Source organism: Vibrio sp. 3-2(1), assembly GCF_963887575.1.
Classification (GTDB): Bacteria; Pseudomonadota; Gammaproteobacteria; order Enterobacterales; family Vibrionaceae; genus Vibrio; species Vibrio anguillarum.
In genome coordinates this window covers 1-96,970 of the sequence record NZ_CAWPGB010000001.1, presented here as the reverse complement: position 1 = coordinate 96,970, position 96,970 = coordinate 1, and the positions used below count along the sequence as shown (strand labels likewise).

Annotated in this window: 87 protein-coding genes, 1 pseudogene and 1 riboswitch; of the genes and pseudogenes, 55 read left to right on the top strand and 33 right to left on the bottom strand. The window is 44.9% G+C overall.

The genetic code is table 11. The annotated features are described in order from the left end of the window. Positions 1-437: 437 nt before the first annotated feature. Positions 438-986, top strand: a complete 549-nt coding sequence (locus tag AACQ79_RS00440) for a gamma carbonic anhydrase family protein (protein WP_013855523.1) — start codon at positions 438-440, stop codon at positions 984-986. On the opposite strand, the gene AACQ79_RS00435 is transcribed toward AACQ79_RS00440, so the two are convergent. The 4 genes from AACQ79_RS00435 to AACQ79_RS00420 form a co-directional block, all read right to left on the bottom strand. Beyond that, positions 987-1,253 carry a DUF1488 family protein gene (locus tag AACQ79_RS00435; protein WP_010319906.1) on the bottom strand — a complete coding sequence of 89 codons (267 nt, stop codon included), beginning with the start codon at positions 1,251-1,253 and terminating at the stop codon, positions 987-989. 2 nt (positions 1,254-1,255) lie between these two features. Next, a complete protein-coding gene (aroE, locus tag AACQ79_RS00430) occupies positions 1,256-2,086 on the bottom strand; it encodes a shikimate dehydrogenase (protein WP_017046340.1) in 831 nt (276 codons plus the stop codon). 64 nt (positions 2,087-2,150) lie between these two features. Continuing rightward, a complete protein-coding gene (hemF, locus tag AACQ79_RS00425; RefSeq protein ID WP_170899534.1) occupies positions 2,151-3,065 on the bottom strand; it encodes an oxygen-dependent coproporphyrinogen oxidase in 915 nt (304 codons plus the stop codon). A gap of 20 nt (positions 3,066-3,085) precedes the next feature. After that, on the bottom strand, positions 3,086-3,643 hold the full coding sequence (locus AACQ79_RS00420) for an L-threonylcarbamoyladenylate synthase (protein WP_017043689.1): 558 nt from the start codon (positions 3,641-3,643) through the stop codon (positions 3,086-3,088). A gap of 200 nt (positions 3,644-3,843) precedes the next feature. Here AACQ79_RS00420 and purE point away from each other — a divergent pair, with 200 nt between their 5' ends. Both purE and AACQ79_RS00410 read left to right on the top strand, forming a co-directional pair. Then, on the top strand, positions 3,844-4,329 hold the full coding sequence (gene purE, locus AACQ79_RS00415; RefSeq protein WP_010319910.1) for a 5-(carboxyamino)imidazole ribonucleotide mutase: 486 nt from the start codon (positions 3,844-3,846) through the stop codon (positions 4,327-4,329). Between the two features lie 4 nt (positions 4,330-4,333). Continuing rightward, positions 4,334-5,473, top strand: coding sequence for a 5-(carboxyamino)imidazole ribonucleotide synthase (locus AACQ79_RS00410; RefSeq protein WP_170899533.1), 1,140 nt, complete (start codon positions 4,334-4,336; stop codon positions 5,471-5,473). Positions 5,474-5,530: 57 nt separating this feature from the next. On the opposite strand, the gene AACQ79_RS00405 is transcribed toward AACQ79_RS00410, so the two are convergent. From AACQ79_RS00405 to AACQ79_RS00390, 4 genes are read right to left on the bottom strand one after another with little or no spacing between them, the layout of a single operon-like run. After that, positions 5,531-6,118 carry a DNA topoisomerase family protein gene (locus AACQ79_RS00405; RefSeq protein WP_170899532.1) on the bottom strand — a complete coding sequence of 196 codons (588 nt, stop codon included), beginning with the start codon at positions 6,116-6,118 and terminating at the stop codon, positions 5,531-5,533. A gap of 27 nt (positions 6,119-6,145) precedes the next feature. Beyond that, on the bottom strand, positions 6,146-6,622 hold the full coding sequence (locus AACQ79_RS00400; RefSeq protein ID WP_064624061.1) for a DUF494 family protein: 477 nt from the start codon (positions 6,620-6,622) through the stop codon (positions 6,146-6,148). Between the two features lie 2 nt (positions 6,623-6,624). Next, positions 6,625-7,734 (bottom strand): DNA-processing protein DprA, encoded by a 1,110-nt coding sequence (gene dprA, locus AACQ79_RS00395; RefSeq protein WP_170899531.1) that lies wholly within the window; start codon positions 7,732-7,734, stop codon positions 6,625-6,627. Then, a complete protein-coding gene (locus AACQ79_RS00390; protein ID WP_170899530.1) occupies positions 7,734-8,864 on the bottom strand; it encodes a LysM peptidoglycan-binding domain-containing protein in 1,131 nt (376 codons plus the stop codon). The genes dprA and AACQ79_RS00390 overlap by 1 nt, the downstream gene beginning before the upstream one ends. Positions 8,865-9,004: 140 nt before the next feature. On the opposite strand from AACQ79_RS00390, the gene def reads away from it, so the two are divergent. The 6 genes from def (at position 9,005) to AACQ79_RS00360 (ending at position 15,274) form a co-directional block, all read left to right on the top strand. Next, positions 9,005-9,514, top strand: a complete 510-nt coding sequence (gene def, locus AACQ79_RS00385; RefSeq protein WP_038148727.1) for a peptide deformylase — start codon at positions 9,005-9,007, stop codon at positions 9,512-9,514. Positions 9,515-9,530: 16 nt separating this feature from the next. After that, positions 9,531-10,478: a methionyl-tRNA formyltransferase gene (fmt, locus tag AACQ79_RS00380; RefSeq protein WP_017043682.1), complete on the top strand. Its 948-nt coding sequence runs from the start codon at positions 9,531-9,533 to the stop codon at positions 10,476-10,478. Positions 10,479-10,537: 59 nt separating this feature from the next. Next, positions 10,538-11,818: a 16S rRNA (cytosine(967)-C(5))-methyltransferase RsmB gene (gene rsmB / locus AACQ79_RS00375; protein ID WP_019283078.1), complete on the top strand. Its 1,281-nt coding sequence runs from the start codon at positions 10,538-10,540 to the stop codon at positions 11,816-11,818. Positions 11,819-11,892: 74 nt separating this feature from the next. Continuing rightward, positions 11,893-13,269 (top strand): Trk system potassium transporter TrkA, encoded by a 1,377-nt coding sequence (gene trkA, locus AACQ79_RS00370; RefSeq protein WP_064624051.1) that lies wholly within the window; start codon positions 11,893-11,895, stop codon positions 13,267-13,269. Between the two features lie 12 nt (positions 13,270-13,281). After that, positions 13,282-14,727, top strand: a complete 1,446-nt coding sequence (locus tag AACQ79_RS00365) for a TrkH family potassium uptake protein (protein WP_017043680.1) — start codon at positions 13,282-13,284, stop codon at positions 14,725-14,727. Position 14,728: 1 nt separating this feature from the next. Further along, positions 14,729-15,274: a DUF3157 family protein gene (locus AACQ79_RS00360; protein ID WP_170899529.1), complete on the top strand. Its 546-nt coding sequence runs from the start codon at positions 14,729-14,731 to the stop codon at positions 15,272-15,274. Here the strand turns inward: AACQ79_RS00360 and trhA are convergent. Next, positions 15,271-15,930: a PAQR family membrane homeostasis protein TrhA gene (gene trhA / locus AACQ79_RS00355; protein WP_445285846.1), complete on the bottom strand. Its 660-nt coding sequence runs from the start codon at positions 15,928-15,930 to the stop codon at positions 15,271-15,273. The two genes, AACQ79_RS00360 and trhA, sit on opposite strands and share 4 nt — an antisense overlap. Positions 15,931-16,408: 478 nt before the next feature. Between trhA and AACQ79_RS00350 the strand changes: the two genes are divergently transcribed. From AACQ79_RS00350 to AACQ79_RS00325, 6 genes are all read left to right on the top strand, one after another. Further along, on the top strand, positions 16,409-16,531 hold the full coding sequence (locus tag AACQ79_RS00350; protein ID WP_268877562.1) for a hypothetical protein: 123 nt from the start codon (positions 16,409-16,411) through the stop codon (positions 16,529-16,531). A gap of 107 nt (positions 16,532-16,638) precedes the next feature. Continuing rightward, positions 16,639-16,905 (top strand): YihD family protein, encoded by a 267-nt coding sequence (locus AACQ79_RS00345; RefSeq protein ID WP_170899527.1) that lies wholly within the window; start codon positions 16,639-16,641, stop codon positions 16,903-16,905. A 269-nt stretch (positions 16,906-17,174) separates the two neighbouring features. Continuing rightward, on the top strand, positions 17,175-18,593 hold the full coding sequence (gene ccoG, locus AACQ79_RS00340; protein ID WP_017046352.1) for a cytochrome c oxidase accessory protein CcoG: 1,419 nt from the start codon (positions 17,175-17,177) through the stop codon (positions 18,591-18,593). A gap of 46 nt (positions 18,594-18,639) precedes the next feature. Beyond that, positions 18,640-19,626 carry a serine/threonine protein kinase gene (locus AACQ79_RS00335; RefSeq protein WP_170899526.1) on the top strand — a complete coding sequence of 329 codons (987 nt, stop codon included), beginning with the start codon at positions 18,640-18,642 and terminating at the stop codon, positions 19,624-19,626. A gap of 30 nt (positions 19,627-19,656) precedes the next feature. After that, positions 19,657-20,256, top strand: coding sequence for a thiol:disulfide interchange protein DsbA/DsbL (locus AACQ79_RS00330; RefSeq protein WP_170899525.1), 600 nt, complete (start codon positions 19,657-19,659; stop codon positions 20,254-20,256). 232 nt (positions 20,257-20,488) lie between these two features. Beyond that, the gene (locus AACQ79_RS00325; protein ID WP_170899524.1) at positions 20,489-21,448 is read left to right on the top strand and encodes a DUF2860 family protein; all 960 of its coding nucleotides are present in this window, start codon (positions 20,489-20,491) and stop codon (positions 21,446-21,448) included. A 5-nt stretch (positions 21,449-21,453) separates the two neighbouring features. On the opposite strand, the pseudogene AACQ79_RS00320 reads toward AACQ79_RS00325, so the two are convergent. The 5 genes and pseudogenes from AACQ79_RS00320 to AACQ79_RS00300 all read right to left on the bottom strand — a co-directional run. After that, positions 21,454-22,092: pseudogene (locus AACQ79_RS00320) on the bottom strand (ATP-binding protein); the annotation flags it as partial. 466 nt (positions 22,093-22,558) lie between these two features. Then, positions 22,559-24,031 (bottom strand): group II intron reverse transcriptase/maturase, encoded by a 1,473-nt coding sequence (gene ltrA, locus AACQ79_RS00315; protein ID WP_064624040.1) that lies wholly within the window; start codon positions 24,029-24,031, stop codon positions 22,559-22,561. Between the two features lie 1,091 nt (positions 24,032-25,122). After that, the gene (locus AACQ79_RS00310) at positions 25,123-26,583 is read right to left on the bottom strand and encodes an aerolysin family beta-barrel pore-forming toxin (protein WP_064624035.1); all 1,461 of its coding nucleotides are present in this window, start codon (positions 26,581-26,583) and stop codon (positions 25,123-25,125) included. Positions 26,584-27,870: 1,287 nt separating this feature from the next. Then, entirely contained in the window at positions 27,871-28,161 is a 291-nt protein-coding gene (locus AACQ79_RS00305) for a hypothetical protein (protein WP_064624033.1), read from the bottom strand. Positions 28,162-28,175: 14 nt separating this feature from the next. Further along, complete coding sequence (locus AACQ79_RS00300) at positions 28,176-28,979, bottom strand: EAL domain-containing protein (protein ID WP_064624028.1); 804 nt, start codon at positions 28,977-28,979, stop codon at positions 28,176-28,178. Between the two features lie 219 nt (positions 28,980-29,198). Between AACQ79_RS00300 and AACQ79_RS00295 the strand changes: the two genes are divergently transcribed. Together AACQ79_RS00295 and AACQ79_RS00290 are read left to right on the top strand one after the other, a co-directional pair. Further along, entirely contained in the window at positions 29,199-29,801 is a 603-nt protein-coding gene (locus AACQ79_RS00295) for a hypothetical protein (protein WP_064624025.1), read from the top strand. A gap of 360 nt (positions 29,802-30,161) precedes the next feature. After that, positions 30,162-32,060: a methyl-accepting chemotaxis protein gene (locus tag AACQ79_RS00290; RefSeq protein ID WP_064624023.1), complete on the top strand. Its 1,899-nt coding sequence runs from the start codon at positions 30,162-30,164 to the stop codon at positions 32,058-32,060. Between the two features lie 467 nt (positions 32,061-32,527). On the opposite strand, the gene AACQ79_RS00285 is transcribed toward AACQ79_RS00290, so the two are convergent. Next, positions 32,528-34,792: a DUF2971 domain-containing protein gene (locus tag AACQ79_RS00285; RefSeq protein ID WP_170899523.1), complete on the bottom strand. Its 2,265-nt coding sequence runs from the start codon at positions 34,790-34,792 to the stop codon at positions 32,528-32,530. Positions 34,793-35,179: 387 nt separating this feature from the next. On the opposite strand from AACQ79_RS00285, the gene AACQ79_RS00280 reads away from it, so the two are divergent. Next, a complete protein-coding gene (locus AACQ79_RS00280) occupies positions 35,180-36,175 on the top strand; it encodes a S1 family peptidase (protein ID WP_170899522.1) in 996 nt (331 codons plus the stop codon). Positions 36,176-36,287: 112 nt separating this feature from the next. On the opposite strand, the gene AACQ79_RS00275 is transcribed toward AACQ79_RS00280, so the two are convergent. From AACQ79_RS00275 to AACQ79_RS00255, 5 genes are all read right to left on the bottom strand, one after another. Further along, the gene (locus AACQ79_RS00275; protein ID WP_064624020.1) at positions 36,288-37,655 is read right to left on the bottom strand and encodes a site-specific integrase; all 1,368 of its coding nucleotides are present in this window, start codon (positions 37,653-37,655) and stop codon (positions 36,288-36,290) included. Then, positions 37,655-38,185 (bottom strand): hypothetical protein, encoded by a 531-nt coding sequence (locus AACQ79_RS00270; RefSeq protein WP_064624019.1) that lies wholly within the window; start codon positions 38,183-38,185, stop codon positions 37,655-37,657. Before AACQ79_RS00270 ends, AACQ79_RS00275 begins: the two co-directional genes overlap by 1 nt. 11 nt (positions 38,186-38,196) lie before the next feature. Beyond that, complete coding sequence (locus AACQ79_RS00265) at positions 38,197-40,608, bottom strand: hypothetical protein (protein ID WP_064624018.1); 2,412 nt, start codon at positions 40,606-40,608, stop codon at positions 38,197-38,199. Next, positions 40,602-42,944 (bottom strand): hypothetical protein, encoded by a 2,343-nt coding sequence (locus AACQ79_RS00260; protein ID WP_064624016.1) that lies wholly within the window; start codon positions 42,942-42,944, stop codon positions 40,602-40,604. Before AACQ79_RS00260 ends, AACQ79_RS00265 begins: the two co-directional genes overlap by 7 nt. 88 nt (positions 42,945-43,032) lie before the next feature. Further along, entirely contained in the window at positions 43,033-44,007 is a 975-nt protein-coding gene (locus AACQ79_RS00255; protein ID WP_170899521.1) for a YifB family Mg chelatase-like AAA ATPase, read from the bottom strand. A gap of 477 nt (positions 44,008-44,484) precedes the next feature. Between AACQ79_RS00255 and ilvG the strand changes: the two genes are divergently transcribed. The 6 genes from ilvG to acuI all read left to right on the top strand — a co-directional run bounded on the left by ilvG (position 44,485) and on the right by acuI (position 51,894). Then, on the top strand, positions 44,485-46,131 hold the full coding sequence (gene ilvG / locus AACQ79_RS00250; protein ID WP_017044151.1) for an acetolactate synthase 2 catalytic subunit: 1,647 nt from the start codon (positions 44,485-44,487) through the stop codon (positions 46,129-46,131). Continuing rightward, on the top strand, positions 46,131-46,415 hold the full coding sequence (gene ilvM, locus AACQ79_RS00245; protein WP_010319930.1) for an acetolactate synthase 2 small subunit: 285 nt from the start codon (positions 46,131-46,133) through the stop codon (positions 46,413-46,415). Before ilvG ends, ilvM begins: the two co-directional genes overlap by 1 nt. Positions 46,416-46,427: 12 nt before the next feature. Continuing rightward, a complete protein-coding gene (ilvE, locus tag AACQ79_RS00240; RefSeq protein WP_010319931.1) occupies positions 46,428-47,366 on the top strand; it encodes a branched-chain-amino-acid transaminase in 939 nt (312 codons plus the stop codon). A 16-nt stretch (positions 47,367-47,382) separates the two neighbouring features. After that, positions 47,383-49,224, top strand: a complete 1,842-nt coding sequence (gene ilvD / locus AACQ79_RS00235; RefSeq protein WP_170899520.1) for a dihydroxy-acid dehydratase — start codon at positions 47,383-47,385, stop codon at positions 49,222-49,224. A gap of 3 nt (positions 49,225-49,227) precedes the next feature. Further along, positions 49,228-50,766, top strand: a complete 1,539-nt coding sequence (gene ilvA, locus AACQ79_RS00230) for a threonine ammonia-lyase, biosynthetic (RefSeq protein ID WP_017046359.1) — start codon at positions 49,228-49,230, stop codon at positions 50,764-50,766. A gap of 147 nt (positions 50,767-50,913) precedes the next feature. After that, complete coding sequence (gene acuI, locus AACQ79_RS00225) at positions 50,914-51,894, top strand: acrylyl-CoA reductase (NADPH) (protein ID WP_170899519.1); 981 nt, start codon at positions 50,914-50,916, stop codon at positions 51,892-51,894. Positions 51,895-51,940: 46 nt separating this feature from the next. Here acuI and AACQ79_RS00220 read toward each other — a convergent pair whose 3' ends face one another. Both AACQ79_RS00220 and AACQ79_RS00215 read right to left on the bottom strand, forming a co-directional pair. Continuing rightward, the gene (locus tag AACQ79_RS00220) at positions 51,941-52,885 is read right to left on the bottom strand and encodes a LysR family transcriptional regulator (protein WP_013855564.1); all 945 of its coding nucleotides are present in this window, start codon (positions 52,883-52,885) and stop codon (positions 51,941-51,943) included. A 156-nt stretch (positions 52,886-53,041) separates the two neighbouring features. Beyond that, positions 53,042-53,227 carry a hypothetical protein gene (locus tag AACQ79_RS00215; protein WP_010319936.1) on the bottom strand — a complete coding sequence of 62 codons (186 nt, stop codon included), beginning with the start codon at positions 53,225-53,227 and terminating at the stop codon, positions 53,042-53,044. A gap of 133 nt (positions 53,228-53,360) precedes the next feature. Between AACQ79_RS00215 and tusA the strand changes: the two genes are divergently transcribed. Then, positions 53,361-53,609 carry a sulfurtransferase TusA gene (gene tusA, locus AACQ79_RS00210; RefSeq protein WP_010319937.1) on the top strand — a complete coding sequence of 83 codons (249 nt, stop codon included), beginning with the start codon at positions 53,361-53,363 and terminating at the stop codon, positions 53,607-53,609. A gap of 91 nt (positions 53,610-53,700) precedes the next feature. On the opposite strand, the gene AACQ79_RS00205 is transcribed toward tusA, so the two are convergent. Both AACQ79_RS00205 and AACQ79_RS00200 read right to left on the bottom strand, forming a co-directional pair. Continuing rightward, the gene (locus AACQ79_RS00205) at positions 53,701-53,961 is read right to left on the bottom strand and encodes a hypothetical protein (RefSeq protein ID WP_010319938.1); all 261 of its coding nucleotides are present in this window, start codon (positions 53,959-53,961) and stop codon (positions 53,701-53,703) included. A gap of 155 nt (positions 53,962-54,116) precedes the next feature. Then, positions 54,117-54,671, bottom strand: a complete 555-nt coding sequence (locus AACQ79_RS00200; protein ID WP_017046363.1) for a TMEM165/GDT1 family protein — start codon at positions 54,669-54,671, stop codon at positions 54,117-54,119. Between the two features lie 89 nt (positions 54,672-54,760). After that, a riboswitch (yybP-ykoY riboswitch) is annotated at positions 54,761-54,874 on the bottom strand. Between the two features lie 211 nt (positions 54,875-55,085). On the opposite strand from AACQ79_RS00200, the gene glyQ reads away from it, so the two are divergent. From glyQ to AACQ79_RS00185, 3 genes are all read left to right on the top strand, one after another. Further along, the gene (gene glyQ / locus AACQ79_RS00195; protein WP_013855568.1) at positions 55,086-56,003 is read left to right on the top strand and encodes a glycine--tRNA ligase subunit alpha; all 918 of its coding nucleotides are present in this window, start codon (positions 55,086-55,088) and stop codon (positions 56,001-56,003) included. A gap of 1 nt (position 56,004) precedes the next feature. Continuing rightward, a complete protein-coding gene (gene glyS, locus AACQ79_RS00190) occupies positions 56,005-58,086 on the top strand; it encodes a glycine--tRNA ligase subunit beta (protein WP_019281084.1) in 2,082 nt (693 codons plus the stop codon). Positions 58,087-58,299: 213 nt separating this feature from the next. Beyond that, on the top strand, positions 58,300-59,547 hold the full coding sequence (locus AACQ79_RS00185; RefSeq protein ID WP_010319942.1) for a valine--pyruvate transaminase: 1,248 nt from the start codon (positions 58,300-58,302) through the stop codon (positions 59,545-59,547). A gap of 68 nt (positions 59,548-59,615) precedes the next feature. Here AACQ79_RS00185 and AACQ79_RS00180 read toward each other — a convergent pair whose 3' ends face one another. The 6 genes from AACQ79_RS00180 to dnaA form a co-directional block, all read right to left on the bottom strand. Further along, positions 59,616-60,053 (bottom strand): Hsp20 family protein, encoded by a 438-nt coding sequence (locus tag AACQ79_RS00180; protein WP_088731324.1) that lies wholly within the window; start codon positions 60,051-60,053, stop codon positions 59,616-59,618. Between the two features lie 536 nt (positions 60,054-60,589). Continuing rightward, positions 60,590-60,862: a GreA/GreB family elongation factor gene (locus tag AACQ79_RS00175; protein ID WP_017046366.1), complete on the bottom strand. Its 273-nt coding sequence runs from the start codon at positions 60,860-60,862 to the stop codon at positions 60,590-60,592. 506 nt (positions 60,863-61,368) lie between these two features. Continuing rightward, complete coding sequence (gene gyrB / locus AACQ79_RS00170; protein ID WP_017046367.1) at positions 61,369-63,786, bottom strand: DNA topoisomerase (ATP-hydrolyzing) subunit B; 2,418 nt, start codon at positions 63,784-63,786, stop codon at positions 61,369-61,371. 19 nt (positions 63,787-63,805) lie between these two features. Next, positions 63,806-64,885: a DNA replication/repair protein RecF gene (recF, locus tag AACQ79_RS00165; RefSeq protein ID WP_170899518.1), complete on the bottom strand. Its 1,080-nt coding sequence runs from the start codon at positions 64,883-64,885 to the stop codon at positions 63,806-63,808. A gap of 9 nt (positions 64,886-64,894) precedes the next feature. Then, entirely contained in the window at positions 64,895-65,995 is a 1,101-nt protein-coding gene (gene dnaN, locus AACQ79_RS00160; protein ID WP_088720678.1) for a DNA polymerase III subunit beta, read from the bottom strand. 73 nt (positions 65,996-66,068) lie between these two features. Continuing rightward, the gene (gene dnaA, locus AACQ79_RS00155; protein WP_010319947.1) at positions 66,069-67,472 is read right to left on the bottom strand and encodes a chromosomal replication initiator protein DnaA; all 1,404 of its coding nucleotides are present in this window, start codon (positions 67,470-67,472) and stop codon (positions 66,069-66,071) included. Between the two features lie 309 nt (positions 67,473-67,781). On the opposite strand from dnaA, the gene AACQ79_RS00150 reads away from it, so the two are divergent. From AACQ79_RS00150 to glmU, 23 genes are all read left to right on the top strand, one after another. Then, positions 67,782-68,531, top strand: coding sequence for an amino acid ABC transporter substrate-binding protein (locus tag AACQ79_RS00150; protein ID WP_026027668.1), 750 nt, complete (start codon positions 67,782-67,784; stop codon positions 68,529-68,531). A 75-nt stretch (positions 68,532-68,606) separates the two neighbouring features. Beyond that, positions 68,607-69,278 (top strand): amino acid ABC transporter permease, encoded by a 672-nt coding sequence (locus AACQ79_RS00145; RefSeq protein ID WP_010319949.1) that lies wholly within the window; start codon positions 68,607-68,609, stop codon positions 69,276-69,278. Continuing rightward, positions 69,275-70,024, top strand: a complete 750-nt coding sequence (locus AACQ79_RS00140) for an amino acid ABC transporter ATP-binding protein (RefSeq protein ID WP_017047819.1) — start codon at positions 69,275-69,277, stop codon at positions 70,022-70,024. Before AACQ79_RS00145 ends, AACQ79_RS00140 begins: the two co-directional genes overlap by 4 nt. Before the next feature lie 196 nt (positions 70,025-70,220). Then, positions 70,221-70,358, top strand: coding sequence for a 50S ribosomal protein L34 (gene rpmH / locus AACQ79_RS00135; RefSeq protein ID WP_010319951.1), 138 nt, complete (start codon positions 70,221-70,223; stop codon positions 70,356-70,358). Between the two features lie 12 nt (positions 70,359-70,370). After that, positions 70,371-70,727 carry a ribonuclease P protein component gene (gene rnpA / locus AACQ79_RS00130; RefSeq protein WP_026027667.1) on the top strand — a complete coding sequence of 119 codons (357 nt, stop codon included), beginning with the start codon at positions 70,371-70,373 and terminating at the stop codon, positions 70,725-70,727. Beyond that, the gene (gene yidD, locus AACQ79_RS00125; RefSeq protein WP_081265547.1) at positions 70,694-70,954 is read left to right on the top strand and encodes a membrane protein insertion efficiency factor YidD; all 261 of its coding nucleotides are present in this window, start codon (positions 70,694-70,696) and stop codon (positions 70,952-70,954) included. The genes rnpA and yidD overlap by 34 nt, the downstream gene beginning before the upstream one ends. Positions 70,955-70,956: 2 nt before the next feature. Further along, complete coding sequence (yidC, locus tag AACQ79_RS00120) at positions 70,957-72,579, top strand: membrane protein insertase YidC (protein ID WP_017046370.1); 1,623 nt, start codon at positions 70,957-70,959, stop codon at positions 72,577-72,579. Positions 72,580-72,691: 112 nt separating this feature from the next. Next, on the top strand, positions 72,692-74,053 hold the full coding sequence (mnmE, locus tag AACQ79_RS00115) for a tRNA uridine-5-carboxymethylaminomethyl(34) synthesis GTPase MnmE (RefSeq protein WP_026028517.1): 1,362 nt from the start codon (positions 72,692-72,694) through the stop codon (positions 74,051-74,053). Between the two features lie 43 nt (positions 74,054-74,096). After that, positions 74,097-74,531 (top strand): FMN-binding protein MioC, encoded by a 435-nt coding sequence (gene mioC / locus AACQ79_RS00110; protein WP_170899517.1) that lies wholly within the window; start codon positions 74,097-74,099, stop codon positions 74,529-74,531. A 481-nt stretch (positions 74,532-75,012) separates the two neighbouring features. Next, complete coding sequence (gene mnmG, locus AACQ79_RS00105; protein ID WP_170899516.1) at positions 75,013-76,911, top strand: tRNA uridine-5-carboxymethylaminomethyl(34) synthesis enzyme MnmG; 1,899 nt, start codon at positions 75,013-75,015, stop codon at positions 76,909-76,911. Beyond that, positions 76,908-77,540, top strand: coding sequence for a 16S rRNA (guanine(527)-N(7))-methyltransferase RsmG (gene rsmG / locus AACQ79_RS00100; RefSeq protein ID WP_010319958.1), 633 nt, complete (start codon positions 76,908-76,910; stop codon positions 77,538-77,540). Before mnmG ends, rsmG begins: the two co-directional genes overlap by 4 nt. Before the next feature lie 14 nt (positions 77,541-77,554). After that, entirely contained in the window at positions 77,555-78,328 is a 774-nt protein-coding gene (locus AACQ79_RS00095; protein WP_013855586.1) for a ParA family protein, read from the top strand. Between the two features lie 24 nt (positions 78,329-78,352). Continuing rightward, complete coding sequence (locus AACQ79_RS00090) at positions 78,353-79,234, top strand: ParB/RepB/Spo0J family partition protein (protein WP_017044113.1); 882 nt, start codon at positions 78,353-78,355, stop codon at positions 79,232-79,234. A 188-nt stretch (positions 79,235-79,422) separates the two neighbouring features. Next, positions 79,423-79,812 carry a F0F1 ATP synthase subunit I gene (locus tag AACQ79_RS00085; protein ID WP_013855588.1) on the top strand — a complete coding sequence of 130 codons (390 nt, stop codon included), beginning with the start codon at positions 79,423-79,425 and terminating at the stop codon, positions 79,810-79,812. An 8-nt stretch (positions 79,813-79,820) separates the two neighbouring features. Then, a complete protein-coding gene (gene atpB / locus AACQ79_RS00080) occupies positions 79,821-80,651 on the top strand; it encodes a F0F1 ATP synthase subunit A (protein ID WP_013855589.1) in 831 nt (276 codons plus the stop codon). 57 nt (positions 80,652-80,708) lie between these two features. Then, positions 80,709-80,963, top strand: coding sequence for a F0F1 ATP synthase subunit C (atpE, locus tag AACQ79_RS00075; RefSeq protein WP_002540812.1), 255 nt, complete (start codon positions 80,709-80,711; stop codon positions 80,961-80,963). A gap of 76 nt (positions 80,964-81,039) precedes the next feature. Further along, positions 81,040-81,510, top strand: a complete 471-nt coding sequence (gene atpF / locus AACQ79_RS00070; protein WP_013855591.1) for a F0F1 ATP synthase subunit B — start codon at positions 81,040-81,042, stop codon at positions 81,508-81,510. Between the two features lie 15 nt (positions 81,511-81,525). Further along, the gene (gene atpH, locus AACQ79_RS00065) at positions 81,526-82,059 is read left to right on the top strand and encodes a F0F1 ATP synthase subunit delta (RefSeq protein ID WP_013855592.1); all 534 of its coding nucleotides are present in this window, start codon (positions 81,526-81,528) and stop codon (positions 82,057-82,059) included. A 13-nt stretch (positions 82,060-82,072) separates the two neighbouring features. Then, a complete protein-coding gene (gene atpA, locus AACQ79_RS00060; protein WP_026027662.1) occupies positions 82,073-83,614 on the top strand; it encodes a F0F1 ATP synthase subunit alpha in 1,542 nt (513 codons plus the stop codon). A 63-nt stretch (positions 83,615-83,677) separates the two neighbouring features. Further along, on the top strand, positions 83,678-84,544 hold the full coding sequence (gene atpG, locus AACQ79_RS00055; RefSeq protein WP_013855594.1) for a F0F1 ATP synthase subunit gamma: 867 nt from the start codon (positions 83,678-83,680) through the stop codon (positions 84,542-84,544). 34 nt (positions 84,545-84,578) lie between these two features. Continuing rightward, positions 84,579-85,982: a F0F1 ATP synthase subunit beta gene (gene atpD, locus AACQ79_RS00050; RefSeq protein WP_010319968.1), complete on the top strand. Its 1,404-nt coding sequence runs from the start codon at positions 84,579-84,581 to the stop codon at positions 85,980-85,982. 18 nt (positions 85,983-86,000) lie between these two features. Beyond that, complete coding sequence (locus AACQ79_RS00045) at positions 86,001-86,423, top strand: F0F1 ATP synthase subunit epsilon (protein WP_013855597.1); 423 nt, start codon at positions 86,001-86,003, stop codon at positions 86,421-86,423. A gap of 150 nt (positions 86,424-86,573) precedes the next feature. Beyond that, on the top strand, positions 86,574-87,935 hold the full coding sequence (glmU, locus tag AACQ79_RS00040) for a bifunctional UDP-N-acetylglucosamine diphosphorylase/glucosamine-1-phosphate N-acetyltransferase GlmU (RefSeq protein WP_026029111.1): 1,362 nt from the start codon (positions 86,574-86,576) through the stop codon (positions 87,933-87,935). 64 nt (positions 87,936-87,999) lie between these two features. Here glmU and punC read toward each other — a convergent pair whose 3' ends face one another. After that, the gene (gene punC, locus AACQ79_RS00035) at positions 88,000-89,205 is read right to left on the bottom strand and encodes a purine nucleoside transporter PunC (protein ID WP_026027660.1); all 1,206 of its coding nucleotides are present in this window, start codon (positions 89,203-89,205) and stop codon (positions 88,000-88,002) included. Between the two features lie 148 nt (positions 89,206-89,353). Between punC and punR the strand changes: the two genes are divergently transcribed. Beyond that, the gene (gene punR / locus AACQ79_RS00030; protein WP_094147384.1) at positions 89,354-90,259 is read left to right on the top strand and encodes a DNA-binding transcriptional activator PunR; all 906 of its coding nucleotides are present in this window, start codon (positions 89,354-89,356) and stop codon (positions 90,257-90,259) included. A gap of 66 nt (positions 90,260-90,325) precedes the next feature. Here the strand turns inward: punR and fadA are convergent, their stop codons facing one another. Both fadA and fadB read right to left on the bottom strand, forming a co-directional pair. Then, on the bottom strand, positions 90,326-91,501 hold the full coding sequence (gene fadA / locus AACQ79_RS00025; RefSeq protein ID WP_017046375.1) for an acetyl-CoA C-acyltransferase FadA: 1,176 nt from the start codon (positions 91,499-91,501) through the stop codon (positions 90,326-90,328). Positions 91,502-91,515: 14 nt separating this feature from the next. Then, on the bottom strand, positions 91,516-93,687 hold the full coding sequence (gene fadB, locus AACQ79_RS00020) for a fatty acid oxidation complex subunit alpha FadB (RefSeq protein WP_170899515.1): 2,172 nt from the start codon (positions 93,685-93,687) through the stop codon (positions 91,516-91,518). Positions 93,688-93,905: 218 nt separating this feature from the next. Between fadB and AACQ79_RS00015 the strand changes: the two genes are divergently transcribed. From AACQ79_RS00015 to hemG, 3 genes are read left to right on the top strand one after another with little or no spacing between them, the layout of a single operon-like run. Continuing rightward, positions 93,906-94,529 (top strand): YigZ family protein, encoded by a 624-nt coding sequence (locus AACQ79_RS00015; RefSeq protein ID WP_170899514.1) that lies wholly within the window; start codon positions 93,906-93,908, stop codon positions 94,527-94,529. A gap of 30 nt (positions 94,530-94,559) precedes the next feature. Further along, positions 94,560-96,017 carry a TrkH family potassium uptake protein gene (locus AACQ79_RS00010; protein WP_017046377.1) on the top strand — a complete coding sequence of 486 codons (1,458 nt, stop codon included), beginning with the start codon at positions 94,560-94,562 and terminating at the stop codon, positions 96,015-96,017. A 9-nt stretch (positions 96,018-96,026) separates the two neighbouring features. Then, entirely contained in the window at positions 96,027-96,554 is a 528-nt protein-coding gene (gene hemG, locus AACQ79_RS00005; RefSeq protein ID WP_013855605.1) for a menaquinone-dependent protoporphyrinogen IX dehydrogenase, read from the top strand. Positions 96,555-96,970: the final 416 nt, after the last annotated feature.

Sequence of the window (96,970 nt, the reverse complement as noted above, 5' to 3'; positions counted from 1 at the left end):
TGACTGTGCCAAAATCAAGTAAACTTGATTCTGATTGGTCACTCAGTTCATTGATAAATCTTTTTTGATTATCATCAACGAGTGCCCACACAGATTGATAGGTTTATATTGTTAAAGAGCGTTCTTCGCTGGCTTGCCGAGGCTTCCTTTGAAGAGGCGGCCATTCTAGCGAGATAATGAAAAGTGTCAAACACTTTATTAAATTATTTCGTCTTACCGATTTGACCTACTGATTGGCTGCTGGTTGGGCTTGAACCCTTACTGGCTGTGCCGTGTCAGTGAGGCGGCATTATAGAGATCGCCGTCACGTTGGCAACCCCTTTTTGCTGTTTTTTTTGATTTTCTGTTCGTTGGGATAATTTTTATTCAAAAAGAGTTGTTTTGACGCTATTTCTGTTTAATTTATCTTATGGCGTCAGTTATTAAAGGAGACGAGCATGTCATCAATTCGTAGTTATAAAGGAATATCCCCACAAATCGGACAGCGCGTCTATATAGATAGTAGCTCGGTGTTGGTTGGCGATATTGTTTTAGGCGATGATTCCAGCATATGGCCATTGGTTGCAGCCAGAGGCGATGTAAACCATATTCACATTGGCCAACGTAGCAACATTCAAGATGGCAGCGTACTGCACGTGACTCATAAAAACACCGAAAACCCGGATGGTTTTCCACTTATTATTGGCGATGACGTCACAATTGGCCATAAAGTGATGCTGCATGGTTGCGTAATCCATGATCGAGTCTTAATTGGCATGGGAGCAATTGTGCTCGATGGCGTAGTCGTTGAGTCGGAGGTGATGGTTGGAGCTGGCAGTTTAGTGCCACCAAACAAGGTATTGGTTAGCGGCTATCTTTATGTAGGATCCCCAGTGAAACAGATCCGCCCGCTAACAGATAAAGAGCGAGCTTTTTTGCTTAAATCTTCCGACAACTATGTGCAGAACAAAAATGACTATCTTACGAGTGTCAAAGAAAGCCATTAACTAAGCTTTAATCTCTATTTGTCCATCTAAATTGAACGCTTCATCTTCAATCAAGCTTTCAGCAAGCTCTTCAAGGTCAAATCGCCATTGTTCAAAAACTTGAATAGCTTGCTCACCGTTAGTAATCATTTCACCAGACAGATGGCTCAGTACTGACTTGTGTACCGTACACTCGAGCAAAGCTCCCGCGTGTTGAGCAGGAAAAAGTACGCTTTGGCTTGCCGAGTGCCACGTTTGTCGGTCAGGAAATAAAATCGCTTGATTCATGATTAGCCTTCTAGATTTTTTCTCAGTTCTCTCAATATTTGTCGAGAACCCGGCCTGAGTCCGCGCCATAGCATAAAGCTCTCCGCAGCTTGCCCAACCAACATCCCCAAACCATCATAAGCATGAGCGCAATGATGACTTAATGCCCACTGATTGAATGTTGTTAATCCTTTGCCATACATCATGTCATAGGCCACACTGCTCTTACTGAAGATCGTCGGAGCGATGTTTGGCAATTCACCATCCAAGCTGGCCGAGGTCGAGTTAATGATGAGGTCAAAATGCTGATTAATCTCTTCCAGCGCGATTGCTTTTACCGCGCCAAAGGGACTAAAAAGCGTGGCGAGCTGCTCGGCTTTTGCAAAGGTGCGGTTGGTAATCACGATACTTGTAGGGTGCTGATCGAGTAAGGGCTTAATCACGCCGCGCGCCGCGCCGCCAGCACCAATCACTAAAATGGAAGCGTCTCGTAGTGGCACTTGGTACTGAAGCAGATCTTGAACCAGCCCTTCACCATCAGTGTTATCACCGATGATTTCGCCATCATCTAATTTTTTCAGTGTATTGACCGCGCCTGCAAGTTGAGCTCGCTCGGTTAATCGATCCGCAAACTGATACGCTTCTTCTTTAAAAGGCACGGTAATATTGCACCCTCGACCACCGGAGGCAAAAAAGGTTTCAGCCGCTTGTTTAAAGCCATCTAGAGCCGCGAGTTGAGCGGTATAGTGCATTTCCTGACTGGTTTGCCGTGCAAAAAGTGTGTGGATCATCGGCGATTTACTGTGTCCGATTGGATTACCAAATACTGCATATTGATCAATGTGATGAGCCATATCCTTGCCTCTCGATAATTAACAGGGCCACCTCGGCGCCCCTATCATTGAAAATGTACCGCGGTCACCACTCCCTCGGCAGCAAGAAGGTGTTTAATTTCGCTTCTGCGCTGCCCTCTTCCGCTTGATAACGATATTGCCAACGAGCTAATGGCGGCATCGACATTAAAATCGATTCCGTTCGACCGCCACTTTGCAAACCAAATAATGTGCCGCGATCATACACTAAGTTGAACTCTACATAGCGACCACGGCGATAAAGTTGAAACTGGCGCTCTCTCTCACCGTACTCCATCGCTTGACGACGTTCAACAATCGGCAAATACGCAGCGGTGTATCCTTTACCGACAGCTTGCATATAAGCAAAACAGCGCTCAAATCCCCAAGCATTTAAATCATCGAAAAATAGGCCACCAATACCGCGCGTTTCATTGCGATGAGGGAGGAAGAAATACTCATCGCACCACGATTTATGTTCGGCATACACTTTTTCACCAAAAGGAACACACAGTGCTTTCGCTGTGGCATGCCATGATTGAGCATCTTCTTCAAACGGATAGAAAGGCGTTAAGTCAAATCCTCCGCCAAACCACCAGATAGGATCTTCGCCTTCTTTTTCAGCGATGAAGAAACGAACATTGGCGTGAGAAGTCGGAACATAGGGATTGTTTGGATGCATCACCAAAGAAACCCCCATCGCTTCAAAATGACGTCCAGCTAATTCAGGGCGATGCGCGGTCGCTGAAGCGGGCATTTGCTGCCCTTGCACATGCGAGAAATTCACGCCGCCTTGTTCAAAAACACGGCCTTCTTTCATCACTCGAGTTCGCCCACCGCCTCCCAAACGCTCACTCGGTTCGCGATGCCATGCATCTTCTTCAAACAGTGCTTGGCCATCCGCTTGTTCAAGTTGCTGGCAAATGGAGTCTTGCAGCTCAAGCAAAAATTGTTTGACGGCTTGCTTATCAATGGTTGGCATCGCTTACTTCCTTAGCAGGATTAACCCTGTCTTAATACTTGTGAGGTTTTCGCGTCACGAATTTCACTGGGCTTATTTCGACCACCGGTTTGACCATCTAAAATCGCAACCAGTTGCTCACCCAGTTGCGATTCAACTTCTTCCGTTGTCAGGCAAGGTGCAAGACCACTTAAATTCGCACTGGTCGAGGTTAATGGTTTTCCAAACGCATTGCATAGCTTTTGCACTAAAGGATGATCTGTCACACGTACGGCTATCGAATCAAATTGCCCACTCACCCAAGTAGAGACTTTATCACTGGTCGGCATTATCCATGTCACAGGGCCAGGCCAGGTGGCATGTACTCGTGCAAGCTGCTCTGATGTCAACTGGCTCTCATCAATATAAGGAAGCAATTGTTCGTAAGAGGCCGCAATTAAAATCAACCCCTTTTCCACAGGACGCTGCTTGAGCGCTAAGAGCTTCTGAATGGCTTGCGGGTTATCTGGGTCACACCCAACCCCAAACACGCCTTCCGTTGGGTAGGCAATTACTTCACCGTCACGTAGAGCCTGCAAAGTGTGTTCAAAGTTATTCACAAAAACTGTCCATCGGTTTCTTTAATACAGTGCGGCTAAGTGTACAAACTTCGTTGAAAACTGGCTAAAGCTATTTGTTTATAAAATGTATCAATTCCACAATTAAGCTGACGCAAACGTTTTCCTAAGGAAAAAATACTCGTATAATGCGCGCAAATTATCCCGCTCACCCCATTTTTAGAAGTATTAAGGAGTTTGAGATGAAAGTCGGAATTATCATGGGTTCAAAATCCGATTGGCCCACAATGAAGCTAGCTGCTGACATGTTGGATCAATTTGGTGTGGCATACGAAACCAAAGTTGTCTCTGCTCACCGCACACCTCAACTTCTTGCCGATTACGCCACCAGCGCAAGAGAACGCGGCCTTAAAGTCATCATAGCTGGCGCAGGCGGAGCCGCACACCTGCCGGGCATGACGGCAGCGTTTACTAGCTTGCCGGTACTTGGCGTTCCCGTTCAGTCAAAGGCACTCAAAGGGATGGACTCTTTACTCTCGATTGTGCAAATGCCAAAAGGGATTGCGGTGGGCACCTTAGCTATTGGAGAAGCAGGCGCGGCCAATGCTGGGCTGCTTGCCGCGCAAATCATCGGCACCAGTGATGAGGCCGTCATGGCAAAAGTGGAAGCATTTCGTTTAGCACAAACTGAAGCGGTGTTGAGCCACCCTAACCCTGCAGAGGATTGATACTATGCACGTTTTAGTCTTGGGCGCTGGGCAACTGGCACGCATGATGGCTCTGGCTGGCGCTCCGCTGAACATTCAAATCTCCGCTTTTGATGTGGGCAGCGGTAACATCGTCCATCCTTTGACATTACACATCACTGGTCATGGTTTAGACAATGCGATCAAACAAGCGGATGTCATTACCGCTGAATTTGAGCATATTCCCCATGAAATCCTCACTGTTTGTGAGCAAAGTGGTAAGTTTCTTCCTAGCGTCGAAGCCATTAAAGCCGGAGGCGATCGCCGTCTTGAAAAAGCGCTACTCGATGAAGCCAACGCAAAAAATGCCCAATACTTTGTGATTAATACTCGTGAAGATTTAGATGCCGCGATAACCAACATCGGCCTACCTATAGTTCTAAAAAGTGCACTGGGTGGCTATGACGGAAAGGGTCAATGGCGTTTAAAAGAAGCTTCACAAGCAGAGCTCATTTGGCCAGAAATGGAAGCCTGTATCCAAGCCACTCCGACTCAAGCGATAGTGGCAGAGCAGTTTGTCCCCTTTGATCGTGAAGTCTCGTTAGTCGGCGCGCGTGCCAAAGATGGCAGCATCGCGGTTTACCCGCTGGCAGAAAATGTGCACATCAACGGTGTACTAAGTTTATCAACGGCGATAGATGACCCAGCCTTGCAAGAGCAAGCACTGTCGATGTTTACCTCGGTTGCCGCTCGTCTCAATTATGTCGGTGTGCTAGCGCTCGAGTTTTTTGATGTGCAGGGAACATTGTTGGTGAATGAAATTGCACCACGAGTCCATAACTCTGGTCACTGGACACAGCAAGGCGCAGAAACCTGCCAATTTGAGAATCACCTTCGCGCAGTATGTGGCTTACCTTTAGGCAGCACGAAGTTACTTCGCCCAACCGCGATGATTAATATTTTGGGTGAGGACAATTTACCAGAAGCCGTGATGACGATTGAAGGCTGCCACATTCATTGGTATGGCAAAGAGAAACGTGCTGGGCGCAAAATGGGCCATATTAATGTCAGTGCAGATTACAACGCGCAGTTGCAACGAACGCTCTGTTGCTTGGCTGAAGTGCTTGATGCGACAACGTATCCAGCCTTGCACCATTTTGTTCAAGCGCTCAAGCCGACTCTCTAAAACAAACCTAATTGACGATAAATACGGATAAAAAATGGCACGTTCAATGTGCCATTTTCATATGCGGTCGCTTTGCTCTGTGGCGGATTGAATATGACCACATTTTCGATCAGCACATTGCAGCTTGATACCACTGGCGAGTTTTTTCTCTATCAATAATCCAAACCCACATTTTTCGCATTTACCGGCAACAGGTTGCTGATTAACGGCAAACTTGCATTTAGGGTAATTATCGCAAGCATGAAAAGTTTTACCATGGCGCGTTTTTCGCTCCACTAAATGGCCTTTCAAACATTCAGGGCAAAGCTGTTTTGACTGAGAAACATTGTCTGCAGGGGAATCTGTATCTTGGATATGGTGGCAATGCGGATAATGACTACACCCGATAAACATGCCATAACGACCTTGGCGTAACACTAATTCATGGCCACACTCTGGGCATGGCACACCCAACTCCTTAACGATATGACCATCATTTTGCTGCAGCGGCTTAATATAGTCACAATTGGGATAATGGTTACAGCCTAAAAACAGCCCATGCTTACCCTGACGAAGCTGTAATTGGCCACCACATTGCGGACAAGGCTCATGCTGCAGCGCTTGTCCATGCGCAGAAAAAAGGGGGGACTTGGTTTTACGACTCATAATGCTCAACTAAACGAACGGCTGCAATCAATGCAAAATACCTTGATCTTTGGTGTATAGCAGCTCTTCCATAAGCGTGTAAGCATTTTCATTTCCCGGTACATTAAATAGCACCATCAAAATGATCCACTTTAAGTCATCCAATTCAAATTCATTGGTTTCTAAACCCATCACTCGATCAATCACCATTTCACGAATTTCAGGAGTTAATACTTTCACTTGTTCGAGGAACAATAAAAAACCTCGGCTTTCAAGATCCAGCCTGTCCATCTCTGGTGCTGTGTACATCCGCATCGAAGTCGCAGCACTGGTTGCCATCGCTGAATGAGCATCGGTTTGTTGCAATGCCGCAAGCTCTTCTAACCAATTCAGGGCCTTATAGATATCTTTCTGGTGAAAACCGGCTCGAAGCAATTCATCTTCAAGCTCATCTTGATCGACTTGCAAATCTACATCGCTATGGACGTAGGTTTCAAATAGATACATCAATATATCCATCATCATAGCTAACCCTTCCCCTTACGAATATAGCCGCCAGAAACGGCAACAACATGACCTGAAAGCTCAAGTTCTAAAAGCTGCATCATGACTTCATGGACAGGTATATGGGTCCTGCTCGCAAGAATATCAACAGGCGTAGCCTCTACTCCTACGTTAGCTAACAGTTCAGCAAATGGCAATTGCTGATCGCTCTGTACAGAAAATAAATCAGGTTGAGGCTGCTTTTGGCGCAATGACCAGTCTACTAAGGTGCCGATTTCAGATAATACTTGTTCACTGTTTTGCACCAAGCACGCCCCACAACGAATAAGTTGATTACTACCGTGGCAATTTGAGTTAGCAATGGAGCCCGGAATAACAAACACATCTCGCCCTTGCTCAGCCGCATAGCGCGCCGTGATCAACGAGCCACTTTTCTCCGCCGCTTCCACCACTAAAACACCAACCGCTAACCCGCTGATAATGCGATTTCGCCGCGGAAAGTTATCTGGCCTTGGTTTGGCTTTGGGACGAAATTCCGAGACTAATGCTCCGCTTTCCATCACCCGTTGCGCTAATTTTTTATGTCGCGCTGGGTAAATAGATTCAAGGCCCGAACCGAGCACGGCTATCGTCTCACCACCCGCTTGCAACGCACCGTCATGAGCATGTCCATCAATACCTAATGCCAAACCACTGGTGACAACCAAGCCCTGTTGCACAAATTCTCGCGCAAACTGATGAGCAACTCGTTGGCCATCAGGGCTCGCATTACGACTGCCGACGATCGCCATTTGCGGATCAGAGAGTGCTGTTATTCGTCCTTTGACAAATAAAACCGGAGGTGCGGTAGCAATTTCTTTTAGTAACGAAGGGTAACCATCGCAAAATGAAGTAAGGATGTGATGAGACTCATTAGCTTGCTGCCAACTTAGGCATTCTTCAACTTCTTGAGGAGCTGTCTCGCGCAGATAACGGATTTGCTCTTGAACTAGACCCAACGCGGCTAACTCCCGCTCGGAATAGTCAATTAAATGAGCAAGAGAAGCGACGCTAGCAAGGCGAGAAAGTTTCTTGCCACCCAATTTTGGCACAAAGCTGAATGCTAGCCACGCCGCTAATTCGTTCTGCTCCATCAGCTTGCGGTATCATCCTTAACCACCGAGTCCGTATCGGCTTGTTCATTTGGCTCGATTGTTAGCTCTGGTTTGAGCGGCGAAACCGCGATTACACTTTTACTAATCGGCACGAGGCTATCGGTAATCAAAGCCAAACTAAAATGTTCATAAGGTCGAATGACCATCAAACTGCCCACCAAGCTGCTTGGTAATTGCAGGGTTTCATCAAGGTTCTGTTGGTGCTGTCCTTTCTTTCCAGACACTTTAGAACCAGCTTGAATCAAATCAAACATCGTCCCTTGACGCAGTTGATCTGCAAGGCCTTTATCGATCACAACTACCTGATTCTGCGCCGAATACTCACTACCCTCCAACGATCCGAGGATGTGCGTTTCAGCTTGTAGTCGCGATGGCGATGGGAAAAAAGTGGTTGAAAGCGTTAAGGTTTCGACGCCCACTTCAGGTAGGGCAATATCATTGACTCTTATCTCTTGTTGCTGTGCGGTGATGGTTAGCCCGCTAAAAGCCTCATCGGCGGAGACCAATTCACCAGAAGCAATCAAACGCAAAGCAACCATAGTTTTATTTTTCGCGGCAGCATCATGACGAGAAAACTCAGCGATTTCACGATAAATACCCCATTTGGGGTGAGTCTGTTGCCCGCTTATGTAGAGCGTATCTTGCGCCGTCAGGTATTGTTTACCGTCGCTGGCACCGAGCACACGCTGGCTCTCTTGTAATGTTTGCTTATCCAGTAAGCGATCCGTATGCAGATACGGCAACACTAATCCCTCTTGCACGGTCGGAACCGCTTTTTTCTCAAGCACACGCACTTTCGGACTCAACTTGACTATAGGTTTTAAACTCAACACCGGCTGTCCGTTACGCCAGACTAAGGTCAGCTTATCGCCGGGATAAATCAAATGCGGGTTATCGATCTCTGGGTTAATTTGCCATAAACGTGGCCACAACCACGGGTTATCAAGATAGAGCGCAGAAATATCCCACAAGGTATCTCCTTTGACGACCGTGTATGTCTGCGGGGCATTTGCTTTGACGGTGAGCGCCATATCCTCCGCCGCCAACGCATTAACGACCAATGACAACGGTAAAAACACACACACTAAATAACGAATAAATCGTGACATGACCTCTGTTCCTTGGCCGAAATAAGTAAGGATGAATCAGATTATTAACATTTGGATGCTGTCATTTGGGTCATAAAATGTCTAGAATTGAGCCAACAAGCTTTAAGCTGTTTCGGCACAGTTCAATATTTCGAGTGTATATGTCTGTATTACAAGTATTAACATTCCCAGATGATCGTCTTCGTACCGTGGCAAAACCGGTAGAGAAAGTGACACCTGAGATCCAAAAAATCGTCGATGACATGATTGAGACTATGTACGACGAGGACGGTATCGGCCTTGCCGCAACGCAAGTCGATATTCACCAACGCATCGTTGTGATCGATATTTCAGAGAGTCGCGACCAGCCAATGGTTCTGATTAACCCTGAAATCTTAGAGAAACGCGGTGAAGATGGCATTGAAGAAGGCTGTCTGTCGGTCCCGGGCTCACGCGCCCTTGTTCCTCGCGCAGCAGAAGTCACAGTCAAAGCATTAGATCGTGATGGCAACGAATTCTCATTTGAAGCGGATGACCTTTTAGCCATTTGTGTTCAACACGAGCTTGATCACTTACAAGGCAAACTGTTTGTGGATTACCTTTCGCCATTAAAGCGTAAGCGTATTAGAGATAAGCTAGAGAAAATCAAACGTTATAACGAAAAAAACTAACTTAAGTGAGGTTACCTTGAGCCAATCATTACGCATTGTGTTTGCAGGTACTCCGGACTTCGCCGCCCGTCATTTGGCGGCGTTGTTGTCTTCGGAGCATGAGGTTATCGCGGTGTACACTAAGCCCGACAGCCCGGCAGGGCGCGGTAAAAAACTGACCGCCAGCCCAGTGAAACAGATGGCCGTTGAGCACAATATTGCTGTGTATCAACCAGAGAACTTTAAGAGCGACGAAGCCAAGCAAGCGCTCGCCGATCTCAACGCAGATTTAATGGTAGTGGTCGCCTACGGATTACTGCTACCGAAGGCCGTACTTGATATGCCAAGGCTTGGCTGTATTAACGTACACGGTTCCATTCTGCCACGGTGGCGTGGTGCCGCACCGATCCAACGCTCGATCTGGGCGGGAGACAGCGAAACAGGTGTAACCATCATGCAAATGGATGTCGGCCTAGATACGGGCGATATGCTCAAAATTGCTAAGCTGCCGATTGAGGCAACAGACACCAGCGCTTCTATGTATAACAAACTGGCCGAGTTAGGCCCACAAGCGTTGGTAGAATGCATCGCCGATATCGCCAGTGGCAAAGCGATTGCCACCCAACAAGATGATACATTGGCTAACTACGCACAAAAACTTAGCAAAGAAGAAGCCAAAATCGATTGGTCAGCGGATGCCGCTTTTATTGAACGCTGCGTGCGCGCTTTCAATCCATGGCCAATGAGCCATTTTGATGTGGCTGAGAACAGCATTAAAGTATGGCAAAGTCGCGTTGAAGCACAAACCAGCGACCACCCTGCAGGCACGATTGTTCAAGCCGATAAATCGGGTATTTATGTGGCAACCGGCAACGGCTTACTGGTGCTTGAGCAGTTGCAGGTTCCGGGCAAAAAAGCGATGTCAGTGCAAGACATTCTCAATTCGCGCGCAAGCTGGTTTGAAGTCGGCACACAACTTAGCTAAACCTTAACGAGGGCAGAGATGCCCTCATTGATTTTCATTTATTTAAAGTCGGTACTTCTATGAATGTTCGCGCAGCTGCGGCTAACGTGTTGTTTCAAGTGGTTGATAAAGGCCACTCACTTTCTCACGCACTTCCTGCGGCGCAAAAAACCATCCGCCCAAGAGACCACGCTCTGTTGCAAGAGATCTGCTATGGGGCTTTGCGTTATTTGCCTCGTTTGGAATCAATTGCCAATGAGCTAATGGACAACCCACTGAAAGGGAAAAAGCGGGTTTTTCACCATCTTATTTTAGTTGGTATCTACCAATTGAGCTTTATGCGCATTCCCGCTCACGCCGCAGTAGCCGAGACGGTTGAAGGCACCAAAACATTGCGCGGTGAAAATTTAGGTGGGCTAATCAACGCCGTATTGCGCAGCTACTTGCGCGATCAAGAAGCACTGGACGCTATCGCCGTTAGCCACAACGCAGGCAAATATGGCCACCCAAGTTGGCTACTTAAACTGTTACAACAAGCGTACCCAGAACAGTGGGAAACGGTTGTGCAAGCGAACAATCAAAAAGCGCCAATGTGGTTGCGCGTCAACCGTCAGCACCACACTCGTGATGAATATCTTGCACTACTAGCTAGCGAAAATATCGAGTGCAGCGTGCACTCTCACGCCGCCGACGCAATAAAACTCGCTGCACCTTGCGATGTAACGCTTTTACCCGGTTTTGATCGTGGTTGGGTATCGGTGCAAGATGCCGCTGCGCAGCTAGCGATTGACTACCTTCAACCTAAAGCAGACGAGCTTATTTTAGATTGCTGCGCCGCCCCAGGGGGTAAAACCGCGCACATCCTGGAGCACACACACGATACTGAAGTGGTTGCGATTGACAGCGATGCAACCCGCCTTGAACGCGTCTATGACAACTTAGAACGCCTGCAACTTCGCGCTGATGTGATCTGCGGTGATGCTCGTTATCCTGAAGAATGGTGGCATGGCGAACAATTTGACCGAATTTTATTAGATGCACCTTGCTCTGCCACTGGGGTTATTCGCCGTCATCCAGACATCAAATGGCTACGTCGTGGTAGCGATATTGAGGCATTGGCTCAATTACAAAGCGAAATACTGGACGCAATGTGGAAGCAATTAAAAGTCGGTGGCACTATGGTTTACGCAACCTGTTCGATCACTCCACAAGAAAACAGCTTGCAGGTCAAAGCCTTCTTAGAACGAACTCATAACGCTCAATTAGTGGGTTCCGATCGTGAGCAGCCGGGGCGTCAGATACTCCCCGGAGAAGAAGATATGGACGGTTTTTACTACGCAGTATTAACCAAACAAGCGTAAATTCGACGCACATTGGCAGCATTACTGCTGCCTTTTCAGTGGCCGATATTCGGCAGGTAGAAAGAGAACAGAGTATGAAAATCATTATTCTTGGTGCAGGTCAGGTCGGTGGCACACTGGCCGAAAACTTGGTCGGCGAGAACAATGACATCACCATTGTCGACAAAAATAGTGACCGCTTGCGCGAGCTGCAAGACAAGTACGATTTGCGGGTGATTCATGGCCACGCCAGCCACCCTGATGTACTGCGTGAAGCGGGCGCACAGGACGCGGACATGCTGGTTGCGGTCACCAATACCGACGAAACCAACATGGCGGCATGCCAGGTGGCGTTCTCTTTGTTTAATACGCCCAACCGAATTGCGCGTATTCGTTCTCCTGAATATCTGCTTGAAAAAGAGACTTTGTTTCAGTCAGGCGCGATCCCGGTGGATCACCTTATCGCCCCTGAAGAGCTAGTGACGAGCTATATTGAACGGTTGATCCAATACCCCGGCGCACTGCAAGTGGTGAGTTTTGCCGAAGAGAAAGTGAGCCTAGTGGCTGTGAAAGCTTACTACGGCGGGCCATTGGTGGGTAATGCTCTTTCAGCGCTACGTGAACACATGCCGCACATTGATACCCGCGTCGCGGCCATTTTCCGCCAAGGTCGGCCGATTCGCCCGCAAGGCACCACAATTATTGAAGCTGACGATGAAGTGTTCTTCGTGGCAGCCAGTAATCATATTCGCTCGGTCATGAGTGAGCTACAGCGGCTGGAAAAAACCTATCGTCGTATCATGATTGTTGGCGGGGGTAACATTGGGGCAAGCTTAGCCAAACGTTTAGAGCACAGCTACAGCGTTAAACTGATTGAGCGTAATTACCCACGTGCAGAGCAGTTATCGGAAGAGTTAGAAAACACCATAGTATTTTGTGGTGATGCGGCGGACCAAGAGCTGCTAACCGAAGAGAACATCGACCAAGTCGATGTATTTATTGCGCTCACCAACGAAGATGAAACCAACATCATGTCCGCCATGCTCGCTAAGCGTATGGGTGCGAAAAAAGTGATGGTACTTATCCAGCGTGGCGCGTATGTCGACCTCGTACAAGGCGGCGTAATTGATGTCGCGATTTCACCCCAACAAGCCACCATTTCCGCACTGCTGACTCACGTACGTCGTGCCGATATCGTTAACGTCTCTTCGCTACGCCGTGGCGCGGCAGAGGCGATTGAGGCAATTGCACATGGCGACCAAAACACCTCTAAAGTGGTGGGACGCGCAGTGGGTGATATTAAACTGCCACCGGGCACAACCATTGGCGCGATTGTGCGTGGTGAAGAAGTGTTAATCGCCCATGACCGCACTATTATCGAGCAAGATGATCACGTGGTGATGTTCTTAGTGGATAAAAAGTACGTGCCCGATGTGGAAGCCTTGTTCCAACCTAGCCCATTTTTCCTATAGGTCATTGGCGTCATGCTGAATTTACGCCCCATTTCATTCGTTATAGGACTCGTGCTATCTAAGCTCGCCCTATTTATGTATGTGCCGACACTGGTCGCTTTTTTTACCGGTACGGGTGGCTTCCTTGATTTTGCTCAAGCGGTCATCATCACTCATATTGTCGCCTTTATCTGCTTAAGCTTAGGGCGTACCGCGCACTTTAAGCTCAGCGTGCGCGATATGTTTCTCATCACCAGCTTAGTGTGGACGGTTGCCAGCGCTTTCGCGGCGCTCCCTTTCGTCTTTATCAACCACATCAGCTTTACCGACGCCTACTTTGAAACTATGTCAGGGTTAACCACTACAGGTTCAACCGTGCTCAGTGGCCTTGATAATATGCCGCCCAGCATCTTGTTGTGGCGTTCTATTCTGCAATGGCTTGGTGGGGTTGGGTTTATCGTAATGGCGGTAGCGGTATTACCAATGCTCAATGTGGGTGGGATGAAACTGTTCCAAACCGAATCGTCTGATTGGTCCGATAAAAGTAGCCCACGCGCCAAAACTGTCGCGAAAAATATTGTGCTGGTCTATTTGGTACTGACCTTACTGTGCTTGATTGGCTACATCCTCACTGGCATGACGCTTTTTGAAGCGATCAACCACTCATTCACCACCTTGTCGACTGGTGGATATTCCACCTCCGACGGTTCGATGAACCACTTCTCAAACGGTGCACACTGGGTAGCAACGCTGTTTATGTTTTTGGGGGGCTTGCCCTTTCTACTGTTTGTTGCTGCGGCACGAAAACAAAATATCAAAGTGATCATAAAAGACGCACAAGTTCGTGGATTTGCTTATCTTTTCCTAATTGCCAGTCTCATCATTGCGTTGTGGCTGAATCTCAAACTAGGCTACTACTGGTTGGACGCCCTGCGAGTGGCGATGTTTAATATCGTTTCAGTGGTCACGACTACTGGTTTTGGTTTGGAAGATTTCACCGCCTGGGGCGCACTGCCAAGCACGCTGTTCATCTTCTTAATGGCAGCAGGAGCTTGTTCCGGCTCAACCTCTGGTGGGATTAAAGTGTTCCGCTTCCAAATTGCGATGACGCTGCTCAATAAACAAATTATGAAGTTGGTCCATCCATCAGGCATCTTCGTACAGCGCTATAATCATCGTCCGGTTAATGATGATATTGTCCGCTCAGTCGTCGCTTTTGGTTTAACCTTTTTCATCACTGTCATTGCTATCGCAGGCGCGCTCAGTGCAATGGGCCTTGACCCTGTCACCAGCATTTCAGGTTCCATCACAGCAGTGGCCAACGTTGGTCCCGGAATGGGCTCGGTGATTGGTCCAACGGGCAACTTCGCACCACTGCCTGACGCAGCAAAGTGGGTTCTGAGCTTAGGGATGTTGATGGGGCGTTTAGAAATTTTGACGATTATCGTTCTGTTTTTCCCTGCATTTTGGCGACGTTAAGATGAAGACAATACCTGTGATAATAATGCTGTTAAGCATGACAGCAAGCGCAGCATCTTACGCGCAAGTTCTGACCTTAGAAGATGGCCGCCAAGTGAAACTCAATGATGATTTCACATGGCAATATGTTGAACCGCAATCAATGTCGCAGGAAACCGTCATTCACGCGGCCCCTATTGCTCAAAAAGCCCGAGCAACCACCTTTGAGATGGGGAGTGAAAAACCGATTTTACAACTGTCAGATTCTGGAGTGGAAGTGGTACTCGGCGCGGCTTACTACCAAGGAGATACACTCGTTATCCCAACAGCCATCACCAATCAAAGCTCGCAATCTGTCATTGCGGTAGTGCTCAGCATCACTCTTTATGACGAGCAAGGTCAACTGCTACTCACTCAGCAGTTACCTATTTGGCAATCCATTAAACGGATGGCTGATAGCTATTTACGCCCACAAACTCAAGCGCAAGGAAAGCCGATTACCCTTCAGGTTGATCGCCAGCAAGGCTATCAAATTTCGACCAACATTGAGCGGGTTGAAATGCGTTAGGCACTTACTGGGTGAACAAAAAGGTAAACCGCAAAGAAGTGACAAGCACTGCCACCTAGCACGAATAAATGCCAAATCGCATGGTTATAGGGAATGCGTTTCGCTACATAAAAAATCACCCCGAGCGAATAGACCAAACCACCAACAGCAAGTAGCACCAAACCACCGACCTCGATATTGAGCGCCAGTTGGTAGATCACAACCAAGGATAACCACCCCATCGCCAAATAAGTCACTAGTGAGAACTTTTTAAAACGGTAGACAAAGGCAATTTTCATGATGATACCGAGCAGCGCCAGCAGCCAGATCACCACCATAAGACCTATCGCCAAAGGAGTGCGAAGGCTAACCAACAAAAAGGGTGTGTAACTTCCGGCAATCAGTAGATAAATGGCACAGTGGTCGAACGTTTTTAGCCAGCGTTTGGCTTTCGGTGTCGCAACGGAGTGATACAGCGTTGAAGCAAGGAATAACGCTATCATGCTGCCACCATAGAGACTCATGCTGATATAAGTCAATGCATCGGCCTGCGCACTTGTTGCCTTGCTCAGCAGCAAGACTAAACCAACAAAACTAAGCAATAGCCCCAAACCATGACTCAGTGCATTCGCCCGTTCTTCACCAGCACCATAGCCGTCATTGTCAACAGCAGACATAAACACCATACCAAAAGCAACAAAATGTGGGCTTAGTATTGCACACCTCAGCTTACAGTTGTAAGCCTAAATGCGAATTTCGTAACGAACGGGTATCAAGGAGAGCGATAAATCGCGAGTTTTTTGTAAACGACATAGGTACCTCCTATTTAACAAAACGCGATGTAATACCGATCAGATGACAAACTCAACCAAGCATCTCACACAATTTTAAGCTTTATTTGCAAGAATATTCATCTCAACAATCGTTCAACTATCGATCAATTCAAAACTTGGTGCTAATCTAACTACGATATGAAAGCATATCGTTATTCCTGAATCATTATTTGGATTGGCGAGAGCCAGAAGAGCCACCCTTCAATTATGAAGCTCAACTCATGGTGATTCAGGCCATTAGATTGGCAATGGATGTGCCTGACCGTTAGGTTAATGAATGCGCCCAACAGCTGTCAGGTTTTCGCACACAAACCGTAGTGCAATGCGTCGTCGTAGTGGTTTTGCTGCTGCTCCGACTGCAAAAAAAGTCGCTCCAGCAATGACTTTAGTTGAAAAAAATGCCCTTACTGCATCGAGCACAACTAATGTTGTTCAGGCAGCATAATTAAAAAGCGCAGCTAAACCCTGCGCTTTTTCTTTGCGCTCAATTGGACTTCAATCCGCAATTTGATACCTTTACTCAAAATACTTATAAAAATTGGGGAAAAGAGAATGCAATGTCATCGAATTGAAGAGCTAATTGAACTACTTGCGCCTGAATGGCAACAAGATCAGCAGCTCAATTTAGTGCAATTCATCACCAAACTGGCTCAAGAAGCGGGTTATAAAGGACCTTTAGAAGCGCTTACAGATGATGTATTGATCTACCATCTAAAAATGCGCAACAGCGCCAAAGACGAAATGATTCCTGGCCTGAAGAAAGATCAGGAAGATGATTTTAAAACAGCCATTTTACGCGCGCGTGGCATTATAAAATGATGTTGCCCCTGTGATAGTGATCAAGATAGCGGCCTTATTAGGTCGCTTTTTTATTATTAGCGATAAGCCTCACGAGTTGAGGCTTTATTGTTAAAGGTTGATAGTGTTAAAGAAATAAAATTGTTATTGGCGTTATACTTGCCGCTTAATAAATAAAGATTGAACAATGATAATTTCTCATCTTGGTATTGTACCCAAAGAGAAAACAGCAATGTCGCAGAGTGTGAACTAAAAGAAATCACACCTTACAGCCCAACAAGGATCATTTCATGAGTCAGGACAAAATCGATATAAAGGATGTGACTCCTAAAATATTCAACCCCAAAACTCACAAAGGCAACGGTGACCGTTTTAACCCCAGCAACCGTATTTATGTGCGCGAAAGTAAAGGTACTTATCAACAACTCCGCCGCTATGGTGGCTGGTTTTTACTGCTGCTTTTTACTTTAGTACCGTGGATCTCTTATGGTGATCGCCAAGCGATTTTGCTCGACATCGGCCACCAGCAATTTAACTTTTTCGGCACCACACTTTACCCACAAGACCTAACTCTACTGGCCCTGTTGTTTATGATTGCGGCGTTCGGCCTGTTTTTTATTACCACTTTTCTTGGCCGTGTCTGGTGTGGCTATCTGTGCCCGCAAACTGTGTGGACATTTATCTACATTTGGTTTGAAGAAAAACTCGAAGGCGCCGCCAATAAACGCCGCAAGCAGGACTCAGGAAAACTCACAGCTAATCTTGCTATAAGAAAAGCCATCAAACACATTGCTTGGCTGGCGATTGCACTCGGTACTGGTTTTACTTTTGTCGGCTATTTCGTCCCGGTACGCGAACTCGTGGTGAACTTTTTCACACTCGATGAAAGTTTCTGGCCCGTCTTCTGGGTACTCTTTTTCACCCTTTGTACTTACGGAAATGCAGGCTGGATGCGTTCGATCGTCTGCATCCATATGTGTCCTTATGCTCGCTTTCAGTCTGCGATGTTTGACAAAGATACCTTTATTGTTGGCTATGACAGCAAACGCGGTGAAACTCGTGGGCCACGCGCTCGTAAAGCCGATCACAAAGCACTCGGTTTAGGTGACTGCATTGATTGTGATTTGTGCGTACAAGTGTGTCCGACTGGCATCGATATTCGTGATGGCTTGCAGTACGAATGTATTAACTGCGGCGCTTGTATTGATGCGTGCGATACCACGATGGAACGTATGGGCTATGAAAAAGGGCTCATCAGCTATACCACGGAGCACCGCCTCTCCGGCCACCACACCAAAATACTCAGGCCTAAATTACTCGGTTATGGCACGGTACTGCTGGTGATGTTTGGCTTATTCATCGCTCAAGTAGCCAGTGTTGATCCGGTCGGCTTAAGTGTATTGCGTGATAGAAACCAGCTATTTAAAACCAACAGCAATGGTGAAATTGAGAACACTTACACCTTGAAAGTCATCAACAAAACTCAGCAAACGCAAGAATATAAGCTTGACGTGAAAGGGCTATCGGACGTCTCTTGGTATGGTAAACAAACCATCCAAGTCAAACCAGGAGAGGTATTGAACCTACCAACCAGCCTTGGCGTCGCTCCTGACAAACTCAGCTCTCCTATAGCGACGATTCAGTTTATACTCACGGACAGTAACCAATTCACGATAGAAGTTGAGAGCCGGTTTATTAATAAACTCTAACTTCGTAACGAATGGAAAAGGGCTCAGTAATGGGCCCTTTTTAATCATGACCAAAGCTTCTTTCCATTTTGATGCACTCACCCCTGATACCATGTGGTATGCCTTAGAAAGCATCGGCATTCGTGCTGAATCAGGATTTCTGGCACTCAACAGTTACGAAAACCGCGTTTATCAATTCATCGATGAAGAACGCCAACGCTATGTGGTGAAATTCTATCGACCTCAGCGCTGGAGTGTTGAGCAAATTCAAGAGGAGCACGATTTCACACGCGAGCTGTACGCGGCGGAAATTCCGATTGCTGAGCCATTGCTCATCAACGGTGCAACCTTACATCACTATCAGGGCTATCATTTCGCGCTGTTTAACAGTGTGGGTGGGCGGCAGTTTGAAGTGGACAATATGGACCAATTAGAAGGCGTGGGCCGATTTCTTGGACGCATTCATCACATCAGTGCCACTCGTACATTTGTTCATCGCCCGACCATCAGCTTAGATGAGTATCTTTATCAACCCAAACAGCTATTGGAAAATGCGTCCTTCATACCTCAGCACTTGCAAAATACCTTTTTCAGTGACTTATCGTTATTGATCAACAAAATTGAACAGCAATGGCCAGCAAAATCCGCGGCCATCCGCTTGCATGGTGATTGCCATCCAGGCAATATTTTGTGGCGAGATGGGCCTATGTTTGTCGATTTAGACGATGCTCGCAATGGACCAGCAGTACAGGATTTGTGGATGCTACTCAATGGCGAATTGCAAGATAAGCGAATGCAGTTGGACATTATCTTAGAGTCGTATCAAGAGTTTCACGATTTTAATCCAGTCGAATTGAAACTAATTGAACCGTTACGCGGTCTACGAATGGTGCATTACATGGCATGGTTGGCCAAACGATGGCAGGACCCTGCTTTTCCACTCGCCTTCCCTTGGTTTAATGACCCTAAATATTGGGAAAGCCAAGTGCTTGCGTTTAAAGAACAAATAGCAGCATTAGACGAGCCTACGCTCTCACTAATGCCACAATGGTAAGTCACCTTGAAGCAATAAATGGAGTACACAATGAAGAAGCTTTTTGCACTGGTTGCAACCTTACTGCTGAGCTTATCGGCTCATGCGGCCCAATTTAAAGAAGGTGAGCATTATAAAGTGCTTGATCTTGAGCCCTCTAAAAATCCAACCGTGACGGAGTTTTTCTCCTTTTACTGCCCACACTGCAATACCTTTGAGCCGATCATCGCCCAACTGAAAAAGCAGCTCCCACAAGGGGTTACTCTGCAGAAAAACCATGTTTCTTTTATGGGTGGCTCTATGGGTAAATCAATGAGTAAAGCTTACGCCACCATGCTTGCCCTCAAAGTTGAAGACCAAATGGTGCCCGTGATGTTTAACCGCATCCACACGATGCGTAAACCACCAAGAGATGATGCGGATCTACGCCAAATCTTCCTAGACGAAGGTATTGATGCAGCAAAATTTGATGCCGCCTTTAATGGTTTTGCCGTCGATTCAATGGTGCGCCGCTTTGACAAACAGTTCCAAGAAAGCGGCCTTTCAGGTGTGCCTGCTGTCGTGGTTAACAATCATTATTTGGTGCAAGGACAAGGTGTTAAATCGACCAATGAATACTTCGAACTGGTCAATTACCTACTGACCAAGTAATCATTCAAAAATGAGGAGCAACGGCTCCTCATTTTTACTTAATCAAGTTCAACCTTGCAGCGCTTTCTCATACAACCAATATTGAAACACAAGCCATCGCAGCACAAAACTGTGTATGTCTAAGACAAGGCTCACCCTTCATTCATAAAACGGTCAGATTAGTTTTATCGTGTCGTCATCCAAGTTTATTCATATACTTAACCACTATTGAATCAAAGTATGGAAACTCCTAATGAATAAATACCTGTCCATGACGCTTGTTAGCGCTCTGGCTTTTCATGTATCTGCCGAACTGGCTCCAGAAACAGGTTTAAGTGGTGAGATTGCCATTAATACTATTTTTGCATCTTCCCAATCATCATTTGATACGGGTGGAGATGAGCGTATTACATCACTCGAAACAAAGAGTAGCCGGCAGTCAAACTTTGCCGTTGGGCCTTTGGGTAACCTTGCTTACACCTTCGGGGACAAACGTCAACAACAGGTTTATCTAGGCACCTCACGTGATGATATTGCCGTCGGCACTTTAGCGCTTCAGCTGGGCTATCAATATGAGATGGAGACAGGTACCGTGGTTGATGTGGCTTTTTTGCCGACCGTGATGTCTGGAAAAACCTGGGCTAACCCTTACCAACTAAACAGTCAGCGCCAAGAAACCGATGAGTCAGGAAATGCCTACCGATTAACATTCAATAGTATTCAAGGCAGCCCATGGACTATCGATGTCGCTTACGCGACCAAAGAGATCGACAACGATCAGTTTCCAAGCCCTGAACTGGCTCGTGATGGTAAAAGTTACTACCTAAAAGGGCAGTACCGTTACTCTCTAAGCCCAACCAGTTTGTTACTACCCTCCATCACTTATATCAACCACCAAGCGGATGGCGACGCCAATACTCATCACTCTTACGCCGCCGATCTCTCCTACTTCACGTTTATCAATCGCCATAAACTGGCACTGACCGCTGGTTATACCAAGCGCGACTATCAAGGTGGAAACTCACTGTTTAATCAGACTGTGCGTAATGACGATGAGCTGAGCCTATTCTTCGCCTACGAATACAGCCAATTTATGGATTGGGATGATTGGTCATTAATCGCTTTAGCCGGTTATAACCAATCGAGCTCAAACCTCTCGTTTTACGACGAATCGTCTCTCTTTACAGCGCTAGGGTTAAATTACCAATTTTAAGTTCATTACACCGCTTGTGCGGTCAGTTGTTTCAACAATCGGTCCATCGCTCGATAGCCGAGCGCTTCCGCTAGATGGGGCTTAGCAATCTGCTCGGCCCCTTCTAAATCGGCAATCGTACGCGCCACTTTGATAATGCGATGATACGCGCGGATGGAGAGCCCTAAGCGGTGCAGTGCATTTTCCAAAAATTCGGCGTCAGCCTTAGTTAAAGGGCAATACTGTTCAATTTCTCGGCTCCCCAACAAAGCATTGACCTTGCCATTACGAATCACCATCCGTTCACGAGCAATCAACACTCTTTCTTTAACCACAGCCGTTGCTTCACCTCTTTCGCCGCCATTTGCCAGCATTCCTTTGGGAAGCGAGGGGATTTCAATCGACATGTCAAAGCGATCAAGCAATGGCCCCGATAAGCGTCCCAAATAGCGCAAAATACTCTGCGGGTTGGCTCTGGCTTGCGTGCCTTCGTAATAACCGGTTGGGCTGGGGTTCAACGCACCCACTAATTGAAAGCGAGCTGGAAAACGCGTTTTGCCTTGCGCTCTTGAAATAATAATTTCACCTGACTCTAATGGCTCACGCAATGAGTCGAGCACTTTTCGTTCAAATTCCGGCAATTTCCTAACATCAAGTTTGAGTAATAAATATTGTCAATTTGAGGCTTTGAGTGTTGTCCGTGTTAGTGGAGCGCATCGCTTCAGATGCTAGCGAAACGGTAGGTCATTCATTTTTCTATTTAGTCGAGAAAGTAGCTATGTTATCTGTTCAATCTGACGTCTTCATCTATCCCTCCTCATGAATGAATATTCACTGAATCGTTAGGGGCAACTACTGATTCAGTCACAAAAATTCAGATAGAGAGCAAAACTACCAGCTAAAACCGTTATGCCCCAAAATGGCTTGTGTTAAGTTGTGGTAAATGATCTACCACAACTTAAGGCTTTGATTGAAAATTCACCAAAGGCGTATCAAGACCATCTGTTATGGCGCGTTAGTGTCGAGTAGACGACACCTGTTACCAAGTGTCGTCCCTCTAAGAACCCAGCGTGCAACTTTCACCGCACTAGGCTCAAGCCTTCACAAAGGCACCTGATGGCACCCAGCAACTTATAAAGCAGTGAGAGCAGGCTCATGCCAAGAGTTACGGCATGGCTTCTTTGATTTTCTCTTTGCCAAGTATTCTTGGTATTGAGGGTCAAAAGGTGTAGCGGCACTCCTGATTTTCACATGTCTCTCTATTGGCACCTTGGCTATTTGAAACAGATTGAACTGACAATCCATATCCATGATCTTCTGCCAACCGTGAAATTGCCATTGACCTTGACGGTTGATGAAGTATTTAAGGGCAATCCAAGTTCTAGATTTTGTTGGATGACGCCTTTTAGCCCAGAACCATAACGTATGGAATAGCTTGTGACCTACATATCCGAATACCTGTTTAGCCACGCAGTGTCGATAGTAATTCGACCAGCCCCTGAGTTTTGGATTTATCAGTTTGATAAGATCGTTAACAGGAATGGTTGCGTGCTTTTTGATGAGTTCGCGCAAGTTACTCAAGAACAGTAGTGTGTTGGATTTGCTCGGTTTAACGAGCAATTTCCCTTTGTACTTCCTATGATTAAAACCTAGGAAATCAAAACCTCTGTTGATGTGGGTAATGTGCGTTTTCTCTTCAGAGAGTGTTAAGCCTCTTTCTGCTAAGAAATCAGCGATCAACGGTTTGATATCGTTCTCCAGCACTTCCTTTGAAGCACAAGTGACGAGGAAATCGTCGGCGTATCCAATAAAGTTGGCTCTAGTGCCCTTTTTGAGTGCGGTGGACTTTATGCGTTGCTCAAGCCCTGCAAGAGTCATTAGCATCAAGGTTGGGGATATAACCCCACCTTGTGGTGTTCCCTCGTCAGTGCGATAGAACAGCCTTTTGTCCATAAAACCAGACTTTAACCACTGTTCCAACATACGTTTGTCTATGGCAATGTTGTTCATAAGCCATTGATGCCCGATCTTGTCGAAACAAGCTTTGATGTCTCCCTCAAGAACCCATTGAGCAGATCGTTTCATAACCAAGCATTTGAAACACTGCTCTATAGCATCGGCAGTGCTGCGGTTTGGTCTAAACCCATAGCTGTTAGGGTCAGCAAGTGTTTCTGATATTGGCTCTAGTGCAAGAAGATGAAGCGCTTGCTGCGCTCTGTCGATCATGCAGGGAATGCCAAGTGGCCTGAGCTTGCCGTTTTTCTTGGGGATGTAGATACGCTTGAGCGGTTTGGCTTGATAGGCTTTTCTGCTCAGTTGATTGACTGCTTTCATGCGACGCGTATCTGTATTCCAAATGACGCCGTCAATTCCAGGCGTTTTACTGCCTTTGTTTTGTGATACCCGCTTAACAGCAAGAAGTTTTGCCGAACGCGAGTGAGTCAGTATCCATTGCAACGCTTTCGCTTTGCCGTGTCTACCTTCTCGTGTTGCCTTTGCAATACGCATCTGAAGCTTTAAAACGTTAGATTCTACGACTTTCCAATTTATGGATCGCCATTGAGCACTGTCAGGAGAGGCACTAATCTCTTTTGAAATCATCATTTGCGTTCCTCCTTGAATAAAGTTCTTCAAATTCTCTTACAACGGAAGACCAGTCGGAAGTCAGCTCACTTTCGTGATCAGATAGAGATCTGTATCTGCATCGTTACAATGCAGCCTTCGCTTTTTCCAACATCCTCTACCTGCATCACTATCGGCCACAGAGGCTTTCCCTTAGGGAGCGATACAGGCTTACCGTGTTCCGTATGTCGCGCAATGTCAGTTTAGATGCCCGCTATGGTGCGGAGAGTTCAACGATCACGAAAGAGCATGGGGCAATCTCTTTCCGACTCTCTTGCCTTTTGGCTACAGCGTGTTAACCACTTCCGCTGCTCATTGATTAACGCACCTTGGACGGATTCACATTTGTTCATCATGCTGACTACCTAGCACTCACCCGATTTATGTGGTTATCAGGAGGATCATCCTCTCACGATTTCAATCCCGATTGGCAAATGCCAACCTTCGTTACATTGTCAGAGCCGCTACTTTATTCAGGCTCCTAGGTTCATCTGGTGATACAGATGGTTCACGCGTTGAGCGGTGAACAGCGCTTCATACGACCTCACGTCGCACGCCCCATTATCATTCAGAGTAAAAGCTCGCTTAACGGAAGAGTTGATGCCGTTATAAACGCGATCGCCATGTTATCAATTATGGATAATTGCTTCAGAAATCGATATGTCGAATCGCCCACGTTGTTTAAGAGCCTGGTTACACTCACGATCGTATATTTAATACGTCGGTATATTTCTTAAAGTGATCGCGTTTTCTATTATTGTCTTTGCAAGGAATATGTTAAAAAGCTAACCAGGATGAAAGGCAGTTTATGATAACTAAGCTTAATGCCTGTAAAGAAATTGAGGGTTATTTACTCGCTTCAACAAGACCTTGCAGCAAGCGTTAAAGGGGGAAGGCGATTCGAATCCGATGAGAAAATCAGTGCTACCTCAGCAGGTAGTCGATAATTAAACATGGACAGCTCAATAAACCTTCAGGCTGATCGAGTTGTCCATTTTACGCATCCTTAATATTGAAATTGCTTACTATAGATAATGAAATTAACAGGCTGTTAGTTAGTCACTACCTGTATTCTATTCCAAGTTGCTATCGCTCTTTTTAACAGAAACTTTTACATCTTTTAAGCCAGCATCTTCAAGTTGTCGTTTAATGTTTTTCTCCATTGACACCTCACTTCCTTCTTCTTGTGGTATCGAGGTTTGTTCAAAGTACAACTCGCCAGTATATTGATCTTCTGCGTAAAACATCCCCTTTACACGAGCTTTTTTCGGGGCTAATACCTTACCTAACCAGTAACGGGTATCGTAGGAGCCTCCATTTTTTGCAATCCAGTTCCAATCCCAAGTTTTATTTAAACCTGGGATATCACGATGATCCCATTGAAATTCTAAGCTTTTATCCTCGCCGGAAAAACGACCAATAGAAAAAGTACTGCTGATGGTAGGTCTATCTTTAGGATGCGTTAGCAGACCATTACCTCCCCAGCGCATAAAACCATTAAAACCAAGATCGTAAGAAACATCTGCATCAAAGACATAAGGATAAGATATATCTGCACGATATACATTTAAAAGTACTTTCAACGCACTATTAGCAGGGACCACTGGTCTAGCTTGCATAGAAACAGTATTACTCTCATCACCACCACTCGCAGTCCCCCACTCCTGCGTCGAACCTATAGTAACCGAGATAGACTTATCCACACCTCCGGTAACTTCTGGACTTTTGAAAGCAGTGCTAACTGCAACACTTTCACTGAAACCGTAATTATTACTCTGTGACCAATTTGTTGATGTTTTATAATTTATATCTATTACGTATTGCTGAGGGATGCTTGTTTTGTTGATTGCGGTAGATGAAATAGTATTGATCAGTTTTTTATTCGAATTAACAATCGAACCGTCAATTTTAAATGATGTAGGATCCATGGTATAAGAAAAGTTGTTGACTATGAGAGTACTTTTCTCATCGCAACGATAACCATCACAAGGTCCATTATTACCACGGACTTTCCAAGCGTTTGCGTTGGAATCCCACCAAACTTTCACATCTTGTCCGACTTTTTCGAAAGCAGAACCTCCAGCCCAAGCGTACCCCATCATATGAGCTAATTGGAAGCTAGGTATAATAAAATTCTGCTTATCATTAAGTAGGTTCCATTCTACACGCTGCTTCGAACCTTCCTCGATATAGACAGGGTCAAACTTGAGAATATTTACATCAGCCTTAAGCGGATAGCAAGCTGTTGAATCTGAGGATCCTTTTTTGATCTCTCCTTTGTAGCCTGGGCCCATTATGATCCAACCATCTGCCAAAGTAACATAAGACCATTTACCTAACTTGTTCATTATAAAGTCTTTGAATCGTAAAGCTTCATCACGAGTTATAGCTCTAAAATTAGGTTTGCACGTTTCAGCTCCAAGATTGTAATGAATCTCAGCTAGATCAGGGTAAAATTGAGTATTATCTGATGCTAATACTGAAGGTGTGTAAGTAAAAGGCAATAAACATAATAAAGTTAGTGTTTTTTTCACCGAAATCTTCCTTCTTTTATCATTAGTTGGAAAAATAACCATAATATATTTTTTTAAAAAAAACATTAATAGGGATGTATAGATTTAGTAAATGTGAGATGTTAGTTCAATTTTATTCGTCCTACCTAATTTTAATAATAAATAGCAATCTACTCATGATTGATTTTTATTTAATGGGTTGTAATTTTACAGAAGTGGAATGAGTAAAATTAAAGTCAATTATTAATGGAAAAACTTACTTTATTACAGTTTGTGACAATCTAATGGTGTGTTAATTTGAATGTATATAAAATACTGTTGAATGCATTTTAACCAATTTATATTTTTGGTTTGACTTATAAAATGATTATCTAGATGTGTAATGAAAAAAGTAAGTAAATTAATCTTTGCGGTACCTATCATATTCTCTCACATGCTGAGTAAAGTGACTTTAATAGCCTCAGTATTGGCTTTCAATCCGGACAAAATGAAGGTTTGGATCAAAATTTAGGTTCCAATTTTTCAGAAAAAGAAGAACAAGGCCTTATGGGCGTATATGCTTCGCTATCTTCTCAGTAACTAATAATGTCTTCGTGGAAACTGAATTTTCAGGAATGAACACTGGAAAAAACTCTCTTTAGTTTAATCGTCTTTAAAGTCCATTATACTCATTCATTAGAAATGTTTTTATGCATGTTAGGTGTTTAAGGACCAAACATGTGTTGGAGAGAGAGCGCCTTCTAACTGATTGATTTTTTTACAAATATATCTAATATTTGTAATAGGGATTCTAATTTCAAAAAAGAAATTTAAATATCGTATTTTTGAGAGCGGACAAGACTAATCGATGGGCTATCGCTCTACTGACAGTAGTTTATGCTATTGCTTCTTATAATGTTATCGGGTTCATAAGTGATAGCTTTTTAGATAGGTAAAGCCTTGTTGCGTAAATAGATGGAACTAAGCCTCTAATCTACGATCTGATCAGCTACATTGGCCTTCCATCGTAGTATCATGCCTAGACCTCGTTACAAAACAACTAACTGGAAACAGTATAACAAAGCTCTGAATAGCGGTTAGAGAGGGCCATGAACACTTCGACTGAACCAGTTGTTAGGCGGGAAATTACACCTGAAGAGCTACAACGCTCAGGTTGATGAAACTTACTCAATGCCCGAAACTCATGATATCGTTTTAGAATCAAGCTCAATGGGGTCGGTATACCTTCTCTCTGAATTAAGTAACAAAGCCTATAACGCATCAAGTTCATGTACAGGTTCTTCAACCTTATCTTTAACGTAGGTTCTATTATTCAACGCTATTCTCTATCTCTGATTTCCAATCTTTAACCTCAACATTACGCTCGTCAAGCATCAATAACGCGGTCACATAGATAGCTAAGGCAAGTTTGTCAGGTAACTCTGCCGGTTCATCTGAAATCACGAGAGGCGCGGATTCATTTAAAGAATAACTAGGTTCAGGTGTTTTCCTACATACGATACTATCGCATGTATGGGGATAGAGATAATTCGCCTCGGCTCTGACAAACCCACACACTAGGGCATAGAAAAGTGCAACAACGCAAACTCGGAACAACATATAAATCATCCTAACTAAAACAACAAAGAAAGCGACTGCAAACTATTTAAGTTAATCATTTCGGCAAAGTAATAAAATTCCTCAAATGCTAAAGGTGGTGCACATAGATAACCCTGCACTTCAACGGAATCGCAGGTTTCATGAATAAAGCTCAACTGCTCTTCTGTCTCTACTCCTTCTACCACAAGATTGACGCCAATGGCGCTTGCAATGCCGCACACTCCCTCCAGTATGGAACGGCTAACCTTGCAACTTTCAATATCTCTGACAAACGAACGGTCTACTTTTAATGTATCTATTGGAAGCATTTTTAGCGTACTTAGAGAAGAATAACCCACACCGAAATCATCAAGAGCAATTGATATACCCTCTTTCCTCAACCTCTCGAGGGAAGAAGTAAGCTCCGTATAGTTTTCGATAACTTGTGTCTCAGTAATCTCTATTTCAACTAACGAGGTAGAGAGACCAAGCTCATTCAGTAAAACGATTAACTGCTCAACATGAGCAATATTTATAAGTTGTTTGTAGTGGTAGTTAATAGAAACACCGATATCATTCAAAGCATGAGAACGTGTCCAACACAAACAATAGTTAATTGCTTTTTTAACTATTTGACTTGTCATTTCTTCTAGAAGGCCAAATGACTGAACTTTATTTAAAAACCGATTTGGAGCGATAACACCCGAATGATAAACCCACCTTGCTAATACTTCACATCTGACCACTTTACCTGTATCGAGAGACATAATTGGTTGAAAGTAGGGTTCGAATTCATTGTTCCGCAAAGCTATTTCTATATTTTCTTTGGAGACTATCATTCAACCTCGCTCTAATTTCATCAAAACCGAGGGAGCTTATAGAAAGTTCAATAATCATTCAAGATGAAATTAAAACCAAACAAAAAAATCATCAATATAAACAATAAAGATAAATTATTAAGAAATATAATCAATTGTATAAAAATATTACCAAAAATAATGTTTGATCATTTATAAAATAACCATTATTTTCTACACCTAAAAACAGGAAGAAAAACAATGAGAAAAGCAAACATACTTATAGGTTTTATTTTAATAACACCTAATTTAGTGAATGCTGAAACGAATTATTTCAATAGTTTTAGTTTTGGATTACAAGCAGGGCAAAATAATGGCCTTGAGCAATATTTAGGCTCATCATACGCTAAAAAAGGTGAGCAAGACCTTGTCGGTGGATATGCGACGTTAACGACAACATTCAACAGACACGTATTTTTTGAAGCCGAATTTACAGGAATGAGTACGGGCAAAACCCAATATCGAGATCATTATGCGGGGCTCGGTATTAACGGTTACGCTAATGGTGCTTTCCCATTTCTATCATTGGGTATAAATCGAATTGATGTAGAACGTGGGAGTGGCAAATTTAATGAGTACAGTCCCTCTGCTCACCTTGGCGTAAAGTTTGTCCCTATCAGCTTCTTAACATTGACTCCTAGCTATCGTTACTCTCATGTTGATAAAGATCCGATGAATAAATTCTCTTTGACAGGTGAAATAAACTTTACAGATCACTTCGCTCTTGAGCTCGGTGCTAGCTATAAAACTTATCGAGAATCTGAACAATGGTCTGGTATTTCTGGTTTAAAATTCTATTTCTAAATAAACCAAGTAAATGACTATATCAGGGCAACTGTATTTATCTTAGTTGCCCTGAGGCTTTGATGTGATGGAAAGTTATTTGACTTACTTGGCTAAAGTAGACAAGTGGGATATCGCAAACGATGTTTTTCGTAGATACAACTTACGCAAGCCGAAATCAGAATATCTTGTGAAATTGTTACTCGAGTTTAAAGCTAAAGAAGCTAACTCTAGGCTATGACAATTCACTGCTTGCTGGCTCCTCAAATCCTTTACTCTCAAAATCTGACCATTCATAATCGCGACTCATCACTGCGTTGTTGAGTTATTTATATTCTCTAACGTTGAATTTAATTAGTCTCAAAAAGGGTTCATTTCGCTATGTTTAGTCGTCTAAAACTGAGTGTACAACTCTATATTTCTTTTGGTGTTATCTTGCTGTTACTGTCTGTCATCTCTCTTACCTCCCTTGCAGGCTTTAACCAAATGCAAGCTGGGTTTGTAGATTACAGAGGGCTGGCAAGGGATACCAATTTGGCAGGTCGAGTTCAGGCTAATATATTGACAATGAGATTAGCCGTACTCAACTACATTAACACGCAATCCGATAACTCAATCACGCAATATGAAGACCGGAAATCCCAAATCGTGGATTTCCTGCAAGAAGCAGAAAAAGAAATTCAGACCCCCCAAAGAGCCGCTTTGGTGCAAAGCATCATCTCGGAAGTCGATGACTACCAGCATGGTTTTGAGCAAGTGGTTCAGTTGTTTGGAAAAAGAAATCAAATCGTAAAGGAGAAATTGGAACCAAATGGTTTGACCATGCGACAAGCACTATCAGACATTATCGTCTCTGCCTACAATGACAACGACGCAGAAGCTTCATTCTTTGCGGCACAATTACAAGAACACCTTTTACTGGCTCGCCTTTACGTTACCAAATACCTGGTTACTAATAGCCAGGAGGATGCCCAAAGAGCCCGGCAGAAGCTTTCTGATGAAATACCAGTATTCCTGAAAAAGCTGGATAACAGCCTTCAAAACAGTGTCAGGCGGGCTCTGCTCATGAAAGTCACGGATAGTCATTCGCAATACCTTGAGGCATTTAATAGTGTCGATAGCACTATAAAAGAGCGGAACGACCTCATCAACAACACCTTAAATGTTATTGGAGCAAAGGTGGCAGGTGATATTGAGAAAGTAAAACTATCCGTAAAAAATGACCAAGATGTGCTGGGTCCTAAAGTGCAAACGGATACAGAGAATAACTTAACCATCATTATCGTAACCTCTTTGATTGCATTTATCCTGGGCGCTACGGTTTCTGTATTCATGCCTAAAATGATTATACGTCCGATTGGCGGAGAGCCTCGGGAAATGATGCAGTTAGCAGAACAAATTGCTAATGGTGACTTAACCCATCAATTTGACAGCAAAGTACAATCTGGCAGTGTATATGCTTCCCTGAGAGATATGTCCACCAACCTGAAAGCGCTCATTAGCCAGATTCTGGAATCTAGTCAGGTATTGGCTTCAACGGCTGAAGAAACCTCGGTTGCCTCTGAGCAAACCACCGCAGCGGTTGCTAATCAGCAAACTGACACAGAGATGGTGGCAACTGCAATCAACCAAATGACCAGTACCGTCAATAATGTTGCACATAATACGGAAAATGCTGCACTGATATCGAAAGAAGCGCATGACAAGACTGAAGAGGGCATAACTATGCTCAATAACAGTATGGCATCGATTGACACTTTGGTTAATAATGTCACGAGCACAGCACATGATATGGACGCACTGGTACAAAGTACTGACCAGATTGATCAGGTACTTACAGTAATACAAACCATCACTGAACAAACAAACCTGCTGGCACTTAATGCTGCAATTGAAGCAGCCAGAGCAGGTGAGAATGGCAGAGGTTTCGCGGTAGTTGCAGATGAAGTAAGACAATTAGCCCAAAAGACGCAAGATTCAGCTGCCGATATACAAGACATTGTCTCTACGGTTCAGGGAGCGGCGAAAACGTCAGTGTCTAAGATGCAAAAGAGTGTTGAGCAGGCAGAATCCACGAGCTCGGTTTCTCGAAGAACAGTCGAAGCTTTCGAAGAAATTAATATTGCAATGGCAAAAATTGACGACATGATGGCTCAGATTTCAACTGCATCAGAAGAGCAAGCTCAAGTTAGTGAAGATATCAACAAACGAATTTTGCACATTAGCGAAGTGTCGATAGAAACTTCAGCCAGCTCTCAACAGTTGCTTGCGGCAAGTTAGGAAGTTGCTCGTTCTGCTGAAACATTGACAGAATACACAAGAAAATTCAAAGTCTAACTCATCTCAATAGGAATTTATTAGCCCAAAATAAAGATTTACCCATGAACGGCAGTATTCGTGGGTAGATTTAATTTTGTTTATATATGCATTTAGGAGGCATTATTATGCAACCATGCGAGCTTTTGATGCGCTTAAACCATGATTGAAAATATCCAAAACCTTCCATCTCAGACACTGCTTAAAGCGGTGCCTGATTGCATTTTGAGATACGAGAAGTTATCTCAAAGCGGGATAGTAGAGTATTTATGTTAACTCGCTTGTGTCCATAGACGTGGCAGCACGATCTTCGCCAGCACGTCTTTGCCCCATAATGTTTTAGCTCGAATTGATATTTTAGATAATTTGCTAGTTTTGAGATACAAAAAGTAATAGATAGCAACAAGCAAGACCATCTCCGCTGTTCTTTATTAGATTTTTGAAATGTCGATATCCCTATACTCTAGTGCGAAACAGTTATCTTGTGAGATAAAAGCTTCTCGTAAAAGAACTTTAGGTACATAGTCTTCTCTCTTGGAATTTATAGTATTAACTATGTTTGCTATAAGTTTTCTCTTGTCGTCAGGAAAATCGCACCCTAGCGTAATACTGCAAATCCTAGCGTTGATTTTGGTACGGTCTGTATTCGGGTACTCAAAACTCTCGAAGTGGATTTTTTCCTTAACATTAGTGAATATTCTAACTTCATCTTCGTAAGACCAGTCATTGTTTTTAGTTAGAAGGTATTGATTAAAAGGAATTAAATCTTTTTCTAAGTTTCTCTTAGATTCATCTACATAGCTCACTTTTTCTATGCCAACCCCGCAAGGAAATTCCCCGCCAAACCAATATTCGACCATTATTCCTTGATGCTCTTTAGCGTAGTGAGACCACATCAACATAGAATTATTGTTATTTGATAGGGAGCAGATGCGATAGTTGGTATCTATGAGGTTATCTGAATCAAACTTACTTAGTGTTGGTAGTTCAATGGGGTCATTTAACTGGTTTTTTGACGCAAAATAGAAGTACTGGTTTGTAAGTGCATCAATACTATTGACGTTAAAAGGAGAGTACTTAAAAAGTCGGCCTGATTTTGCTGTAAAGGTGTGCCATTTGAACTGATTGACTAAGTCAATATTAAACCTGCGTCGCAAGTCGATATACTCTTCTTCTATTTCTACGTCGGGCAATCTTTCCGCGCAGCTAATGTAATTTCCAATGATGATGTGATTGTAGTCTTTTGATGAGTGCATCAACTCTATAGCAAGTTTGTAGTATTCAAAAGCATGACTAAGTTCTTTTTTGCGCTCATGACACACGCCAATGCAATTGTACGATGACATGGTCGGTTGGTTGCTAGCATGAAACTTGGTGACATTTTCTATTACGAAATCAAATTCATTGCACTCTATACCTAAGTTGTATAAACGTAGGAAATCGTCACTACTCATATCTCCGTTAGATAGTTTGACTTTAATCTCTGCTAGCTGCGTATCGTAGTATGCGTCATTCCACTTTGTTTCTAATGACTTTAACTCGCAACTCAAATGATCATAGATTTGATGTTTGATTAGGCCAGGGGAGTCCAATGCCTTAGTCACTTCTTGATATATGCCCCATCTATCAATCGTATCGTGGACGTGTGTCTTCTCTAGGAATCGACGCTCTAGCTCATCAATTTTATGTTTGCATCTAACGGCTTGATATAGAATTTTAGATTCATCGCTTAAGGAATCTGCCTTGTCATTAATATACTCCAAAATTTGCTTATTCACTGGTTGCTTTAGGTGGGACAAGGCTAGCAAGTAATACAGACGTCCGTTTATATCGTGTCGGTAATGCAAATCGTCTGTAGGAGCTTCTTCATGGTAAGTAACGACGTCTTCATACTCTCCCGCAAGAAAGGCTTTTTGTATTAGTACCTGTCTCAGTGGGTTAGCCTTTCCTTTCTCTGATTCCTTAACATAAGCTTGGTAAATCGCTTTGTTGTCGTCACCCAAGAACTTATCGATCTGCCAGTAATAAAGCTTGCTTAGCGCAAACTCCTTACTGATTAAGTTGCGATTAAAATACCCCTCTATGATTTCAACGCTTACGGTATCCATTGATTCTATTAGGGCTAAACAATCCTCAACTTCATCAAGATAGAAAAGCACAACAACAAGCATATCTTTCTCGCAAGTAACTTTGCTGTCTTGAATTAAAGATTTGATAAACTGCCAGTCTTGACGTGTAAAGCCTGAGAGGTGATTGGTGCGGTAGAACAGGTTCTCTATTGTGCGACCTACGTTCTCAAATTCATTGTTTTGATAATCGATTTTTAAAGATGTGATGCATGAATTCGTATCATTATCCGTTATAAAAAGCCCCCAATGAGCGTGAGCATTGTTTGGGTTTAGTTTTATAGCATGTCGATAGAAGCTAGCTGGTATGTGTTGCTCTGTGAATGAGCTGTAAATCTTATACGCGGTATCCCCAAGGTAGCAGTAGGCGGACGATTCATCACTGTGTCGTGAAGTTACTTCGGCTATCACATCATCTAAACATTCTTGTTTTAGATATTGGATAAAGTAATAAAACCCTAGATACCATTTATTCTCATCGAACTGCCAACAGTTATCCAGAAAAGTTAGCTTCGAAAATTCTTGGTTTTTAATCCAATTGATTATCACTTTATCATCAATGTTGCTCATGTCATCCATTCTTCAAATCGCTTGTATTATCAAGATTATGAACAACTAACGGTGTCAGGTCTCGCCTTTTGTTTAATTTGTAGAGTTACTAGAAATCTTTTGTCCATCAATGTACTAGTTTGATCTTGTCTGAGACGATTTAGTCCTAACGAGGTTAACTTTGGGTTTAATCCACCTCTTTGGGATGTAAGTTTAATCACATAAACTTATCTGTAGTACCCTCACAAACAGCTATCTGAAAATTGTGCTTTATCTCGCAATCTAATATCCATACCCCTTTATTAACTTATTGATTATCAATTGAACTGTGAATAAAAAGACAGCATGATAGGGTCCTGTTCAGAGGCTGAAAGCCATATAGAAAAGGCTTAAACAAAGGAATTTAGTATGGATAATAGGTATTCAGTTTTATCAATTCTATCTATAGATGAACAGAAAGAAATCTGCATAAGATTATGTGGTTTTTTTTCACCGTTTAATGCTAAAAAAATGAGAGAAGAATTAGGTCTTCCGCTGAAGAATGGGGTTATCGAGCCATTATGCTTAATGGACTTCTTTAAGTTTTGGGAAAATCTTGATGTAGATTATGGGCCAAAAATGCAGAGGATAAGGGAGATTGTTGAACTTCTTAAATCGAAAAGCATTTTACAGAGCAGAGGCGGAACGGATTTAAATGAACGATTTCTTTACTTTAAAGAATTAACGGACAGGGAAAATAAAGGGTTTCTTTGGCTAGGTATGATTTTAGGTGAAGCTTACATTGGTCATCAGATAGAAAAAGATATTGCTTATATTGAAGGGGCAACTCCGCTAGGGGATATTTCGGTCGGAACAGGAACATTAATCTCACCGAACGTGGTATTGACTTGTGCACATGTTATCGATGATATGACGGTAACCACGGTAAAGATAAATGGTAGAGATTTAGAAATAGATTATTGTAAATCACATAATATCGTAGATGTTGGATTGATCTTTTTAAAAGAGTCTACGGTTTCACAAGTACCAGATTTGGGTTTCAGAAACTCCATGATGCTTGAGCCGCTAGTGATAGCGGGCTACCCTCTAATTCCTCGCAGTTTAGGGCCATGTTTTACGATGCAAACAGGGCAAATTTGCGGACATATCAAAGAAACTATGGATGGTTATGCAATGGACCTATTTAGCGCTATAGCTCGTCCGGGTAATAGTGGTGGGCCAGTAATAGGTATTGACGGTTGCGTTATTGGAATTGTAACTCGTAGTCTTGAGCGTCAACAAGAGTCAACTGACCCGATGGCAGTGATACCATTTTTTGCAGCGGTTCCTTCTCAAGTCATATCCCAATGTATAGAGGAGATAACGGAGGGAGCTATTAAACTACAGTGGGAAACCTATGCCTAACAAACGAGTAAGGTTTCAAGATACTTTTCCTTATCTGAACTGTGCCACTTGGTAGTTTGAGCTAAGAAGCTTTTGTCCAAAGACGTGTTACGCGACCGATTGGTGATGAGCCTTACTGTGACGAAGATACAATGCTTTTATCTATATCGGATTGGAAAGCTCCCAATAGTTCCTTTATCTCACACAACGCTGCGGTAGGCGTCAACTCCTTCCTTGCTATCTGTTCTTCTAACAACTCAATCTGACGTTTTGCTAAGTCAACACTCGACTTTAGAGATACTGCATTATAAACCTCTGTGTAGCCGTGAATATCTGCAAATGCGAGGTCAATATATACATCTAAAGAGCTAAGCCGTTTGTGACCTGTCCACTGTTGAAGCTGCATTTTAAATGTTTCGGTATGAAGTAAATATTTTCGAAAATCATCTTTATCATTCACTTCTTTAGTGGTCAGAATAAGTTCCTTAAGCTTATCCGTAACGTATGCGTGCCTCCACAGGTGCGGATGTAACTCACCCTCAATACCAAGCTCTTTTTTCCATGAGTTCATGTACGTTGTCCATGAATCGGCAGATAGGCGTAGACCTGTTTTTAAGCTGATAAACAGATAGTCATGTTGAACTTTTTTCTTCCTCATGAATTTCTTGCGAACTTTGATGTAATCCGAAATCACTGATAATAACAAATGTGGGACAGGTATCTTTCGAGTGGCGTTCTCGTCTTTGCGTTTTAAAGTGGTAAGAGTGAGCATACCTGTGCGTCTAGCTTCCTCGTAATCGGTCATTTTAATCAAATGAAGCTCCGTTACACGAGCGCCTAGTTGCTCCATTGCTGTGTATAACGCCATGTCCCTTCTACGCTTATCTTTGTTTTTCTGAGTCTTGATAAACTCCCACACACGTAAAGCATCATCAGAGGAAACAGGGTGACGTTTCTTGATCTCATCTTTTGTTGGTACAGCAGGGTGCGTAATTTTAGTGCCTTCAATGAACCCTTTGTAGCCTTCCTGTTTTCGTTTGTAATGCTTTTCAAGTATCTGAATTGAGTTGCCTTTATCCTTGCCAATAAAGTTACTTAAGTCGTGAAACTCTTGGACAAACTGCAAAAATTTAAGACAAGTATCAGCAATTTGAATAACAGAGTTATTGGTGCGTTTCAGCTCTCCAAGTGGTGCCCTCTCTGCTTGTAGTGATTGAATGAAAAGGGTGAATGTTGCGTCCGTAAGCTGGCTAAACCGGCTCAATAGTGGCTGTTTTTCAATAAAGTGCACTAAGTGAATAATATGGTATGCAAAACCTCGAATAGTGTCTCTTGATAGATTCCTTAGTATCAGAATATGGATGTAAGCATTGGCTTCATAGCAAGGCACATGATTACTGTAAGTAACAAAAGGGATGTCTAAAGGCTGACGAAAGATAAGCTTGCCATCAAACCCAAGGTGGCTCCATTGTTCAAAGCCTTTAAGCTTACGAACCGCCATCAAACCTCTCCATTCAATGTGTAATTCATCTGTGCTTCAATCTTCCGATTATGCTCTCGGTAAATCTCCTGCCGCTCTTCTACTTTGCCCTCATGCTGCGCTAGTTGCTTTAGCCTAGAACGCAACTCAGAGACCATAACGGTCAGTAAAGAATTGCTGCGCTGCGCTGCATCCAATTCCGACTCAAGCTCTGCGACTTTATGCTTTAAACCTACGACGGTTTGCTTGTTACCTTTAGTAGCTTTCTCATCGTGATGTGCAGCCTCTATCGCCAGTTTTGCATTAATACGAAGCTCATCTAAGGATAAAAAGCCTCTTTCCAGAAGTGCTTCTGAGATGTTTTTGACCGTGTTTAATGAACACGAAGTGATATTACGCTCTTGATTCTGATATTTAGCGATGCCAGATTGTGATTTGAGAGCCTTCACCAGCTCCACATCATCTTTAAACTCAGCGGGAGATGTGATTATTTCTCTCAACAAATTTTCTGTTTCAAGTACCTTGGTTTGGTTTTTCTCTAAAACTTTCATTAGCCTAATCCTTAATCAAGGTCTTTGATTTTTAAAATAAGATTAAAGGTTTGAGTGGCATTGCCATCACTATCATCTATGGTAAAAAACTCTGGCTCCAGTGTGATTCGACCCTCGTCCAGAAGGTGAATAACCTCTGTTTCAATGTCCTGCTCTTTTTGAATTTGGCTAATGTGCGGAATGGTTAGGTAAGACTCATCATCATAGTCTTCTGCAGCCTCGCTCACCGACTCTATAGTAATAGGTGTTGAGCAATCACCAGTCAGCCGCTCAGCAATCATTTTGCGAACCTCTTCTATCCCGTCTAGCATGGCAAGCTCTGAAGTGGAATCGACAACACCACGAACAATTACGCTGGCTTTTGCTCCATTAAGCACCGCCCCAGTCTCTGACTCAGAGATGTAATGGTATAGATGCTCCAAATCTGAGTGACCAAGCATCCAACGCAGGGCATCCATTCCATCAAACCCTTTAGACCAGAAGAATGCCATAGCAAAGAAACGTCTTAATTGGTGCTGACGAACATAATTGCGTCGGTATTCACCGTTGTCATACTGCACTAAGTCCGTTTCGACGTAATCACACAAAGCATCGAGGTGTGCGTTGTAGGTCGTGTGCACTACCTGACTTAACTGGCAATTTTTTGTGCTTAAATGGTTAAACAGAGACAACTTTCCTTTGGCTAAATTTAACTCATTAGCTTTAATGTTAAATTGCTCAAGTTGCCAAATGAACTTAGCAATAGAAAAGGGAATTGGTCTTTCTATTGTTGCGTTTACCCCTTTTGAACCAGTTTTTTTTACCTTAAATATCAGGTTGTACTCTGTTTTTGCACCTTCTTCTGAAAAGGGACTTACATTAGGTGATAAGTTGCCATGTGGCTTCAACGTGATTAATTCATCTTGTCTTCGAGCCATGATTGCCCCCACCAAGACCTGCATTGCACCTTGCAGTACAGAGAACAAATCAAACAAGCTCTCGTTGGATCGAATCCTTTCGTGTCGATTTTCAACGCTATCAGTAAAGCCTTGAGCCTGCTTTATCCCTTTTTTCAGGTATTCACTACTCAGGCAATTGATAGCCTCCGTTTGAAACCAGTAACCTCGCTCCGAACCAGGCATCTCTCGATGCAACTCTTCACTCCAAGCTAGAGCGCATTTTTTGGGGCGGAGTGTGTTGGACTTTCTTACAGCAGATTTGCTTCTTGCTGTAGACAGCAGCGTTAATGTTTCATCCAGTAAAGTAGTAGAGCCTTCCTCTGTAGGTAGGAGCTCTTTGGCAAACTCATAGCACTGACGAATTAAATTAAACACAAAGGTAGGCGGCAAGGTGCGGGTGCATCCTGCTTTTTTTAAGCTAACTAACTGGCTAATGTGACCTGCATTGACACGCTCGGACAAGATTGAAGGACTTGCAGCATCTTTACGCTCAAGGTTGGTATGAATCAATCGAATGGCTTCAATGCATGTCGAGATAGTCCGTTGATTCGTGCCTATTGAAGCGTCATTATTCTGAATCGCTTGATACTCTGAGTTTCGCCTTGGCGCTTTGAGATGAAGATCTGCGTAGTTGGGGAGACTAATGTCGTGATAAAGCATCTTACCTTTAAGCAGCAACTCACCCAGCACAGCACTGTTGCCATAGTATTTGATGGCTACTCCAGTGCTATAATAACCTTGTTCAAAGAGCCAAGCGCACGCCTTTTCTCTCTCTGCTAGACATAAGAAACTTTCATTTTGCGCAATGTCTTGTGTAACGTAGGAAAATTTCTCTTTAAATGTTTGTGCGTCTACATCAGAAACACTCTGAGAAGCGTTATCAAGTAATACCTGAGTGCGCTTATCAAACTCATACACACCTTGAAAATTTCCGTGCTCGGCGTACTTCGTCAAGACGCTCAACCAGAAGTCATCATTCACATTCAGAAGGTGATATTTTGCTAACTTCAATTCTTTCGAGTGCAGCAAGACCGCATTGATGAGAGCGATAACTTTGTTAACTTTATGATAAGCCGTTATTGGACTGATAACCTTCCCACCGTTTTCAAGTGGGTTGTCTGTTGCTGTAATCCAGTATTTAAAGCTATTTAACAGCTTTTGGTGTTTTTTATCCGTGAGTTTCTTACCATCATCTAAGCACACTGTATCCCAATGTATCGTTTTTGGTTTTTTGCCAAATGTTAGTACCCACTTGTTTTCAGGAAAGCTGGATTCTAACCATTCGGGCTGTCTGTCATCGTAACCGTAGATGCCAGTATGGATATTCGTGATTATATCTAATGCTCGATAGTCATCATTTGCTACTGAGAAATTGATGATATTTTCAAGAGTCTCGGCACTTAGGCCATTCAAAAGCGAATGGTCTTGCACAATGTTTTCAATGAGGTTAGCAATAGAGGAATTGTCGATAGCAACACTTAACATAACAGCGCCCCCTTAATCGAGTCGGTATCTAACTTGTTATTGTTTGCAATATCAAGCATTCCCATTAAATCATCATCCGCACTATGCTTGCCTGAACTCAGGGTATCTAAAACAAACACTGCTGATTGATACCAGTGAGCCACAATATCTAAAAAAGATTCCTCATCATCACTACTCTCAACAACAAGGCGTATCGCCATCAACAACTGCAAAAGAGATGTCGAGATAGTGTATATCAACTGGTCAAACCCTAATGATTCTGAAACTTCACTGTCAGTAGTCGTCTGCTGAGTAAAACCATGATCGAAATGCTCTGGAATGTTGCTTATTCCGTGATTATTCAAGAACTCTTCGATGCCTTGAGCACTCATATTCACAGCGTCAAGTCGATGCACTGAATCTTTCATTGCTTCAAGTAAAATAGCGTTCTGAAACTGACGTACCCAACGTGCATTAAAGAAGTCCATGAGTGGTTTAGGAAGGTAAGAGGTCAGTAGGTTTGCATCCTTCTTTTCATGACCAAGCGCCTCGGCAACGGCATCCATTGAACGTGTTTCCAAGTAAATTTGAAAGCCTCTGTTTCGTCTGATTGAACGTAATGAATGGATGTCAGAAATGGCTTGGGCATCTTTCAGGGTGATATCGCTGCTCTTATCAAAGAGCGATTTGTCTTGAACCCAATCATAAAAATCATTTGCCGAATGAAGAGTGACATTGAGGTCGCTTGGGCATAGCGCATTGGTAGTGGTTGCAGTCAAAATCATCTTTCGCCAATTCACATTCCCTTTTTGCTTCAGGTGTTCACGGCTCATGCGTGTATGCTGTATCAAGAACTCAACTATAGATTTAGAAAACTCATTGAGCACTACTTCTTGCTGCGCATTGGTCGCTCCTTTGCGTGATTTGTAACTGACCGCAATATGCTGATTACCAACCTGCTTGTAGCCCACCATATTGCCATTTACATCAAATAAGTCCCACTTTGCTAACCAAGAAGGTGTTATCAGAGGATGCTCCATCACAAGAAGCGTCAAAAGAACATTCAGTGTTGATTTGGTTGGTAAATTTAACTCTGTGCTGAGTTGGCCAGCATTACCGTAAAACCCCAAAAATGATAGATAGCCAATGCCTTTTGCAGCGATGCCGTGTTCATAAAAGGTTGCTACGGTATTGTCTAACTTATCTGCACCAACAAAGTTTTTATATTGAGGATTATGGCTATTACTGCTCAGTGGCTTGACGGAACCATTGCTCTGAAAAGCTTTATTTCTATCTTCTCGCGCCAAAAGTTCCTCAAGTTTCAAGAGACACACATGCCTGATATGCGCCATATCTCTATCTACACGTTGCTTAATAATTGAAACAACCTCTTCATCTTTAATTTTGAGTGGGATGTTAGCAAACCATCTAAGACTTTCTGGCTGCGTAGCATTGCCGCCAATTGAAAAGGTAGGCGCTGTATCTTTTGGGTCTTTCCAGGCTGGAACGATGAATGGCTTGTAAGGCTCAGCAAAAACACCCGTGTTGATAAAGCAATCGGTATAATAGTTAATGATATCTCGCCAACGAGCATGAAATATCTTTGGGCACCTCTGAGCAGCTTGAGAGCGCACAAATAACACTTTAAACACCTTGTTGAAGAATAGCTGCACATGATTACGACTTAAAAGGGCTTCTATTGTTACTCCGTCTCGGTCGTTATAAACAGTGGAGCAACCCGCAAAAAGTTGTTTAAAGCAATTTAATGCGCAAGCGAGAGATGATGATTTTTGGGTATAAGCATAGTTTTTTAGAGTAAGATGCACTTTGTTTGTAAACGCTTCGCCAAAATGCACATAAAGCGTATCAAGGTGAACCTCATGTTCTTTGCCTTCTTTTGATACCACCTGCCAACCACTAAGGTAGTCAGCTTTTGTTTTATCTATATTAAGCTTTCGGAACTGAGCTAGACAGTTCGAAACGTCATTTGTAACTTTGGCGCGAGAAAGCTTTACTTCATCAAGGGTTAAATGCTTATCTTGCGCAATGTAGCGGAAAAGGACTTTGAGTTGATTACCGAAGACATATCGGCGCTCGATAGTGATATCATCTCTGCTATATATAAAACCAACGAGCAATTGAAAATGTGTATTAAGCGAGGCTGAGTCATTCAGTATATCCAATGCACTGTAGTTACCTTGTCCAACCAAGTAGCAGTAACCTGCATAAATATTCAATACTAATTGTCCATTTCCTTGGGGGACTGAGGATTCAGCAGCAAGTGTTAGGTAGTTAGAGTATTCGACGGACAGTGCAGTTTTTAATAAAGAAAGCCCATTTAGTGTTTTTACATTCACAACCACATTCCATAGATTGACAACTCATAACTACATTAGTTGTCATAGTGACTACCGTCAATGAAAATTAAAGGTATGCATTAGAACTTTACTTATTAATATACATCAACTTATTTAGATTTTGATGGTTTTTAATTATTGGGATTACGGACATTTCGTCAAGAAACAATAACCCATTGTGTGCCAAAGAAATTTCCCCCGGCCTCGGAATAGAACCGCCACCGACCAGCGCCGCCATTGAACTGGAATGATGAGGCGAGCGAAATGGCCTTTGCTTCCAGTTGTGCTGGTTGATGTCTTGTGGAGTCAGAGAAGCAACCGAAGCGGTTTCCATCGCTTCATCTTCATTCATTTCTGGTAATAAATCACACAACCGAGAGGCAAGCATGGTTTTACCCGTTCCGGGTGGACCGAGAAAAAGCAGGTTATGGTTGCCCGCGGCTGCGATTTCTAACGCTCGCTTTCCTTGCTGTTGACCAATGATATCTTGCAGATCGCGAGTATTTTTCGCTCGGCATAGTTTAGGTTCGGTTTGAAAAAGAGAGAGGGTTTGCTGGCCACACAAATCAGCACATACCTCAAGCAGCGTTTGCGCCGATTTATGCTGATCCTTTGCCACTAACGCGGCTTGATCACCATTACCATGAGGCACCACCAAACAGCGCTTGGCTCGATTCGCAGCTAAAGCGGCGGGTAATACACCTTTAACAGGACGCAACTCACCAGATAAGGCTAATTCACCAATAAACTCATACCCATCTAACTTCGTTAGCGCTATCTGCTGTGAGGCCGCCAAAATACCCAACGCGATCGGTAAATCAAATCGACCACCCTCTTTGGGGAGATCCGCAGGGGCTAGATTGACAGTGATACGCTTGGCGGGAAACTCAAAGCGGGAATTAATGATAGCGCTGCGCACGCGATCACGAGACTCTTTTACCGTCGTTTCTGGCAAGCCGACCAACGTAAAACCGGGCATACCATTGCTAATATGTACTTCAACTGTCACTGTCGGTGCTTGCACGCCAACACTGGCTCGGCTGTGAATAATTGCGAGTCCCATTTCATTCCTTCGTGGTTGTTTAAAAAGTGTTCGTTCTGTTTCTGCGCTCTTATTTGCACACGAGAGATTGTTATATAGCTTGTTGTGATGCTGAAAGAATGTGAAAAAAGAATGAGTTTTTGCTTGTCATTTAACGGAATTGTGTGTTACCACTAGAGACGCAAACAATTTCGTAAGATATTACGCCAACTATTTTAAGAATTAAGTGATGAATTTGAACGCTCACATTAACCTACTGCTAAGCCTGATTATCGTGGTCATTATTGATTCCGCGCGGGGGCTAGTGGGCGCAAAATAACCACCAGATTCAAAAGACCCCCGCACTGAAAAGTCCGGGGGTTTTTTTACAACTATTAAACTAAAAAGTTCATACTGGTTGGTGATTATCCAACCCGATATGACAGGAAGAATGGGAGCGCACATGAAGTGCAAACACAACATGGTTTACTGTGCCACACACAGTTTGGGAGGGTTACGATGACAGGAGCACAACTGGTTGTAGCCGCATTAAAGCAGCAGGGAATCAAAACCGTTTTTGGTTATCCCGGCGGCGCTATCATGCCAATCTATGATGCATTATACGATGGCGGTGTAGAACACATCCTCTGTCGCCACGAACAAGGTGCAGCCATGGCGGCGATTGGCATGGCGCGCTCGACACAAGATGTCGCGGTGTGCATGGCCACCTCAGGACCCGGAGCGACCAATTTGGTCACCGGTCTTGCCGATGCATTTCTTGACTCAATCCCCCTCGTCGCCATCACCGGCCAAGTCGCAAGCTCGCACATTGGTACCGATGCTTTTCAAGAGATGGACGTGATTGGTATGTCACTCTCTTGCACCAAACACAGCTACCTCGTTACCGATATCCACGATCTCGCACCCACCCTTGCCGAAGCCTTTGAGGTAGCAAAAGCGGGTCGCCCCGGCCCGGTGATTGTGGATATCGCTAAAGATGTACAACTGGCCAAAACCCCTGTGACTGAGCTACCTGCGTTCACTGCGCCAGCCATGCCAGTTGCCAGCCAAGAGCAGCTTCACGCAGCGCAACAACTGCTTTCACAAAGCTCTCGTCCTGTATTGTATGTTGGCGGTGGCGTTCAACTGGCCAAAGCGACCGATTCCGTACGCGAGTTTTTACGCCTCAATCCGATGCCATCAGTAAGCACCTTAAAAGGCCTGGGCACGATTGAGCGTCATGATCCGCATTACCTTGGCATGCTTGGTATGCATGGGACTAAGGCGGCAAACTTGGTCGTTCAAGAGTGTGATTTGCTGATTGTGGTTGGAGCGCGCTTTGATGACCGAGTAACGGGAAAACTGGATACTTTTGCACCACACGCCAAAGTGATTCATATCGATATCGATGCGGCCGAGTTTAATAAACTCCGTATCGCCAATGCGTCACTACGTGGTGACATCAATCTCATTCTTCCACAACTGGAACTGACGCGTGATATCGCACCGTGGGTTCACCACAGTGAAAGTTTGCGCAGTGGCTTTAAGTGGCGCTATGACCACCCGGGCGATCTCATTTTTGCACCATTGTTACTCAAACAACTGTCCGACATGATGCCCGATTCAGCTATCGTCTCAACCGACGTTGGCCAACATCAAATGTGGGCCGCGCAGCACATTCAGCCACGTGCTCCACAGAACTTCATCACCTCAGCTGGCCTTGGCACTATGGGCTTTGGGTTGCCCGCCTCAATGGGCGCTGCCGTTGCTCGCCCAGATGATCAATCCATTCTCATTTCCGGGGATGGCTCGTTCATGATGAATGTTCAAGAACTTGGCACACTCAAGCGCCGCCAAATCCCGGTCAAGATGGTACTACTGAACAACCATCGTTTAGGTATGGTGCGCCAATGGCAATCGCTGTTCTTTGATGGCCGCCATAGCGAAACGATTTTGGATGACAACCCAGATTTCGTGATGCTAGCTAAGGCGTTCGATATTCCTGGCAAAACCATCACCAAAAAAGAAGAAGTTGAACCAGCACTTAAAGAAATGCTGGCCAGCAAAACAGCTTATCTGCTTCACGTTTTGATTGATGAAGAAGAAAACGTATGGCCGCTTGTACCACCGGGCGCCTCAAATAGTGATATGTTGGAGAACACCTAATGGATAGATACCTATTAGACATCAAAGCCGATGATAAACCGGTGCTATTAGAGCGTGTTCTGCGCGTGATTCGCCATCGTGGATTTGTGATAAAACAAGTGGCCGCAACGCAAAACCACGCCAGCAAAGTCGCCAGTGTTGAAATCATTGTTGATAGTGATCGCCCCATCAGCACACTGATCAATCAAATTGAAAAATTATGGGATATTCGCAGTGTCGATGTCACCCCAATAAAAAATAACGAACTACCGAATAACAATTTACAACAAAAGATTTGTGCATAAGGAAGGCAATAAATGGCAACAAAAACTGCAGATTACATTTGGTTCAACGGTGAAATGGTTCCGTGGGCAAATGCAAACGTTCATGTACTGACACACGCGATGCACTACGGCACTTCGGTGTTTGAAGGTGTGCGTTGTTATAACACTCCTAAAGGTCCAATCGTCTTCCGTCATAAAGAGCACGCTCAACGCCTAAAAGATTCAGCAAAAATTTACCGTTTCCCTATCCCCTATACGATAGAAGAGATCATGGAAGCGACACGTGAAACATTGCGCGTCAATAAACTGGATTCAGCCTACATTCGCCCACTTGGCTTTGTTGGCAACGTTGGCCTTGGCGTTTGCCCACCAGTGAATACTGAAATGGAGTTGATCATTGCCGCCTTCCCTTGGGGTGCTTACTTAGGTGATGAAGCGCTAGAAAATGGTGTGGATGCGATGGTTTCTAGCTGGCATCGCGCTGCGCCAAATACCATTCCAACCGCAGCCAAAGCGGGTGGTAACTATTTATCGTCTCTGCTTGTCGGTGGTGAAGCTCGTCGTCATGGCTATGCCGAAGGTATCGCCTTAAGCGTGGATGGTTATTTATCTGAAGGTGCAGGCGAAAACATTTTCGTCATCAAAAACGGTGTGCTGCTCACGCCACCAACCACCAGCTCCATCTTGCCGGGTATCACGCGTGATTCGATCATGACGCTGGCTAAAGAGATGGGTTACGAAGTGCGTGAAGTAAACATTGCGCGTGAAGCTCTCTACCTTGCTGACGAAATTTTTATGACTGGCACCGCCGCCGAAATCGTCCCAGTACGGAGCGTAGACCAAATTACGGTTGGAGAGGGCAAACGTGGGCCAATCACGAAAGTGATGCAAGAAGCTTACTTTGGCCTATTTAACGGCACCACTGAAGACAAGTGGGGCTGGTTGGATTACGTGTACCCACAACCGAAGTAATAGAGGACGATAGACAATGCCAAAGTATAGATCCGCAACGACGACACACGGACGTAATATGGCTGGAGCGCGCGCATTATGGCGCGCCACTGGCGTCAAAGATGAAGATTTCGGTAAACCGATTATTGCGGTGGTTAACTCGTTCACTCAATTCGTACCGGGCCACGTGCACCTCAAAGATATGGGGCAATTGGTTGCGGGTGAAATCGAAAAAGCCGGCGGCATCGCCAAAGAATTTAATACCATCGCGGTAGATGATGGTATCGCCATGGGGCATGGCGGCATGCTGTACTCACTGCCCTCACGCGAGTTGATCGCAGACTCTGTCGAGTACATGGTTAATGCACACTGCGCTGATGCGATGGTCTGCATTTCCAACTGCGACAAAATCACCCCTGGGATGATGATGGCGGCACTGCGCATTAATATTCCCGTTATCTTTGTTTCTGGCGGGCCAATGGAAGCGGGTAAAACCAAGCTTTCTGATCAAATCATCAAACTCGATTTAGTCGATGCGATGATCCAAGGCGCTGACCCTAAAGTCTCCGACGCACAAAGTGAACAAATTGAACGCTCGGCCTGCCCAACCTGTGGTTCTTGTTCTGGCATGTTTACCGCCAACTCGATGAACTGTCTCACCGAAGCATTGGGGCTTTCTCAACCGGGTAATGGTTCAATGTTGGCCACGCATGCCGATCGTGAGGCGCTCTTCATCAACGCAGGTAAACGCATTGTTGAATTAACCAAGCGTTACTACGAGCAAGATGATGCATCCGCCTTACCGCGTAATATTGCCAACAAAGCCGCGTTCGAAAATGCGATGGCACTGGATATTGCGATGGGCGGATCAACCAACACGGTATTGCACCTATTAGCAGGCGCTCAAGAAGGTGAAATCGATTTTGACATGGGCGATATCGACCGCATGTCACGCCGCGTACCTCATCTGTGTAAAGTCGCGCCATCGACTCAAAAATATCACATGGAAGATGTACACCGCGCGGGTGGCGTGATGGCGATTCTTGGTGAATTGGATCGCGCCGGTCTCATCAACAATCAAACTCGCACCGTGTTGGGTTTATCGATGAAAGAGCAGTTGGCTCAATACGACATTATGCAAACGCAAGATGAAGACGTCTTAACCTTTTTCCGTGCCGGTCCTGCGGGTATTCGTACCACTAAAGCCTTCTCACAACAATGCCGATGGGATCGCCTCGATGACGATCGCAAAGAAGGCTGTATTCGTACCAAAGAGCATGCTTTTAGCCAAGATGGTGGCCTAGCCGTCCTATCAGGCAACATTGCCGTTGACGGCTGTATTGTCAAGACAGCAGGGGTTGATGAAGGTAGCCTGAAATTTGCAGGCCCAGCCGTGGTCTTTGAAAGCCAAGAAAGTGCCGTTGAAGGTATTTTAGGCGGTAAAGTGAAGGCTGGTGATGTTGTCGTCATCCGCTATGAAGGCCCGAAAGGCGGCCCGGGTATGCAAGAAATGCTTTACCCAACCACGTACCTCAAATCAATGGGGCTAGGCAAAGAGTGCGCGCTACTGACTGACGGTCGTTTCTCTGGGGGGACTTCCGGTTTATCAATTGGTCACGTTTCTCCAGAAGCTGCGAACGGCGGAACGATAGGTTTGGTGAATTCTGGGGATATTATCGCCATCGATATTCCAAACCGCTCCATTACGCTCAACGTTTCAGAAGCTGAACTGGCTGAGCGCCGCGTAAAACAAGACCAGCTCGGTTGGAAACCGGCCAATCGCCAGCGTGAAGTCTCTTTGGCATTGAAAGCCTACGCAAGTATGGCCACCAGCGCTGATAAAGGGGCTGTTCGAGACAAATCTAAGCTAGAGGGCTAGCGGATGAGCGACTCAGGTAACGCAACTCAAACTGGCGCAGATTATCTGCGCCAGATCCTGCGCGCCCCCGTGTATGACGTCGCAACGGTGACGCCACTGCAGGATATGCCCCGCTTATCGGCGCGCATCAAAAATCGCGTTCAGCTCAAGCGTGAAGATCGCCAGCCTGTGCACTCTTTTAAATTACGCGGCGCTTATAATATGGTGTCGAGTTTATCTGAGGTGCAAAAACAAGCTGGGGTGATTGCCGCGTCAGCAGGCAACCACGCGCAGGGAATGGCTCTATCGGGAACAAAATTAGGCATTAAAACCACCATTGTGATGCCTAAAACTACCCCTGATATCAAAGTCGAAGCGGTGCGCGGTTTTGGCGGTTTGGTGATTTTGCATGGCAACAACTTTGATGAAGCCAAAGCCGAAGCGGAACGCTTGGCTCACGAGCAAGGTTATACGTTTGTCCCACCGTTCGATCACCCACTGGTCATTGCAGGGCAAGGCACGATTGGCATGGAAATGCTGCAACAAAATGGCCACCTTGATTACATTTTTGTACCAGTCGGCGGTGGCGGTTTAGCCGCTGGGGTCGCGGTGCTCATCAAACAGCTGATGCCAGAAATCAAAGTCATTGCGGTTGAACCTGAAGATTCTGCTTGTTTAAAAGCAGCACTCGAGGCAGGTAAACCCGTGGTGCTTGACCAAGTCAGCATGTTTGCCGACGGTGTCGCGGTAAAACGTATTGGTGATGAAACCTTCCGTTTGTGTCAGCAATACATTGATGGCCACATCACGGTATCAAGCGATGAAATCTGCTCGGCGGTTAAAGATATCTTCGAAGACACGCGTGCGATTGCCGAACCTTCTGGAGCGCTTGCTCTGGCTGGTCTGAAGAAATTCGCGGAAAAACATAAGCTGGTGGATAAACAGTTAGGCACCGTACTTTCAGGGGCTAACACCAATTTCCACGGCTTGCGTTACGTGTCGGAGCGATGTGAGCTAGGCGAAAAACGTGAAGGGCTTTTGGCGGTGACCATACCTGAACGTCAAGGCGCGTTTTTTGAGTTTTGTAATATCATTGGCGGTCGCGCGGTCACCGAGTTCAACTATCGCTATAACGATGACAAGCTGGCCAACATTTTCGTCGGTGTACGCCTGTTAAGTGGGCAAGAAGAGCTCGACAACATCATTCACGATTTACGCCAAGGTGGCTACCCTGTGGTGGATCTATCGGATGATGAAATGGCCAAACTGCATGTCCGTTATATGATTGGAGGCAAACCCTCTAAGCCGCTAAAAGAGCGATTATACAGCTTCGAATTTCCGGAATATCCGGGCGCTCTGCTGAAATTTCTCAGCACGCTTGGCACACACTGGAACATTAGCTTGTTTAATTACCGCAATCATGGCGCCGATTATGGCCGCGTATTGTGTGGTTTTGAACTCGAAGAGAGCGATTTAAACCGCTTCTCCGCTCACCTTAGAGAATTGGGTTACCAATGCAAAGATGAGACGGACAATCCTTCATACCAGTTCTTCTTATCCTAAAGCTCAATGCCAGTCCCACGACTGGCATTTTTTATGAGTGATGCATAATACGCATAGAACCAATGCTAAAGTTTCATTTTAGTCATAGTTAATTCAGTACTACACTTAGCGACATCTTATGCTTGCTGTGCCAATCTGGAGATCCGAATGTTTAAAGCGTTAATCCTTAATCAACAAGAAAAAAACACAGTTGCCACCATTGAACAAATCGACGAATCACAATTACCGCAAGGTGAAGTTTTAGTCGCGGTCGATTACTCATCATTGAATTACAAAGATGGTTTAGCCATTACAGGTAAAGGCAAAATCATTCGCAATTTCCCTATGGTACCGGGCATTGATCTTGCGGGAACCGTACTTGAATCCCAAGATACTCGCTACCAAACCGGTGATAAAGTTGTACTAACCGGTTGGGGAGTGGGTGAAAACCATTGGGGTGGTATGGCGCAAAAAGCACGCTTGAAAGCCGATTGGTTAGTACCACTCGCGCACGGCCTTGATAGCAAAAAAGCGATGATGATTGGCACTGCTGGCTTTACTGCCATGCTTTGCGTGCAAGCCATTTTAGATGCAGGTATTCAACCGGAAAAGGGTGAAATATTGGTGACGGGTGCCAGTGGCGGCGTGGGTTCAGTTGCTGTAACACTATTAGCTAAGCTAGGTTATACAGTTGCTGCGGTAACCGGCCGTGTTGAACAAAATGGTCCACTGTTAGAAAAACTAGGAGCAAGCCGCGTTATTGATCGCAGCGAATTTGAAGAGCCAGCTCGTCCGCTGGAAAAACAGATTTGGGCTGGCGCGGTCGATACCGTAGGCAGCAAAATGTTAGCCAAAGTGTTAGCCCAAATGGACTACAACAGCACGGTTGCCGCGTGTGGTTTAGCGGGTGGTTTTGATTTGCCCACCACCGTCATGCCGTTCATTTTGCGCAATGTACGCCTGCAAGGTGTCGACTCCGTCTCTTGCCCACTAGAAAAACGCATGGCAGCATGGGAAAGCTTAGCGAAACTGCTACCTGCAAGCTACTTTGAGCAAGCGTGTGAGGAAATCACCCTCGAACAAACAGCGCTGTACGCTGAAACGATCACCAATGGTCAAGTGACTGGTCGCGTGGTGATTAAGCTTTAAACCATTCATTCATCAAGCTTTGGTCTTACTCAAAGCTTGATGATTTTTATCCCTCTAACTGCATCTCTTCAATACGCTTAGCAATCAACCGGCTGCACTCTTGTTTGACGATCTGCCTTAACCATTCTTGGGCAGGAGAATGCTCACATCGCGAGTGCCAAATCATAGAGTAGTCAAACGGCGTAAACTGAAACGGTAACGGCTTCACCACCAATGCGTAACGCTCTGCCACTAAATAGGCCAGATCCGCAGGCACCGTAATAATCAATGGCATGGTATCAACAATCGCTAGCGCGGCTTCTAAATGATAGGCTCTGAGCACCATTTTCCGTTTAGGCTGCCCACTTAATGCTTGTTCAATTAAGGCATTAACACCATCACTGATCGCAATCATCGCATGAGGGTATGTCAGATAATCCGCTAAAGAGATCTGCCGATTCGCCAACGGATGGTGTTGGGAGAGCAAACAAAGCACACCGACTCGCCCAAGCACCTCACTCATCAATGGTGCTACTGGCGACGTTGGGCGACAAATCGCTAAATCAGCCCCTTCATAAGTCAGTTGATCGGCCAACCTATCATGCTGCAAAGGTAAAAACTCAAACGACACGTTTGGTGCCTCTTGATATATCCTTGGTAAAGCAAACGGTAAGATGGTCTGCATTGCGTAATCTGTCGTGGCAATGGTGAAGGTTTGTTCACATTGCTGGGGGTCAAATTCAACAGGTGAAAGGATTTGACGTAGAGACTCCAATGGCTCGCCTAAGGCGCGATTAAGCTCCAGCGCTTTTTCAGTCGGAATGAGATGCTGACCTTGGCGCGTAAAAAGAGGATCATTGAGCAGATCACGTAACCGACCTAATACACGGCTCATGGCTGACTGGCTAAGATTTAAACGCTGGGCCGCTTTACTGACACTGCTCTCTTCTATCAACACTCTCAGTGCGATCAATAAATTCAGATCGCGACGATAGATATCTTCCAACTCCATGCAATAACCCCACTTTTGTCATTGGTAAATAGGCTCAGTGTACGCGTTAGGCAAAAAAAATCCCGCCTTTCAGCGGGGAAGCCCAAGAAAATGGGGATAGTGTCGGAATGTGTTGCGTGTCGTATTAGTGCAATGCGTTGATCAATATGTGATGGATTAGTGATTCTGCTCTTCTGAGATGCCTTTCCAAAGATGCATCTCAAGCCAGATCCCAACCAGTGACGCACTGACACCAAAAAGTGGCATCCATGACGTTTCTGCAGGCGTTCGCATCACTAAGGCACAAAATGAAATAAAGCAGAGAACCGAATAAATGGTTAACCTATCAAGCGCTGTTAACATAAGTGCCTCACTAAATTGTTATCAACTTGTTAAGTAAGTTAAAACAAAAAGATCACTTTGCCAAGTGGTTATTGAATATTTTTTCCTCGCCAGTATTATCTACGCCTTGCGATAACATCGATTAGGTTTGACTATGACATTTGATCCGGCACTTGCCACACAAACACTCGAAGCCGAAGGATTGCGCTGCCCCGAGCCTGTAATGATGGTCAGAAAAACCATTCGAACCATGCAAGATGGCGAAATTTTACTAGTGAAAGCCGATGACCCGTCAACAACTCGAGACATTCCCAGTTTTTGCCGCTTTATGGATCATCAGTTAATTGCGGAGAAAGTGGACACATTGCCCTATCTCTATTTGATTAAGAAAGGATTGAGTTAAGCCTCGATCTAAGTGATGCGTACGCAAAAGAAAAGGCGACCTCAAAAAGGCCGCCTTTTGCTATTAATTCATTGATTCATTGCGCTGCACACTACTCATTAAACTCGATGGTGCGGATCTCTGATTGCAGTTTTGTGATCTGCTTTTGCAGGGTTCGAATTTCATCGTGCATCGGGATAATGTGCGCGACTCGGATCCAAGATTCCACCATTAAGCCACACAATATGATTGCGCCGGCCACCATGGGTAGCCACATTTCCGTCAACGCCATACCCAACAACGTCAGCACAAAACCGAACGTAAACAAGTAACTTTGGCTCTTGGCGGTCATTCCCATATAACGTGTCAGCATATGCATTCCCTCTTAGACTTGCATCATCTAGCACTACAGTAACATGACCAGTATGGCATAAATTTGTCACTCATCACGCAACCGTAGACGTTGGGCGACAAGTTGAGTAATAAATTGTGTCACGCTCACTCGCCCAATCATCTAATCGATTGGAATTACCAAATCGCCGCGCCGATCGCTAATATCAAAAAGAGTACCGCCGTGATTTTACGAATAAGTCCTAGCGGCATTTTATCGGCGGATAATTTACCAATCAGCACCACAGGTACGTTAGCCAGCAACATACCAATTGTCGTTCCGAGCACCACCCACAGTAGAGCATCCGCATATTGCGCACCAAGAATAGACGTTGCTATTTGGGTTTTATCGCCAATTTCAGCGACAAAAAAAGCGATGAAGCTAGCGACAAAAGGACCTCGATTGGTAATCTTTTCATCACCGTCGAGTTTGTCTGGAATTAACACCCAACCCGCCATGGCAAGGAAGCTGGCGACCAACACCCATTTAAGGATTTCTGGTGACAGGTAGTCGGCAACGACCACGCCCAGCCAAGCAGCGAGTGCATGGTTAACCATCGTTGCGACAAAAATAGCGGCAATAATAGGCAAAGGTTTACGATAACGACTGGCTAGCAGCAGAGAAAGCAGTTGGGTTTTATCGCCAATTTCAGCTAAGGCGACGGTAGTAATTGAAATAGCTAATACGCTCACGACAGGCTCAATGGGGCGGGATAATTATAATAACCATAGACAAACGCCACTCCCCGCCCCGGTTTGTGATGTTTGTCTAAGGTCTTGCTAAGCTAAAATGACTTTAGCCTCGAACGCCACGGTGATTTGGCACCAATTATGTTGACGAACGAACCATTAAGATAAGAAATCTAACTGGTAAGCTACTCCCCAAAGACGGCGCAATTCTAATCAGGCCGAGTGAAAATCTCAAGTTAGAAATAAGTCAAAATCGTTCATGTGCAGGAATTTGGCACAATCGATGCGATAAATTCGACCAAAACGGATTTTCGACCATTAATTAAGCAAGATTACCCCTACTCGCTGAGCGAATATCTGGGTATACTTGTTCGTTATTTTCATCCATTCAGACAGAAGAATCGCGCGAACCTGACTATGCAAAAATACGATATCAAAACCTTTCAGGGTATGATCCTCGCGCTGCAGGATTATTGGGCCCAACAAGGCTGTACCATTGTTCAACCATTAGACATGGAAGTTGGTGCAGGAACCTCTCACCCAATGACATGCCTGCGAGCTTTAGGCCCAGAGCCCATTGCAACGGCGTATGTTCAACCCTCTCGTCGTCCAACGGACGGTCGTTATGGTGAAAACCCAAACCGCCTGCAACACTATTACCAATTCCAAGTCATCATCAAACCTTCACCAGACAACATTCAAGAGTTGTATTTAGGGTCTTTAGAGGTGCTCGGTGTTGACCCACTAGTACACGATATTCGTTTCGTGGAAGATAACTGGGAAAACCCAACCTTAGGTGCTTGGGGTCTTGGCTGGGAAGTGTGGCTAAACGGCATGGAAGTAACTCAATTTACTTACTTCCAACAAGTCGGTGGCCTTGAGTGCAAGCCTGTCACCGGCGAAATCACTTACGGTATTGAACGTCTCGCCATGTATATTCAAGGCGTGGATTCAGTGTATGACTTAGTCTGGACAGATGGCCCATTAGGTAAAGTCACCTATGGTGACATTTACCATCAAAATGAAGTCGAACAATCCACTTACAACTTCGAACACGCGGATGTCGATTTTCTTTTCACTTTCTTCGACCAGTGCGAAAAAGAGTGTAAGCATCTACTTGAGCTAGAAAAACCGCTGCCACTTCCTGCCTATGAGCGTATTTTGAAAGCGGGCCATGCCTTTAACCTATTGGACGCGCGTAAAGCGATTTCGGTGACAGAACGTCAACGTTACATCCTACGCATCCGTAACCTGACCAAAGCGGTTGCAGAAGCGTACTACGCATCTCGTGAAGCACTTGGCTTCCCTATGTGTAAAAAGGGTGAGGACAAATAAGATGGCAAAAGAATTTCTAATTGAATTAGGCACAGAAGAGCTACCACCAAAACAACTTCGCACTTTGGCTGAAGCGTTTGCGGCTAACTTTGCCGCAGAATTGAAAACCGCTGAACTGGCACACGAAGGCATCAAATGGTTTGCAACCCCTCGCCGTTTAGCACTGAAAGTGACCAACTTGGCCCAAGGTCAAGCGGATAAAGTGGTCGAAAAACGTGGCCCCGCTATTTCTGTTGCTTTTGATGCCGATGGCAATCCAACCAAAGCAGCACAAGGCTGGGCGCGTGGTAACGGCATTACTGTTGAGCAAGCGGATCGCCTAACAACAGAACAAGGTGAATGGCTACTGTTCAAACAGGAAGTCAAAGGCCAAGATGCCAAAGCTATTGTGGTTGAACTTGCCGCCAAAGCGTTAGCAAACTTGCCTATCGCCAAACCCATGCGCTGGGGTGATAAAGAAACACAATTTATCCGCCCAGTAAAAACTCTGACTATTTTGATGGGTGATGAACTGATCGAAGGTGAGATCTTAGGCGTAGCTTCTGCGCGCACCATTCGTGGCCACCGCTTTATGGGCGAAAAAGAGTTCACCATCGATTCAGCAGAGCAATACCCAGCGATTTTAGAACAGCGCGGTAAAGTGATCGCCGATTACGATGCGCGTAAAGCGATAATTATTGCGGATGCACAAAAAGCAGCGCTACAGGTTGGCGGTGTTGCCGATCTTGACGATGACTTGGTTGAAGAAGTGACCTCACTGGTTGAATGGCCAGTGGTGCTGACGGCGAAATTTGAAGAAAAATTCCTTAAAGTACCGTCAGAAGCTTTGGTTTACACCATGAAAGGTGACCAAAAATACTTCCCGGTTTATTCTCATCAGATGAGCGACGCGAATAAGCAATTGCTGCCTAACTTTATTTTCGTCTCTAACATCGAGTCGAAAGAGCCTCGCCATGTTATCGAAGGCAACGAGAAAGTCGTTCGTCCACGCTTAGCGGACGCGGAATTCTTCTTTAATACCGATCTCAAAAGCAAATTAGTCGATCGTCTACCACGACTAGAAACCGCGATTTTCCAGCAGCAGTTAGGTACGATTAAAGATAAAACTGACCGTATTACTGAACTGGCTGGTTACATTGCAGAACAGATTGGCGCGGATGTAGAAAAATCAAAACGTGCGGGCTTACTGGCTAAATGCGATTTGATGACCTCAATGGTGTTTGAATTTACCGACACGCAAGGCGTGATGGGTATGCATTATGCTCGCCATGACGGAGAAGCAGAAGAAGTCGCCGTTGCACTAAACGAACAGTACATGCCACGCTTTGCTGGCGATGCTCTGCCAACCAATGGCGTTTCCGCCGCTGTGGCAATCGCAGACAAGCTAGACACCATAGTCGGCATCTTCGGTATTGGCCAAGCACCAAAAGGCTCGGATCCCTTTGCTCTGCGTCGCGCATCACTGGGTGTACTGCGCATCATCGTTGAATACGGCTATAACTTGGACTTAGTTGACCTCGTAGCAAAAGCGAAATCGCTGTTTGGTGATCGCCTTACCAACGACAACGTTGAGCACGATGTAATTGAGTTTATGCTTGGCCGTTTCCGTGCTTGGTATCAAGATGAAGGTTTTAGCGTCGACATCATCCAAGCGGTACTTGCTCGTCGTCCAACCAAACCCGCTGATTTTGACAAACGTGTTAAAGCGGTTTCCCACTTCCGTGAACTGGAAGCGGCTGAAGCCCTAGCGGCGGCAAACAAGCGTGTCGGTAACATTTTAGCGAAATTTGACGGTGAACTGGCTGCAGAAATCAACTTAACACTTCTTCAAGAAGCGGCCGAAAAAGCCTTAGCGGAAGAAGTGGAAGTGATGACCGAAGCACTAGAACCTGCTTTCGCTACCGGTGATTACCAACAAGCACTGAGCAAGCTGGCAGCACTACGTGAACCTGTTGATGCTTTCTTTGATAATGTCATGGTGATGGCAGACGATGAAGCATTAAAACAAAACCGTTTAACGCTGCTCAACAACTTGCGTAATCTGTTCCTACAAATTGCTGATATTTCACTGCTGCAAAAGTAGTCGCTGATATTTCGGCACACAAATTAATCTATCAAAGCCCAGCGGCCATCCGCTGGGCTTTTTGTTTTATCTGACCGCAGTGTGTTATTTGGCGAAAAATAGTGCTTTGACTCGCAAAAACATTGGGGTATGTTCAAGGATTACTCGATGGGCATGACATCGTTTCATGCCCCTTTATGCAAGCAAATACAAGAATGAATTAGGCAGTCAGCAATGCAGTTTTCGAAATTTGGTGAAAAATTTAATCAGTATTCCGGTATTACCCAGTTAATGGACGATCTCAATGATGGCCTACGTACCCCCGGAGCCATTATGCTCGGCGGTGGTAATCCAGCCGCCATTCCCGCCATGATTGACTACTTTCATCAAACCAGTGCTGACATGCTTAGCAGTGGTGAACTGATCGCTGCCCTCGCCAACTATGATGGCCCACAAGGTAAAGATCTGTTCGTTAAATCTCTCGCAAAACTGCTTAAAGAAACCTATGGCTGGGAAATCAGTGAAAAGAACATTAGCTTAACCAATGGCAGCCAGAGTGGATTTTTCTATCTATTTAATCTGTTTGCTGGCCAGCAAGCTGATGGTTCACATAAGAAAATTTTACTGCCATTAGCGCCTGAATATATTGGTTATGGTGATGCCGGGATAGATGAAGATATTTTTGTCTCCTATCGCCCAGAAATAGAACTACTCGACAATGGCTTATTCAAATACCACGTGGATTTCGAAACCTTGAGCGTGGATTCGTCGGTAGCCGCCATTTGCGCTTCCCGTCCAACCAATCCGACGGGAAATGTGCTCACAGAACAAGAGATCCACAAGCTCGATAAACTGGCTAGAGAGAACAATATCCCACTGATTATCGACAATGCATACGGCGTTCCATTTCCCAACATCATTTTTGAAGAGATTGAACCCTTTTGGAATGACAACACCATTTTATGCATGAGCCTTTCGAAACTGGGTTTACCCGGTGTGCGCTGCGGTATCGTCATTGCCAACGAAACCATTACCCAAGCATTAACCAACATGAATGGCATCATTAGCTTAGCGCCAGGCAGCATCGGCCCAGCCATTGCTCATCACATGATTGAAAAAGGCGATCTATTAAGGCTCAGTCGCGATGTGATCAAGCCCTTCTACCAGCAGAAATCACAAAGAGCAGTCGAGTTACTCAAGCAAGCCATTAGCGACCCGCGCTTTCGTATCCATAAACCAGAAGGGGCGATCTTTTTATGGCTCTGGTTTGATGAGCTCCCTATAACCACCATGGAACTTTACCAACGTCTAAAAGCCAGAGGAGTATTGATTGTACCGGGTGAATATTTCTTTATTGGTCAACAAGACGATTGGCAACACGCGCATCAGTGTCTGCGCATGAACTACGTGCAAGATGATGAAGCCATGCAAAAGGGCATTCAAATTATTGCTCAAGAAGTGGCATTAGCTTATCAACAGTAATTCATCCTTTCTGCCATGAAAAAGAGCGCCAAAAGGCGCTCTTTCACTACTTTAATGTGGCCAGTAACTTAATTGTTCTCAATTAAGTTTTTACCATTAATCGCAATTTTACGTGGTTGCATCGCTTCAGGTGTTTCACGTTCAAGATCCACGTGTAGCAAGCCATTTTCCATTGTGGCTCCGAGTACTTTGACATAGTCGGCCAATTGGAATTTACGTTCAAAATCGCGCTCAGCAATACCTTGGTAGACGTAGTTTTTATTCTCTTCGGGTTTACGTTCGCCACGCACAATCAGCGTATTTTCTTGTTGAGTAATCTCAATCTGCTCTTCAGAAAAACCGGCTACCGCCATCGTGATGCGATATTTATCGTCGTCTTGCTGTTCAATATTGTACGGAGGGTAACCCGCAGAGCTATTCTTCGCTGAACTGGATTCCATCATGTTTAATAGACGGTCAAAACCAATTGCGTTGCGGTATAAAGGAGTGAAATCGACTGTTCTCATCATACTATCCTCATCATAAGCAATAGCCTTAGCGCATAGGCGCTAAGCCGTTAGCAGCCATTCTTTCAACATGGAGCTAACAACACATTTAATGATCACAACACAAGGCTCCTCTTAAGAGAGCAAACCTGTGTCGCCATTCCAGAGGTCCTTACGGCATCCTCTTCATTGATAGATATAGGGGCACTAAAATTCTTTTCAAGGATTTTTTGAAAAATTTTTTAGTCCTCGCTAAAGCGAACAGAAACTAGAAAGAGGACATCGAATCAAACTGATACTCCGTAGAGTTACAAAGCCTTCATTAGCAGGATATAGAGTCAATACAGAGACATAAAAAAGCCTAACGATATCATTAGGCTTTATTTTGCACTTTAACCGATGAAAACTTATTTTATTTTCCGCGTTTTTTCCTTTCTTTAATTACACTGCTTTCTTCCATTTTTTCTTGCTTTAATTTCCGCTTTTCTTTTAGGCTAAGTTGCGCTTTTTTCATATCTTTCTTACTCATAGTAATCTCCTTATTTTAACGAAGAAATTTAATTTACACACGTTAGTGACTTTTCAGGAAGAATATTAACCACTTTATATTCTCGCTCTTTTCCTAAAATATATAATTTAAAACACTCTTGTTCACGTAATCCAAAAATAGAAGCGCCTAAATAAGAGTAAAGTGATACGAGACCATCATTAGGGTTGTTCCGCTCACCAAGCACTATAATAATTTGATAAGGTTGACACTTTTCTGTATCAACAAAGCTGACCCTATCTCCAACGTTGACTCGGCGCTCTGCCGTAGAATATCTGGCCAATGATTCTGCTTCTATTCTCTCGAAAAGAGTCAGTAAAATCAGTGGAGACTGATAGGTAACAAATAAGCTTGTTATTATTTTACTTTTGAAAAAAACAAGCCAACGCTTAAATAAGTTGATATTTATTACTCCTTACAATAATTCCAAAAATAGATTAGATAATATCCGAAAGTTAGACCTTCGGATTTATTACTGTAAGATAAATAACAAACCCACATCTCCTAAAAAGTAATTAATGAATACTATATCGGCCAAAAAATATAATTCAAGCTCATAAAAACCTCTAAAAACATGGAATAAAATAAAATAGTAGATACTTTTTTTTATTGAGAGAAAATCCCAATAAAAAAACGTTTATGACCTTTTATCCTTAAAGACAACCTAAGATAAGTAGAAAGTGTTGATGCTAAAAATGGTTGCTCCCACGTTGGGTGACTTTGTATTGACCATAAAAAAACACCGCTCTTGCGAAACGGTGTTTTTGGGATTTGCTTTATAGCAACGACTTAGACATCGAGGTTGGCAACTTTTAAGGCGTTCTCTTCGATGAATGCGCGACGCGGCTCAACTTGATCACCCATCAAGGTGGTAAACAGTTCATCAGCACCAACAGCATCTTCAATCGTGACTTGCAGCATACGGCGAGATTCAGGATCCATCGTCGTTTCCCACAACTGATCTGGGTTCATTTCACCTAGACCTTTGTAGCGTTGCAGGCTTAGGCCACGACGAGACTCTTTAATTAACCAGTTCAACGCATCAACAAAGTTATCGACAGGTTGAATACGCTCACCACGTTGAATGTAAGCCCCTTCTTCAACTAAGCCATAAAGTGCTTCAGAAAGGTCCGCCAGCTTGCTGTACTCTTTCGAATTGAGCAAATCAGCACTTAATAGATGTTGGTGCGTTACACCATGAGTGCGCACTACAATCTTAGGCTGATAAATACCAAGCTCCGCATTGTGCTCAGTTTCAATGCTGTATTGGCTTGCGCCAACTTCTTTCGCATTTAACTGCTCAACCAGCTGTTTGCCCCACGCTTCTACTACTGCAGAATCAGCGCATTGATCAACAATGATACGCGGCATATAGATGAATTCATGGATCAAGGCGTAAGGGTAGCGGCGGCTCATACGCTCCACCAGCTTAATGGCGACATTGTATTGCTTAACCAAGGTTTCTAACGCTTCACCTGCTAATGCTGGCGCTTGAGGGTTAACATGCAATGAGGCTCCATCCAATGCTAAAGCAACTTGGTATTGGTTCATCGCATCTTCATCTTTGATGTACTGCTCTTGCTTGCCTTTTTTCACTTTATACAAAGGCGGTTGAGCAATGTAGATGTAGCCACGCTCAATCAGCTCAGGCATTTGACGATAGAAGAAGGTCAACAGTAACGTACGGATGTGCGAACCGTCGACGTCCGCATCGGTCATGATGATGATGTTGTGATAACGCAGTTTGTCTGGGTTATATTCATCACGGCCAATGCCACAGCCTAATGCGGTGATAAGCGTTGCGACTTCTTGCGAAGAAAGCATTTTGTCGAAACGTGCTTTTTCAACGTTAAGAATTTTACCTTTCAGTGGCAAAATCGCTTGGTTTTTACGGTTACGTCCCTGCTTGGCAGAACCGCCAGCAGAGTCCCCTTCCACTATGTACAGTTCAGATAGTGCAGGATCTTTTTCTTGGCAATCGGCGAGTTTACCCGGCAAACCGGCAAGATCTAACGCACCTTTACGACGTGTCATTTCACGCGCTTTACGCGCCGCTTCACGAGCACGAGCCGCATCAATGATTTTTGAACAGACCATTTTGGCTTCGCTTGGGTTTTCAGCCAAAAACTCCGCCAATTTCTCACCCATTGCTGACTCAACCGCAGATTTCACCTCGGATGAAACCAATTTATCTTTAGTTTGGCTAGAGAACTTAGGATCCGGCACTTTCACTGAAACCACCGCGGTTAAACCTTCACGAGCATCATCACCCGAGGTCGCCGCTTGCGCTTTTTTCGAGAAGCCTTCTTTATCCATGAAGGTGTTTAGGGTACGAGTTAACGCCCCACGGAAACCCGCTAAGTGGGCACCACCATCACGTTGAGGAATATTGTTGGTAAAGCAGTAAATGTTTTCTTGGAAACCATCGTTCCACTGCATCGCCACTTCCACGGTAATCCCATCGTCACGCTCAGAGCTGAAATGGAATACTTTTTCATGGATCGGCGTTTTATTGCGGTTTAAATGGCCAACGAACGCTTTAATACCACCTTCATATCTGAAATGGTCTTTTTTATCTTCTTCGCGTTCATCAAGCAATTTGATGGATACACCAGAGTTTAGGAAAGAGAGCTCACGCAGACGCTTAGCTAAAATATCGTAATGGAATTCAATGTTGGTAAAGGTTTCAGCACTTGGCCAAAAACGCAGGGTTGTCCCGGTTTTATCGGTTTCACCCACCACAGCCAACGGCGCTTGTGGCACACCGTGACAATAAGTTTGTGTGTGAATAGCGCCGTTACGGTAGATAGTCAGTAGCACTTTTTCAGACAGCGCGTTGACAACGGACACACCGACGCCGTGCAGACCACCCGAAACCTTGTATGAGTTGTCATCAAATTTACCGCCCGCATGCAGAACCGTCATAATAACTTCAGCGGCAGAAACTTGTTCTTCTTCGTGAAGGTCGGTAGGAATACCACGGCCATCATCGCTAACTGAAACTGAATTGTCTTCGTGAATAGTCACTACGATGTCTTTACAGTGACCTGCCAACGCTTCATCAATTGAGTTATCCACCACCTCAAAAACCATGTGGTGCAGACCGGTGCCATCATCCGTGTCGCCGATGTACATTCCTGGACGTTTACGAACCGCGTCCAGACCCTTCAGTACCTTAATACTCGATGAATCGTAATTATTCGACATGAGTTACTCTCTCACTATTTTATCCGTGCTCTATTGTGCCATGTTCCACATGAAACATCTTGCTGTTTGACTCAATCATGTCTGCAACTTGGCCTTGCGTAATAGAACTTACAAAAACTTGTGCCCCCGTCGATTTTAAGCAATCCGCTAAACGCTTACGACGATGGCTATCTAATTCGGAAGCAAAGTCATCAATTAAATAGATGCATTGCTTACCTGTCAGCTCGGTTAAGTGTTGTCCTTGTGCGACGCGCAGTGCACACACCATTAATTTAAGCTGACCGCGTGATAGAACATCTTCAACCGGTGTTCCATTGACCTTTATTTTTAAATCCGCTTTGTTCGGGCCACTGAATGTGTAGCCTAGCGATTGATCGCGTTCGAAGTTTTTCTCGAGGATTTGTTGATAGGGCGTCTCTTTTTCCCAACCACGATAATACTTCATTTGCACATCAAATTCTGGCAAAAAACTGCGACACAACGCCTCGGCAACACACTTCATTTGCGTCACATAATGTGTGCGCCATGCATCGATTTGTTCAGCCAAGCGCGCCATCTCCTGATCCCAGTAACTGAGTTCACGATAATGGGTTGCCGTTTTTAACAACGCATTGCGCTGCTTATTGAGGCGCTTAAAACGCCCCCATACATCATAAAAGGCAGGTTCACTATGAAATACCCCCCAATCAATAAATGCACGTCGTTGTTTTGGTCCATCGGTGAGCAGATCAAACCCTTCCGGATGAATTAATTGCAAAGGTAAAACTTGTGCCAGTTGCGCCAGTTTTTGCCCAGATTGACCGCCTATTTTAACCTCTGTTGAACCGTCACGCTGCTTATTAATGCCAATCGGTAGCTCAAATTGATCCGAGGTCAAAAAACGCCCATGCACAAACAGCTCCTGACACTCATTTTGTATGACGCGTCCGGTTAAGGCGCTTTTGAACGAGCGACCATGACCCAGCAGGTAAATCGCTTCCAATACACTGGTTTTGCCGCTGCCATTAGGGCCAATAAGAAAGTTAAAGCCTGATGATAATGGGATATCACAGGCTTTAATATTGCGAAATTGTTGGACGATTAAACGAGTCAGCGGCATTGCGCAAACTTAAAGTCGGATCGGCATGACGACATACATCGCGCTGTCGTCATCGCGATTTTCAATCAGCGCGCTGGCGTTGGCGTCAGACATCGATACACGAACCTGTTCACAACGTAATGTATTCAGTACATCGAGCACATAGCTGACGTTAAAACCGATTTCGATAGCGTCGCCTTCAAAGGTGACATCCAACAACTCTTCCGCTTCTTCTTGCTCTGGGTTGTTGGCGGTAATGCGCATTTCATTATCCGCAAGATTAACCCGTACCCCGCGAAACTTTTCATTTGAGAGAATCGCGGCACGAGAAAATGCCTGACGTAACTCATCACAGCCCGTTTCTAAGGTTTTGGTCGTTTGCTGCGGCATAACGCGGCGATAATCAGGGAAGCGGCCATCAACCAGCTTAGAAGTGAAGATGAAATTATTCACTTGGGCGCGCAAATTTGAGCTACCAATTTGCAGCACAACCGGCTGTTCTGGCGCATCAAGTAACTTGACCAGTTCCTGTACCCCTTTACGCGGCACGATGATCTGTTTATTGGCAAAATCCGCGCTGAGTGCTGTTTGCGAAACCGCCATACGGTGTCCATCGGTTGCCACAGAGCGCAAGGTTGAACCGTCGATTTCAAATAGCATACCGTTCAGGTAATAACGCACATCTTGGTTAGCCATCGAAAACTGGGTTTTCTCAATTAAACTGCGCAGTTCTGCCTGAGTGAGCGACACTTCCACTTCACTTTGCCAATCTTCAATATTAGGAAAGTCACTGGCAGGTAAGGTTGCCAGAGAGAAACGGCTACGGCCAGAACGCATCTGAATGCGATCGCCTTCCAATACCACAGTGATCACGGCGCTATCGGGCAAGCCGCGACAAATATCTAAAAATTTACGCGCAGGGACAGTGATGCTTCCTGCTTCGCACTCACCTTCAAGAGTCACGCGGCTAATCAGTTCGACTTCGAGATCGGTCGCCGTCATCGACAGCACGTTCTCTTCCACTTTGAGCAACAAATTACCAAGAATTGGCAAAGTCGCACGTCCGCCTAATGTTCCAGATACTTGCTGAAGTGGCTTAATGAAGTGGCTACGTTCAATAGTAAATTTCATAGTTAGCTCTTACGATGTTATCGGGCAACCCCAAATGTGAGGGTTAAAATAGCTGATATAAGAAGGTTGTGCATCAAGAAGACAGGGTACGAATTAAATTCGAATAGTCTTCTTTGATGTCGTGGCTCTCTTCACGTAGCTGCTGGATTTTACGGCAAGCGTGCAGCACTGTCGTATGATCTCGGCCACCAAACGCATCACCAATTTCAGGCAAGCTGTGGTTAGTCAGCTCTTTAGCTAGTGCCATCGCCAACTGGCGTGGACGAGCAACCGAGCGAGAGCGACGTTTAGAAAGCAAATCCGCCACTTTAATTTTGTAGTATTCCGCCACGGTCTTTTGAATGTTATCAATGGTGACCAATTTTTCTTGCAAAGCTAATAAGTCACGCAGCGCTTCACGCACAAAATCGATGGTGATCGGACGGCCAGTAAAGTTAGCGTTGGCGATAACACGGTTTAGTGCGCCTTCCAATTCACGCACGTTGGAACGTAAGCGTTTGGCAATAAAAAAGGCAACTTCATCGGCAAGATGAATTTGGTGATCTTCTGCCTTCTTCATTAAAATCGCGACACGCGTTTCAAGCTCTGGTGGCTCAATCGCGACCGTCAAACCCCAACCAAAACGAGATTTCAGGCGATCTTCCACCCCATTGATCTCTTTAGGGTAGCGGTCGGAAGTCAAAATGATTTGTTGGTTACCTTCAAGCAATGCGTTAAAGGTATGAAAGAACTCTTCTTGCGAACGCTCTTTATTGGCAAAGAATTGAATATCATCGATCAAGAGTGCATCGACACTGCGGTAATAACGTTTGAACTCTTCAATCGCATTATTTTGCAGCGCTTTCACCATATCTTGCACGAAACGCTCTGAGTGCATGTAAATCACTTTCGCATTCGGGTTGTTATCAACAATCGCATTACCAACGGCGTGCAATAAGTGTGTTTTACCTAGCCCTGTACCACCGTATAAGAAGAGTGGGTTATAGGCCGCGCCGGGGTTATCGGAAACTTGACGCGCTGCAGCCAAACCAAGTTGGTTCGATTTACCTTCAACGAAGTTATTGAACTTATGTTTAGGGTTAACGTTTGATCTGTGATTGATGTCTGCCACAACCGTGTCGTTTTCCCACGTACGATGTACTGGTTTACGCGCTTGTAACTGTGCAGGAGCTGAAGATTCAGCCGCGACATCCGCTTGAGTACGAACGGGAGCAGCTTTAGGCGCGCTGACCCGGCGACTACCCACTTCAAAACGCAGGTTCGGGGTATCGTGGCCACAATGCTCTTGCAGTAGTCGGTTGATGCTGTTGATGTATTTATCGCGCACCCAATCAAGCACAAATCGGTTTGGGGCGAATAAAGTGAGAGTATTGTCATTGAGCTCCGCTTGTAACGGACGTACCCACATGCTGAATTCCGCTGCTGGTAACTCTTCTTGAAGCTGTTGCAAACATTGCAACCAAAGCGAAGATGACACGGTTGCCCTCACCCTAAGTAAATGATCGAAAAGACTGGCGATTTTACCTGTTGATAACCAAGATCGCCAGCGATTGATCCGTGATCCAGTGAATAAGATCGAAGTTATTCACACAATTTGCGCTTGATTTTTGTCGATCTTCACAATTAGCACCACTTTACCCACACGATGATCCACATATACAAGGATCCTCTATACTTATCCCCAATTGTGTCACTATGTTCGGTTATGGTTAATAACTACTGGTTATTTATTCTATTGAGTGCTTTACCAGTAACATCCCTCTCTATAAATATAAGGAGTTTCAAGATGAAAAACTGGGTTAAAGTCGCCATTACTGCAATTGCACTATCCGCTGCAAGCGTACACGCGGCAACGGAAATAAAAGTCGGCATGTCAGGGCGCTATTTTCCATTCACTTTTGTCAAACAAGACAAGCTGCAAGGCTTTGAAGTGGATGTTTGGGATGAGATAGGTAAACGCAATGATTACGATGTAAAATATGTTACGGCTAATTTCTCCGGTCTCTTTGGCCTGCTTGAAACTGGCCGAATTGATACCATTTCAAACCAAATCACCGTCACAGAAGCACGTAAAGCGAAATACTTATTTGCTGACCCGTATGTCATCGACGGTGCACAAATTACCGTTCGCAAAGGTAATGACAGCATTAAAGGGATTGACGATCTTGCCGGCAAAACGGTCGCGGTCAATTTAGGCTCAAACTTCGAGCAGCTACTGCGCAGCTTTGACAAAGACAATAAAATCATCATCAAAACTTACGATACTGGCATTGAACATGACGTTGCTCTTGGCCGTGCTGATGCGTTTGTGATGGATCGCCTTTCGGCTCTGGAATTGATTAAAACAACGGGCTTACCGTTGCAATTGGCTGGTCACCCTTTTGAAACCATTGAAAACGCTTGGCCGTTTGTTAACAACGAGCAAGGCCAAAAACTGCAAGCTGAAGTGAATCAAGCGTTAGCTTCGATGCGCGCTGATGGCACACTGAGTGCGATTTCTGAAAAATGGTTTGCTGCCGATATCACCAATAAGTAAATTCCCCTATTATCAAAAGATAGGATTGAGGTGGAACCACACATTCCACCTTTTTTGTTTTAAAAAGGTAAGCCGATGGGATTTGATTTTCACTATATGCTTGAGCTGATGCCAATACTGCTCAGGTATTTAGGCACCACCATGGAGATGGCGACTTGGGGCTTAGTGTTTGCTTTGATCCTGTCGGTCATTTTAGCCAATATTCGTGTGTTCAAAGTGCCCATTTTGGATCCGCTAAGCCAGCTGTATATCAGCTTTTTCCGCGGTACTCCCCTGCTAGTACAACTATTTCTACTCTACTATGGTCTGCCACAAGTGTTACCGTGGATGGTCGGTTTAAATGCGTTTAGCGCCGCGGTGATCGGGCTAACTCTTCACTTCGCCGCTTATATGGCAGAAAGTATTCGCGCCGCCATTTTGGGTATTGATCGCAGCCAAATGGAAGCGAGTTTGTCTGTGGGTATGACCACAAGCCAAGCAATGCGCCGCATTATTTTGCCGCAAGCCACTCGTATCGCGTTGCCATCATTAATGAATTACTTCATTGATATGATCAAATCGACCTCATTAGCTTTTACATTAGGAGTCGCTGAGATCATGGCCAGAGCGCAGATGGAAGCTTCGTCAAGCTTTCGCTTCTTTGAAGCTTTCCTCGCCGTTGCGTTAATTTACTGGGCCGTAGTGGTGGTACTGACTCGGGTACAAATTTGGGCTGAAGAGAGACTCAATAAGGCGTATGTACGATGATTAAACTCGATAATATTCATAAGCGCTTTGGCGATACTGAAGTGCTCAAAGGAATCAGCTTAGCAATAGAAAAAGGTGAAATCATCGTCATTATTGGCTCAAGCGGTACAGGTAAATCGACCTTACTGCGCTGCGTCAACTTCCTAGAACGCGCAGACCAAGGCTCCATTACTATTGATGATGTCACCGTCGACACCCAGCAACAGACCAAAGCAGATGTATTAGCACTGCGCAGAAAAACAGGCTTTGTTTTTCAAAACTACGCGCTGTTTGCTCATATGACGGCGAGGCAAAATGTCGCCGAAGGGCTCATTACGGTGCACGGTTGGAAAAAAGATCTCGCCCTGACCCGTGCGCAGCAGATTTTGGATGACATCGGTCTTGGGGATAAAGGAGATAGTTATCCCGCAGCGCTTTCTGGTGGCCAGCAGCAGCGCGTTGGGATCGGCCGTGCGATGGCGCTACAACCAGAATTGCTGCTATTTGATGAACCTACGTCAGCACTCGATCCTGAATGGGTTGGCGAAGTGCTTGCTTTAATGAAGAAATTAGCCACTCATCACCAAACAATGCTGGTGGTTACCCATGAGATGCAGTTTGCAAAGGAGGTAGCCGATCGCGTGATCTTCATGGCCGATGGGCAAATTGTAGAGCAAGGCTCTCCACAGGATATCTTTGGTAATCCACAGGATCCTAAGCTCAAGAAATTTTTAAATCAGGTGGGGATCGACGAAGGATCCTTGTGATTTAAAGGAGACTGCGTATAATCCCCCGACCGGAATTTTAGTGAACCCAATCGTTGACACTTATTGTGACAGTGATTACAATTCCGCCTCTTTGTTGAGAGGCGTCGGATTCCTTTCTTTCTATTAAAGAAGCGAAAATATGCCCACGCCGGGTTTATTTGAACCTAAAAACTACTGATCAGTAAGGTAATTACACATGTCTAAACGCACTTTTCAACCTACCGTTCTAAAGCGCAAGCGTACTCACGGTTTCCGTGCACGCATGGCAACTAAGAATGGCCGTAAGGTTATTAATGCACGTCGTGCTAAAGGCCGCGCGCGCCTGTCAAAATAATTCGCGATTATTTTGAATACGTACGCGTTCAATCGGGAGTTACGTTTGTTAACTCCCGAACATTATAAAAAAGTCTTCCAGCAAGCGCACAGCGCAGGCTCCCCCCATTTCACTATCATTGCTCGCGAAAACGCTCTTACCCACCCAAGGTTAGGGTTGGCCGTCCCCAAAAAACAGATCAAAACTGCTGTTGGCCGTAATCGCTTCAAACGCCTCGCTCGCGAAAGCTTCCGTAATAAACAGCATCAACTTCCTAACAAAGATTTTGTTGTGATTGCGAAAAAGAGCGCGCAAGATTTAAGCAATGAAGAAATGTTCAAACTATTTGAAAAATTATGGCATCGCCTGTCTCGCCCTTCGCGTGGTTAGCAATCGGATTCGTCCGTTTTTACCAAGGAATCATCAGTCCTCTGCTTGGACCACGCTGTCGTTTTACTCCAACCTGTTCAAACTATGCGATAGAAGCGTTGAAAGCTCACGGTTTTGTAAAAGGGTGTTGGTTATCAGGCAAACGTCTATTAAAATGCCACCCTTTGAACGAAGGGGGTTTTGACCCCGTTCCGCCACCAGTCCAAAAACAAGACAGAGATAATTAACGATGGATTCTCAACGTAATATCCTGTTAATCGCCTTGGCACTCGTTTCTTTTTTACTTTTCCAGCAATGGCAAGTAGCAAAGAACCCAGCACCTCAAGCGGTTGAGCAGGCACAAAATAGCAGCACTTTAACTGCACCATCTATGGCTGATGAGTTAGACCCAGCACCAGCAGTAACCAATGCGTCTGCAAAAACCATCACCGTCAAGACTGATGTACTGACTCTGTCAATTGACACGGTAGGTGGTGATGTAGTGAAGGCCGAGCTGAATAAGTACGATGCTGAACTCAATTCAGAAGACCCATTTGTGCTACTTAAAGACATTCCTGGTCACCAGTTTATCGCGCAAAGTGGTTTAGTGGGACCGCAAGGGATCGATTTAAGCAGCAACAATCGTCCAAACTATACTGTTAGCGCAGACACCTTTGCTCTAGCGGATGGTCAAGACGAACTGCGCATTCCCATGACTTATCAAGCCAATGGCCTTGAATACACCAAAACCTTCATCCTTAAACGTGGCAGCTACGCCTTGGATGTTGAATTTGATGTAGTCAACCAATCTGGTAATAACGCGACACTGGGTATGTATGCACACCTACGCCAAAATTTATTGGACGCTGGTGGCAGCTTGGCTATGCCAACTTACCGTGGCGGTGCTTACTCAACACAAGATACACGTTATAAGAAATACAGTTTCGATGATATGCAAGATCGTAACTTGTCACTGCCTTTAGTTAACGGTGAAGGTTGGGCGGCGATGATCCAACACTACTTTGCCAGCGCGTGGATCCCACGTGATGCAGCAGGGTCAAACTTATACACTCGCGTGATTGGCAACTTAGGTGATATTGGTGTTCGCATGCCAAATAAAACCATCGCCAACGGTGAAAAAGCGACATTCTTAGCCACACTTTGGGTCGGTCCAAAACTACAAGATGAGATGGCTGCAGTTGCGCCAAATCTTGATCTAGTTGTCGACTACGGCTGGTTATGGTTTATTGCAAAACCACTACACATGTTGCTTTCATTCATTCAAAGCTTCGTTAGCAACTGGGGTGTAGCAATCATCTGCTTAACCTTCATTGTTCGCGGTGCTATGTACCCACTGACCAAAGCACAATACACCTCTATGGCAAAAATGCGCATGCTGCAACCGAAGCTGCAAGCAATGCGTGAGCGCATCGGCGATGACCGCCAACGCATGAGCCAAGAAATGATGGAGCTGTATAAGAAAGAGAAAGTAAACCCACTCGGTGGTTGTTTACCTATCTTCCTGCAAATGCCTATCTTCATTGCGCTTTACTGGTCATTAATGGAATCGGTTGAACTGCGTCATTCACCTTTCTTTGGTTGGATTCATGACCTTTCAGCACAAGACCCATACTACATCTTGCCACTGCTGATGGGTGTGAGTATGTTTATGATCCAGAAAATGAGCCCGACGACAGTCACTGATCCGATGCAACAGAAGATCATGACCTTTATGCCGGTTATGTTTACGTTCTTCTTCTTGTTCTTCCCATCAGGTTTAGTGATTTACTGGTTGGTATCGAACATCGTTACCTTGATCCAGCAAACCTTGATTTACAAAGCGCTGGAGAAAAAAGGCTTACACTCTAAGTAGCCACTTCAGCAAGAAGTCACACTGACAAGTGAAACAAAGGCGACCTTTTGGTCGCCTTTTTGTTTTTGGCTGATTACAATTGCGCTCATACACCCCTATGTTAGGTACCCTTATGTCTACAGACACCATTGTTGCTCAAGCAACCGCTCCAGGCCGAGGTGGCGTGGGGATTATTCGCGTCTCAGGCCCGAAAGCCGCTCAAGTCGCGCTTGAAGTAACCGGGAAAACACTGAAACCTCGTTATGCGGAATACTTGCCTTTTAAGCATCAAAATGGCACCGAACTTGACCAAGGCATCGCGATCTATTTTCCTAACCCTCACTCCTTTACCGGCGAAGATGTGCTCGAACTACAAGGACACGGTGGCCCGGTCGTCATGGATATGCTGATCAAACGCATTTTGGCTATCAGTGGCTTGCGCGCAGCGCGCCCGGGTGAATTTTCTGAGCGTGCGTTTTTAAACGACAAAATGGATTTAACCCAAGCGGAAGCGATTGCCGATTTGATTGATGCCAGCTCTGAAGAAGCGGCCAAATCCGCTCTGCATTCATTGCAAGGTCAATTTTCCAAACGCATTCACACCTTGGTCGATTCCCTAATCCACCTGCGAATTTACGTTGAAGCAGCGATTGATTTTCCTGAAGAGGAGATCGATTTTCTTGCCGATGGTAAAGTTGCCGCAGATCTGCAAAATATCATCGACAACTTAGACGCCGTGCGCAAAGAGGCCAATCAAGGGGCCATTTTACGCGAAGGGATGAAAGTGGTGATAGCAGGGCGTCCTAACGCGGGCAAATCGAGTCTATTGAATGCGCTTTCAGGCAAAGATTCAGCCATCGTTACAGACATAGCAGGAACCACACGTGACGTACTGAGAGAGCACATCCACATCGATGGCATGCCACTGCATATCATCGATACCGCTGGCTTACGTGATGCCAATGACGAAGTCGAAAGAATAGGTATTGAGCGTGCTTGGGATGAAATAGCAAAAGCAGATCGTGTGCTCTTTATGGTTGACGGCACCACCACCGATGCCACCGATCCGAAAGAAATCTGGCCAGATTTTGTCGATCGATTGCCTGAAAACATCGGCATGACGGTGATCCGCAACAAAGTCGATCAAACCAAAGAATCGCTCGGTATCTGTCATGTTAATTCTCCAACATTAATCCGCCTGTCGGCAAAAACTGGAGAGGGCGTTGATGCTCTGCGTACTCATCTCAAAGAGTGCATGGGCTTTGCTGGGGGCAATGAAGGCGGCTTTATGGCCAGACGACGCCATTTGGACGCGCTAGAGCGCGCCGCACAGCACCTCATGATTGGTCAGCAGCAGCTCGAAGGCTACATGGCTGGTGAAATCTTAGCGGAAGAACTGCGTTTATCGCAGCAACATCTAAACGAGATAACGGGCGAATTTAGCTCCGATGACTTGTTAGGGCGCATCTTTTCGTCGTTCTGTATCGGCAAATGATCGCAGTGAGAAGCTTGTTCACTCTTAATTATAGGAATATCTCATGATCCATATCATCACTGGCAGCACCTTAGGAGGCGCTGAATATGTCGCCGATCATCTCAACGATCTACTGCAAGAGCAAGGTTATACTACGACTATCCACAACCAACCCAACTTAAGTGATATACCCTCACAAGGGACTTGGCTCATTGTCACCTCCACGCATGGAGCGGGTGACTACCCAGACAATATCCAACCTTTTATCGCTTCTTTGCAATCAACACCACCGAACACGAGCGAGTTAAAATATGCCGTGGTAGCACTTGGCGATTCAAGCTATGACACGTTTTGCGCAGCAGGTAAGCATACATATCAACTGCTTGAGGATATAGGTGCAACGCCAATTAGCGACTGTTTCACCATAGATATATTAGAATATTCCGTTCCTGAAGATGCCGCTGAAGTATGGCTCAAACAGCACATCGAACAATTCTAGCGAATAGCATAAAGTCACCAAGCGGCCTGTGAGCCGCTTTTTTTGTACTCTTAAGCTCTGTGTATAACTGTCTCAATACTCGCCATAGAAAAGTTAAGTCCATTTTAAATATTTTAATGTGTATAACTATGCTGTTATTCGGTGATTAACCTATAGTTATCCAATTAATAACTTATGCATTTCACGACCCTGTGTATAACTAGCCTTTTTGATCCCAGCTAATACACGATTAGATCATGTCAGGATCACAGCTTGTGATCCTCTTAAAAACCATGATCTTGTTGATCATTTATCGGTTATCCACAGATATGCTCGATCCTAATAATAGATCTAATAAAAGATCTCTATATAGATCTTATATATTATTAACTTACCAAGCTCAGATTAAAAAAGCAGAAAAGCGATTTTCTAGCCAGTGGAAAGCAGGTAGAATACGCCTCTTTTGTCAGTCCATGCTTCATTGAATACCTGAGGTCGGTTCATGCTTTATCACGAAAAATTTGACGTCATTGTGGTCGGTGGTGGCCATGCTGGAACGGAAGCCGCTCTCGCTGCAGCTCGTACTGGTCAAAGTACGCTATTGCTTACCCATAACATTGAGACTCTAGGACAGATGTCGTGCAATCCTGCGATCGGCGGAATTGGTAAAGGACATCTGGTTAAAGAAGTCGATGCCATGGGCGGTCTAATGGCACAAGCGATTGATCATGCAGGTATTCAATTTAGAACACTCAATGCCTCAAAAGGGCCAGCGGTTCGAGCGACTCGAGCCCAAGCAGATCGTGCGCTTTACAAATCGTATGTGCGTGATGTGCTTGAAAACACGCCAAACTTAACTTTGTTCCAACAAGCGGTCGATGATCTTATCGTTGAAAATGATCGTGTAATGGGCGTTGTGACTCAAATGGGCCTCAAATTCCACGCCAAAGCGGTGGTATTGACGGTAGGCACCTTCCTTGGTGGAAAGATCCACATTGGTCTTGAAAACTTCTCAGGAGGCCGCGCAGGAGATCCTCCATCGATCGCATTAGCGCAACGTTTACGTGAACTGCCGTTTCGAGTAGATCGTTTAAAAACCGGTACGCCACCAAGGATCGATGCGCGCAGCGTGGACTTCTCAGTGTTAGAAACACAACACGGTGATAACCCAACGCCTGTTTTTTCCTTCATGGGACAACGTGAACAGCATCCACGTCAAATACCATGCTACATCACGCATACCAACGATAAAACGCATGATGTGATCCGTGCCAATCTTGATCGTAGTCCGATGTACGCAGGAGTCATCGAAGGTATCGGCCCACGCTACTGCCCATCGATCGAAGACAAAGTCATGCGTTTTGCCGACAAAAATAGCCATCAAATTTTTATCGAGCCTGAAGGTTTGAGCACGACAGAACTCTACCCTAACGGTATTTCCACCAGCTTACCGTTTGATGTACAAGTGCAGATCGTTCGCTCAATGAAAGGGTTTGAAAACGCACATATTGTTCGTCCGGGTTACGCCATCGAGTACGATTTTTTCAATCCACAAGATTTAAAACAAACCTACGAAACCAAATTCATCAGTGGTTTGTTCTTTGCTGGTCAAATCAACGGCACCACCGGATACGAAGAAGCGGCAGCGCAAGGGTTAATGGCTGGTTTGAATGCAAGCTTATTTAGCCAAGAAAAAGAAGGCTGGAGTCCACGCCGTGATCAAGCTTACATGGGCGTGTTGATCGATGATCTTTCCACTATGGGTACCAAAGAACCTTATCGCATGTTTACCTCTCGCGCTGAATATCGCTTACTGCTACGCGAAGATAACGCCGATTTGCGTTTAACCGAAAAAGCCAGAGAGTTAGGTTTAGTCGATGATGCGCGCTGGGCGCGTTTTAATCAAAAAATGGAAAACATGGAAATCGAACGTCAACGTTTGAAACAAACGTGGATGAACCCGAACTCCGTGGGTGTTGATGCACTGAATGCGTTGCTCAAAACACCCATGTCTCGTGAAGCGAGTGGTGAAGATCTACTACGTCGACCAGAAATCACCTATCAACAGCTCACGTCGCTTGAGTCATTTGCACCAGCATTGAACGATAGTGAAGCGGCTGAGCAAGTTGAAATTCAAATCAAATACGATGGTTATATTCAGCGTCAGCAAGATGAGATCGACAAATCATTGCGCCATGAGCACACTAAATTGCCGCTGGATCTTGACTATAAACAGGTCAAAGGCTTGTCCAACGAAGTGATCCTTAAGCTTAACAATGCCAAGCCTGAAACGGTTGGTATTGCCTCTCGTATTTCCGGTATTACACCAGCTGCTATTTCTATCTTATTGGTTTATTTGAAAAAGCAAGGTGTATTGAAGAAAGGGGAAGACGCCGCATGAGCGAGTTAAGAACGCGTCTCGATGATTTAATTGGTCAAACCGATCTCGAGGTCAATGAGCAGCAACGTAGCCAATTAGTCGGTTACGTGGAACTGCTGAATAAATGGAACAAAGCCTACAATCTCACCTCAGTGCGCGATCCTATGGATATGTTGGTGAAACATATTTTAGATAGTATAGTGGTAAGTCCTCACTTACAGGGTGAGCGTTTTATCGACGTTGGTACTGGGCCTGGTTTACCTGGTATACCTCTCGCTATCATGAATCCTGATAAAACCTTTTACTTACTCGATAGTTTGGGTAAGCGCATTCGTTTTATTAAACAAGTTCTGCATGAGCTTGGTATTAAAAATGTGACCACGATTCAAAGTCGAGTCGAAGAGTTTCAGCCTGAAGTAAAATTTGATGGCGTACTGAGCCGTGCGTTTGCTTCAATGCTCGATATGGTGGAATGGTGTCACCATTTACCAAAAGAAACATCGGGCCGATTTTTAGCCCTGAAAGGACAACGGCCAGATGAGGAAATAGCCACACTACCTGAGTGGTGTTCTGTGACTGATGTCAAAGCTTTGAAAGTTCCTGAGTTGGAAGGTGACCGTCATCTTGTAATCTTATCTCGCAAGGGATAACAGCGAGGCATACCGTGGGCAAAATCGTAGCAATCGCCAACCAGAAAGGTGGCGTAGGAAAAACAACAACGTGCATTAACTTAGCGGCCTCTATGGCGGCGACTAAGCGTAAAGTTTTAGTGATCGATCTCGACCCACAAGGCAATGCAACGATGGCCAGTGGTGTTGATAAGTATCAAGTAGATGCAACCGCGTACGAATTGTTGGTCGAAGACACCCCTTTTGATGAAGTCGTGTGTCGCAAAACAACGGGACACTACGATTTGATTGCGGCGAACGGAGACGTGACAGCCGCTGAAATCAAATTAATGGAAGTCTTTGCTCGCGAAGTGCGTTTGAAAAATGCCCTCGCGCCAGTTCGTGATAACTATGATTTCATCTTTATTGATTGTCCTCCTTCTTTAAATCTTCTTACAATCAACGCCATGGCCGCAGCGGATTCTGTGTTAGTGCCAATGCAATGTGAGTATTTTGCATTAGAAGGTTTAACGGCGTTAATGGATACCATCAGCAAGTTAGCCGCGGTAGTCAACGAAAACCTGAAAATCGAAGGGTTACTTCGAACGATGTACGATCCGCGTAATCGCCTAGCCAATGAAGTATCCGATCAACTGAAAAAGCACTTTGGAAACAAAGTCTATCGCACCGTTATTCCTCGTAATGTCCGTCTTGCTGAAGCGCCAAGTTATGGTAAGCCAGCAATGTACTACGACAAGTATTCAGCTGGGGCAAAAGCATATCTCGCCTTAGCTGGCGAAATGCTTCGTCGAGAAGAAATACCCGCATAATCTCAACTAAAGGAATTCGTCTACATGACTAAACGTGGTTTAGGAAAAGGATTGGATGCATTGCTCGCAACCAGTTCTCTTGCTCGTGAAAAGGAGCAAGCCGCCTCACATAGCCAAGCACTCTCTTCTGATGGCGAATTAATGGATATCGCGGTATCAAATTTGAAACCTGGCATGTATCAACCACGTAAAGATATGTCGGCAGAAGCGTTGGAAGAGCTATCTGCGTCTATCCAATCGCAAGGTATTATCCAGCCGATCGTGGTAAGACGTTTAGAACTTGGCGGCTATGAAATTATTGCAGGTGAACGCCGTTGGCGCGCTGCAAAACAAGCAGGTTTAAAGCAAGTGCCCTGTTTGATCAAAAATGTCCAAGATCGCGCTGCGATTGCGATGGCACTGATAGAAAATATTCAACGCGAAGATTTGAATGCGATTGAAGAAGCACAAGCTTTAGAGCGGTTGCAAGACGAATTTAAGCTCACTCACCAACAGGTGGCTGATGTGATTGGTAAATCACGCACTACCGTGAGTAACTTATTACGCTTAAATCAATTGGCGGATGGCGTGAAGCGTTTAGTGGAAACCAAGCAGCTTGAAATGGGCCATGCACGAGCATTATTGATGCTCGAAGGCGATCAACAAATTGAAATTGCACAACGTGTGGCCGCAAAACAGCTGACCGTGAGACAAACTGAGCAATTAGTGAAAAAGTGTCTAACACAGCCTTCTGAGGACGGATCGGCATCGGAAGACTTAGATGCACAACAAATGTCACAAAGATTGAGTGAAATGTTAGGGGCTAAAGTGTCGATCATTCGTTCAAAAGGTGGCAAAGCCAAAATGACGATTAGTCTTGATGAGCCTCACAAATTAGAGCAACTAATTGCCAAGCTAGAAAGCTAAATGAGATAATTGATTTAAGTCAATTATGCAAAAAACGTTTTTTTATTTGAAAGTTGTCGGTTTGTAAACAAAATTGTAACTTTTTGCTGTCTTTCAATTGCAATCAGTTCGACTCACCGTATAATTTTCGCCAATTTCCCAGCCCTATGTTGTAGATGAGCTGAGGATATTACTAGAGGTACGAATACATGGTAGCTGCGTTGGCTAGACCAGGACGAGAGCTTGCTAAGCGATTGTTAATGATCCAGTCTGGCGCGGTTATTTTTGTGGCGGCAGGGATGGCGGTAGCTGTAAATGCTGAATGGGGCTTTTCTGCGCTGATTGGGGGTGGCATCTTTGTCATTGCCAATGCGGTTTTTGCGCTGTGTGCTTTTATGTTTAGTGGAGCTCGTGCTGCGAAGCAAGTCGCGGCCTCTTTCTACACTGGCGAAGTACTCAAGATCCTCATCACAGTTGCACTGTTCTGTGTTGCCTACATGTATATGCAGGTGGAACTCGTTCCCCTCAAACTAACCTATTTGCTGGCTCTAGGTATTAATATCTGTGCGCCAGTGCTATTCATTAACAACAAAAAATAGGATGAGTTATGGCTGCGCCAGGTGAAGCGCTAACATCGTCCGGATACATTGAACACCACTTGACGAACCTCTCTCTTGCGAAGATTTCTGAGCATTACGATTTGGGGCTGTCAATTAGTGAGACGAGTTTCTGGAACGTACATATCGATAGCCTGTTTTTTTCCTTGTTTACTGGCTTAATATTCCTATGGATATTTCGCTCTGTAGCAAAGAAAGCAACAGCGGGTGTACCCGGTAAGCTGCAGTGTTTTGTTGAAATATTGGTAGAATTTGTCGATCAAAACGTCAAAGACACCTTTCATGGACGCAATCCACTTATAGCACCGCTGGCACTGACTATCTTTTGTTGGGTATTGTTAATGAACATCATGGACTTAGTGCCCATCGATTTCTTACCGTATCCAGCACAACATTGGCTTGGTATCCCTTATCTAAAAGTGGTTCCGTCAGCTGATGTGAATATCACCATGGCTATGGCTCTAGGCGTATTTGCTCTGATGATTTACTACAGCATCAAAGTGAAAGGCCTAGGTGGTTTTGCGAAAGAATTAGCTCTACATCCATTCAATCACTGGACCATGATTCCGTTTAACCTACTTATTGAAGTGGTATCGTTACTTGCGAAACCTCTCTCACTCGGTATGCGTCTATTCGGTAACATGTTCGCAGGTGAGGTGGTATTTATTCTTATCGCAGCGATGCTACCATGGTGGCTACAATGGATGGGTTCACTACCGTGGGCGATTTTCCATATTCTGGTAATTCTGATTCAATCTTTCGTGTTCATGATGCTGACTATTGTTTATCTATCAATGGCACACGAAGATAGTGATCATTAATTTTTTAAAGCTTTTTATTTGGGCACATAAGCCAACAACTATAAATTGGAGATAGTAATGGAAACTTTACTGAGCTTTTCTGCAATCGCCGTAGGTATTATCGTCGGTCTTGCTTCTCTTGGTACAGCGATTGGTTTCGCACTTCTAGGCGGTAAATTCCTTGAAGGTGCTGCTCGTCAACCAGAAATGGCTCCTATGCTACAAGTTAAGATGTTTATCATCGCGGGTCTACTTGATGCGGTTCCTATGATCGGTATCGTAATTGCGCTTCTATTCACTTTCGCGAACCCATTTGTTGGTCAACTAGGTTAATCAACCGATCACACAAATTGATGATTTGTCGTTGATTAATACTTTTCGTTGGTGAACAAATAGAGGGGTAGCTGTTGTGAATATGAACGCAACTCTGCTAGGTCAAGCAATCGCGTTTGCACTGTTTGTGTGGTTCTGCATGAAATATGTATGGCCGCCAATCATGAATGCGATCGAAGAGCGTCAGAAGAAAATTGCTGACGGTCTTTCAGCCGCTGAGCGTGCTGCTAAAAACTTGGATCTAGCACAAGCCAACGCTTCTGAACAAATGAAAGAAGCGAAGCGCACTGCAACTGAGGTCATCGAACAGGCAAATAAACGTAAAGCTCAAATTTTAGACGAAGCACGTGAGGAAGCTCAGGCAGAACGCCAGAAAATCCTTGCTCAAGCGGAAGCTGAACTTGAATCTGAACGTAACCGTGCCCGCGATGAGCTGCGTAAACAAGTTGCAACTCTGGCTGTAGCTGGTGCTGAGAAAATCCTTGAGCGTTCTATCGATAAAGATGCGCACAAAGATATTCTCGACAACATTACTGCAAGACTTTAAGGATGGGGGCGCTTTATGTCTGATTTGACTACAATTGCACGCCCCTATGCTAAAGCAGCATTCGATTTTGCGGTAGAGAAAAAGCAACTTGACCAATGGGGTCAGATGTTAGCTTTTGCTGCCGAGGTCGCAAAGAACGAGCAAATGAAAGAGCTACTAACGGGCTCTGTTTCGGCTGAGAAATTAGCGGAAATTTTCATCGCAATTTGTGGCGAACAGTTTGATGTTTATGGCCAGAACCTGTTAAAGGTGATGGCTGAGAATGGCCGATTAAAGGCTCTTCCTGATGTTAGTGAACAGTTCTTTGCTCTGAAACAAGAGCATGAGAAGCAGATGGATGTTGAAGTGATTTCAGCAACTGAGCTTTCTGATGAACAGCTTGTCAATATCAGCACCAAACTTGAGCAGCGTCTTGAACGCAAAGTTCAGCTGAATTGCAGTATAGATGAGACCCTACTTGGTGGGGTTATAATTCGAGCCGGAGACCTTGTCATCGATAACTCAGCCCGCGGTCGTTTAAACCGCCTGAGCGATGCATTACAGTCTTGATGGGGATTGGAGCATGCAACTTAATTCCACGGAAATTAGCGATCTAATTAAACAACGTATCGAATCTTTCGACGTTGTTAGTGAAGCTCGCAATGAAGGTACTATCGTATCGGTAAGCGATGGTATCATTCGCATTCACGGCCTAGCGGACGTGATGCAAGGTGAAATGATTGAATTACCGAGTGGCCGTTATGCACTTGCACTTAACCTTGAGCGTGACTCGGTTGGTGCGGTTGTCATGGGTCCATATGCTGACCTTAAGGAAGGCATGAAAGTAACAGGTTCTGGTCGTATTCTTGAAGTGCCAGTTGGTCCTGAATTGTTAGGTCGCGTAGTGAATACACTCGGTCAGCCTATCGATGGTAAAGGTCCTATCGAAGCGAAATTGTCTTCACCTGTTGAAATGATTGCACCTGGTGTAATCGACCGTAAATCAGTCGATCAACCAGTACAAACCGGCTATAAGTCAGTTGACTCTATGATCCCAATCGGTCGTGGCCAACGTGAACTTATCATCGGTGACCGTCAAACTGGTAAAACAGCAATGGCGATCGACGCAATTATTAACCAAAAAGATTCAGGTATTTACTCTATCTATGTTGCGATTGGCCAAAAAGCCTCAACTATCGCTAACGTAGTACGCAAATTAGAAGAGCACGGCGCGCTTGCAAACACAGTTGTGGTTGTTGCATCGGCTTCTGAATCCGCGGCATTGCAATACCTTGCGCCATATGCAGGTTGTGCAATGGGTGAATACTTCCGCGATCGCGGTGAAGATGCACTGATTGTTTATGATGACTTATCTAAACAAGCGGTTGCTTACCGTCAGATCTCACTACTACTCAAACGCCCACCAGGCCGTGAAGCATTCCCAGGTGACGTTTTCTATCTCCACTCTCGTCTACTTGAGCGTGCTGCTCGTGTTAGCGAAGAGTATGTAGAACGTTTCACTAAGGGTGAAGTGAAAGGTAAAACCGGTTCTTTAACCGCTCTACCTATCATTGAAACACAAGCGGGTGACGTTTCAGCATTCGTACCGACTAACGTAATCTCGATTACCGATGGTCAGATCTTCCTACAAACTGAACTATTCAACGCGGGTGTTCGCCCAGCCGTTGACCCTGGTATTTCAGTATCTCGTGTAGGTGGTGCCGCTCAGACGAAAATCATCAAGAAACTGTCAGGTGGTATCCGTACCGCGCTTGCACAGTACCGTGAACTTGCTGCATTTGCTCAGTTCTCGTCAGATCTTGATGAAGCGACGAAGAGACAGCTAAACCATGGTCAGAAAGTAACAGAGCTGATGAAGCAGAAACAATATGCTCCGATGTCTGTGTTTGACCAAGCGTTGGTTATCTTTGCGGCAGAGCGTGGTTATTTAAATGATGTTGCGTTGAATAAACTGGCTGATTTTGAATCTGCTCTACTGTCGTATGCTCGTGGTCAATATGTTGATCTTGTAAAAGATATCGACAAATCGGGTGCTTATAACGATGAAATCGAAGCTCAGTTCAAGAAACTGGTTGACGATTTCAAGGCAACCCAGACCTGGTAATTGGTGGGTGACCCTAGGGTCACCACTGACCAATAACGGATTACCTTAAAAGAGAGTAAAACGATGGCCGGCGCAAAAGAGATACGTAATAAAATCGGTAGTGTTAAAAGCACGCAGAAAATTACGAAAGCGATGGAAATGGTAGCAGCTTCAAAAATGCGTCGTTCGCAAGACGGCATGGAAGCTTCTCGTCCATACGCTGAAACAATGCGTAAAGTGATCGGTCATGTGGCGAGTGCAAATCTAGAATATCGTCATCCTTATCTAGAAGAGCGCGAAGCCAAACGTGTTGGTTACATCATTATTTCAACAGACCGTGGTTTGTGTGGTGGTTTGAACGTGAACTTGTTCAAAAAAGCTCTACATGACATGAAAGATTGGTCGGAGAAAGGTGCTGAGGTTGAGCTGGCAATTGTGGGCTCAAAGGCAACGGCTTTCTTTAGAAACAGTGGCGCTAAAGTCGCTGCTCAAGTCTCTGGTTTGGGCGATAGCCCAACCTTGGAAGATTTGATCGGTTCCGTTGGTGTTATGCTGAAGAAATATGATGCAGGTGAGTTGGATCGCCTATACGTAGTGTTCAACAAATTTGTGAATACTATGGTTCAAGAACCAACGATCGATCAATTACTACCTTTGCCTAGATCGAATAGCGAAGAGATGAAACGCGAACATTCTTGGGATTACATCTATGAGCCTGAACCAAAGCCTCTACTCGATGCACTATTGCTGCGTTATGTAGAGTCTCAGGTTTATCAGGGTGTGGTTGAGAATCTTGCTTGTGAGCAAGCTGCTCGAATGATTGCGATGAAAGCAGCTACCGATAACGCAAGCAACTTGATTGATGATTTACAGCTTGTGTATAACAAAGCCCGTCAGGCGGCGATTACACAAGAACTATCGGAAATCGTTTCTGGTGCAGCAGCGGTTTAAGCTTAGGTAAAACAAACAGTTTAGAGGATTAACGATGGCTACAGGTAAGATCGTACAGATCATCGGTGCGGTAGTCGACGTAGAGTTCCCACAGGGCGAAGTACCAAGTGTTTACGATGCTCTGAATGTTGTGGATTCAAAAGAACGTCTCGTTCTTGAAGTTCAACAGCAGCTTGGCGGTGGCGTGATTCGCGCAATCGTAATGGGTAGCTCTGATGGTTTACGTCGTGGTTTGGTAGTTGAAAATACTGGCGCTCCAATTTCAGTACCAGTCGGTATTAAGACTTTAGGTCGTATCATGAACGTGCTTGGTGATGCGATTGATGAGCGTGGTGAAATCGGTGCGGAAGAGCTTTACTCTATCCACCGTCCAGCTCCAAGCTATGAAGAGCAATCAAACGAAACTGCTCTTCTTGAAACCGGTGTAAAAGTAATCGATTTGGTTTGTCCATTCTCTAAGGGTGGTAAAATCGGTCTATTTGGTGGTGCAGGTGTAGGTAAGACCGTTAACATGATGGAACTTATCAACAACATCGCACTGCAACATTCAGGTCTTTCAGTATTTGCGGGTGTTGGTGAACGTACTCGTGAAGGTAACGATTTCTACTATGAGATGCAGGAAGCCGGTGTTGTAAACATCGAAGAGCCTGAAAAATCAAAAGTAGCGATGGTTTACGGACAGATGAACGAGCCACCAGGCAACCGTCTACGTGTTGCACTGACGGGTTTGACAATGGCAGAACGTTTCCGTGACGAAGGTCGTGACGTACTTCTGTTCATCGATAACATCTACCGTTACACGCTTGCCGGTACGGAAGTATCAGCACTGCTAGGTCGTATGCCTTCAGCGGTAGGTTACCAACCTACTCTTGCAGAAGAAATGGGTGTGCTTCAGGAGCGTATTACGTCAACTAAGCAAGGTTCTATCACGTCTGTACAGGCGGTATATGTACCAGCAGATGACTTGACGGACCCGTCTCCAGCCACAACGTTCGCGCACTTGGATGCAACGGTTGTACTTAACCGTAACATCGCAGCAATGGGCCTATACCCAGCGATCGACCCACTCGATTCAACGTCTCGTCAGCTAGACCCACTCGTCGTAGGTCAAGAGCACTACGACATCGCTCGTGGCGTTCAGCAGACGCTTCAGCGCTACAAAGAGCTGAAAGACATCATTGCGATCTTGGGTATGGACGAGTTGTCTGAATCTGATAAGCAAGTTGTATCACGTGCACGTAAGATTGAACGTTTTCTAACTCAGCCTTATCACGTAGCTGAAGTATTTACAGGTGACCCTGGTGTTTACGTACCTCTAAAAGAGACGCTACGTGGCTTCAAAGGTCTTCTATCTGGTGAATACGATGACATTCCAGAGCAAGCGTTTATGTACTGCGGTACTATCGACGATGCGATTGAGAATGCTAAGAAGCTATAAGGCTAACTAGGAGGCGATATGGCAGCAATAACCTTTCACCTAGACGTCGTCAGTGCAGAGAAGAAAATCTTCTCTGGCCAAGTCGAAACGTTTCAGGTGACCGGTAGCGAAGGTGAACTGGGAATTTTCCATGGTCACACACCGCTGCTGACCGCTATTAAGCCTGGTATGGTGCGTATCGTTAAGCTACACGGCCACGAAGAAATTATTTATGTTTCGGGTGGTATTGTCGAAGTGCAACCGGGTACTGCTACAGTACTGGCTGATACGGCAATTCGTGGTGAAGAACTAGACGCAGCTAAGGCAGAAGAAGCCAAACGCAAAGCTGAAGAGAATATTTCAAATCAGCATGGCGATATGAACTTCGCACAAGCGGCCAGTGAACTGGCTAAAGCCATGGCTCAGTTACGAGTTATCGAGCTGACCAAAAAACGTCGTTAATGTGTTTTATAATTAAGACGTGATGTAAAAAGGCGACCTATAGGTCGCCTTTTTGCTTATTTTTTAACAGAAAATTATTTAGTTAAATTAACTATCTCTTTAATTACCGCTAAAATGCGGCTTAACTTTTTTAACGTCAATAGGTTGTCAATGAAATTTAGCGCAGTGATCCTCGCAGCAGGTAAAGGTACTCGAATGTATTCTAATATGCCTAAAGTGCTGCACACACTGGCGGGTAAGCCAATGGTGAAACACGTAATTGATACGTGCAATAGCTTAGGTGCCCAAAATATCCACTTGGTTTATGGTCATGGTGGTGAGCAAATGCAGCAAGCGCTTGCCGAAGAGTCGGTTAACTGGGTGCTGCAAGCGGATCAATTAGGAACTGGCCATGCCGTTGATCAAGCCTCGCCTCATTTCCAAGACGATGAGAAGATCCTCGTGTTGTACGGTGATGTTCCATTGATCTCGGAAGAAACCGTGGAAAGCTTGTTAGATGCACAGCCTAATGATGGAATAGCCTTGCTGACAGTGGTACTGGATAACCCAACCGGTTATGGCCGTATCGTGCGTAAGCATGGCCCTGTGGTGGCAATTGTTGAACAAAAAGATGCCACTGATGAGCAAAAGTTAATTAAAGAGATCAATACGGGCGTGATGGTGGCAACGGGGCGCGATCTCAAGCGCTGGTTGTCAGGCTTAAGTAATGAGAACGCACAAGGCGAATATTATCTGACAGATGTTATCGCTGCCGCGCACAATGAAGGCCGCGCAGTTGAGGCTGTTCATCCTGCCAGCTCTATTGAAGTGGAAGGAGTAAATGATCGCGCTCAACTGGCTCGTTTAGAGCGTGCTTATCAAGCAACACAAGCGAAAAAGCTATTAGAACAAGGTGTGATGCTACGTGATCCTACGCGTTTTGATCTGCGTGGTGAATTACAGTGTGGGATGGATGTTGAGATTGATGCAAACGTCATCATCGAAGGAAATGTCTCTTTGGGTGATAACGTAATTATCGGCATGGGTTGCGTGCTTAAAGATTGCGAAATTGATGACAACACAGTGATCCGCCCATACAGCGTCATTGAAGGGGCAACCGTTGCAGAAAACTGTACCGTTGGGCCTTTTACCCGTTTACGTCCTGGTGCTGAACTGCGTAATGATGCTCACGTGGGTAACTTCGTGGAAGTAAAAAATACTCGTTTGGGTGAAGGTTCGAAAGCCAATCACTTAACTTATCTTGGTGATGCCGAAATTGGCCAGCGTGTTAATGTCGGAGCTGGCGTTATCACTTGTAATTACGATGGTGTCAATAAATTCAAAACCACAATTGGTGATGATGTGTTTGTCGGTTCAGACAGCCAGTTGATTGCTCCTGTAACGATCGCCAATGGTGCAACGATTGGTGCTGGCACTACGCTAAGCAGTAACGTTGCTGAAGGTGAGTTAGTCATCACTCGCGCGAAAGAGCGCAAAATCAATGGTTGGAAGCGTCCTGTTAAGCGTAGCTAACAAATGAACGATTAAAAAGCCGCTCATCATGAGCGGCTTTTTGTATCAGTTCTTATTAAAAGACTTACTCTTCATCGCTGACTACGCGTGCATTATCTGGTGCGGTGAAGTGTTGAGAAAGTTCGCGGTTCGAGACGATATAACCAATCCATAGCCCGCCCATACAAATCATAATTGCAATACCCGTCACCATTTGTGCTTGGCTGGCCAACGTTGCGACCAATGCGCTGGCTAAACTACTAACGCAGATTTGTAAGCTATTTTGTAAACCCGCTGCAGTGGCTGGGCTTTGTTTGGCACTCGATAGTGCGCGGTTCACCACGATAGGGTAAAGCGCTCCGTTGGCAACTGCTATTAAGCAAAACGGTGCCAAAATTGGCCAAATTGAGGTCAGTTGCCACTGTGAGGCAATGAATACTAATAAAGTGGCAACGCTGAAGAGGCCAATCAACTGCTTGAGCACTTTTTCGTCACCAAATTTATTCACTCCCACCTTACCTAAGTAGCCACCAACCATGAAAGCGATCGTTTGAGGAATAAAACTCAAACCGATATCTTTAGCGGCATAACCAAGGCGTGCCATAATCTCTGGCATCCCAGTCAAGTAAGCAAAGAAGGCCGCAGAAGCGCAAGCAAACATCATTACATTACCCAAGTAGGTTTTAGTGCTGAGCAGAGCTTTGATATCTTGCTTAATTGAGGTTTGTTTGGGTTGTGATTGTTCATTTTTTTGAGCAAAAGTACAGGCTACAAGCGCAACGCCCATCAATGTCAATGTCACAAAAATACTGTGCCAACCAAAGTTATCGGCCAGTAAGACGCCTAATTGAGGTGCAAGCGCGGGTGAAAGCGCGACCAAAGGCATGATGGTGGCGAATATTTGCTGGCTTGTTTTAGCTGGGTAGCGTTGAATTACCATTGCTTGCCAGATCACTGCGGGAGCACACACCCCTAAAGCTTGCACAAAGCGCAACGCTAATAATTGCCACACCTGCTCGCTAAAAGCTAAACCAAATGATGCCAACGTGAAGAGAACTAGGCCAGCCGCTAAAGTGTTACGGTGACCATATTTATCGGAAGCTAAGCCCCACACCAGTTGACCTAATGCCATACCGACCAGAAAAACGGTGAGAGACAAGGCTATTTGCTCTGGCCCTGTGGCAAAGTCCATTTCCATCGCTTTAAAGGCCGGGAGGTACATGTCTGTGGCAATGAAGCCAAGCATAGAGAGCGCGGCTAAGTACAGCAACTGTAATTTTGATGCTTTCATTTTTATTACCATTCAAAAAAATTAATCAATATTTGGCCAGCATTAATCTATGCCAACCTTAATTTATCTACTCATCTATTCTATTTTTCGTTTAATATTAAATGAAACGCTAAATTTGTTGGTTATTCATCAAAAAAATTGAAGGCTTATGTTTTCTAAATCCTCATTAGAAATGCTTGATACTGTCGCACGGTTGGGTAGTTTTACCGCCGCTGCGGAAGTTTTGCATAAAGTGCCGTCAGCGATCAGCTACGGCGTTCGCCAAGTCGAACAAGATTTGGATGTGCTGCTGTTTCGCCGTTTACCTAGAAAGGTGGAACTGACGCCCGCTGGTGAGCTGTTTATGGTGGAGGCTCGCCAATTGCTTAGGCAGATGGAAGAGATTCGTTCACAAACTAAACGCGCGGCGCATGGTTGGCAGAAAACGCTAAAATTGACGCTTGATAACGTGGTCAAACTCGACAAAATGAAACCGCTGGTGGAAGATTTTTATCGCACGTTTGAGTTTGCTGAGCTGCAAATCAACATGGAAGTGTTTAATGGCTCATGGGAAGCTATTGCGCAAGGTCGAGCTGACATTGTGATTGGTGCAACCTCTGCGATTCCTGTCGGTGGTGATTTTGAAGTGCGTGACATGGGTGTGTTGGATTGGGCATTTGTGATGTCTCCTCGTCACCCTTGTGCTCAAGAGCCCTATTTAACCGAAGATTTTGTCAGTCAGTTCCCGGCGATTTGTTTGGATGACACGTCAAGTGTATTACCCAAGCGGCATACGGATCACTACCCGCAGCAACGGCGCTTACTTTTACCGAATTGGTATAGTGCGATTGAATGCTTAAAAAATGAAGTCGGTGTGGGCTACATGCCAAGACACATTGCACAACCTTTGATTGTTGATGGTGGGTTGGTTGAACGGGTTCTCACCGTTGATAAACTGCTTAGTCAATGCTGTTTAGTATGGCGCAAAGATGATAATCATAAATTGATCGAGTGGATGGTAAATTATCTGGGCAGTAGCGATCAACTTTATCGTGATTGGCTTCAAGCTAAATAACCTAATAAGAAGAGCCAGCAGTGCTGGCTCTTAAAAGACTCTTCAGTGAGAAGAAAAACAGAATAGTTATGGGCGCTCAAAAATAGTCGCAATGCCTTGGCCTAAACCAATGCACATCGTTGCTAGACCATATTTGGCGTCTTTCGCTTCCATCAAGTTAATCAATGTGGTTGAGATGCGCGTGCCAGAACACCCGAGAGGATGACCCAGTGCGATCGCCCCTCCATTTAGGTTAACCTTCTCATCCACTACATCGAGCAAACCAAGATCTTTCGCGCAAGGTAGAGATTGAGCTGCAAACGCTTCGTTTAACTCAATCACATCCATATCTTGCATGGTGAGGCCTGCACGCTGTAGCGCTTTATGGGTCGCCGGAACTGGCCCGTAACCCATAATTGAAGGATCGCAACCAGCGACGGCCATTGATTTCACACGCGCACGAATCTTTAAGCCAAGCGCATTGGCTTTCTCTTCGCTCATGATCAACATCGCCGATGCGCCATCGGACAGAGCCGATGAGGTGCCTGCCGTTACAGTACCATTGGCTGGGTCAAAAACAGGACGCAACTGTGCTAGCCCCTCAACAGTGGTTTCCGGGCGGATCACTTCATCAAAATCGAGCGTGAACAGAGTACCATCTTCGGCATGAGCTTCAGTGGGGAGGATTTCATTTTTGAAGCGGCCTTCAACGGTTGCTGCGTAAGCGCGTTGATGCGAACGAGCGGCAAAGGCATCTTGTTGCTCACGGCTAATGCCGTGCATTTTACCTAACATCTCAGCCGTTAACCCCATCATCCCCGCAGCTTTGGCAACGGTTTTTGACATGCCAGGATGGAAATCAACGCCATGGTTCATCGGTACGTGTCCCATATGCTCAACGCCGCCCACAAGGCAGATTTCAGCATCACCAACCATAATGGCGCGGGTGGCATCATGCAGTGCTTGCATTGATGAACCACATAAACGGTTAACGGTGACGGCACCAATTTCAATCGGCAAGCCAGCCAACAGTGCCGCATTACGCGCGACGTTAAAGCCTTGTTCTAAGGTTTGTTGCACACAACCCCAGTAGATATCTTCGATCTCTTTTGGGTTGACTTGTGGATTACGGGCTAAAATGCCTTTCATCAGATGTGCAGATAAATCTTCCGCACGAGTATGACGAAATGCCCCACCTTTTGAACGACCCATCGGGGTGCGTAGGCAATCAACAATTACGACATTTCTCTTATGTGAAGTCATTTGGACATCTCTCCTTAGATAGAACTTGCTTGTTGAGTACCGTAGAAGGTCTCGCCTTTTTCTGCCATATCAAGCAGCAGTTGAGGTACATGATACATCGCGCCCAATGCTTGGTATTGGCTTGCCATTGCAACGTAGTTTTGTAAGCCAAGACTATCGAGATAGCGGAATACGCCGCCTCTAAAAGGAGGGAACCCCAAGCCGTACACCAACGCCATATCCGCTTCTTGGGGTGAAGCGATGATCTTCTCTTCTAAACAGAGTGCCACTTCATTGATCATCGGAATCATCATGCGCTCAATGATGGTTTGATCATCAAAAGTACGTTTATCACCACATTCTACGTTAAGAACAGTGAGAACCTCTTCAGAGAAAGTTTTCTTCGGTTTGCCTTTCTTATCTAAAGTGTATTGATAGAAACCGCTGCCATTTTTCTGGCCATATTTATTGGCGTCAAACAGTGCATCAATAGCATCGCGGCCCTGTTTACCCATACGTTCGGGGAAACCTTGTGCCATTACTGCTTGTGCATGGTGAGCGGTATCAATACCGACCACATCTAGAAGATAAGCAGGGCCCATTGGCCAACCAAACTTACGTTCCATCACTTTATCGATTTGAGTGAAATCAGCGCCATCGCGCAGTAATAAACTAAAGCCACCAAAGTAAGGGAAAAGTACGCGGTTTACGAAGAACCCAGGGCAGTCATTGACCACGATGGGGGATTTACCCATTTTGGCCGCGTAAGCGACAACTCGATTGATGGTTTCATCGGAAGTGTGTTCACCACGAATAATTTCCACCAATGGCATACGATGTACTGGGTTAAAAAAGTGCATACCACAGAAGTTTTCTGGACGTTTGAGTGATTTGGCCAGTAGGTTGATTGGAATGGTTGAGGTGTTCGAGGTGATAACCGCATCCTCACCAACATTGGCTTCGACTTCACTTAGTACCGCGGCTTTGATTTTCGGGTTTTCAACCACAGCTTCAACAATCACATCCGCTTGCTCAATCCCCGCATAATGCAGGCTAGGCGTAATCGATGCCAGCACACTGGCCATTTTAAAACCATCAATTTTTCCGCGCTCTAGCTGCTTGTTAAGTAACTTAGATGCCTCGGTCATACCTAAATTAAGGGACGATTGAGCAATATCTTTCATCAAAACAGGCACGCCTTTTACTGCCGATTGATAAGCAATGCCGCCGCCCATGATCCCCGCACCAAGTACAGCCGCTCGTCCGGTTTCTTTATTGGCTGATTTAGCCGCTTTTTTTGCCAGTGCTTTAATATATTGGTCGTTGAGGAATAAACCGACCAAGGATTTCGCCGCTTCAGAATGAGCGAGCTTAACGAAGTGTTTACGCTCAATGGCCAATGCTTCATCACGGCTACAGCGCGCGGCTTCTTCTATTGCAATAACAGCGGTTATTGGCGCTGGATAATGAGGTCCGGCATGCTGTGCAACCAAGCCTTTGGCCATGGTGAAGCTCATCATGGCTTCTAATTTGCTGAGTGTCAGCGCGGACATTTTTTGCTGGCGACGCATTTTCCAATCAACGGTTTCATTGATGGCCGATGTGATGGTTTTGAGTGCTGACTCAAGCAGTTTGTCGCTATCAACAATCGCATCGAGCAGCCCAATTTTAAGGGCTTCTTCAGCACGACATGCTTTGCCTTGAGTGATCACTTCCATAGCATTGTCGGCACCAATTACACGAGGCAGACGCACACAGCCACCGAACCCCGGCATAATACCAAGCTTTGTTTCCGGTAATCCTATGCTGGTGGTCGCGTCACCAATACGGAAATCGGTAGCGAGTACACACTCACATCCACCGCCTAGCGCGTACCCTGTTAAAGCGGCTAGTGTCGGAACGGGTAGATCTTCTAGTTTGTTGAAAATGCTATTGGCAAATTGCAGCCATTGGTCGAGTTCTTGCGCAGGTTTAGCAAAGAGACCTAAAAACTCAGTGATATCAGCCCCGACAATAAAAGATTCTTTATCGGAAGTAAGAATAAGGCCTTTCAGTCCTTGGTGGGCTTTTAGGGCATCAAGTGCATGGTTGAGCGATTCAAGAGTGGCAAGGTCAAGTTTGTTCACTGACTCCTTGGAGCAGAAACGCAACTCCGCAATACCATCTTGTAATTCCTTTACCTGTAGGGTGTTGGCTTGGTAAATCATTGTCTATCTCCGTGACATACAACCTTAAGATCGTGTGTGAGAGTTTTTGTTGTATTAATGGTTCTGGTTTGACCAGTCGGTTTAGTTTGACCTGAGGATTGTTTAATTTCAATACATTTTTTAAACAACTGTTTAACATTGAGTGCGAATGGAGATCAGCGCTGCTTTTTTAAGTGCACGTGTTACACTCTTGCCATCCGCTCGATCTATGATTTCACATGAACGAACAACCTTATTTAATTCCAGCGTTGCCCACCCAATTTGAAGAGGAAATCAAAAAAAGCCTCTTTATTACCTATTTGGCCCATACTCCGAGTGTAGATGCTGCCAAAGCCTTCGTTGCGCAAATAAAGACAAAACATAGCGACGCCAGACATAACTGCTGGGGCTTTGTTGCCGGACGACCGGAAGATTCGATGTTGTGGGGTTTTAGTGATGATGGTGAGCCATCAGGGACGGCGGGCAAACCGATATTGGCGCAGCTAGTCGGATCGAGTGTCGGGGAGTTAACGGCCGTCGTCACTCGTTATTATGGTGGGATTCGTCTTGGCACTGGGGGGTTAGTTAAAGCTTATGGTGGCGGAGTACAACAAGCACTCAAGCAGCTTCAAACTATTGAGAAAAAAATCACCACAAAATTATCCCTAACGTTAGACTACAGTTTTGTGCCGATTGCTCAATCCATCATCGCGCAGTATGAAGCATTCGAAGTCGAAGCCGATTATAAAGAACAGGTTAAATTTCTTGTTGAGATAGAATTGCGCCATCTTGATGCCTTTACTCAAACTATCATTAATAAAAGCGGTGCAAAAGCTGTAGTGACCGCCATAAAAAATAATTAGGAAGTCAGAAGCTTCGCTTCAGAAAAAGCAATGCAAATTCGATCTATTATTCGTATCGTCGGGCTTTTGCTCGCGCTATTTAGTGTCTCTATGCTTGCCCCTGCGCTGGTGGCTTTGCTGTACCGCGATGGTGCAGGTGTACCTTTTGTCACGACCTTTTTTGTATTGTTGATGTGTGGCGGTTTTTTTTGGTTTCCAAACCGCCGCTATCGACATGAATTGAAAGCCAGAGACGGTTTTTTGATCGTTGTACTGTTTTGGACGGTTATCGGTAGTGCGGGTTCATTACCATTTTGGTTAGCGGATAACCCTAATGTATCGGTGACGGATGCGTTTTTTGAATCGTTTTCAGCATTAACCACCACCGGAGCAACCGTCATTGTTGGGTTAGATGAATTACCTAAAGCGATTTTGTTCTATCGGCAGTTTTTACAATGGTTTGGTGGGATGGGGATCATCGTTCTAGCGGTGGCCATTTTGCCAGTATTGGGAATTGGGGGAATGCAGTTATATCGGGCGGAGATCCCGGGCCCGGTCAAAGATACTAAAGTTACTCCAAGAATCGCCGAAACCGCCAAAGCACTTTGGTACATCTATTTAAGCTTAACGATTGCCTGCGCGACTGCTTTTTGGGCAGCAGGGATGACCCTATTTGATGCGATTTGTCATAGCTTCTCTACGATCGCTATTGGTGGGTTTTCGACTCATGATGCAAGCATGGGGTATTTTGACAGTTATGCGATCAATTTAATTACGGTTGTTTTTTTGCTCATTTCAGCCTGTAATTTTACTCTCCATTACGCGGCGTTTGCGACAGGTGGTGTTCATCCAAAATATTACCTTAAAGATCCAGAGTTTAGAGCTTTCGCTCTTATACAAGTCATTTTGTTTGCGGTTTGCTTTTCGATTTTACTCAAACACCATTCTTACGACTCTTTTTATGACGCTTTTGATCAGGCGCTATTTCAAACGGTATCCATTTCGACGACGGCAGGCTTTACCACAACAGGTTTTGCAGATTGGCCGTTATTCTTACCTGTATTATTGCTGTTTTCTTCATTTATAGGTGGGTGTGCTGGCTCTACGGGCGGTGGCATGAAAGTGATCCGTATCTTATTGCTTACCTTACAAGGTGCTCGTGAGATGAAACGCCTTATCCACCCAAGAGCCGTGTATACGATTAAGGTGGGCGGAAGTGCTCTTTCACAGCGAGTTGTTGACGCGGTTTGGGGATTTTTCTCAGCGTACGCACTGGTCTTCGTGGCGTGTATGTTGGCATTGATCGCAACAGGGATGGATGAACTGAGTGCATTTTCTGCCGTCGCTGCAACATTGAATAACTTAGGGCCTGGATTAGGTCAAGTCTCCGTACATTTTGCGGATGTTAATGACAGTGCAAAATGGGTATTGGTTGTTTCGATGCTCTTTGGTCGCTTAGAAATTTTTACACTATTAATACTGCTTACCCCTACGTTTTGGCGCAGTTAAGGATATCCCGTGCAAAAAGCTCTTTTTCTCTATTCTTCCCGTGAAGGTCAAACCAAGAAAATTCTTAACTATATAAAAGAGGAACTTTCTGAGTTTGATTGCGAACTTGCCGATTTACATCAAATTGAGGATATTGATTTAGCTCTTTACGATCGAGTCTTAATTGGTGCTTCTATTCGCTACGGACATTTAAATAAAAAGCTTTATCAATTTATAGAAAAACATGCCGAGCAATTAGCACTCGCTAAAGCGGCGTTCTTTTGTGTCAACTTAACTGCAAGAAAAGAAGCGCAGGGTAAAGATACTCCAGAAGGAAGTGTCTATATTAAAACCTTTCTCAGTAAATCAGCATGGCAACCCAAGCTAATCGGAGTTTTCGCTGGTGCTCTTTACTATCCACGTTATCACTTTTTCGATAAGGTGATGATTCGTTTCATCATGTCATTGACTGGCGGTGAAACTGATACCTCAAAAGAAGTTGAATACACAAACTGGCAAAAAGTATCTCTTTTTAGTGATAACTTTAAAAAATTGTAAATAAAAAGTCGATTTTTAGCGTCTTTTGGCTTTTTTCTGTTCGAACAAATAGAAAATCAAAAAAAACAGCAAAAAGGGGTTGCCAACGTGACGGCGATCTCTATAATGCCGCCTCACTGACACGGCACAGCCAGTAAGGGTTCAAGCCCAACCAGCAGCCAATCAGTAGGTCAAATCAGTAAGACGAAATAATTTAATAAAGTGTTTGACACTTTTCATTATCTCGCTAGAATGGCCGCCTCTTCAAAGGAAGCCTCGGCAAGCCATAGAAGAACGCTCTTTAACAATGTAAACCTATCAATCTGTGTGGGCACTCGTTGATGATAATCAAAAAAGATTTATCAATGAACTGAGTGACCAATCAGAATCAAGTTTACTTGATTTTGGCACAGTCAATTCATTGTTGTTCTGTTGGA

What these genes read in the sequence shown, in the direction of transcription:
- yidD (WP_081265547.1), top strand. Translation starts at nt 70,694, where the DNA reads ATGGCATCGCCTGTCTCGCCCTTCGCGTGGTTAGCAATCGGATTCGTC.
- atpD (WP_010319968.1), top strand. Translation starts at nt 84,579, where the DNA reads ATGGCTACAGGTAAGATCGTACAGATCATCGGTGCGGTAGTCGACGTA.
- AACQ79_RS00085 (WP_013855588.1), top strand. Translation starts at nt 79,423, where the DNA reads ATGGTAGCTGCGTTGGCTAGACCAGGACGAGAGCTTGCTAAGCGATTG.
- gyrB (WP_017046367.1), bottom strand. Translation starts at nt 63,786, where the DNA reads ATGTCGAATAATTACGATTCATCGAGTATTAAGGTACTGAAGGGTCTG.
- ilvG (WP_017044151.1), top strand. Translation starts at nt 44,485, where the DNA reads ATGACAGGAGCACAACTGGTTGTAGCCGCATTAAAGCAGCAGGGAATC.
- rsmG (WP_010319958.1), top strand. Translation starts at nt 76,908, where the DNA reads ATGAGCGAGTTAAGAACGCGTCTCGATGATTTAATTGGTCAAACCGAT.
- trkA (WP_064624051.1), top strand. Translation starts at nt 11,893, where the DNA reads ATGAAAATCATTATTCTTGGTGCAGGTCAGGTCGGTGGCACACTGGCC.
- atpB (WP_013855589.1), top strand. Translation starts at nt 79,821, where the DNA reads ATGGCTGCGCCAGGTGAAGCGCTAACATCGTCCGGATACATTGAACAC.
- AACQ79_RS00045 (WP_013855597.1), top strand. Translation starts at nt 86,001, where the DNA reads ATGGCAGCAATAACCTTTCACCTAGACGTCGTCAGTGCAGAGAAGAAA.
- AACQ79_RS00150 (WP_026027668.1), top strand. Translation starts at nt 67,782, where the DNA reads ATGAAAAACTGGGTTAAAGTCGCCATTACTGCAATTGCACTATCCGCT.
- AACQ79_RS00325 (WP_170899524.1), top strand. Translation starts at nt 20,489, where the DNA reads ATGAATAAATACCTGTCCATGACGCTTGTTAGCGCTCTGGCTTTTCAT.
- AACQ79_RS00345 (WP_170899527.1), top strand. Translation starts at nt 16,639, where the DNA reads ATGCAATGTCATCGAATTGAAGAGCTAATTGAACTACTTGCGCCTGAA.
- acuI (WP_170899519.1), top strand. Translation starts at nt 50,914, where the DNA reads ATGTTTAAAGCGTTAATCCTTAATCAACAAGAAAAAAACACAGTTGCC.
- purE (WP_010319910.1), top strand. Translation starts at nt 3,844, where the DNA reads ATGAAAGTCGGAATTATCATGGGTTCAAAATCCGATTGGCCCACAATG.
- def (WP_038148727.1), top strand. Translation starts at nt 9,005, where the DNA reads ATGTCTGTATTACAAGTATTAACATTCCCAGATGATCGTCTTCGTACC.
- AACQ79_RS00350 (WP_268877562.1), top strand. Translation starts at nt 16,409, where the DNA reads ATGCGTCGTCGTAGTGGTTTTGCTGCTGCTCCGACTGCAAAAAAAGTC.
- punR (WP_094147384.1), top strand. Translation starts at nt 89,354, where the DNA reads ATGTTTTCTAAATCCTCATTAGAAATGCTTGATACTGTCGCACGGTTG.
- tusA (WP_010319937.1), top strand. Translation starts at nt 53,361, where the DNA reads ATGACATTTGATCCGGCACTTGCCACACAAACACTCGAAGCCGAAGGA.
- AACQ79_RS00360 (WP_170899529.1), top strand. Translation starts at nt 14,729, where the DNA reads ATGAAGACAATACCTGTGATAATAATGCTGTTAAGCATGACAGCAAGC.
- atpA (WP_026027662.1), top strand. Translation starts at nt 82,073, where the DNA reads ATGCAACTTAATTCCACGGAAATTAGCGATCTAATTAAACAACGTATC.
- AACQ79_RS00180 (WP_088731324.1), bottom strand. Translation starts at nt 60,053, where the DNA reads ATGAGAACAGTCGATTTCACTCCTTTATACCGCAACGCAATTGGTTTT.
- atpH (WP_013855592.1), top strand. Translation starts at nt 81,526, where the DNA reads ATGTCTGATTTGACTACAATTGCACGCCCCTATGCTAAAGCAGCATTC.
- AACQ79_RS00335 (WP_170899526.1), top strand. Translation starts at nt 18,640, where the DNA reads ATGACCAAAGCTTCTTTCCATTTTGATGCACTCACCCCTGATACCATG.
- rsmB (WP_019283078.1), top strand. Translation starts at nt 10,538, where the DNA reads ATGAATGTTCGCGCAGCTGCGGCTAACGTGTTGTTTCAAGTGGTTGAT.
- AACQ79_RS00275 (WP_064624020.1), bottom strand. Translation starts at nt 37,655, where the DNA reads ATGGCGGTTCGTAAGCTTAAAGGCTTTGAACAATGGAGCCACCTTGGG.
- rpmH (WP_010319951.1), top strand. Translation starts at nt 70,221, where the DNA reads ATGTCTAAACGCACTTTTCAACCTACCGTTCTAAAGCGCAAGCGTACT.
- AACQ79_RS00330 (WP_170899525.1), top strand. Translation starts at nt 19,657, where the DNA reads ATGAAGAAGCTTTTTGCACTGGTTGCAACCTTACTGCTGAGCTTATCG.
- glyS (WP_019281084.1), top strand. Translation starts at nt 56,005, where the DNA reads ATGGCAAAAGAATTTCTAATTGAATTAGGCACAGAAGAGCTACCACCA.
- punC (WP_026027660.1), bottom strand. Translation starts at nt 89,205, where the DNA reads ATGAAAGCATCAAAATTACAGTTGCTGTACTTAGCCGCGCTCTCTATG.
- AACQ79_RS00255 (WP_170899521.1), bottom strand. Translation starts at nt 44,007, where the DNA reads ATGGGACTCGCAATTATTCACAGCCGAGCCAGTGTTGGCGTGCAAGCA.
- atpE (WP_002540812.1), top strand. Translation starts at nt 80,709, where the DNA reads ATGGAAACTTTACTGAGCTTTTCTGCAATCGCCGTAGGTATTATCGTC.
- ilvA (WP_017046359.1), top strand. Translation starts at nt 49,228, where the DNA reads ATGAGCGACTCAGGTAACGCAACTCAAACTGGCGCAGATTATCTGCGC.
- yidC (WP_017046370.1), top strand. Translation starts at nt 70,957, where the DNA reads ATGGATTCTCAACGTAATATCCTGTTAATCGCCTTGGCACTCGTTTCT.
- AACQ79_RS00265 (WP_064624018.1), bottom strand. Translation starts at nt 40,608, where the DNA reads ATGTTAAGTGTTGCTATCGACAATTCCTCTATTGCTAACCTCATTGAA.
- glyQ (WP_013855568.1), top strand. Translation starts at nt 55,086, where the DNA reads ATGCAAAAATACGATATCAAAACCTTTCAGGGTATGATCCTCGCGCTG.
- mnmG (WP_170899516.1), top strand. Translation starts at nt 75,013, where the DNA reads ATGCTTTATCACGAAAAATTTGACGTCATTGTGGTCGGTGGTGGCCAT.
- AACQ79_RS00300 (WP_064624028.1), bottom strand. Translation starts at nt 28,979, where the DNA reads ATGATAGTCTCCAAAGAAAATATAGAAATAGCTTTGCGGAACAATGAA.
- AACQ79_RS00405 (WP_170899532.1), bottom strand. Translation starts at nt 6,118, where the DNA reads ATGAGTCGTAAAACCAAGTCCCCCCTTTTTTCTGCGCATGGACAAGCG.
- AACQ79_RS00090 (WP_017044113.1), top strand. Translation starts at nt 78,353, where the DNA reads ATGACTAAACGTGGTTTAGGAAAAGGATTGGATGCATTGCTCGCAACC.
- AACQ79_RS00305 (WP_064624033.1), bottom strand. Translation starts at nt 28,161, where the DNA reads ATGTTGTTCCGAGTTTGCGTTGTTGCACTTTTCTATGCCCTAGTGTGT.
- mioC (WP_170899517.1), top strand. Translation starts at nt 74,097, where the DNA reads ATGATCCATATCATCACTGGCAGCACCTTAGGAGGCGCTGAATATGTC.
- AACQ79_RS00010 (WP_017046377.1), top strand. Translation starts at nt 94,560, where the DNA reads ATGCAAATTCGATCTATTATTCGTATCGTCGGGCTTTTGCTCGCGCTA.
- ilvD (WP_170899520.1), top strand. Translation starts at nt 47,383, where the DNA reads ATGCCAAAGTATAGATCCGCAACGACGACACACGGACGTAATATGGCT.
- AACQ79_RS00410 (WP_170899533.1), top strand. Translation starts at nt 4,334, where the DNA reads ATGCACGTTTTAGTCTTGGGCGCTGGGCAACTGGCACGCATGATGGCT.
- AACQ79_RS00215 (WP_010319936.1), bottom strand. Translation starts at nt 53,227, where the DNA reads ATGTTAACAGCGCTTGATAGGTTAACCATTTATTCGGTTCTCTGCTTT.
- AACQ79_RS00205 (WP_010319938.1), bottom strand. Translation starts at nt 53,961, where the DNA reads ATGCTGACACGTTATATGGGAATGACCGCCAAGAGCCAAAGTTACTTG.
- dprA (WP_170899531.1), bottom strand. Translation starts at nt 7,734, where the DNA reads ATGGAGCAGAACGAATTAGCGGCGTGGCTAGCATTCAGCTTTGTGCCA.
- AACQ79_RS00220 (WP_013855564.1), bottom strand. Translation starts at nt 52,885, where the DNA reads ATGGAGTTGGAAGATATCTATCGTCGCGATCTGAATTTATTGATCGCA.
- atpG (WP_013855594.1), top strand. Translation starts at nt 83,678, where the DNA reads ATGGCCGGCGCAAAAGAGATACGTAATAAAATCGGTAGTGTTAAAAGC.
- AACQ79_RS00390 (WP_170899530.1), bottom strand. Translation starts at nt 8,864, where the DNA reads ATGTCACGATTTATTCGTTATTTAGTGTGTGTGTTTTTACCGTTGTCA.
- AACQ79_RS00280 (WP_170899522.1), top strand. Translation starts at nt 35,180, where the DNA reads ATGGATAATAGGTATTCAGTTTTATCAATTCTATCTATAGATGAACAG.
- ilvM (WP_010319930.1), top strand. Translation starts at nt 46,131, where the DNA reads ATGGATAGATACCTATTAGACATCAAAGCCGATGATAAACCGGTGCTA.
- AACQ79_RS00185 (WP_010319942.1), top strand. Translation starts at nt 58,300, where the DNA reads ATGCAGTTTTCGAAATTTGGTGAAAAATTTAATCAGTATTCCGGTATT.
- aroE (WP_017046340.1), bottom strand. Translation starts at nt 2,086, where the DNA reads ATGGCTCATCACATTGATCAATATGCAGTATTTGGTAATCCAATCGGA.
- AACQ79_RS00435 (WP_010319906.1), bottom strand. Translation starts at nt 1,253, where the DNA reads ATGAATCAAGCGATTTTATTTCCTGACCGACAAACGTGGCACTCGGCA.
- ltrA (WP_064624040.1), bottom strand. Translation starts at nt 24,031, where the DNA reads ATGATGATTTCAAAAGAGATTAGTGCCTCTCCTGACAGTGCTCAATGG.
- AACQ79_RS00400 (WP_064624061.1), bottom strand. Translation starts at nt 6,622, where the DNA reads ATGATGATGGATATATTGATGTATCTATTTGAAACCTACGTCCATAGC.
- fadB (WP_170899515.1), bottom strand. Translation starts at nt 93,687, where the DNA reads ATGATTTACCAAGCCAACACCCTACAGGTAAAGGAATTACAAGATGGT.
- hemF (WP_170899534.1), bottom strand. Translation starts at nt 3,065, where the DNA reads ATGCCAACCATTGATAAGCAAGCCGTCAAACAATTTTTGCTTGAGCTG.
- fadA (WP_017046375.1), bottom strand. Translation starts at nt 91,501, where the DNA reads ATGACTTCACATAAGAGAAATGTCGTAATTGTTGATTGCCTACGCACC.
- AACQ79_RS00145 (WP_010319949.1), top strand. Translation starts at nt 68,607, where the DNA reads ATGGGATTTGATTTTCACTATATGCTTGAGCTGATGCCAATACTGCTC.
- recF (WP_170899518.1), bottom strand. Translation starts at nt 64,885, where the DNA reads ATGCCGCTGACTCGTTTAATCGTCCAACAATTTCGCAATATTAAAGCC.
- AACQ79_RS00295 (WP_064624025.1), top strand. Translation starts at nt 29,199, where the DNA reads ATGAGAAAAGCAAACATACTTATAGGTTTTATTTTAATAACACCTAAT.
- AACQ79_RS00285 (WP_170899523.1), bottom strand. Translation starts at nt 34,792, where the DNA reads ATGAGCAACATTGATGATAAAGTGATAATCAATTGGATTAAAAACCAA.
- trhA (WP_445285846.1), bottom strand. Translation starts at nt 15,930, where the DNA reads ATGTCTGCTGTTGACAATGACGGCTATGGTGCTGGTGAAGAACGGGCG.
- ccoG (WP_017046352.1), top strand. Translation starts at nt 17,175, where the DNA reads ATGAGTCAGGACAAAATCGATATAAAGGATGTGACTCCTAAAATATTC.
- AACQ79_RS00015 (WP_170899514.1), top strand. Translation starts at nt 93,906, where the DNA reads ATGAACGAACAACCTTATTTAATTCCAGCGTTGCCCACCCAATTTGAA.
- AACQ79_RS00440 (WP_013855523.1), top strand. Translation starts at nt 438, where the DNA reads ATGTCATCAATTCGTAGTTATAAAGGAATATCCCCACAAATCGGACAG.
- dnaN (WP_088720678.1), bottom strand. Translation starts at nt 65,995, where the DNA reads ATGAAATTTACTATTGAACGTAGCCACTTCATTAAGCCACTTCAGCAA.
- AACQ79_RS00365 (WP_017043680.1), top strand. Translation starts at nt 13,282, where the DNA reads ATGCTGAATTTACGCCCCATTTCATTCGTTATAGGACTCGTGCTATCT.
- glmU (WP_026029111.1), top strand. Translation starts at nt 86,574, where the DNA reads ATGAAATTTAGCGCAGTGATCCTCGCAGCAGGTAAAGGTACTCGAATG.
- mnmE (WP_026028517.1), top strand. Translation starts at nt 72,692, where the DNA reads ATGTCTACAGACACCATTGTTGCTCAAGCAACCGCTCCAGGCCGAGGT.
- AACQ79_RS00270 (WP_064624019.1), bottom strand. Translation starts at nt 38,185, where the DNA reads ATGAAAGTTTTAGAGAAAAACCAAACCAAGGTACTTGAAACAGAAAAT.
- AACQ79_RS00290 (WP_064624023.1), top strand. Translation starts at nt 30,162, where the DNA reads ATGTTTAGTCGTCTAAAACTGAGTGTACAACTCTATATTTCTTTTGGT.
- AACQ79_RS00140 (WP_017047819.1), top strand. Translation starts at nt 69,275, where the DNA reads ATGATTAAACTCGATAATATTCATAAGCGCTTTGGCGATACTGAAGTG.
- ilvE (WP_010319931.1), top strand. Translation starts at nt 46,428, where the DNA reads ATGGCAACAAAAACTGCAGATTACATTTGGTTCAACGGTGAAATGGTT.